Here is a 106,238-nt window from a genome sequence, read left to right as displayed (position 1 = left end):
ACTTTCCAGTCAAGCGCTGCCAGACGCAACAGGCTTTCGACGAACCCTGTCGTCTGCCGAAGGGGCATGCTGAACAGCACCTTCATCGTCAGACACGTCTGGATCGCCGCGTCGCTGAAGCTCGGCTGTCGGCCGCGTTTGCCGGTCGGTGGCGCTCGCCATGTCATTTCTGGATCAAACCAGATCGTCAGCGATCCGCGCCGCTTCAAGCTTTCATTGTAAGCCGATCAGTTCGTGGTCTTGTACTTCGTAGGGGCCCAACTGCTCATGCCATCCAGCCATCATGCTGGATTCACGCAGTGAATCCCTCACCCGATTTGTGCAACAAGGCCTCTTAAGGTTTCAAAACTCTAGGCCGCCACCAATTGCCCGCGTTCGGAAGACTGACATCGGTCTGATATACTTATGCGAAGGTCCAAAATCCGCACCCGGCTCTTTTTGCAATGTCACAAAAAAGCTAGCGATACGCAGCGAGCACTGCAGGTCCGACGCCGAGAAATGGCAACTCGACGTCAATAAATGTCACCTTATGTGTCGTTCCACAAGGACTTAGCTCATGACTATTGACATTTGGAATAACCGCAACTGGCGCAGGTCATGCAGCCTTCGACCATCCGCATGTCGTATTGGCCACAGCTGGGACACGCCTTGCCGCGAGGTGTGTCGGTGTTCACGACCTGCGCCTGCGGGTCTGATTTCAGGCCCATTCCCTCGCCTTCCAGGAATCCGATCGCGATCATGTGCCGTTCGATGACACCTCCGATCGCGGCCAGGATCGAGGGGATGTACTTGCCCTGCACCCAAGCGCCGCCGCGCGGGTCGAAGACGGCCTTGAGTTCCTCGACCACAAAGCTCACGTCGCCGCCGCGGCGGAACACTGCGCTGATCATCCGGGTCAGGGCCACGGTCCAGGCGAAATGCTCCATGTTCTTGGAGTTTATGAACACTTCGAAAGGACGGCGATGGCCATTGATGACGATGTCGTTGATGGTAATGTAGAGCGCGTGTTCGCTGTCGGGCCATTTCACCTTGTAGGTGTTGCCCTCAAGCTCGCTGGGCCGGTCCAGCGGTTCGGACATGTAGATCACATCACCATGCGGGGTTTGGGGTTCTGCGTCGTTGCGCGCGACAACTTCGGCCGTCTTGTTGCTGTCTTCGGCGACACTCAACACACTCCCCGTCACATCATTCGGACGATAGGTGGTGCAGCCCTTGCAGCCGGAATCCCAAGCCTGCATGTATACGTCTTTGAAGGCATCGAAACTGATGTCTTCGGGGCAGTTGATGGTTTTGGAAATCGAGGAATCCACCCATTTCTGCGCGGCGGCCTGCATGCGCACGTGGTCGGCAGGCGACAGGGTCTGAGCGTTGACGAAATAGTCGGGCAAGGCGGCGTCGCCAAACTTGTCACGCCACATCTGCACCGCGTAATCGACCACTTCTTCCTCGGTGCGGCTACCGTCCTTCTGCAGGACCTTGCGCTTGTAGGCATAGGCAAAGACCGGCTCGATCCCGGACGAGACGTTGCCGGCATAAAGGCTGATGGTGCCGGTGGGGGCGATGCTGGTCAACAGGGCGTTGCGAATGCCATGTTCACGAATGGCGGCGCGCACGTCCTCGTCCATCTGCTGCATGGTACCGCTGGCAAGGTATTTCTCGGCGTCAAACAGCGGAAAGGCCCCTTTCTCCTTCGCCAAATCCACCGAGGCCAGATACGCGGCGCGGGCGATCGCGTGCAGCCAGCGCTCGGTCTGACGCGCCGCCTCCTCCGATCCATAGCGCAGGCCCAGCATCAGGAGCGCATCCGCCAGCCCGGTCACGCCCAGCCCGATCCGGCGCTTGTTGCGGGCTTCCTCGGCCTGTTCGGGCAAAGGGAACTTGGACACGTCCACCACGTTGTCCATCATCCGCACCGCCGTTGCCACCAGCTCGGACAGCGCCGCCTCGTCGAGCTGTGCCGCCTCGGCGAACGGATCGGTGACCAGCCGCGCGAGGTTGATCGAGCCCAGAAGGCAGGCCCCGTAGGGCGGCAGGGGTTGCTCGCCGCAGGGGTTAGTCGCGGCAATGGTCTCGCAATAGGCCAGGTTGTTGGCGGCGTTGATCCGGTCGATGAAAATCACCCCCGGTTCGGCAAAATCATAGGTCGCGCGCATCATCTTGTTCCACAGGTCGCGCGCCTGCACCGTATGATAGACTTTGCCGTCAAATTGCAGGTCCCACGGCCCGTCCGCCTTGACCGCCCGCATGAAATCATCGGTCACCAGCACCGACAGGTTGAACATGCGCAACCGGGCCGAGTCGGATTTGGCCGAGATGAACTGTTCCACGTCCGGGTGATCGCAACGCATGGTCGCCATCATCGCGCCGCGCCGGCTGCCGGCGGACATGATGGTGCGGCACATGGCGTCCCACACATCCATGAAAGACAGCGGCCCGCTGGCATCGGCGGCGACCCCCTTCACATCCGCACCCTTGGGGCGGATGGTGCTGAAATCATACCCGATCCCGCCACCTTGCTGCATGGTCAGGGCCGCCTCTTTCAGCATCTCGAAAATGCCGCCCATGCTGTCGGGTACCGTGCCCATCACGAAACAGTTGAACAGCGTCACCTGCCGCGCCGTCCCCGCCCCGGCGGTGATGCGCCCCGCCGGCAGGTATTTGAAATCCTCCAACGCCTCAAAGAACCGGTCTTCCCAGGCTTCGGGGGTCTGTTCATGACTGGCCAGATCGCGCGCGATTCGGCGCCACGTGTCCTCGATACTCTTGTCGATCGGGCTTCCGTCGGCGTCCTTGAACCGGTACTTCATGTCCCAGATCTGTTCAGCGATGGGGGCGGCAAATCGGCTCATGATCCGAATCCTTCTTTGGCAGGCAACCACAATAGCTTGAAGCCTGACCAATATCCACTACCATATACACCCTCAGCCGGGGAAGACTCTGTGGATAAGACCGTCAATCTGATCAAACTCTCCGTTGGCACCGAAGGTGTCGAGGACCTGCTGCAATGGCAACAGACCCGCCAGGCGCAATCCGAGGACGGGTTGCCCCGCCACGTCACGCGGATGTGGCCCAAGCGCGAGGCCGAGATTCTGAATGGCGGCTCGATCTACTGGGTGATCAAGGGGCTGGTCCAATGCCGGCAAAAGGTGCTGCGCCTTGACGAGGTGACAGGCAGCGACGGCATCCGGCGCTGTGCCATTGTTCTGGACCGGCAATTGCACCGCACCCAGTCGGTGCTGCGCCGACCGTTTCAGGGCTGGCGTTATCTGCCGCCCGAGGACACCCCGCCCGACCTGCCCGAGGGGCGCGAAACGGATGATGCATTGCCACTCGAACTCAATCGCGCGCTGGCCGAGATCGGCGTGATCTGACCCCGCCCCAACATATCCCTGTTGCAGGCCGGGGATATCGTTTAAACATGCCCCAACTCCAACACCAAAGCCGCGCGACAAGACGGCATCGAGCAGGAGAACAAAAATGTACAGAATCCTGGTGGCCCTGCTGGCAGCGGCCGTCCTTGCCAGTTGTGGCGGGCGCGTCGAGCGCACGGCCCCCGTGGTGCCCGCCAAGCTGGACCCTGAGACCAACCTTCTGGTCTATCCGCGCTATGGCGATTCCAAACCGCATCCGTGGAAAGGCCGCGACCCCTATTCCTATCCGATCCACGGCATCGATGTGGCCCGCTATCAGGGGGATATCGACTGGTCCCGCGTGAAATCCGCCGGCATCAACTTTGCCTTCATCAAGGCCACCGAGGGCGGCGACTACATCGACCCGATGTTCCAGGATCACTGGACCGGTGCCCGCCGTGCCGGCGTGCGGCACGGGGCCTATCATTTCTATTACTTCTGCCGCCCGGCCCATGAACAGGCCGCGTGGTTCATCCGGAATGTCCCGCGCAGCAGTTCGGATCTGCCGCATGTGCTCGACATGGAATGGAACCACCAATCGCGCACCTGCCGCCTGCGCCCGGACGGGGACACTATTCGCGCCGAGGCCGAGATTTTCCTCGACATGCTCCAAGCGCATTACGGTCGTCGCCCGGTGGTCTATACCACGGTCGATTTCTATGCCGAGACCGGCATTGGCCGGCTGCGCAACACGGAATTCTGGCTGCGCTCGGTCGCGGGCCATCCGCGCACAGTCTATCCCGGCGCGTTCTGGACCTTCTGGCAATATACCGGCACCGGCATCCTGCCCGGCGTCGAAGGGCCGGTCGACCTGAATGTCTACCATGGCTCGCCCGAAAGCTGGCTGCGCTGGTCTGGCGGGGGCTCGGCCCCCTAACCCACCTGCCTGATCAGCGCCTTCAGCGTCTTGCGGTCCGCGTCGCTTACCGGCGCGGACCGGCTGCGCCACAGGGTCGCCTGGCTGCGCAGGATCAGGCCTTCGCCCAGGATCTTCAGGTGATTGGCCCGCAACGTATCCCCGGTCGAGGTGATATCGGCGATCATCTCGGCGGTTTCGTTCATCACCGTACCCTCGGTCGCGCCCTGGCTGTCGACCAGCTGATAATCCGCGACGCCGGTATCACGCAGGAATCCGTGCACCAGCCGGTGATACTTGGTCGCGATCCGCAAGCGATGCCCGTGCCGCGCCCGAAACGCCGCCGCCACCGCATCGAGATCATCCAGCGTATCCACATCCACCCAGCATTTCGGCACCGCCAGCACAAGGTCGGCATGGCCAAAGCCCAGCGGGCTGACCTCTTCTGTCTGCTGCTCCCAAAGCGGCAGCTTTTCACGAACCAGATCGGTGCCGGTCACGCCCAGGTGAATCCGCCCCGCCGCCAGTTCGCGCGGGATCTCTCCCGCCGAAAGCAACACCAGGTCGACACCGTCGATCCCGGTCACCATGCCGGCATATTCCCGTTCTGAACCGGTGCGGGTCAGGGTGATGCCCCGCTTGGCAAACCAGCCAAAGGTCTTTTCCATCAGCCGCCCCTTGGACGGCACACCCAGCTTGACACTCATGCCATGCCCTCCCGGAGTTCAAGCATCAGCCCCGGACGCAACACACCGCCCACCGCCGGGATCTCGCTGCCCCCGCCCAGTTGCCGGGTCAGCGCATCATACCGCCCGCCGGTGGCGATCGGCGGCAAATCCGGACGGCGCTCGGCATAGAACCCAAAGACGAACCCGTCGTAATACTCCATCGAGGTGCGCCCATAGCTGGCCTCGAAATCGAGGTTTTCAACATCGATCCCACAGGCATCCAGCGCGCCCAACCGGGCTTCGAGCACATAAAGCGATGGCGTGATCGACGGCAGATCGACGGCAATGTCGCGCAGGTGGGCCAATGCAAAGGGCGCGGTCTCACGCACCGACAGCAGGTTGTCCAGCGCCGAGAGCTCGGTCGCACAGATCGGCGGTGCCTCGGCATCCGCGCGCAGGGCCTCGATCCGCTCGGCCAGCTCGGCCTGCCCGCGTTTGCCGATCCAGGGCGCATCGATCGACAGCGGATCCTCCTGCGCCAGCAAATCCGCACGTGTCGGGGGCACCGGCACACGCCGCGAATACCGGTCGAGCAAGGCCCGGAACCGCCGGGGCCGCCAGATATGCCGCATCAGCGCCGCCTTGCGCCGCCCGGTGGTGTTCAACCCGCGCACCGCCGCCATCAGAATACCGATGTCACCGGTCGCCGCGCGCAGGTTCAGCCCGGCAACCGCCTCGGCAATACGCGCAAAAACCTCGGCATCGGCCGCCGCCGCGTTGGTGCGGTCAAACAGCTCATAGCCGACCTGCACATATTCGCTTGCCCGTTCGGGATGTTCGTCCTGGTGCCGGAAAACCTCGCCCGAATAGGTATAGCGCGCCGGTTCCGCACCGAATTCCATGTGCATCTGCACCACCGGCACCGTGAAATCCGGGCGCAGCATCTGTTCGCCGTTCAGCGCATCGCTGGTCACATAGGCCCGCGCGCGGATGTCTTCGCCATACAGGTCCAACAGGGTTTCCGACGGTTGCAGGATCGGCGTTTCGATCGGCAAGGCGCCCGCGGCCTGAAACAACGCGCGCAAACGCGCCGCTTCGGTCAGTGTTTCGGCTCGTGTCGGCATCAGTTCGCCCCGGTTCCGTGCAGCGCGAGGATCTCGCGCACCTTGGCCAGCATCTGATCACGCGGCACTTCGAACTGGCTGGGGCGTTCTTTCCATTCTTCCAGCGTGGCGTTCTCGGCGATCTGCGCGCCCAGGATCAGGTCCTTGATCTGCACCACGCCGCGATCCTTTTCGTCGCCGCCCTCGATGATCGCCACCGGGCTGTTGCGCCGGTCGGCATATTTCAACTGGTTGCCAAAATTCTTGGGGTTGCCCAGATACACCTCGGCGCGAATGCCCGCATTGCGCAGTTCGGCCACCATCGCCTGGTAATCCGCCATCCGGTCGCGATCCATCACGGTGACCACAACAGGCCCCTGCGCCACCGAGGTGATCCGCCCCTTTTCCCGCAACGCCGCCAACAGCCGATCCACGCCGATCGAAACTCCAGTGGCCGGCACCGCCTGCCCGGTAAAGCGTTTGACAAGGTCGTCATAACGCCCGCCCCCGGCAACCGATCCGAATTGCCGCTTGCGGCCTTTCTCGTCAAGAATCTCGAAGGTCAGTTCCGCCTCATAGACCGGGCCCGTGTAATACCCAAGGCCGCGCACCACCGAGGGGTCGATGATGATCCGATCCGGGCCATAGCCTTGCGCAGCCAACAGGTCGGCGATCTCCTGCAACTCGGCAACGCCATCTTCCCCCATGGCCGACCCCTGCACCAATTCGCGCAGCCGGGCCACCGTTTCCGCGCCTGTATCGCGACGGGCCTGCATAAATCCCATGACGATTTCAGCCTGCGCATCGCCCAGCCCCGCGCCTGCGGTGAAGTCGCCGCTCTCGTCCTTGCGCCCGTCGCCCAGCAAGGCCCGCACCCCGCCCGGCCCAAGCCGGTCCAGCTTGTCGATCGCGCGCAACACGATCCCGCGTTCTTGGGCGAAGTTTTCCGGTTCGGACGGGTCCAGCACTCCGGCCACCTCCATCACCCCATTCAGAACCTTGCGGTTGTTGATGCGGATCACGTAATCCCCTCGCGCGATGCCCACGGCCTCGAGCGTATCGGACAACATCGCGCAAATCTCGGCATCGGCAGCCATGCTCGCGGTGCCAACCGTATCCGCGTCGCATTGGTAAAATTGCCGGAACCGCCCCGGCCCCGGCTTTTCATTGCGCCAGACCGGCCCCATGGCATAACGCCGATAGGGCATGGGCAGGTCATTGCGATGCTGCGCATAGACCCGCGCCAACGGTGCGGTCAGATCATAGCGCAACGCCAGCCAGTCGCCCCGGTCGCGCTCGTCAAACTCCTGCCAGGCGAAAACCCCTTCGTTGGGGCGGTCCACATCGGGCAGGAACTTGCCCAGGGCCTGCACCGTCTCAACCGCCGAGGATTCCAGCGCATCAAACCCGTACCGATGATAAACCGCCGCAATCGCCTGCAACATCGCGCTGCGCTGCGTGACCTCCGCACCGAAATAGTCGCGGAACCCCTTGGGCGTTTCGGCCTTGGGGCGGGGCTGTTTCTTGGTCTTGGCCATATCGGGCGTCCTTGGGCAGTCCGGTTGCCGCGGGGTCTAGCCCAAGGGCACCACCGGGGCAAGGCGGCGCAAGTCCCGCCGTTGGAAAAGACACGCAACCACGGTAAAGGCCAAATGAAACAATGAGGGCCGATCATGCAACACCTGGAAGAAAAACTTGCCCACCTGCTACGCACCGTGGATGAACTCAGCGACGTGGTCGCGCGCCAGCAAAGAGAAATCGACACGCTGACCCGGCGTGTCCATATGCTCATGCAGCGAGAGGGCGAGCGCGAGGCGGAAAGGGGCGGAGGCGTAATCATCGCTGACGAGCGCCCCCCGCACTACTGACCCGGAAAAGGATGAGGGGCGCTGCCCCTCAAACTCCCCGGAGTATTGTGACAAAGATGAAGAAGGCAAATCCCGTATTTCATCTTTGGTCAAATACTCCGGGGGAGACGCCCGCAGGGCGGCGGGGGCAGAGCCCCCAAACCGGCGTCAGAGATCCTCGACCGACAGCACGCCTTGCAGGCTCTTGATCGCGCCCTTGATCTGGGGGTTTATGGCGAATTCCTGTCCCAGCTCCATGTCGACCTCGCCAGGCAGTGCCGGATCCACCAGGCACACCTGAATCGGTCCCCTTGCGGCATTGCGCGCCGCGGTCTGGGCGTCGTCGAGAACCCGAGCCACCGTTTCGACCGCATCGACATCCTCGATGAACACGCGCAGACCCGCCGCTTCAAGCTCACCGATCGCGGCATCGATCTGTACCACCGATCGGGCCAGCAGCTTGAGCTGATCGCTTTCCACGTTGGCTTCGACCGTGATCACCACTTTGGAGCCCGCATCAAGGAAAGCGCGTGATTTTTCCAACGTCTCGGAAAACAGCGTCACCTCGTAGGCTCCGGTCGCGTCGGACAGTTGAGCAAATGCAAATCGGTTGCCGCGCGCGGATTTTCGTTCCTGACGCCCTGCGACCACCCCGGCCAACTTGGCCACATGCGGGGCCGATTGAGCCTTTTGCTGCACTTCTTCCAGCGTCATCACGCCCTTGCGCCTGAGAAACGCCGCGTAGTCATCCAGCGGATGCCCGGACAGGTAGAATCCCACGGCCTTGAATTCCTCGGCAAGCCGTTCGGCGGGCAACCAGTCATTGACCGTTGACAGGCGCGGTTCGGGGAGGTCTTCGCCCGCTTCGCCAAAGAGCGAGACCTGGTTGGAATTCTTCTGCTCATGCACCGCCGCCGAATAGGCGACCAGCGCATCCAGGCTGTCAAAGACGCGGCGGCGGTTCGTGTCGAGCGCGTCGAACGCACCCGCGCGGGCCAGCATCTCCATCGGGCGCTTGCCCACACGCTTGAGATCGACGCGCCGCGCCAGGTCGAACAGGGTGGCAAACGGCTTGTCGATGCCGTCCTGCCCGCGCCCGTCTGTCACCAGGCGCATGGCCTCGGTTCCCACGTTCTTGAGCGCGCCAAGCGCATAGACCAGCGCCCCGTCGACCACCTTGAACGTCGCATCAGAGCGGTTCACGCAGGGCGGCACCCATGGCAGGTCCAGCGCTTTTTTCACCTCTTCGAAATAGACCGCCAGCTTGTCCGTCAGGTGGATATCGCAATTCATCACCCCGGCCATGAATTCCACCGGGTGGTTCGCCTTGAGCCAGGCGGTCTGGTAGCTGACCACCGCATAGGCCGCCGCGTGGGATTTGTTGAACCCGTAATTGGCGAATTTTTCCAAGAGGTCGAAAACCTCGGTCGCCTTTTTCCTGTCGACCCCGTTTTCCCCGGCACCCTTTTCGAATTTCGGGCGTTCGGCGTCCATCGCCTCCTTGATCTTCTTGCCCATGGCACGGCGCAGCAGGTCGGCGCCGCCAAGCGAATAGCCGGCCATGACCTGAGCGATCTGCATCACCTGCTCCTGGTAGACGATGATGCCCTGGGTTTCTTCAAGGATATGATCGATGAGCGGATGCACCGAGGTGATCTCGCGCTGGCCGTTCTTGACCTCGCAATAGGTCGGGATGTTTTCCATCGGGCCCGGCCGATAGAGCGCGACGAGTGCGACGATGTCTTCGATACAGGTGGGTTTCATGCGCTTGAGCGCATCCATCATGCCCGAGCTTTCCACCTGAAACACCGCCACGGTCTTGGCCGCGGCGTAGAGCCTGTAGGTCTTTTCGTCATCCAGGGGGATCAGGTTCATCTGGTTCTCGGCCCCCTCGGCGGGCTCGTAGAGCCGGGTGCCGTCCGCGGCCACGTGCAGCGGTCTGCCCGAGGCAAGGATCTGATCCAGCGCGTTCTGGATGACCGTCAGGGTTTTCAGCCCGAGAAAGTCGAACTTGACCAGCCCCGCCTGCTCGACCCATTTCATGTTGAATTGGGTGGCGGGCATGTCGGAACGCGGGTCCTGGTAGAGCGGCACCAGCGCATCCAGGGGCCGGTCGCCGATCACCACCCCGGCGGCATGGGTCGAGGCGTTGCGCAACAGCCCTTCGACCTGCTGGCCATAGGTCAGCAACCGCTCGACCACCTCTTCGTTCCTGGCCTCTTCGCGCAGGCGCGGCTCGTCGATCAGCGCCTTTTCGATGCTGACCGGCTTGACGCCTTCGACCGGGATCATCTTGGACAGGCGGTCCACCTGGCCATAGGGCATTTGCAAAACGCGGCCGATATCGCGCACGGCCGCCTTGGACAAAAGCGCACCGAACGTGATGATCTGGCCCACCTTGTCGCGGCCATATTTCTCTTGCACATAACGGATCACCTCTTCGCGGCGGTCCATGCAGAAATCGATGTCAAAGTCGGGCATCGACACCCGCTCGGGGTTGAGAAACCGTTCGAACAGCAGCGAATAGCGCAGCGGATCAAGGTCGGTGATGGTCAGCGCATAGGCCACGAGGCTGCCCGCGCCCGACCCCCGGCCGGGTCCGACCGGAATATCATTATCCTTGGACCATTGGATAAAATCGGCCACGATCAGGAAATAGCCGGGAAACCCCATGCCCTCGATGATCCCCAGTTCGAAATCGAGCCGTTTCTGGTATTCCTCGACACTGACCGCGTGCGGGATCACCGCCAGACGGGCCTGCAAACCCTGGTTTGCCATGCGGCGCAGCTCGGCGACCTCGTCATCGGCGAATTTCGGCAGGATCGGGTCGCGGCGATAGGCCATGAACGCGCAGCGGCGCGCGATCTCGACAGTGTTCTCGACCGCTTCGGGCAGGTCGGCGAACAGCGTCACCATTTCCTGCTGGCTCTTGAAATAATGCTGTGCGGTCAGCCTGCGGCGCGGTTCCTGCTGGTCGACATAGGCACCTTCCCTGATACAGATCAGGGCGTCATGGGCCTCGTACATCTTGGTTTCGGGGAAATAGACATCATTCGTCGCCACCAGCGGCAGGTTCATCGCATAGGCCATTTCCACGTGGCCCTGTTCGGTCAGCCGCTCGGCCTCGGGTTGCCCGCCCTCGCCAGGGTGGCGCTGAAGTTCCACATAGAGGCGGTCGGGAAAGGCCCGTGCCATCCGCCCGAGCAGCTCTTGCGCGGCGGGTCGCTGCCCCGCCTGCAACAACATCCCCAGCGGCCCGTTGGGACCGCCCGTCAGACAGATCAGCCCGTCGGCGTGTTGCTCCAGTTCCCCGGGCGTGACCTGCGGAAGCTGCCCGCCCTTGTCCACGTACAGGCAGGAATTCAGCTTCATCAGGTTTTCATATCCAGCCTCGGACTGCGCCAGCAGCACCAGCGGCGCGGGTGCGCGGGGTTTTTCGCCCGGCTGGACCGTCACATAGGCCAGATCGACCTGGCAGCCGATGATCGGCTGGATGCCGGCACCGCTTGCCGCGACCGAGAATTCCAGCGCGGAAAACATGTTGTTGCTGTCGGTGACCGCCACGGCGGGCATGTCGTTGGCCTTGCACATGCCCGGCAGTTTCTTGAGCCGAACCGCGCCTTCCAGCAGCGAATATTCGGTATGCACACGCAGGTGAATGAATCGGGGATCGGAGGTCATGCCGCAAGCTACCCCGATCCGGCGCGGACGCGAAAGCGGCTTTTTGCGTCCCTCGCGACAATGGTGGGCACCGCGCGCTATTGTTCGGGAAAATTTGAAGGTGCTTTCACGTATCGCCCGGCGCGGACCGGGCCAAATCCATGATTCAATGTGATTAAACCACAGGCAAACCGGGCGAAGGCGGGCGGTTTCGCAGGGTCATGTTGCGGTGCAGCACATGTTTTCCTTGCCAGATCGCATTTCGCCTTTCTAACCTGAATCCAATAAATGGCCCGCAGGTGTTCTACGTCGCATCGAAAACCTGCAAGACTGGTCACAACAGGGTACTGCGACGGGTTTCAGACATGGACATCACGTTTCTTCTGAACGGAGAGACCGTAGCGTTGTCAGGTGTTTCACCGACGATGACGCTGCTCGACTGGCTGCGTGAGGACCGGCACCTGACCGGCACCAAGGAGGGCTGCAACGAGGGCGATTGCGGGGCCTGCACGGTGATGGTGACCGATGGTGGCGGGGCGCGGGCGCTGAATGCCTGTATCCTGTTCCTGCCGCAATTGCAGGGCAAGGCGGTGCGCACGGTCGAAGGCGTAAGCGGCCCCGACGGCGCGCTGCATCCGGTGCAAGAGGCGATGATCACCCATCACGGCAGCCAATGCGGATTCTGCACGCCGGGCTTTGTCATGTCGATGACCGCCGCGCATCTGAACGGGGCGCGCGATCACGATGACCAGCTGGCGGGCAACCTGTGCCGCTGTACCGGCTATGCCCCGATCATCCGCGCCGCAGAGGCCGCCGCGACGCAGCCGGTGCCGCAATGGGTGCGCGATGATGCACCCATTGCGCCGCCGGCCACGCCCTTGCTGCCCGAAAGCGCCGACGCGCTTGCCGAGATCTATGCCCGTCACCCGGATGCGACGCTGGTTGCCGGCGCGACCGATGTGGGGCTCTGGGTAACCAAACAATTGCGCGACCTTGATCCGGTGATCTTTCTCAACCGGTGTGACGATCTGCGCCGCATCGAGATCAACGCTTCCGAGATCCGCATTGGCGCGATGGCCGACATGAACGCGTTGGGCGCGGCGATGGCCGATCTGCACCCGTCTTATGCCGAGATGATCCGCCGTTATGCCAGCGTGCAGGTGCGCAATGCCGCGACCGTCGGTGGCAATATCGCCAATGGTTCACCGATTGGCGACAACCCGCCCGCGTTGATCGCGCTTGGGGCGACTCTGCATCTGCGCAAGGGCGACTTGCGCCGCAGCCTGCCGCTGGAAGCCTTCTTTGTCGCCTATGGCAAGCAAGACCGCGCACCCGGCGAATTTGTCGAAGCCGTCAGCTTTCCGCGCCAACCGGACCGGCTCGGGTGCTACAAGCTGTCCAAGCGGTTCGATCAGGATATTTCCGCCGTCTGTGGCTGTTTCAATATCACGGTGGAAAACGGCACGGTACGCGCGGCGCGGATTGCCTTTGGCGGCATGGCGGCGACCCCGAAACGCGCCGAAACCGTCGAAGCCGCGCTGATCGGGCAGCCCTGGACCGCCGCAACAATCCGGGCGGCGCAATCCGGTTTTGACGCCGATTTCTCTCCGATGAGCGATATGCGCGCTTCGTCCCGTTACCGGCTCGAAATCGCGCGGGCGATGCTGGCGCGGTATTTCGCCGAAGATAACGGCCAGACGGTTTCGGTTCTGGAGGTCAGCGCATGAGTGTCACATCTCCCCTGCCCCATGACGCCGCGCCCCTGCATGTGACGGGCGGCGCGCGCTATATCGATGACATCCCGACACCGGTTGGCACCCTGCACCTCGCCTTTGGGCTCAGCGGGATTGCCCGGGGCCGGATCACAGCGATGGACCTCGCCGCGGTGCGCGCCGCCGAAGGTGTCGTCGCGGTGCTGACCGCCGGTGATCTGCCCTTTGCCAACGATGTCTCGCCTTCTGCGCATGACGAGCCGTTGCTGTCGGATGGCACGGTGCATCACGTGGGCCAGGCGATTTTTCTGGTCATCGCACAGAGCCACCTGGCCGCCCGCAAGGCGGCGCGGCTTGGCCGGATGACATACGAGGAAGATACCCCCCTGCTCTCGGTTGATGCGGCGATGGAGGCCGACAGCCGTTTTGAAGAGGGACCGCGCATCTACACCAAGGGCGACGCCGCCGCAGCCATCGCGGACGCACCCCGTGTGGTCGAGGGCAGCATCGAGATCGGCGGCCAGGAACATTTCTATCTCGAAGGACAGGCCGCGCTTGCGGTGCCGGGCGAAGGCGGCGACATGCTGGTCCATTCCAGCACCCAGCATCCCACCGAGATCCAGCACAAGGTGGCCGAGGCGATCGGCGTGCCGATGCATGGCGTCCGGGTGGAGACCCGGCGCATGGGCGGTGGGTTTGGCGGCAAGGAGAGCCAGGGCAACGCGCTGGCCTGTGCCTGTGCGGTGGCGGCGCGGCTGACCGGCAAGGCCTGCAAGATGCGCTATGACCGCGATGACGACATGGTCATCACCGGCAAGCGGCATGATTTTCGCATCACCTATCGCGCCGGGTTCGACGACAGCGGCCGCATCCGCGGGGTGGAGTTCATCCATCAAACGCGCGGCGGCTGGGCGCAGGACCTGACCCTGCCGGTCGCGGACCGGGCGATGCTGCACGCGGACAACGCCTATCTGCTGCCCAATGCGCGGATCGAGAGCCACCGGCTCAGAACCAACACACAGAGCGCCACCGCCTATCGCGGGTTTGGCGGGCCGCAGGGCGTGGTGGGGATCGAACGGGTCATCGACCATATCGCCCATGATCTGGGGCTGGATCCGGTCGAGGTGCGCAAGCGCAACTACTATGCCGAGGCCCCCGACGCGAATGCCGCGAATACCACCCCCTATGGCCAGGTGGTCGAGGATTTCGAGCTGCACCGCATGACCGAAACCCTGCTCCGGAGCAGCGACTATGCCGCCCGCCGCGCCGCGATTGCCGAATGGAATAGCCACAACGACATCATCAAGAAGGGCATCGCCTTTTCGCCGGTCAAGTTCGGCATTTCCTTTACCCTCACCCACCTCAACCAGGCGGGGGCGCTGGTGCATGTCTATCAGGACGGATCGGTTCACCTGAACCATGGCGGCACCGAGATGGGCCAGGGCCTGTTCCAGAAGGTGGCGCAGGTTGCCGCCAGCCGCTTTGGCATCCCGCTTGAGATGGTCAGGATCACCGCCACCGACACCGCCAAGGTGCCCAACACCTCGGCCACCGCGGCCTCGTCCGGCAGCGACCTGAACGGCATGGCGGTCAAGGCGGCCTGCGACACCATCCGCGACCGCATCGCCGCTTTCCTGGCCGAGCGTCACCAGGCGCAAGCCGGGGCCGTGCGGTTCATCGACGGGCAGGTGCAGGTCGCCGACGCGACCTATTCCTTTGCCGAGGCTGCGGGTCTGGCCTATGCCGGGCGCGTCAGCCTGAGCGCCACCGGGTTCTACAAGACGCCCAAGCTCGAATGGGACCGGATCAAGGGGCACGGGCGGCCGTTTTTCTATTTTGCCCATGGCGCGGCGGTGACCGAGGTTGCCATCGACACGCTGACCGGCGAAAACCGCATCCTGCGCGCCGACATCCTGCATGACGCGGGCGCGTCCCTGAACCCGGCGCTGGATATCGGACAGGTCGAGGGCGGGTATGTGCAGGGCGCGGGATGGCTGACTACCGAGGAACTGGTCTGGGATGACACGGGACGGCTGCGCACCCATGCGCCCAGCACCTACAAGATCCCCGCCTGTTCCGACCGGCCTGACATATTCAACGTGGCACTCTGGGACGGTGAGAACCGCGAAGATACCATCTATCGCTCCAAGGCGGTGGGCGAGCCGCCCTTCATGCTGGGCATCTCGGCCTTTCTCGCCCTCAGCGATGCGGTGGCGGCCTGTGGCGATGCCTATCCGGCACTGGACGCACCGGCGACCGCCGAACAGGTCTGGACCGCGATCCAGCGGGTGCGCCATGGGGTTTGATCTGGGGGAACTGCGCGCCGCCGTGGCCGAACATGGCCGGGTGACGCGGGTGGTGATTGCCGCCATACGAGGATCATCCCCGCGCGAAGTCGGGGCCGCGATGCTGGTTTGGGAGACCGGGCAATCGGGCACGATCGGTGGTGGAACGCTTGAGTTTCAGGCCGCGCAAGCCGCCCGCAACGCGCCGCGCGCGGGGCTGAGCCAACATGCGCTTGGCCCCGACCTTGGCCAATGCTGTGGCGGGGTGGTGACGCTCCTGACCGAGATCCATGATGAGGCCAGCCTCACAACCCTCGGGGCCGATGTGGTCGCGCGTCCCGCCGATTGCAGCACGGATATGCCGATGTCCGTGCGCCGGGTGCTGGCCAAGGCGCGCGCGCAGGGGATCGCCCCCGCCCCGCAGCTGATCGAGGGCTGGATGATCGAGCCTGTCCACCGGCCCGCGCGCCCGGTCTGGGTCTGGGGCGCCGGGCATGTGGGGCGGGCGCTGGTGGATGTGCTGGCGCCGCTGCCGGATCTTGCGATCACCTGGGTCGACACCGACGCGAACCGGTTCCCCGCGACCGTCCCGCCCGGCGTCACCACCATACCCGCCGCCCACCCGGCAGCACTTGTCCCGCACGCGCCCGCCAATGCAGAACACCTGATCCTGACCTATTCGCACACGCTCGACCTCGAGCTGTGTCACCGGCTGCTGGATCATGCCTTCACCTTTGCCGGGCTGATCGGGTCGAAAACCAAATGGGCGCGGTTCCGGTCGCGGCTGGCCGCCCTTGGCCACGCCCCCGGACGCATCGCGGACATCACCTGTCCGATCGGCGATCCGGCACTGGGCAAGCACCCGCGGATGATCGCCATCGGCGTCGCGGCGGCGCTGATGCGGCCCGCCCAATCAACACATGCCAAAAAGGATCTGAGCGCGTGACAGTTCCCCTTCTGAGCCTTCAGGGCCTGACCAAGGCCTATCCCGGCGTGATCGCCAACAACACTGTGTCCTTTGACATCGGCGTCGGACAGGTCCATGCGCTGCTGGGCGAAAACGGCGCCGGGAAATCGACGCTGGTCAAGATGATCTACGGGTTGGTCAAACCCGACAGCGGCACCATGCTGCTGAATGGCCAGACCTATGCCCCGCCGGAACCCCGCGCCGCGCGGGCGGATGGCATCGCCATGGTATTTCAGCATTTCTCGCTGTTTGATGCCCTGAACGTGGCCGAGAACATCGCGCTTGGCATGGAGAACCCGCCCGCCATGCGCGACCTGGCGGCGCGTATCCGCGACGTGTCGGAAACCTATGGGTTGCCGCTCGATCCCTTCCGCACGGTGGGCGACCTTTCGGCCGGGGAGCGCCAGCGGGTCGAGATCATCCGCTGCCTGTTGCAGGACCCCAAGCTCCTGATCATGGACGAGCCCACCAGCGTGCTGACCCCGCAAGAGGTCGACATCCTGTTTGAAACCCTGCGCAAGCTGAAATCCGAGGGCACCGCGATCCTCTATATCAGCCACAAGCTCGAAGAAATCCGCACGCTGTGCGATCACGCCACGGTGCTGCGGCTGGGCGAAAATGTCGGCGAATGCATCCCCGCCGAGACCAGCGCGCGCGACATGGCCGAACTGATGGTGGGCAGCGCGCTGCAACCGCCCGAACGCTCGGGGCGCGCGCTTGGCGAGATTGCGCTGGACATCAGCGGGCTGTCGGTGCCGTCGCCCTCGGATTTCGGCACCGCGCTCAGGAATATCCACCTGACCGTCCGTCAGGGCGAGGTTCTGGGCATCGGCGGCGTCGCTGGCAACGGGCAGGATGAATTGCTGTCGGTGCTGTCCGGCGAAGTCACCACGGCATCGGACGCAGTCAAGCTCAACGGCAAGCCAGTGGGCGATCTTGGCCCGACCGCGCGGCGGCGGCTGGGCCTGCTGACCGCGCCCGAAGAACGCCTTGGCCATGCCGCCGCCCCGGATATGAGCCTGACGGAAAACGCCATGCTGACCGGATCGGTGCGCGAGAACCTGGAACGCAACGGTTTCCTGAAATGGCGCGATGCCGAGACCTTCGCCAAACGCATCATCGCCGATTTCGACGTGCGCACACCGGGGCCGGAAAACGCCGCGCGTTCGCTGTCGGGGGGGAACCTGCAGAAATTCGTGATTGGCCGCGAGGTGCTGCAACGCCCCGGCGTGCTGGTGGTGAACCAGCCCACATGGGGTGTGGACGCAAGCGCCGCCGCCGCGATCCGGCAATCGATCCTCGATCTTGCCGCAAATGGCGCGGCGGTGATCTGCATCAGCCAGGACCTGGATGAACTCATGGAAATCAGCGACCGCTTTGCCGCGTTGAACGAAGGCCGGCTGAGCACGCCGCGCGACACGACCGGCCTGACCATCGACGAAATCGGCCTGATGATGGGTGGCGCGCACGGGATGGAGGTGGCCCATGTCTGAGCCGGGACAACCTGCAAAGCAGGAGACAAGAACATGATAATGCTGGAAAAACGCCCGCAACCGTCACGCAACTGGTCGCTGGCAACGCCGCTGGTTGCGGTGCTGGCCACGATGGTCTTTGGCGGGCTGCTGTTCGCCGTGCTGGGCAAGAACCCGGTGGAAGCCATCCGCACGATTTTCTGGGATCCGCTGTTTGGCGAATTCGCGTTCTACTACCGTCCGCAATTGCTGGTCAAAGGGGCGCCGCTCGTGCTGATCGCGATCGGCCTGTCGCTCGGGTTTCGCGCCGGTATCTGGAATATCGGGGCCGAGGGGCAATATATCATGGGCGCAATTGCCGGTGCCGGTGTCGGCCTTGCCTTTTACCCGATGGACTCGGTCATCGTGTTTCCGCTGATGATCCTTGGCGGCGCGCTTGGTGGCTGGGCCTGGGCGATGATCCCGGCCCTGCTCAAGGTGCGGTTCGGCACCAACGAGATCCTGGTGTCGCTTATGCTGGTCTATGTGGCCGAACAGATGCTGGCCTCGATGTCGCTGGGCCTGTTGAAGAACCCCGAGGGCTTTGGCTTTCCCGGCAGCCGCAACCTGAACGAATATGCCAGCGCGACAAGCTGGCTCAACCAGGATGTCGGCATGCATTGGGGCGTGGCCTTTGCGTTCATCGCGGTGATCTTTGCCTATGTGCTGCTGAACCGTCACATGCTGGGCTTTCACATTCGCCTGACAGGAGAAGCGCCGCGCGCCGCGCGGTTTGCCGGGGTCAAACCCGCCCGCCTGATCCTGTTCTGCCTTGGCGCGTCCGGTGCGCTGGCCGGGCTTGCCGGGCTGTTCGAGGTGGCCGGGCCCGCCGGGCAGATCACCATCGATTTCAACATCGGCTACGGTTTTACCGCGATCATCGTGGCGTTTCTCGGCCGCCTTCATCCGCTTGGCATCCTGCTGGCCGGGGGGTTGATGGCGCTGACCTATATCGGCGGAGAAATCGCGCAATCGCAACTGGGCCTGCCCGCCGCCGCCATCCAGGTGTTCCAGGGAATGCTGCTGTTCTTCCTGCTGGCGCTGGACATCCTGACCAATTACCGCATCCGACTGCGCAAGAGCGAGGTGGCCTGATATGGACCTGTCTGCAATCAACCCGGTTTTGCTGATCGCCTCGCTGATGGTGGCGGCCACCCCGATCCTGCTGGCCGGCATTGGCGAGCTGGTCGCCGAAAAGGCCGGGGTCCTGAACCTTGGTGTCGAAGGCATGATGATCGTCGGCGCGATCAGCGGCTTTGCCGTGGCCGTGGAAACCGGTTCGCCCTTCCTCGGCTTTGTTGCCGCCGCCATCGGCGGGGCTGCGCTGTCGCTGCTGTTCGTGCTGCTGACGCAGGTGGCGCTGGCCAACCAGGTCGCCTCGGGCCTGGCGCTCACCCTGTTCGGGCTGGGTCTCAGCGCGCTGATGGGGCAGAACTATGTGGGGATCAAACCGCCCCCTACCGGCCGGCTCGACATCCCATTGCTCAGCGATATTCCGGTCATCGGCCCGATCCTCTTTGGCCACGACCTGGTGCTCTATCTCGGCATCGCGCTGGTGGCGGGGGTCTGGGCGGCGCTGAAATTCACCCGTGCCGGGCTGATCCTGCGCGCGGTTGGCGAAAGCCACGATGCCGCCCATGCGCTTGGCTACAAGGTGGTGCGCATCCGCATCCTCGCGATCCTGTTCGGCGGAGCCTGTGCCGGACTGGGCGGGGCCTATATCAGCCTCGTGCGCGTGCCCCAGTGGACCGAGGGCATGACCGCCGGTGTCGGCTGGATCGCGCTGGCGCTGGTGGTGTTCGCCAGCTGGAAACCCTGGCGCGTCCTGCTGGGTGCCTATCTATTTGGCGGAATTACCGTTCTTCAACTCAACCTACAGGCGGCAGGCGTTGCCATCCCGGTCGAGTATCTGGCAATGTCGCCCTATCTCATCACAATTCTTGTGCTGGTGATCCTGTCAAAAGACAAAAGCAACGCACCGGCATCGCTGGGCAGAACTTTCCACGCCTCTCACTGAGCGGCCAACAAAACCAACTTGGGGGAACCTGATGAAACTCACCACATTTCTTGCCAGCGCCGCGATGGTGCTGGGGCTGGCATCCGGCGCGATGGCGCAGGACAAGACCAAGATCGGCTTTGTCTATGTCGGACCTGTCGGCGACGGCGGCTGGACCTATGAACATGACAAGGGTCGCCAGGCGGTCGTGGCCGAATTCGGCGACAAGGTGGAAACAACCTATGTCGAATCCGTGCCCGAAGGCCCCGATGCCGAGCGCGTGATGACCCAGATGGCGCTGAACGGTGCGGACCTGATCTTTACCACCTCGTTTGGCTACATGGACCAGACAATCAACGTGGCCAAGAAATTCCCCAACGTGAAATTCGAACATGCCACCGGCTACAAGACCGCGCCCAATGTCTCGGTCTATTCCGCCCGCTTTTACGAGGGCCGTGCGGTGCAGGGCCATATCGCGGGCAGCATGACCCAATCCAACATCGTGGGCTATATCGGCTCCTATCCGATCCCCGAGGTGATCCGGGGCATCAACTCGGCCTATATTCACGCCAAGAAGGTCAATCCGGATGTCGAGTTCAAGATCGTCTGGGCCTACACCTGGTTCGATCCCGCCAAAGAGGCCGACGCCGCCAAGGTGCTGATCGAACAGGGCGCCGACGTGATCCTGCAACACACCGACTCGACCGCGCCGCAGGCCGCCGCCAAGGCCGCCGGCAACGTGATCACCTTTGGCCAGGCCTCGGACATGAGCGAATATGCCCCGTCGCCGCGGGTCAGCTCGATCATCGACAACTGGGCCCCCTATTACATCGCGCGCACCAAGGCCGTGATGGATGGCACATGGGAAACCGTGAACACATGGGACGGAATCGCCCAAGGCATGGTCGGCATCGGCGAGATCACCGATGCCGTGCCCGCCGAGGTCAAGGCCGAGGCGCTCGCGCTCAAGGATGCGATAGCGTCTGGCGAGTATCACCCCTTCACCGGCCCCCTGAACAAACAGGATGGCAGCGCCTGGCTCGCCGAGGGTGACACCGCCGATGACGGTACACTTGCCGGGATGAATTTCTATGTCGAAGGCATCGAAGGCGACATCCCGCAATAAATCCGGTCTTCACGCCAAACGATCAAAGGCCCCGCACCCGCGGGGTCTTTTTTGTATCCGCGACCCATACGGCGGTCCTGGGCCACCGCAAACCCGCTTCCGGTTAAAGCGCTGTTAACCAAGCTTGCCGATGCTGGCGCATGGAGGGTGCGCGATGCGGTTCGCGATTGCTGCTTTGCTGGTTTGCGTGGTTTGCGTACCTCCGGTTCACGCCGGGGCCTGGCTGCGCGAGCACAAGACCTCGTTCCTGTCCTTTGGCTCCACCGTGCGCGGTAACAAGGTTTCGCTCCCTGATTACGAAACCAAGATCTACGCGGAATACGGGCTGTTTCCCGGCATGACCCTCGGCGTCGATGTGAACGACGTGCGCGCCAAATCGGCCCATGCGCTGCTCTTTGCGCGCTTTCCCATCGGCAAGGCCGACAACCGCACGCGCTATGCGGTGGAAATCGGCGTCGGCAAGCACCGTCAACAGATGCAGTGGTTTCCCATGTACAAGGCCGCCCTCGCCGTGGGGCGCGGTTTCGAAAGCCGTTGGGGAAACGGATGGATGGGCGCAGAGCTGGCCTATGAGGTGCGCAGCGCCCTGCCCGACCCTGCCCTCAAGCTCGACCTGGTGGCCGGCCTGTCTTCGGGGCCGCGCATCCGGCCCCTGCTGAAACTCGAAACCGCCTATGTGCCGAACCAACCCTTCAGCTGGTCGTTCACCCCGGGCATCATGTTCGATGTCGGTGAAAGCATCTGGGTGCTCGGCCTCGAAGGACGCTCGGCAACACAGAGAACCATCGGGCTCACCTTCAACATCTGGCGAAGCTTCTGACCCGCGACAAAGCCTTTATCCCCGCGGCCTTTCCCCATATGCTGAGCGCATGAGCAGCCCGATCCGCCCGACCGATGACGACGCCCGCGCACTTGCCCTGTCGCTGCTTGGTTCGGCGCGAATTGCGGCGCTGGCGGTGCTGACCCCGGATGGTGGCCCATTGGTCACCCGCGTCGGATTTGGCTGCGCGCCCGACGGGGTGCCGATGACGCTGATTTCCGATCTCGCCGCACATAGCCAGGCCCTGCGATCCGACCCGCGCTGTTCGTTGCTGATCGGAGAAGCCGTGGGCAAGGGCGACCCGCTGAACCAACCCCGCCTGTCACTGCAAGCCACCGCGGGTTTTCTGGACAGAACCTCGTCGGAACACGAAAAAATGGCCGCGCATTACCTGCGCGACCACCCCAAGGCCCGGCTCTATGTCGGCTTTGCCGATTTTGCCTTTGCCATTTTCACCGTGACGCGCGGGCACCTGAACGCGGGCTTTGGCAAGGCCTTTGCGCTGACGCCCGCCGATCTCGGTCTTGCCCCGATCCCCGCCGGAGCCCGGCGCGAAACGCCTATCGATCCATCCGCGCAATCACGCTGACTTCACCGCGCACCGCCGAAGGCCAAATCAGCGTCGCCTGATCGCCATTCGCACCCTGTTGCGCCCTGGCATAGGGGGTAACATAGGTCACGCCACCGCCGGAATTGAGGATCGGCCCCTGCGCCATGACGGAATCAACCGACAGGATCCGTCCGCCAAATGGCAGATTTCCGTCGACGCCGATGGTCCAGGCCTGCGAAACGCCAACCGCCTCATGCTGAACCCGGATGGGGTTGGCGGCCTGCATGTCGATGCCGTGAAACGCATTTGCATCGAATGTCAGCTTCTTGGTCCGGGTAAAGTCCAGGCCCGAGAAACTGGTATCCACCCGCTCGACCCGGTCGATATTGCCATTGATGCTGTGGAACCGATTGCCGCTGATGGTGACGCCGTTCAGGAAATGCCCACTGCCATGCGGCTTGACCACGATAAAGGTGAACCACGGCGCCACGTTGCTGCACAGCATGATGTTGTCGGTGATACACATCGCGGCAAAGGAAAAACCGCTGATGAAATCAGGCTCGGGATCGCGTTCGTTGGTCCATTCGATCGTGCAGTTGTCGACATAATTGCCCGTGATGGTGGCGTTGCAATAATTGTCCGCGATCACCAGCCCCGCGGTGCGCACGCCCAGCGTTGTGCCGTCACCCTGGAAAAAGTGATTGCCGATCACCACGCTGTTCGATCCCCCGAGCAGGGCAAAATGCTTGAACCGCGTGGCCCGGTTGTTGCGCAGCTTGGCGTCATTGGCATTGACGTTCAGCGCGATCGACGTGCGGTCGGGGACATCCTCGGCATCCTCCGCTGACAGGAACTGGCACCGGTCCACCAGCAAACCCTGGCATCCGGTCCCGATCGAGGTCACGCCACGATCCTTGGGGCGGGTGATGAAACAGTCGCGCAGATGGAACGCCTTGCCGGTCGGAGACAGCCGGACCCCGCTGGCATGGCCGCCACACTGGAACTCGATGTCGCTCAGAACGAACTTGCTCAGCCCTGCAAAACCGCTGAAGTCCATCAGGTACTTGAAGTCCGAAAAAGTATAGTTCTGGGTGCCTTGCGCATCATACAGCGGCGCGCTCAAGGTCAGTTCTCCGGCCTCGACATTCTTGGAGCGCACATAGATCTCGCGCCCGACACCATTGCCCTGCACCAGGGCCCCCACCGCGATATTGGCGATGTTGGCAACCTCGGTCAGAGTGGTTGCGCTATTCGCCGAATAACTGGCCTCCGATGTGACAACCTCGGTATTCCAGACCGATCCGCCGACGGCGTCGAACTGGCCGTTGCGGATCACCCGCCGGGTCGCATAGCTGGCCTTGTTGGGCACCGCCGCCTGCATGTCCAGCGGCCGGGTCACGCTGATCTTGCGTCCACACATATCCAGCGACTCGTGGTCGGCATTGTTCAAGAGCGCCTGGAACGCCTTGCCAAAAGCCAGTTCCTCGTCGTCAAACGCGTCGATATAGGTCGGCAGATCAAAGCTCTTGGTCAAGAGCAGCATCTTGTCCACCGGCATCGTGACCGTACCTTCGAACGCCACCGGTGCGTTCAGAGTCACGTCCTCCCCAAGGAAATACACCCCGCCCGGAACCAGGATCTTGCGCCCCGCCGCCGCGGCATCGGCGGCGGTAAAGGCCGCGGAATCATCGCTCACGCCGTCGCCGATGGCCCCGTAGTCGCGCACGTCGACAACGCTGATCATGTCGCGCAGGAAAAACCGCGTGACATCCTCGATCTCGATATCGTCGATCCGCACCACGCCGCCATTGGGTCCGGTCAGGTCCAGCCCGAAATGCCCGTAGATCGCATCGGATCCCCAGGCCATATCGACGCCGCCCCGCGCCCCCGGCCCGACGATGGCGGCCACCTCGACCACGTCTCCATAGGTGGCCAGTTCCACCGTCGGGCCCACTTCGATCCTGCCATTGATATGCGTGCCGCCCGCACCTCCGGCCCAACCGGCAATCCGGACCGAGGGCAATGCGCCCGCAATCGCCTTGATGCGGGCCCTGATCTGCAAATAGCAGCCCGGCAGCAAAGGGGTCTCGCCCTTGTACCGCAGCTTCTGCACCGAATTGACTTTCTGCAATTCCAGGCATCCGCCAAAATCCTGGTCCGCGACGACCAGCGCGGCGTTCGTGGCACCCTCATAGCTATCCGAGCCGGGCGTGCCATTGCCGTTGGACCACATGTCCAGACCGTTGCCGAACGCTGGCGGCATAAGCAGGACACCGTCGGTAATTGCCTTGTTCATCCAATTCCCTTTCCCATTGACCGCCACGCGACACACCCGGTCACGCGGCAAAATCCATCAGGTCCGGAATGTCCCCGGACGCGCAGCAAAGGCTCTATTGAAGAACGGTAAAGACCGGCTCACAGCACCGTCACGGTGCCCGCGCCGCCACGCATCGTCAGACGCTGTCAACCGGCGGCTCAAGCAGCAGAACAGCATTGATTTTCCATCGGTTTTCCACGTTTACCATCTGGTAATCCAGCAAGTGCGCCCGCCCCGACGCATCGATGATACGCACCTTTTGCCACAGGCTCCCAGCCTTCTGCCGCAGTTCAAGGTACTGAATGTCGGACGGCTCCAGAACCATTGGATAGCCCCGGCGCACCATCTCGCCAAAGTTCTCGGCATTGCGAAACACCCGGCGAAGCGCCGGACTTGCATGTGAAAAGGCAAGCCCGAGATCATCCGAGCGAAACGCCTCGATCTGGGCATCGATCGTCGCCGCGATCTCATCCTGTTGCGCCAGCGGCGCACCTGCCAGCAAGGTGAACACCACAAGACACAACGACCGCAGCCAACTGGCGCAGGCGTTCTGACATCTCGTGCCAACAGGCCCGCACCCTGCGAGGGCCGCGTCACGCCGCGGCCCCGTGCTCCAAATGCGGCCCCGCCGGATCAGGCCAGTTCCCCAGCCAGCGCCTGATCAATCAGCGCCACGGTTTCATCCACGCCATAAAGCGCTATAAAGCCGCCGAACCGCGGCCCCTGGCTCGCCCCCAGAAGCACTTCGTAAAGTGCCGTGAACCAGCCGCGCAGCGGATCGAACCGGTCGCGTCCCACCGCGTAGACGATGGACTGCAGCGCCTCATCCTCGACAGGGCCGTCATAGGCCGCCAATTGCGCGCGCAATTCAACCAGCGCCTCGCGCTCAGCGTCGGTCGGTGCGCGGAACGCGCGCGTCGGTTTGACGAAGTCGTTGAAATACTTGACCGCAAACCCCGCCGCCGCGTCGAGATCCGGATGGCTTTCGGCGCTGGCATCGGGCGCATAGCGGCGAATGAACCCCCAGAGCTGGTCCTTGTCCTCGGCACCGGACACCGAGGCCAGGTTCAGCAACATGGAAAACGGCACGATCAGCGTGCTCTCGGGCACATCGCCCCCGTGGATATGCCAGACAGGGTTGTTCACCTGCGCCTTGGCATCCTGCGTCGGGAACGCGCGCAACTGTTGGTGATACTCGTCCACCGCCTTGGGAATCACGTCGAAATACATCCGCTTGGCAGTCTTGGGCTTCTGATACATGAAATAGGCCAGGCTCTCGGTGCTGGCATAGGTCAGCCACTCATCGATGCTGACCCCGTTGCCCGAAGACTTGGAAATCTTCTGCCCGTTTTCGTCCAGGAACAGCTCATAGGTGAAATGCTCGGGCGGGCGCACGCCCAGCACCTTGCAGATCCCGTCATAGATCGGCGTATTCGTGGAATGGTCCTTGCCATACATTTCGAAATCGACTTCCAACGCCGCCCAGCGGGCACCGAAATCGGGTTTCCACTGCAATTTCACGTTGCCGCCCGTCACCGGCAGCGTCCATTCCTTGCCGTCCTCGTCATCAAAAGTGATGGTGCCCTCGGCGGCATTCACTTCTTTCATCGGCACGTACAGCACCCGCCCGGTTTCCGGGTGAATCGGCAAAAAGATCGAATAGGTCTGCTGACGCTCTTCGCGCAGGGATTTCAGCATGATCTTCATGATGTCGTCATAGCGCTCGGCGGCGCGCAGCAGGATCGCGTCGAACTGCCCGGAATTGTAGAACTCGGTGGCGCTGATGAATTCATATTCGAAACCGAACGTATCGAGGAACCGCCGCAGCATCGCGTTGTTATGCGCGCCAAAGCTCTCGAATTCGCCAAACGGGTCCGGCACGCGGGTCAACGGCTCTTGCAGATGCTCCTTGAGCATCTCCTGGTTGGGCACGTTGCCGGGCACCTTGCGCATCCCGTCCAGATCGTCGGAAAAACAGATCAGCCGCGTGGGAATGTCGCTGATGGTTTCAAACGCCTTGCGGATCATCGTCGTGCGCGCGACCTCGCCAAAGGTGCCGATATGCGGCAGCCCAGACGGACCATAGCCGGTTTCAAACAGCACATAGCCCTTCTCCGGCGAAGCCTTCTGATAGCGTTTCACCAGCTTGCGGGCCTCTTCAAAAGGCCAGGCCTTGGACGCCAGTGCAGCTTCGCGCAATTCAGACATGTGACACTCCGAAAACAGGGGGCCGCGCACCCCGCGCGGCAGTGGGGCATTCCCTATTGCGCCGCCGTGGCCCCGTCAACATGGCGCACACCAATCCGGCATGGCATCGGGGGCGGCAAATGATCGCCGCTTGCTATTGTACTGGCACAGCGCCGCCAATATCCTCATGCCAGACCAAGCCAACCAGAAGGAACCCGCGCAGTGCAAGATTCGTCGTCCAGCCAGCTCAGCCCACAAGACTGCCTTGTCGCGCTGATGATCGCGGTTTCCGCATCCGACGAGGATCTTCGCACCTCCGAACTGGTCAAGATCCAGTCGTCGATCAACATGCTTCCGGTCTTTGCCGAATATGACATCGACCGGCTCAAGCAAACCTCGCAGGTGGTGTTTGACCTCTTCGAACAGGAAGACGGGCTGGACGCGCTCTTTGGGCTCATTCGCGACAACCTGCCGGAACGACTGTTTGAAACCGCCTATGCCCTGGCCTGCGATGTGGCGGCGGCGGATGGCACGCTGCACGAACCCGAGCTGCGCCTGCTCGAAGAAATTCGGTATGAATTGAACATCGACCGGCTGCATGCCGCCGCGATCGAGCGTGGATCGCGGGCCCGCCACCTGACCTGATCCCCGGCATCGCACCGGCTTCAGGTCCCGTAGAGCGCACCCCAGCGTTCGATCAATTGCTGTTGCAAAGTCTTGGCTCGCCGGTTCCAGCTGCGCGCACCCTTGGGCCGTTCACGGTCGGCACGGGGAATGCGGCTGCGGGCATCGGTATCGGCGGCAAAAATGGCAAAGGCCAGCTCGGTGCCGTCGGTGGCCGTCATATAACCGCCAAGCCCCGATACAAAATTCAGCGTCCCGGTCTTGGCATTCACCGTGATCGGGTGCGCCTTGTTGGACCGGCCCTGGGCGTCGCGCAGGACAAAGGGTTTCAAAAGAGGCCGCAAGACATCGTCCCGGCGCGCGTTCACCAATGCGGCAACCAGGTCCTGCGGCGTCATCCGCGACTCTTCGCCCAGCCCCGAATGATCGACCAGGCGGGTTCCCGACATCCCGAACCGCTCGGCGGCCCAGCGGCTCATCGCGTCGGCGGATGAGCGTAAACTGTCCGGGTGCCCGCCACGCGCGACGCTGGCGCTCATGCCGACCATTTCGGCGGTCAGGTTGGTCGAGTATTTCAGCATCGCCTTGACGATCGCGACCAGCCGGGCACTCTCATGGGTCGCCAGCACTTCACTCCCTTGCGGCAGCCCCCCGGTGATCTGCGCGGCGGGCAACACGATGCCCTGCGCCCGCGCCATGGTCCGGAACACGTCACCGGCATACAGCCCCGGCCGGCGTACCGGCAACCATCGGGCACCGCCCCCGCCCAATGCCCCGCGCGCGACCGTCCATTGATCGACACTGCCCGCATCCTCGTAGGTATAGACCGGCAGGCTGCGCGACACGACTTTCATCTGGGCCATCGCCACTTCGGGGCGATAGCGTTCGGTGCGGGCGTCCATTGCCACCCGATAGCTCTTGCCAGAGGCGCGCCACTCGAAATGCACCCGGTTGAAATTCAGCGCGATGCCGCTCACCGCCGGGCTGTATCCCACGTGATCCGGCTGGCCGGGATCGATCGTGTTCACGAAAGGCAACGCCCCCTCATAAACCTTGAACGCACCGCGCAGCTCGCGAATTCCCGCGCTCTTCAGGGCGCTGGCCAGCGTGGCCAGGTCATCGGTGGTCAGGATCGGATCGCCGCCGCCCGCCAGGATCAGGTCTCCCTCCAGGATGCCGTTGCGGATCGGACCCGCCGCCAGCAGCCGCGTCCGGAAACGGTAGTCAGGGCCGAGCGTTTCCAGCGCATAGAGCGCGGTCAGCGCCTTGGCGACGCTGGCGGGCGGCAATCCGGTCGTTCCGTTTGCCGCCTCCAGTTCGAGCCCGGTCTCGACATCCGCCACCGCACAGACGACATCCCCGCTCAGCCCGAAACGGGCGATCAACGCATCGACACCGCCCCCGGCCATGCGCGCGAACTCGGCCGTGCGGGCTCGCGGGCGCAAAGAGGTCTGCGGCGGTGCCGCCTGCCCCACCCCCGGAAGCACAAGCGCCCCGAGCCCGGCCATGACAAAGCGCCGGGTTCTGTTTGTTTTCAAGGTCATGTCACGTTGTCTTGCCTGATCATGTCATGTTCCACGCCCGCATTCAGCGTCGGGCGAACAACCCTACGCCTAGGACAGTAGCCGCCGTTCAACCAAAAACACAAGCGCCATCCCGCGCCCCCCGGATCAGTTCACATTGCCCCAGACAGGCCCGTATACCGACGGGCAATAACAAGGGGCCCCGATGCACAATGGCTGGTAGAGCTGGCAGGTGCCATAGAAGGTCACGCAATAATACCCGGTGCCATAGGGGCACATGTTATACTGGACCGGCTGCAACAAGCTGTCGAGCGCCGGTTCGACATCACAGGAATTGCGCGTGTCCTGCGCATCGATCGCGGGCATGGCGCGGCATTGCAAGGCCCCCTCCGCCCCCGCCCCGTCGGCGCCAAGGGCAAACGCCACAAGCAGGCCCAATAGCAACCTAGCGCCCATGGCCAACCTCCTGAATGGGGTCAAGCGACAGAACTACCTTTTCATAGGGATGCCGCAGGGTTTCGCTGCTACCATCGCTGAACACGGCAGCGATCGAAAACACGATCTCCTTGTAGGGGTTGCCATTGATCATGTCGGGCAAACCGTTTTCCAGATAGCTCTTGATGATCTCGCCCTCGCGCCGCAGCTGGTTTTGCCCGTCCTTGACGATGTGGTACTTTTCCGGGTGCGAATTGAAATCCGCGATGACCTGCCCCAGCATCATCTGATGCATGCTCGAACATTGCCACAGCAACATGGTCAGATCGACGATGTTCGACGTCATCGAACCGGTGACCTGCAACGGGTATCGCGGGCTGCGCGGCGGCGGCGGCAAGGCCCCGGCACCGCCCGATGTTGCCACCATGTAGACCGGTATCGTCATCTCGTAGCGGTAATTGGCGAACATCTTGTCCCTCAGCGCCTGCAATTGCACCGCCACCGAGTTGAACAGCAGCAGCGAGGCAAGGGCCGGGTCCCTCGGAATACAGGAATGGCTCACATCGAATTTCGCCGGATCGGGCGCATTGGCCCAGCGGCGTTCGAACATGAATTGCGGCAGGTACACGTCATCCTTGCCCGGTTGCCTTACCCGCAAGAACCCGCTCTGCTTGCCGAGCAATTCCGGCACGCTGAGAAAACTGTACATCTCTTCAAAGGCTTCCAGCGCGTGTACGATTTCATCCTTGCGCGCGATATAGTCGAGCATCGCCTCGTGATGGTCGCCCAGAACCCGGTTCTGCTTGTCCACCGCAACGCCAAAGGTCCATAATGGTCCCTCCAGCATCGGCGAAGGGATCAGGCGGCTGACCGCGTTTTTCTCTTCCCAGTCGCGCAGGATCGTCATGCCGACGACACGCCCGTTCTCGAGTACCACGGGGCCGCCGCTGAACCCGTGCTCCACCGCCTCGGACAGCTCGATCAGCCCCAGCTCATCCTCGGCCCGGCGCACGCCGGTCTTGAACGCGTTGAAACCGCGCAGCGGGCAATGAAACCCGTTTCCCTGCCCGGCCCATCTCGGCGCGTCTTTGGTCCAGTCGGCACATTTCGCCGGGAAACCGATGGGGAAATGCGGGGCGCTGTAATAGGGGTAGTCCAGCTGCGAGGCATCCACCGTCGGGTCCAGGTGCCAATCGATCTCCACCGGCCTGACCCCGTTTAGACAATGGCCGTCCTCATCGCGCTTGGCCCAAGTATGCGGCCGGATACGCAGCGCCGCGATATCGCGGAACACGCTGGCCCCGATCAGGTCCGCCAGAACCCGGCATTCCCTGCCCGCCCCCGAGAAATTGACCTGGTAAATGCTTTTGACAAAAGAGATTTTTCCATTTGGCACACGCCTTTGATTGATCGATTCAAGCACATGCCAGGCGGTGACGATATGGCCCTGGTTGCTGACCAGGAACCCGGTGCCCGAGCTGCGCGCATCCCCAAGGCGCACCACGGAATGCTTGATGACCTCGGCCACCTTGGGCGGGTAGGAATCGGGGTTCAGCTCTTGCGCCCAAGCCGCCGTCCCCCCGACCGCCAGCCCGAGCCAAAGACCCGGGAGCAGCCCCCGCAGTGCCGCTAGCATCCGCCGTCAACCGACGGGCCAAGGTTCAGCACGACCTCGTGCTGATCCTGCGATCCCGTACCGGCCTCCCCGGTCACGATGACTTCCAATTTGCCTGATTGCGCGCGCTCGATCTGAAACCCGGTCTGGATGACAATTTCCTGAACCATGAGCGCATCGTCATTGCCTGCCGTTTCCTCGATCTGTTCCTTGGTCTGCCGGATCAGGTCGCCAAATCCCAGCACCACCTGTGCGCTGCCCCCGACCTGTTCCATGCCTCCTGCCTCGCGCGGCACAAGCGTCAGCTTGATACGGCTGGTGTGTCTGTTGTTCTCGGAGGACTCGGCGCTGCCGCCCAGCTTGATCCCGAAAACCTCGAACTTGCCGTTCACCCCCGACTTGGTCTGAACATGCGTCTGGGCGAGAAAGCTGAAATCCACCGACGTGATGGCAAAGCTGCAACGGAACCCGGTTTCACCCTGCACATTGCGGATCTCTGCCTTGAACGCGTCGATCACGTCCGAGATCGGCAGAACGGTTTCCTGTCCCGTCGCCCATGCCGGAGCCGCGGCAATAATCGCGGCAAAAGTAGCGGTACGAAATACCATGCGAACCTCCCAAGAGGCGAGCTTGTTCAAAAATAACAACCTACCTTAGCGGAATCCTTGTAAAAAATAAAGTATGCACAACCTGCATTGCCTCAGCGCCGAACCGGGGCCTGCCCATTGAAACGCTGCGCCCGAATCGCGGTCGAGCTCAGGTTGACCATCGGCACATTCACGAAACACCAGGCAGGAGCCACAGCATGTTTCAGGGTCTGGCTGGCCTGCCCGCTGATCCGATAGCGTCGATAGATGCGCGCCGCTGGTGACATGCGGGCCGAAATGCGGTCTCCGGGGCGCGCCAGAACCCCCAGGGGCACCGATCGCATGATGTCATGCCAGTCTCTCCAGCGGTGAAACTGCGCAAGGTTGTCCGCCCCCATCAACCAGACAAAGCGCACTCCGGGATAGAGCAGGCGCAGATGCCTGAGCGTATCCGCCGTCGCCCGAGTCCCCAGACGCGCCTCGATATCGGTGACCTGTACGCGGGGATGCTCCATCATGTGACGCGCCGCGCGGATCCGGCTCGCCATCGGTGCGGGGCCACGCGCCTTGAGCAAATTGCCCGGAGAGATCAGCCACCAGACACGATCCAGCCCGAACCGTTTCAATGCCTCGCGGGTGACATGCACATGCCCCGCATGGGGCGGGTCAAAGGACCCGCCAAACAGACCTATGCTTTGACCCGGCCGGGCCTGGGGAAAATCACAACGCATCGGCGCAGTGATGGTCGCAAAACAACGCGCGTGTCAAACAGAACCCGAAGCGGAACCATCGGCGTGTTGCGTCACCGGGCGCAGGCGATTGCGCTTGCGCCGCCGACTGTCTAAGTAGGCCCAACCCTATTTGCGACGCGGAGTGCGATCATGGCTGCCTATCAATTCGTCTATCACATGCAAGGGGTCTCCAAGACCTATCCCGGCGGCAAGAAATGCTTTGAAAACATCCACCTGAATTTCCTGCCCGGCGTGAAAATCGGTGTTGTCGGCGTCAACGGCGCGGGTAAATCCACCCTGATGAAAATCATGGCCGGGCTCGACAAGGATTTCACCGGCGAGGCCTGGGCCGCCGAGGGCGCCAAGGTCGGCTATCTGCCGCAGGAGCCCAAGCTGGATGAGAGCCTCTCGGTGCGCGAAAACGTCATGCTGGGCGTTGCCCCCAAAAAGGCGATCCTTGACCGCTACAACGAACTGGCGATGAACTACAGCGACGAAACCGCCGATGAGATGGCCGAGCTGCAAGACAAGATCGATGCCGAAAACCTCTGGGATCTCGACAGCCAGATCGACGTGTCGATGGAGGCCCTGCGCTGCCCGCCGGACGATGCGGAAATCGCCAACCTCTCGGGCGGTGAAAAGCGTCGCGTCGCGCTTTGCAAACTGCTGCTCGAAGCGCCCGACATGCTGCTGCTTGACGAACCGACCAACCACCTGGATGCGGAAACCATCGCGTGGCTGCAACAGCACCTGATCGACTACAAGGGCACGATCCTGATCGTCACCCACGACCGGTATTTCCTTGATGACATCACCGGTTGGATTCTCGAACTCGACCGAGGCCGCGGCATCCCGTACGAGGGCAACTATTCCGCATGGCTCGAACAAAAGGCCAAACGGCTCGAGCAGGAAGCCCGCGAAGACAAGTCCAGGCAGAAAACGCTGGAACGCGAACTGGAATGGATGCGTCAGGGTGCCAAGGCCCGCCAGGCAAAATCCAAGGCCCGGATCAACGCCTATAACGACCTTGCCGAACAGTCCGAGCGCGAGAAACTGACCCGCGCCCAGATCGTCATTCCCAACGGTCCGCGCCTTGGCTCCAAGGTGATCGAAGTCACCGGCCTGTCCAAACACATGGGCGACAAGCAATTGATCGAAGGGCTGGATTTCTCCCTGCCCCCCGGCGGCATTGTCGGCGTGATCGGCCCCAACGGTGCCGGTAAATCGACCCTGTTCAAAATGCTGACCGGTCAGGAAAAACCCGATGCGGGCACCGTTGAATACGGCGACACGGTCGATCTGTCCTATGTCGATCAGTCCCGCGATGACCTCAACGCCAACGACACCGTGTGGGAGGCGATCACCGGCGGAGCCGAGATCATCGAACTTGGTGATGCACAGGTCAATTCCCGCGCCTATTGTTCGTCTTTCAACTTCAAGGGCGGCGATCAGCAGAAAAAGGTCGGCCTGCTCTCGGGCGGTGAACGCAACCGCGTGCACATGGCCCGCCTTTTGAAAGAAGGCGGCAACGTGCTGCTGCTGGATGAACCGACCAACGACCTTGACGTCGAAACCCTCCGCGCTTTGGAAGACGCGCTGGTCGACTTCGCCGGCTGCGCCGTGGTCATCTCGCACGACCGGTTCTTCCTCGACCGCATCTGCACCCACATCCTCGCCTTCGAAGGCGACGCCCACGTGGAATGGTTCGAAGGCAACTTCGAGGACTACGAAGAAGACAAGAAACGTCGTCTGGGCGACGTCGAACCCACACGGATGAAGTTCAAGAAGTTCACGCGCTGACAGAATGGCGACAAGCCATCGGGCCGGAATGTTCCAATCGCGCGCCTAGCTGCGAATTCAGAACCGTTCGAGCAGGGCCTGCCCTTGCCCGAACGGCGACGGAACGCCCCTTCCCTTGTGCGATCAGGAGCTTGAAAAGGTGTCGTCGTCACCCCGCAAAACCCGGCGACTACGCTATCGTTCAGGCCACTGCCCCTGACTAAGGCCTGAGCGCGGGTCAGCCCGCGGCAAACCCGGGGGCCGGCCTCAACAGCAGTCAACCGCCTATTCCCCGAAAACCTCGTCAAAGCTGCGCCGGAGCGCAACGTCGACATCGTTCATCGTGACAGGATGCCCGAGATCGACCAAGCTGGTGACACCGTGTTCAGTGATCCCACAGGGGACGATCCCGGTGAAATGATCAAGCTCCGGTTCGACATTGATCGAGATGCCGTGAAAGCTGATCCATTTGCGCAGGCGGATTCCGATGGCGGCGATCTTGTCCTCGGGATTGGACCCGCTGGCCGTCAGTGGCTTGTCATCGCGGACAACCCAGACGCCGACACGCCCATCGCGGATGTGTCCGGTGACATTGAACTCGGCAAGCGCCGCGATCACCCAGGTTTCAAGCTGCTGCACAAACCGGCGCACATCGCGGCCCCGCTTGCCCACGTCGAGCATCACGTAGACCACGCGCTGACCCGGGCCGTGATAAGTATATTGCCCGCCGCGTTTGGTGGGATAGACCGGAAAGCGGTCGGGGTCGGTCAGGTCCTGTGGCCGGGCGCTGGTCCCGGCGGTGTAGAGCGGTGGGTGCTCGAGCAGCCAAACGCATTCATCGGCCGTCCCCGCAGAAATGCCAGCGGCGCGTTGCTCCATGAAGTCGACGGCCTGATCATAATCGACAAGCCCGTCCGATGTAATCCATTCCACCATGCCGCCGCTTTAACGCGGTGCCGCCGACGAGGGAAGGGGAACATGGATCGACAATCGATCAGAAAGTATGAAATAGCCTCTTCACAAGGTGTTGCGCTTGGTCTATAGCCCGCTCCACCAGCCCTGACGTGCGGTCGTGGCGGAATTGGTAGACGCGCAGCGTTGAGGTCGCTGTGGGGTAACACCCGTGGAAGTTCGAGTCTTCTCGACCGCACCATATCAGACCTGAAAGTCTGTTTCTCTCCTAAAACATTGAATGCAAACGTATATTCGACGACTCAGGCACGCCCGTTCCGGAAGCGGTTTTCGCGGTTCGTAGAGACCGTCACCAACTGTCGCGCATGGCTATTCAACACATGCGGATTGCCTTGGCGCCTGGGATTGCAAGGCACAAGATGTGGCGTGCGGCTGATGGGATCAGGGCCTACCTGCTCGCGATTGCAACTGTCCCTCTCGCGGGACCCTACGAGGCCGGATCCGCCAGCCGCTGGCGGACCTCGGCTGTGAAATCCTCGCCGCGCTGTTCGAAATTGTCATATTGATCGAAACTCGCCGCCGCCGGCGCCAGCAGCACCGTGTCTCCCGGCTCGGCCTCCGCCATGGCGCGTTCCACCGCCTGGGCCATGGTGGTGCAGATCTCGGTTTCCACCTCCAGCTGCATCGCGAAATTCGCCGCCTCGCGCCCGATCACATAGGCCTTGACCACGGCACCGCTTGCCGCGTTCAGTTCGGCCAGACCGCCCTGTTTTTCAAGACCGCCACAGATCCAGCGAATCCGCGCGAATGCGCTCAGCGCCTTGGCCGCGCTGTCCACGTTGGTGGCCTTGCTGTCATTCACATAGGTCACCCCGCCCGCCTCTGCGATGATCTGGCTGCGATGCGGCAGGCCGGGATAGCTGTGCAATGCCTGTTCGATCACCCGCGGGGCCAACCCGAGGGCGCGGCAGGCGGCATAGGCGGCACAGGCATTCTGATGGTTATGCGCCCCCGGCAGGCCCGCGATCTGGCGCAGGTCGATCGAGCCCGCCTGCCGTCCCTTGCGAAACTCCGACAGGAACCCCTTGCGGGCCGCGACCTGCCAGCCCGGACCGGTCGGCTTGCGCGTCACCGACACTCGGATCACCCGGTCATCGGCGGGCCCTTCGGACAATTGCCCGGCCAGGAACTCGCCCTCGGGCTCATCCACGCCCACCACGGCGCGATCCGGCCCGCCCTCGGCAAACAGCCTGCGCTTGGCGGCGAAATACCCCCCATGCCCCGCATGGCGATCCAGGTGATCCGGCGACAGGTTGGTAAAGACCGCGATATCCGGCGTCAGTGCCCGCGCCAGATCGGTCTGGTAACTGCTCAGCTCCAGCACCACGATCTCGCCATCCCCCGGCGGATCGATGTCCAGCACCCCGCGCCCGATATTCCCGGCCAGCTGCGCGCTGCGGCCGCTTTCGGTCAGGATATGATGGATCAGCGCGGCGGTGGTCGATTTCCCGTTTGACCCGGTAACGGCCACTACGCGCGGCGGGCTGTCGAACTTGTCCCATTCCCGCGTCGCAAAGGAGCGAAAGAACAACCCGATATCGTTGTCCACCGGCACACCCGCCCGCAATGCGGCGGCGACCACCGGGTTCGGCGCGGGATAGAGATGCGGAATGCCGGGGCTGACAATCAGCGTGGCAATGTCGTCAAAGGCATCGTTGCGCGACAGGTCGCGACAGGTGAACCCCTCGGCCTCGGCCCTGGCGCGCGCTGCCGGGTTATCATCCCAACAGATCGCAGTCGCGCCACCCGCCCGGAGCGCCCGCGCCGCGCTCAGCCCGGATCGCCCGAGCCCCAGAACCGCAACCTGCCGCTCGGCCATACCCGTGACTGGGATCATCGCGGACCTCTCCTGTGCTTGTTCCACCATCGCAGCGCCAGCACCATCGCCAGCAGCCCGGTCAGGAAAATCGCCGCAGCGAGCCCGAGGTGCAAGTGCAATTCCACATGCCCGAACACCGTGCGTATGGTGCCCCCGACACCAAAGCCCAACCCGCACAGCACCAGCGCCCAGATCAGCGTGGCCAGCAGGTCCAGCAACGCAAAGCGCGGCCAGGGCACCGGCGTCATCCCGATCAGGATCGCGCCGACCGTCTTCATCCCATAGATGAACCGAAATCCCAGCACCGCGGTCACCGGGTACCGTTTGATCCGGGTGCGCAGGGCCGAGACCGGGCCGCGCGCGAGTTGCTTTTGCACAAAGGCCCGGTGCCCGGCATGTCGCCCGAGCAGGAACATCGCATTGTCGATCAGCCACCCGCCAAGCGCCGCCGCGAGCACGACACCGGCAAAGGGCAAGAGGCCGCGATGTGCCAGAACGCCGCCGAGAAAGGCCACGGTGTCGCCTTCGGCCACGGTGCCGACAACGATCCCGGGCAAGCCGAACTCCTGCACCAGCGTCTCAAGCGACACGCATTTCTCCCCGAACAACCACCTGTGTCATTGCACGCCCGTCACGCCTCCGGACGGCACCGCCGATCAGCGCACCTTGAGCGTGGCAAGGCCGATCATCGCAAGGATCAGCGAGATGATCCAGAACCGGATGACGATGGTGGGCTCCGCCCATCCCTTCTTTTCGTAATGGTGGTGGATCGGCGCCATCAGGAACACGCGCTTGCCGGTTTTCTTGAAGTACAGCACCTGGATGATGACGCTGAGCGCTTCGACCACGAACAGCCCGCCGACCACCGCCAGCACCAGCTCGTGCTTGGTGGCAACCGCGATGGCCCCGAGCGCGCCGCCAAGCGCGAGCGAGCCGGTATCGCCCATGAACACGGCTGCGGGCGGCGCATTGTACCACAGGAAGCCAAGCCCGCCGCCGAACAGGGCCGAGCTGAAGATCAGGATCTCGCCGGTGCCGGGCACATAGTGAACGTCAAGATATTCGGTAAAATCGACCCGCCCGACCGCATAGGCAATCACCCCCAGCGTCGAGGCCGCGATCATCACCGGCATGATCGCCAGACCGTCCAGCCCGTCGGTCAGGTTGACCGCATTGGCCGCCCCGACAATCACGATGACCCCGAAGGGCACATAGAAATATCCGAGATTGATCAGCGTATCCTTGAACACCGGCAGGGCCAGCTGTCCTTGCAGGTTCTCGGGATGGTATTGTGCCGCCCACCACGAGGCGATCACCGCGATCAGGATTCCGAGCAGCAGCCGCAATTTGCCGGGCACGCCCGAGGTGTTCTGTTTGCTGACCTTGGCATAATCATCGGCAAAGCCAATGGCCGCAAAGCTCATCGTCACGAACAGGACCAGCCAGACAAACGGATTGTCCAGCCGCGCCCAAAGCAGCGTGGCGGTGATCAGCGCGCCGACAATCAGCAACCCGCCCATCGTGGGGGTCCCGGCCTTGACAAAGTGACCTTCGGGGCCGTCATCGCGGATCGGCTGGCCTTTGCCCTGCCGTTTGCGCAGCACCGCGATCAACGGCTTGCCAAACAGGAAGCCAAAGATCAGCGCGGTCAGGAAAGCCCCCCCGGCGCGAAAGGTGATGTAACGGAAAAGGTTGAAAAAATCTCCCCCGTCGGACAAGGCCGTCAACCAATAGAGCATCTCAACGCCCCCTACTCATTATCTTGTGTCGCGAATTCCGGCTCGCCATGACTCATTTTGCGGATGGCGTCAACGATCTCGCCCAGCTTCATGCTGAGAGACCCCTTGACCAGCACCACATCGCCCCCATGCACCACTTTTCGCAACACCGCGAGCAGCGCGGCGGCGGTGTCTTCGTGCCGCCCGCGTTTGGCGGCGGGCAGCGCCGCGTGCAGACTGCCCATCAGCGGCCCGACGCAATGCACCGTGTCGATCCGCGCCATTGCCGGCAAATCGGCCAGCGCCGCATGCATTTCCGCCCCCTGCGGGCCCAGTTCCTTCATGTCGCCCAGGATCGCGATGCGCCGCCCCCGCCCGGTTTCGGTCGCCGCCAGCACGTCAAGCGCCGCCGCCACCGATGTCGGGTTGGCGTTATAGGCATCGTCCAGCAGGACCAGGTCGTGATCCGGCTCGACCGGGTCCATGCTGATAATTTCGCGCACGCCGCGCCCCTGGTAGGGGCTCCAGCGCCCGAGGCTGAGCACCGCCAGCGCCGCATCCGCGCCAAGCGCAGTGGTCGCGGCCAGCGCCCCCAGCCCGTTCATGGCAAAATGCCGTCCCGCGGTGGCGATCTTGAACAGCACCGGTTCGCCCTGAACCGTCGCGCGGGCGATGGTCCTGTCACCCGACACCGAGACATCAAGCAGCCGGTACTGGCCCGCAGCGGTTCCAAAATCGACAATCGCGGCCCCCACCTGTTCGGCCTTGGCGCGCAAAATACCGGCGGTGTCGATATCGGCATTCAGGATCGCGGTGCCTCCCGGCTCAAGCCCGTCAAGGATCGCCGCCTTTTCCGCGGCAATTGCCGCCACGTCGGCAAAGGCTTCGAGATGCACCGCGGCCACCGTGGTGATCATCGCCACATGCGGACGGGCCATGCGGGCCAGAGGTTCGATCTCGCCGGGGTGGTTCATGCCGATCTCGATCACCGCGAATTCGGTGTCACGCGGCATCCGCGCCAATGTCAGCGGCACACCCCAATGATTGTTGTAGCTGGCGACACTGGCATGGGTCCGCCCCTGATCGCCCAGCATCCGGGCCAGCATTTCCTTGGTCGAGGTCTTGCCGACGCTGCCGGTCACCGCAACCACGTGGGCCCGGGTTCGGGCACGTGCCGCGCGGCCCAGCCCCTCCAACGCATCCTGTACATCTTCCACGACGAGCAGCGGCGCATCCGCCGCGACCCCATCGGGCCTGTGTGTGACCAGCGCCGCCGCCGCGCCCCCGGCAAGCGCCTGTGCGACAAAATCATGCCCGTCGCGCGCGGCCTTGAGCGCCACGAACAGGTCGCCGGGTTGCAGGCTGCGCGTATCGATCGACACGCCACCGGCGGTCCAATCCCCCTGTGCGCGTCCCCCGGTGGCCTCTGCGGCCTCTTGCGCGGTCCAGAGCGTCATGCCATCCCCCCGTCCAGTGCCGCCACCGCAACGCTGGCCTGTTCCACATCGTCAAAGGGCAACACGTCATCCCCGACGACCTGCCCGGTTTCATGTCCCTTGCCCGCGATCAGGAGGGCGTCGCCCGGCCCCAGCTCGTCAATGGCGCGCAGGATCGCCTCGGCACGGTCGCCCACTTCGGTTGCGTCCGGTGCGCCCTCCAGCACCGCCTTGCGGATCAGGGCCGGGTCTTCGCTGCGCGGGTTGTCATCGGTCACAATGACAAGATCGGCGTTCTCGGACGCCGCGCGGCCCATCAACGGGCGCTTGGTCGCGTCGCGATCCCCGCCCGCCCCGACAATGGCGATCAATCGCCCGAGAACATGGGGACGCAGCGCCGCCAGCGCGGTCGCCACCGCATCGGGCGTATGCGCATAGTCCACGAATACCGTGGCCCCGTTCGAACGGGTCGCGGCCAGCTGCATCCGGCCCCGCACCGTGGTCAGGCGCGGCAGCGTGTCAAACACATCCCCCGGCGCGTCGCCACAGGCAATCGCAAGGCCACAGGCCAAAAGCACGTTCTGCGCCTGAAAGCCCCCCATCAGGTTCAAGCGCAGCTGATACGGTTTGTCGCGATGGGTAAAGCGAATGTCCTGCCCGGTGGAATCAAACCGCTGCGACAGCAGGTTGATATCCCCCAGCCCCCGGCCCGTGGTCACGATCTGCTGTCCGCGCGCGGCGGCGATGGCACGCATTTCCGGCCCCCGGTCATCGTCAAGGTTGATGACGGCGGCACCTTCCGCCGGCAGCACGCGGCGGAACAACCCGGCCTTGGCGGCGAAATAGGCTTCGAACGTGTCGTGATAGTCCAGGTGATCCTGGGTGAAATTGGTGAAACCCGCCGCCGCCAGGTGCACCCCATCCAGGCGGCGCTGCGCCAACCCGTGGCTTGACGCCTCCATCGCCGCATGGGTGATGTCATTGGTCGCCGCATCCGCCAGGGCGCGGTGCAGGGTGATCGGTTCCGGCGTGGTATGGGCCAGCGGCGCGGTCCATGCCCCTTCCACCCCGGTGGTGCCGAGGTTGATCGCCGCGTGGCCCAGCTCGGTCCAGATTTGCCGCAGGAACGTGGCGACCGAGGTCTTGCCGTTGGTGCCGGTCACCGCGACGACGGTGCTGGGTTGTGCCGCGAACCAGAGCGCGGCGGTAAAGGCAAGCGTCTGGCGCGGATCCTCGACCACCACCAGCGCCGCGTCGGACGCCGCCAGTTCGATCTCGGCCAGCGCCGCCCCTTCGGCATCGGTCAGGATCGCCGCCGCCCCCATGCGCAGCGCGTATTTGATGAAATCGCCCCCATGCACGCGGGTTCCGGGCAAGGCCGCGAACAGGAACCCGTCCCTGACCTCGCGGCTGTCCACGGCGAGGCCGGTGATCTGCGGATCACGCCCGCCGCGCGCGGTCAGCGCCAGTTGGCTCAGCGACTTGACCGGCGGTGTTTCGGCTGTACTCATATGCCCGGCCCCCAAGGCTAGTTTGAAGTCAGCCTTATACCAGCGGATTGCCCCGGTTCAACGTCAGGACGCACCCCCAGAAGCGGTGCGATGCGACCGATCATCTCGGCCGCGACAGGCACCGCAGTCCAGCCGGCGGTGCGCCGGGGCTTGCTGCCGGAATTCTCGGACGGTTCATCAAGCGTGACGATCAGTACGTATTTCGGATCCTGCACCGGGAACAGGGTGGCAAAGGTCGCGATGACCTTGTCTTCGTAATACCCGCCGCGCGGCTTGGGCTTGTCGGCGGTCCCGGTCTTGCCGGCCACGCCGTATCCGGGCACCTCGCCAAAGCTCGCGGTGCCTTCGGTCACCACCCGGCGCAGCATGTAGCGCGACGCCGCCGCTGCCCGGTCGGACATCACCCGCGGCCCGTATTGCGGCCCGTCCTGGCGCAGGATCGTGGGCTTTACGTAAAAGCCGCCATTGGCAATCGCCGCATAGCCCGCCGCCAGATGCATCGGGCTGACCGAGAGGCCATGGCCATAAGAGATCGTCATCGCACTGAGTTCGGACCAGTTTTTCGGCAGCAACGGATCCGCGCCGCTGGCCTCGACCACCTCGAACGGCGTCGCCGACAACATGCCAAGCGCACCCATGAACTGTTTCTGGCGCGCAGCGCCGATCTGCTGCGCCAGCCGCGCGGTGCCGATATTCGAGGACTTTTCGATGATCTTGGTCACCGACAATTCCTTGCCGTAGTAGTGGAAATCCGAAATCCGGAACTTGCCCCACCGCAGCGGCCCGCGAATGTCGATCATGGTTTCCGGACCAACCAGGTTCAGGTCCATCGCCTGGGCGGTGGCAAAGATCTTGAAGGTCGAGCCAAGCTCGTACACGCCCTGAACCGCACGGTTGAACAGCGGGCTCACCGAGGGGTCAAATCCCGAGGTGGGCGGGCGCGGGCGCTCGTTGGGGTCGAAATCGGGCAGCGACACGACCGAGATCACTTCGCCCGTATGCACATCCATCAGGATCGAGGTGGCCCCGCGCGCATTCATCAGCTTCATGCCGCCATAAAGCACCCGTTCGGCCGCCGCCTGCACCGTCAGGTCCAGCGACAATTGCAACGGTTTCGTCCCGTTGGACGGATCGCGCAGGTAATCGTCGAACTGCTTTTCGACCCCGGCAACGCCGATCACCTCGGCGGCATTCACGCCCTCCTTGCCAAAGCTCGCCCCGCCCAGCACATGCGCCGCAAGCGTGCCGTTGGGATACAGCCGCATCTCGCGCGGGCCGAACAACAGCCCCGGATCGCCCAGGTCATGCACCGCCTGTTTCTGCTCGGGGCTGATCTTTTTCTTGATCCAGACAAACTTGCGCTTGCCGGTGAAATCCCTGAGCAACCGGTCCGATTCGAGATCGGGGAAAATCCGCGCCAGCCCCTCGGCGGCAGCCACCGGATCGATCAGGTTGGGCGGCTGTGCATAGAGCGAATGGGTCTCGAAATTGGTGGCCAGGATTCGGCCCTTGCGATCGACGATATCCGCACGCTGGGTGGCAATGGTGGTATCGCCGCCGCTTGCAACCGGCTCCTTGGCCTCGGACGTGGCAAGGAACCCCATGCGCAGGCCAACCACGCCGAAAGCGCAGAAAAAGAAAAAGCCCAGAACCAGCAATCGACCCTCGGCGCGGGCGCGGGTACGGTCGCGCATTTCCTCGTGGCGGCGGCGGATGTTCTCGCGCTCGATGACGTCGGGGTTTTCCCCCTTGGCCCGCGCCGACAGGATGCGGGCCAGCGGCCGCAGCGGCGTGCGGATCATAGCGGCTCCTCCACGGCCAGCGTGGAAATGTCGATCGGGTTCATCAGCGGCAGCATGTCTACCGACGGATAGCTCACCTCGTCGACCCGGCCGAACTGGTCCGGGCGCAGCGGCAAAAGGCCCAGCCGGTCGAAATTGATATTCGCCAGTTCGCGCAGCCGGTTGGGCCGGTTCAGATAGGCCCATTCCGCGCGCAGCACGCTGAGCCGCGTCTGGGCCGTTCCGATTTCACGCTGCAACTGCCGGGTTTCACCCAGAACCCGCTGGGTGGCATAGTTTTCCCGATAGGCCCAGAAGGCCAGTCCAAACACCGCCAGGGCGGCCAGAACATATGCGATGCTGCGCATCAGCGTCCTCCTTTCAGCTGTGGTGTTCCGATGGCCTGTGCATCGACATCGCCGGCGGGGGCCTCGGTGCGGATCGCAACCCGCAGCTTGGCCGACCGCGCGCGCGGGTTCTCGGCAAGTTCGACCTCGTCCGGCCCGATGGCCTTGCGCGACTTGAGCGTGAATTGCGGCGGGGCCTGTTCGGCTTCGGGCGCATAGCGGTTGGCCCGCCCCCCCTGTCCGGCACGCGCGGCGAGGAACCGTTTGACCATGCGATCCTCGATGGAATGGAAACTCACCACCGCGAGCTGCCCACCGGGGCGGAGCGCCCGCTCGGCAGCCATGAGGCCGCGATAGAGCTCGTCATATTCCTCGTTGACCGCAATGCGCAGCGCCTGGAAGCTGCGGGTGGCCGGGTGCGATTGGCCGGGCTTGGCGCGCGGCAGGCAGGCTTCGATGACCTCGGCCAGTTGCAGTGTGCGGGTGATCGGCGCGTCGCTGCGTGCCCGGATGATCGCCCGCGCGATCCGCCGGCTGGCGCGTTCCTCGCCATAGTGGAACAGGATGTCCGCCAGCACGCTTTCGCCCGCCTCGTTCACCAGATCCGCCGCCGATGCCCCGGTTTGCGACATGCGCATGTCCAGCGGCCCGTCTTTCATGAAGGAAAACCCGCGTTCGGCCAGGTCCAGCTGCATTGACGACACGCCTAAATCGAGCACCACGCCATCCAGGTCGCTGGCATAATCGTCCATCCGCGAGAACACACCCTGCTGCATGCGCAGCCGGTCGCCATATTGCCCGGCCCAGCCCTGCGCCATGTCAAAGGCCAGCGGATCGCGATCGACGGCCACAACCCGCGCCGCCCCCGCGTCGAGCAGCCCGCGTGTATAGCCGCCCGCGCCAAAGGTCCCGTCAAGCCAGACACCGCCTACCGGCGCAACCGCGGCCAGCAGCGGGCGCAGCAGCACCGGGATATGCGCATCAGACCTCTCCGGATTGGCCTCGCCCGACATCCGTTCAAGCCCCGGCATCGCTGGGCGGTGCGGCACCGTCCAGGAAGACAAGGGGATCGAAATCGTCGGGAAGATCGTCCAGCCAGGCCTCGGTCTTGGCCAATTCCTCGGTATCATAGGTCTCGGGCTTCCATATCTGGAACGTGTCGCCGGCAGCGATGAAAAACGCCTCACCCTCCAACCCGATCTTGTTGCGCAGCTTGGCGGGCAGAACCAGGCGCCCGGTCTCGTCAACATTGGTCGGAAAGGATTGACCGTGGAACAGGCGCTGCAACATCTTGCGCTCCATCGAACCACGCGGCATCGCGTCGATCTTGGCATCGACCTCGTCGATGGCCTCCATCGTGTAGCATTCCAGGTAGTTTCGCCGGTGATCGCCATAGACGATCACGAGCTCGGGATTGTCGCCGGGCTGAAAATTGGGATCGCCGGATTCCAGAACGCGGCGAAAGGAGGCCGGGATCGTCACCCTGCCCTTGGTGTCCACCTTGTGGTGGCCTTCGCCTCTGAACCTGCGGCCCAAGTTCCCTGCCTTTCCTTGCGTGTCCCGACGCCCGTCCGTTCGCCCCCCTGAATGAGAAACGGCGGGTTGATCCGCTGCCACCGATCAACCCGCCGCCATCGTCCCGCTGAGCGGGTGTCCAGTCGCGCGCGCCACCTGGGGGGATGTCTGCTCGCTTGCGCGCCGGATCTCTTGGTCTGATGAAGTCGAAGCCTGTATGAAACCTGCTTATCGTTGGTCCGGGGTCGTTCGCTGCCCCTGCTGTCTTCTTCATCCGATGACCAAGGGATCGCACGGGAATTCATGGGACGCAATAGTTTTTTATGGGAAAGCGCTAAGCAGCCAACGCCCGATTGATCAAGATAACCCCCGAAATTCACATAATCTGTGGAATTTTTGTCACAAATTGAGCACCATTAGGGAGCAACCACAACATGTAGTAAAATCGAACCACTTGAAAAATTTCCCACGATTTCCCGAAATATTTCCCACATGTGGCATTCCCGACTCGGATGTTCATGTTAAGTTCTGATTTCCACTGGAAAATCCACAGCGGCACATGGGAAATGTCCCGCTTGATTCGAGTCATTTCGCCCGCATTGCCAGGGCGTCCCATGATTTCCCAGACCGGAGTACCCCGGCCGAATTGCGCGCGCGGGCACAGGCAGCGCCGGACTATACATATGTCACACTATATATATAGACAGTGGAATATGGGCGCGCCCAATCGGCACCGTTCCGGGCAGACGCAATGCGGGTTGGCTCAGGCCATGCCGCCATCAACAAGACGCCGCGCCATCCGGGCATAGGCATCCGCCGCCGGACCTTCACCCGCCGCGACGGGCGTGCCCGCATCCCCCGCGAGACGGGTTTCAAGGTCGATGGGCAACGCCCCCAACAACGGAACACCCAGCTTCTCCGCTTCGGTGGCCACCCCGCCACGACCGAATATCCGGTGTTCAGAGCCGCAATCCGGGCAGACAAAGCCCGACATGTTCTCGATCATCCCCAGCACCGGCGTCTTGAGCGTGGCAAACATGTCCAGCGCCTTGCGCGCATCCAGCAATGCCACGTCCTGCGGTGTGCTGACCACGATGGCCCCGGTCAATTGCGACTTGGTGCAAAGCGTAAGCTGTACATCCCCGGTGCCCGGTGGCAGATCGACAATCAGCACATCGAGCGCGCCCCATTCCACCTGGCCCAGCATCTGTTGCAGTGCCCCCATCAACATCGGCCCGCGCCAGACAACTGCTTTGCCCTCCTCGACCATGAACCCGATCGACATCAGCGTGACCCCATGGGCCCGCAACGGGATGATGGTCTTGCCATCAGGCGAGGCGGGCCTGCCCGAGGCCCCCATCATGCGCGGCTGGCTGGGACCGTATATATCGGCATCGAGCAGCCCGACCCGACGCCCCGCCCGCGCCAGCGCCACGGCGAGATTCGAGGAAACGGTGGATTTGCCCACGCCGCCCTTGCCCGACGCGATTGCGATGATCCGGTCCACCCCGCCAGGTCGGATTGGACCGTCCTGCGGCTTGGGATGCCCCCCGATCTTGAGACTTGGTGCGGCGGGTGCGGGCGCCGCGTGGGCGGTCAAGGCCACCGACACGCTCTCGACGCCTTCCACCGCCAGCACGGCGGCCTCGGCGGCCCGGCGCAGCGGCTCCATCTGCTGCGCGATCGCTGGCGACGGGGCCTCGATCACGAAACGCACCGCGCCGCCCTCGATCGAGATCGCCCGCACCATGTCGCGACTCACGAGATCACCGCCATCTGGCAGAATCAGAGTGGAAAGTGCTTCTTTTACATGACCTTGCGTCAACTTCATAAGGTGACTCCCCGACTATTGTTTACGCTGACAGAACGATCGCCACCCAAGACGGCAAATTCGCCCGCATTCTGGGCAAATTCGGCGCAAGTGCCCGTAAAACATACATTTACCCCATGCAATTGCTGCATAGCAGCATTGTTCAGACTTCTATTGTGCATCTGCAGCATTCGCCTATCTTGGTGTCAAGTTGAAGCGCTAACAAACGCTGGCGCATCTGAGGTAAAGAACAATGAGCACACTTGCACTGAAGAAATCAAACAGCGCCCCGGTTGCAGCTGACTGGCTGCAGGGACTCAAGACACGCTTTCAGAACTATCGCGTCTACCGCGAGACCCTGAACGAACTGTCGGCCCTCTCCGATCGCGAACTCGCGGATCTGGGTCTGCACCGCTCGATGCTCCGGCGCGTCGCGCACCAGGCGGCCTACGAGGCACGCTGACCGCAGGGTCAAACCAGTTAACCGGATTCAGACCCTCCTCTCCTCCTCCCTGGAGAGTCTGTTTCTAGCGGCGGCACCCCTCCTCCTCCCTGGTGTCGTCGCATCTTTCTACCGGTCCTACGGACCGGACCCCATACACCGGGCGCTCTCCTCCTCCCTGCGCCTTGGTGTTGCAAGAGTGCGGCGGCACCTCTCCTCCTCCCTGGTGTCGCCGCGCCTCTCATACCGGTCCTACAGACCGGACCCCATACACCGGGCGCTCTCCTCCTCCCTGCGCCCTGGTGTTGCAAGAGTGCGGCGGCACCTCTCCTCCTCCCTGGTGTCGCCGCATCTTCTCTCCCTCGCGTAACATCCCGAACCGCAATCAGGCCAAGGCACCCGTTGCCAATCTGCAGCAAATCATTTCTGCTGGCGATGAACCGCACCCCTGTCCTGACGAAGAGACCGCTTCGATGCTTGCCCTGTGGCTCCATGTCCTGATCGTCGTCTCGTTCAGCATCCGTATCCTGCTGCGCGAGGATCTCGCCGCGACTACGCGCCTGGCCTGGTTCATGGTGATCAGCGTCCTGCCGGCCTTTGGCTCGGTGCTCTATTTCCTGTTCGGCGAGGTCGATCTGGGACATACCGCCAGCAAACGGATTGCCGCGGTCAGCAAGAAAATTCACGCCGCCGGGCGTGATCTGCAACCCGGCGAACACGATCCCAGCGATCAGATTCCCGATCGCTTTGTTCCCGCCTTTTCCTATAGCCATTCGATCAACGGCTTTGCGCCGGTCTCGGGTAACGCGGTCGAGCTCATGCCCGACGCCCAAACCGCGCGGGACCGGCTGATCGAAGATATCGACGCGGCCCGGCACCAGGTGCATGTGCTGTATTACATCTGGCTTGATGACGAGACCGGCACCAATACCGCCCATGCGCTGATCCGCGCGGCGCGGCGCGGCGTGACCTGCCGGGCGATGGCCGATGGTCTGGGCTCGCGGGTTCTGGTGAAATCCGCGCTCTGGGCGGAAATGCGCGCCGCCGGTGTCGAAGTCTCGGTGGCGCTGCCGATCAACAACCCGATCGCGACGATTCTCAAGAGCCGGCTCGACCTGCGCAATCATCGCAAGATCACGGTGATTGACGGAAAGATCACCTATTGCGGCAGCCAGAATTGCGCCGACCCCGAATTCCGGGTCAAGGCGCGCTATGCCCCGTGGGTCGACATCATGCTGCGCATCGAAGGCCCGGTCGTGGCACAGAACCAACTGCTCTTTGCCGCAGACTGGATCGCCCATTCCGGTGGATCACTTGCCGATTTCCGGCTGTCTCCGGAGCGGCACGATCCCGGTTGCATCGCGCAGATCATGGGTGACGGTCCCACCGAACGCAGGCGGGCCACGCCGCACCTGTTCTCGGCATTGATGAACGGCGCTCGGAGGCGTGTCACCATTTCGACCCCCTATTTCGTGCCCAACGCCATCGTCCTCGAAGCAATCTGCGCCGCTGCCTTTCGCGGGGTGGCCGTAACGATGATCTTTCCGAAACAGAACGACTCGTGGATCGTCGCCGCCGCCAGCCATTCCAGCTATCGCAACCTGCTCGAAGCCGGGGTGGTGGTTCACGAATTCCGGGCCGGGCTGCTGCATGCCAAGACCCTGACCATCGATGACGAGGTCAGCCTGATCGGATCGTCCAATCTCGACCTGCGCAGCTTTGATCTGAATTTCGAGAACAACCTGCTGCTGTGTGATCGCGCGATGACCGCCGATATCACCGCGCGGCAGGTCGACTATATCGCCGACTCCGATCTTGTGACCCTTGCAGATGTCGATGGCTGGAGCCGTCCGCGGCGCATCTGGAACAACGCGGTGGCCACCGTCGGCCCGATCCTGTGAGCGGGTACCGCCTCAGAACGGGATATCGTCGCTGGCGCTGACAAAGCGGGCCACCACCTTTTTCGGCCCCGCCTTTTCGAACTCGATCTCAAGCTTGTCGCCTTCGATTCCGGTCACCGCGCCATAGCCGAATTTCTGGTGAAAAACCCGCTCGCCGATGGTGAAACTGCTCACCGCGTTCAGGTCGATCACCGTGTTGCGGCTTTCCTTTGGCTGCGACAACCCGCGCTCGCCCGAGCGCGCCTGCAAGCGCTTCCAGCCCGGCGAGTTATAGCCATCCGCCCTGGCCACCCGCTCCGAGATGTCAGATTGCCCCATGCCCGCCGCGCCATAGCCGCCGCCATACAGCCCCGGCGGGGTCAGCACCTCGACATGTTCCTCGGGCAGCTCGTCGATGAAGCGCGACGGCATCTGTGACTGCCATTGCCCGAACACGCGCCGGTTGCCGGCAAAGGAGATCGTGCACAGTTCCTCGGCGCGGGTGATGCCCACATAGGCCAGCCTGCGCTCTTCCTCGAGCCCCTTCAAACCACTTTCATCCATGCTGCGCTGTGACGGGAACAGCCCGTCTTCCCAACCGGGCAGGAACACGGCGGGAAACTCCAGCCCCTTGGCCGCGTGCAGGGTCATGATGCTGACCTTTTCGCCGGCATCGTCCTTTTCATTGTCCATGATCAGGCTGACATGTTCCAGAAACCCTTGAAGATTTTCAAACCCTTCCAGTGCCTTGACCAGCTCCTTGAGGTTTTCCAGCCGTCCCGGTGCCTCGGGTGTCTTGTCGTTCTGCCAATGGGCGGTATAGCCGCTTTCATCCAGGATGATCTCGGCCAGTTCCATATGGGTCATCCCCGCGTCACCCGCCATACGGCCCCAGCGTGCGATGCCGTCGACCAGCGCCGCCAGAGCCGCGCCCCCCTTGCCCTTGATCAGCCCGCCCTGCACCGCCAGCCGCGCACCTTCGACAAGCGGCACGCCATTGGCCCGCGCGGTGGTCTGGATGGTCTGCTGCGCCTTGTCACCGAGGCCACGCTTGGGCGTGTTGACGATCCGCTCGAACGCCAGATCGTCTTCGGGGCTGACCACAACGCGGAAATAGGCCATGGCATCGCGGATCTCCATCCGCTCGTAGAATCGCGGCCCACCGATCACCCGATAGGGCAGACCGATGGTCAGGAAGCGGTCTTCAAAGGCGCGCATCTGGTGGCTGGCGCGCACCAGAATTGCCATTTCGTCCAGCCCGAAAGGTCGCATTCCGCGGGCGCCACGCTGCATCGCCTCGATTTCCTCGCCGATCCAGCGAGCCTCTTCCTCGCCATCCCAATGACCGATCAGCCGGACCTTTTCGCCATCGTCGGCCTCGGTCCACAATTCCTTGCCCAGCCGCCCCTCGTTGCCGCGGATGACGCCCGAGGCCGCCGCGAGGATATGCGGGGTCGAACGATAGTTCTGCTCGAGCCGCACCACATGCGCACCGGGAAAATCCTTTTCGAACCGCAGGATATTGCCCACCTCGGCGCCGCGCCAACCATAGATCGACTGGTCGTCATCCCCGACACAGCAGATGTTGCGATGCGACGCCGCCAGCAGCCGCAGCCACATGTACTGTGCCACGTTGGTATCCTGGTACTCGTCCACGAGGATGTAGCGGAACCAGCGCTGGTATTGTTCGAGCACGTCGCTATGGGTCTGAAAGATCGTCACCATGTGCAACAGCAGATCGCCGAAATCGACGGCGTTCAACTCTTTGAGCCGCGCCTGGTATTGTGCATAGAGTTCAACGCCCCGATGATTATAGGCGCCCGCATCCGCCGCCGGCACCCTGGCCGGGGTCAGGGCGCGGTTTTTCCAGTCATCGATGATCCCCGCCAATTGCCGCGCGGGCCAGCGTTTGTCGTCTATTCCGGCGGCGGAAATCAGTTGTTTCATCAGCCGGATCTGGTCGTCGGTATCCAGGATGGTGAAATTCGATTTCAGCCCGGCCAGCTCCGCATGACGGCGCAGCAGCTTGACACAGATCGAGTGAAAAGTGCCCAGCCACGGCATCCCCTCGATCGACTGGCCCAGCATCCCGCCCACGCGCGTCTTCATCTCGCGCGCGGCCTTGTTGGTAAAGGTCACCGCCAGAATCTCGTTCGGACGGGCCGCGCCCGTGTTCATCAGGTGCACGATCCGCGCGGTCAGCGCCTTGGTCTTGCCTGTGCCCGCCCCGGCCAGCATCAGCACCGGACCCTGCAATTGCTCGACCGCCGCGCGTTGTGCCGGGTTCAGCCCGTCAAGATAGGGTTGCGGACGCGCGGCCATGGCGCGGGCCGAAAGCGATCCGCCCTCAAAGGCGTCGATATCGTCAAAACTGCTCATGCGGGCAATGTAGACCATGCCGCCGGGCAGGAAAAGGGATGTTCGCGGCTTGTTCCCGGCTTAATCGATGCCGCGCAGAACCGCGAGCAGCGCCTCGCCGCTTACCCCGAAATGGGCCTCGGCGGCCTCTTGGGCGGCCTTGGTCTTGGCCCCGAACAACCCGTCGATCGGCCCCGGATTGAACCCTGCGTTCAACAGCAGCGCCTGCCATTCGGCGGTGCTGGCATCCCCGGTCAGCTCTGCATGGGCCTTGCCGGTCAGCACCTCGCGATCCGCCAGCCCGTGGGTGCCGCCATTGACCCCCTTGCTGACCATGACGATGTCGGGAACGTCGGACCACTCCAGCAGGTTCCGCCCCGACCGCCGCGTCCGCGCGAAATACTCCGCCGCGATCAGCCAGCAAATATCCGGATCCGCCGCGCGGTCGGGGTTGGCCACCAGATCCTCGCCGATCGCCGCGCCGTAGCGGGTATAGTTGTCCTTGCCGGTCAGTTGCAGAAAGCCGCGCCCCCGATAGCGCCAGCCCTCCCCCGAAGCCGCGTTTCCATTGCCCATGCGGTTGGCATAGACCCGGTTGGCAATCTTCTCCGGTTGACGGGCAAAGGAGTTGGTCTCGGCCTGGGAGACGAAATGGCGGCGAAAGATCTTCCACAGCCCGGCGGCGGAATAGTTGAGGTTTTCAAACCGCGTCCTGAACCGCGCGCTTTCATGGGCGCATTGCCCGATCAGGCTGGCGCGCCGCCGGTCCGTGTTGACCCCGATTTTTTCCAGTTTCGTTTCAACGGCTTGCCATGCGGAAAATGCGGCGGTGGCCGTGACGGACGAGGACGCGCAAACGCGAATTGCGGTTTCAATGGTCATCGGAAACTCCAAACAAATAGCTCATAAAAACTCGACAACCATAGCACGAAACCGCATTTCCATCCAGTCCGGGCGCTGTTAACGCTTGCGCTGCGGCGCGGCACAAAGGAAAAGACGGTATGGATTTGCACAGCAGCTATCCCGGCCTGATCGACCTGAAATGGCGCGCCCAGCGACGCCTGCCACGATTTGTCTGGGATTTTCTGGACAGCGGCACCGGCACCGAGGCCACCAAGTCCCGCAACCGCGCTGCACTTGACCGGATCGGGTTCACGCCATCGATCCTGCACGGTCCGATTGAACCGGACGTGCGCACCACCTTGCTCGGCCAGCCCTATCCTCAGCCCTTCGGCATCTCGCCCATCGGCATGTCCGGCATGGTCTGGCCCGATGCCGAGGCCCTGCTTGCGCGGGCGGCGGCGCGCGCGGGGGTACCCTATTGCCTTTCGACCGTGGCCAGCGCCAGCCCCGAGGATGTCGCCCCGCATCTTGGCGAGCACGCATGGTTCCAACTCTACCCGCCCAAGGATGGCGAGATTCGGCGCGACCTGCTCAAGCGCGCGCGGGACGCGGGGTTTGGCACTCTGGTGCTGACGGTGGATGTTCCGGTGGCGTCGCGACGCGAACGCCAGACCCGTTCGGGGCTGACCCACCCGCCGCGCCTGACACCCCGGCTGATGGCACAGGTCTGCTTGCGTCCAGGCTGGGCAATGGGAATGGCGCGCAAGGGAATGCCGCGCATGCGCACGCTCGACAAATACATCGCCGGCGCGCAGGCCAACCTGCCCCCCACCGCGCATATCGGCTATCTGCTGCGCACCTCGCCGGACATGGACTATGTCAGATGGCTGCGTGACAATTGGGACGGGCCGTTCCTGATCAAGGGAATCCTGCGCCCCGGAGATGCCGCGCCACTGGAACAGGTCGGGGTCGACGCGCTCTGGGTGTCCAACCACGCCGGGCGGCAATTCGACGGTTCGCCTGCCAGTATCGAGGTCCTGCCCGCCATCCGGGCGGCAACATCGCTGCCGCTGATCTTTGACAGCGGTATCGAAAGCGGCCTCGACATCCTGCGCGCCCTGGCCCTCGGGGCCGATTTCGTGATGCTGGGGCGCGGTTTTCACTATGCGCTCGCGGCTCTGGGCGCGCCGGGGCCGGCGCATCTGATCGATCTGCTCACCCGGGACATGCAGGCCAATATGGGACAGATCGGGGCCCATGACCTGCAGACTTTGCCACCCCCGACGGACCTTCCCCGGCTATGCTGAATCTTGGCAATGAATCGCCAGACAGGCCACGGGATGATTACCACCTAAGCAGACGTTTACGTCTGGCAACAAGCTGATTAGAAACGCCGAAACGCTACGGCAGCAGGAGACCACAATGCCCGAATTCAACAAGATCTTGGTAGCGAATCGTGGGGAGATTGCGATTCGCGTGATGCGTGCTGCGAACGAGATGGGAAAACGGACGGTTGCGGTTTATGCGGAGGAGGACAAGCTCGGGCTGCACCGGTTCAAGGCGGACGAGGCCTATCGGATCGGTGAGGGCATGGGTCCGGTTGCGGCCTATCTGTCGATCCCCGAGATCATCCGCGTGGCGCGGGAATGCGGCGCGGATGCAATCCATCCGGGCTATGGGCTGTTGTCGGAGAACCCGGATTTCGTGGATGCCTGCGACGCGGCGGGCATCACCTTTATCGGGCCGCGCGCCGAGACGATGCGCGCCCTTGGCGACAAGGCCAGCGCGCGCAAGGTGGCGATTGCCGCCGGGGTTCCGGTGATCCCGGCGACCGAGGTTCTGGGCGAGGACATGGAGGCGATCCGCGCCGAGGCGGCGGAGATCGGCTATCCCCTGATGCTCAAGGCGTCCTGGGGCGGCGGCGGGCGCGGCATGCGCCCCATCCAGAAGCCCGAAGAGCTTGAGGAAAAGGTCCGCGAGGGCCGCCGCGAGGCCGAGGCGGCCTTTGGCAACGGCGAGGGGTATCTGGAAAAGATGATCACCCGCGCCCGCCATGTGGAGGTGCAGATCCTCGGTGACAAGCAGGGCGGCATGTACCACCTGTACGAGCGTGACTGCTCGGTGCAGCGGCGCAACCAGAAGGTCGTGGAACGCGCGCCCGCGCCCTATCTGAGCGAGGCGCAGCGGGCCGAGATCTGCGAGCTGGGCTACAAGATCTGCAAGCATGTGAATTACGAATGTGCCGGCACGGTCGAGTTCCTGATGGATATGAATGATGGCAAGTTCTATTTCATCGAGGTCAACCCGCGCGTACAGGTCGAGCACACGGTCACCGAAGAGGTCACCGGCATCGACATCGTGCGCGCGCAAATCCTGATCGCCGAGGGCAAGACCATCGCCGAGGCCACCGGCAAGCCGGCCCAGGACGATGTGAACCTGAACGGTCACGCGTTGCAGACCCGCGTCACCACCGAGGATCCGCAGAACAATTTCATCCCCGATTACGGGCGCATCACCGCCTTCCGCTCGGCCACCGGCATGGGCATCCGGCTGGATGGCGGCACCGCCTATGCGGGGGGGGTCATCACCCGCTATTACGACAGCCTGCTGACCAAGGTGACCGCCTGGGCGCCGACGCCGGACATGGCGATCGCGCGGATGGACCGGGCGTTGCGCGAATTCCGGGTGCGCGGCGTATCCACCAACATCGCCTTTGTCGAGAACCTGCTCAAGCACCCGACATTCCTGGACAACACCTATACCACCAAGTTCATCGACGAGACGCCGGATCTGTTCCAGTTCAAGCGCCGCCGCGACCGGGGCACCAAGGTCCTGACCTATATCGCCGACATCACTGTGAACGGTCATCCCGAGGTCAAGGACCGGCCGCGCCCGCGCGCCGACCTGCGCCTGCCCCGCGCCCCGGCGCAGCGCGGCGAGCCGATGATGGGCACCCGCAATCTGCTCGAGCAAAAAGGGCCGCAGGCGGTGGCCGACTGGATGAAGGCGCAGTCGCAGCTGCTGATCACCGACACCACGATGCGCGACAGCCACCAGTCGCTTCTGGCCACCCGGATGCGCTCGATCGACATGATCCGGGTTGCGCCCTCTTATGCCACCAACCTGCCGGGGCTGTTCTCGGTGGAATGCTGGGGCGGGGCAACCTTTGACGTGGCCTATCGGTTCCTGCAGGAATGCCCCTGGCAGCGCCTGCGCGACCTGCGCGCCGCCATGCCCAACGTGATGACCCAGATGCTGCTGCGCGGCAGCAACGGGGTGGGATACACCAATTACCCGGACAACGTGGTGCAGAAATTCGTGCGCCAGGCGGCGGAAACCGGGGTCGACCTGTTCCGGGTGTTCGACGCGCTGAACTGGGTCGAGAACATGCGCGTGGCGATGGACGCGGTGCTTGACTCGGGCAAGCTCTGCGAGGGGTCGATCTGTTACACCGGCGACATCAACGACCCGGACCGCGCCAAGTACGACCTGAAATACTATGTCGCCGCCGGCAAGGAGCTGCGCGACGCCGGGGCGCATATCCTCGGGCTCAAGGACATGGGGGGCTTGCTGAAACCCACCGCCGCCAAGGCGCTGGTCAAGGCGCTCAGGGAAGAGGTCGGCCTGCCGATCCATTTCCACACACATGACACGGCCGGGGTCGGCTGCGCCACCATCCTCGCCGCCTCCGAGGCCGGGGTCGATGCGGTGGATTGCGCGATGGATGCGCTGTCGGGCAATACCAGCCAGCCGACGATGGGCTCGGTGGTCGAGGCGCTGCGCCGCACCGGCCGCGACACCGGGCTCGACATGGGCGCGATCCGCGAGATCAGCGAGTATTGGGAACAGGTGCGGGCGCAATACGCCGCCTTTGAATCCGGCCTGCAAGCGCCCAATTCCGAGGTCTACCTGCATGAAATGCCCGGCGGGCAGTTCACCAACCTCAAGGCCCAGGCGCGCTCGCTCGGGCTCGAGGAACGCTGGCACGAGGTGGCGCAGACCTATGCCGACGTGAACCAGATGTTCGGCGACATCCCCAAGGTCACGCCGTCTTCCAAGGTGGTGGGCGACATGGCGCTGATGATGGTCAGCCAAGGCCTGACCCGCGCCGATGTCGAGGACCCGGATGTCGACGTCTCCTTCCCGGATTCGGTCATCGGCATGATGCGCGGCGATCTCGGCCACCCGCCCGGCGGCTTTCCCGAGGTCATCACCAGCAAGGTGCTCAAGGGCGAGGCCCCCAACATGGAGCGCCCGGGCAAGCACCTGCCCCCGGTCGACCTGGACGAGGTCCGCGCCAGCGTGACGGCCGAACTGGAAGGCAAGGAGGTCGATGACGAGGATCTCTGCGGCTATTTGATGTATCCCAAGGTGTTCATGGATTACATGGGCCGCCACCGCAGCTATGGCCCGGTGCGCACCCTGCCGACCACGACGTTCTTTTACGGCATGCAGCCGGGCGACGAGATCAGCGCCGAGATCGACCCCGGCAAGACGCTGGAAATCCGCATGCAGGCGGTGGGCGAGACCAATGACGAGGGCGAGGTCAAGGTGTTCTTTGAACTCAACGGCCAGCCACGCGTGATCCGCGTGCCCAACCGGATGATCGCCGCCACCACCGAGAAACGTCCCAAGGCCGAGGCAGGCAACCCCAACCACATCGGCGCCCCCATGCCCGGTGTGGTCGCCACGGTCGCGGTCTCGGCCGGCCAGACCGTCAAGGAAGGCGACCTGCTCCTGACCATCGAAGCCATGAAGATGGAAACCGGCCTGCACGCCGAACGCGACGCGACAATCAAGGCCCTGCATGTCGCACCAGCAAGCCAGATCGACGCAAAAGACCTGCTCATCGAAGTGGAGTAGGGCGGCGGCGCGCAACGATCGAACGCGGGGCGCATTTTGCGGAATGCGCCCCCGCAACACCTCCGCAGTTCCCGCCTGTTGGCGATCAGCAGGGTTGAAGCGGCACGCACCTAGCGCAGGCAACGCCCCTGCCCCCGGCGGAAGGAATGGCAGGAACCTGCCCGCTAGACCCCGAGTTCAGCGCGCTTTTTCCTGGTCAGCCCGGCGACGACCATGTCGTAGGAATCCGAGATATGGCGGTGCAATTCCGCATCCGACAGCCCCGGCTGGGCGTAGTTCTGCAACCATTTGAACCCGCGCGATGCAAGATACGGGGCCGGACGGATCCCCGGCATGTCCGACAGCACCTCGAATGCAATATCCGAAGCCTTGAAGGTAAAGGCATCCTCGCCATCGGCCCAGCCGCAGATCGCAAAGACCTTGCCCCCGACTTTCCAGACATCCGAATTGCCCCATTGCACCACATGGGTTGCGCCGGTGAATGTCGCACAGAACCGGTTGAATTCGTCCCTGGTCATTGTCACCTTTGCCCCCGGCAAGCCCTGCTCCTGCAGCACAGGGCCCGAGCCTAACCGCTGACGCGCCGGGTTGGAAGGGGCCGACCGTGTCAGCCCAGGGTCACGCCGGTCTCGCTGGCACAGGCCATCTGCATCGCCTCGACGGCTACTCCGTCAAGGGCCAGCCCCAGAATGATCGCCCCGCCCAGAACCATGAGTCTGCATTTTTCGGCAAAGGTCATTGCCCTGCCTTTCCGCTGATCTTGTGCATTTCCTCTATGTTACGCAGGGGCAGCGCGCTTCCGTCGGACCGGCTCGAAATTTTTTTCGAAATCCCCCGATTTTCCTCTTGCGGGTCCCCTCAGTTGTTTATATTCCACGCCTCACTCAAGGACGCGGGCGTAGCTCAGGGGTAGAGCATAACCTTGCCAAGGTTAGGGTCGTGAGTTCGAATCTCATCGCCCGCTCCATTGAGACCTTTCACAGGACATCGGCAGATCACACCGCCCCACCGGGTGCTGGCGACGCCATCTGAAACCTGTTTCCCCCTGTTCTGACCCGCCGGCCGATACAAGGCACGACAACGGATCGGCCGCACCCATACGGCAACCAGTACGGCGCGCTGCCTCGCAACCGCGAGCAGACCGGCTGGCCGGTGCTGGATTTCTTTCCGCCAGTTGCTAGGGTCGGCACAGGCAAATGGAGAGATCAATGAACATCATCTGGCTTGGACATGGCAGCTTTCGCATCGAAACCGGCGATCTGGTCCTGCTCGTGGACCCGTGGCTGACCGGAAACCCGATGCTGGGCGAAGAGCAGCACGAAGCCGCCGTCAAAGGGGCGACGCATATCATCCTGACCCATGTGCATTTCGACCATGTGGTCGATGTCCTGTCGCTGTGCCGCAAGCTGAACATCCCGGCGGTCGGACAATATGACATCATGGGCTATTGGAACGAAGTCGAGAAGATCGAGACGGTCGGCTTCAACAAGGGCGGCACGGTGGACCTTGGCGGGGCCACCTTGTCGATGGTCACCGCCCAGCATTCATCGACCTTTTCCACCGAAGACGGCCCGCGCACCGGCGGCTCGGAGGTGGGTTACATGCTGAGCGCCGAAGGGCACACGATTTACATCAGCGGCGACACCGACATCATGGCCGATATGGAATGGTTCGCGGATTATTACAAACCGGATATCGGCATCCTGTCCGCGGGCGGGCATTTTACCATGGACATGGCCAAGGTCGCCTATGCGGCCAAACGCTATTTCAACTTCAAGACCCTGATCCCCTGCCACTACCGCACCTTTCCCATCCTCGAACAATCCGCCGATGCGCTGGCCAAGGCCCTGCCCGATGTCGAGGTGATCGAGCCGCAAGTCCTGCAACCGATCGCGCTGTGACATGGCCCGCCCCCGGTCCGTCGCCCGGGGGCGCAAGGATGAATCAATATGTGTGATGGGATAAACTAATAACATTCATTTTGATTATGTCCCGATCCGATCTATATCCCCGGTATCAACCCATACCGTGACGATAGGAGATCATCATGACACATACCGCAGACTGCCTTGACCGACGCAGCGCAACCCCGAGCCGGATCTGGATTTCACTGCTGCTGATCGCGGCCGTGATCGGGTTCGTGGCCTCGAACCGTGCGGGCAACGGCACCTTTCTGTCCGGTCTGAACGCCGGCAGCGGGATCATTCCGGGCGAAGACTGGCATGGCAATGTCCGCCGCTCGGTTCCCGCGCATTGATGGGTGACGCGAGCGATTCCGGACAGCTCGACCGGGCCCTGGCTGTTTCAGGTCAAGGTCGAGACGGCATCCCCGCTGCGTCGGTTTGCAAAGAACCGGCGCAGCAATTCAGCGCATTCCGCCTCGGCCAGCCCGTCATAGACCTCGGGCACGTGATGGGTCTGGGCATGTTGATAGACCCGCGCCCCATGGGCGACACCGCCTGACTTGGGGTCGGACGCGCCGTAATACAGCCGCCCGATCCGGGCAAAGGCGATGGCGGCGGCGCACATCGGACACGGCTCCAGCGTGACATAGAGGTCATGCCCCACCAGGCGCTCGCTCCCCGCCGCGGCACAGGCGGCACGGATCGCCAGCACCTCGGCATGGGCCGTCGGATCGTTCAGCTCGCGCGTGCGGTTTCCTTCGGCGGCAACAATCCGGCCATCCGGCGCGACGATCACCGCCCCGACCGGCACTTCGCCGCGCTCTGCCGCGCGCCGCGCCTGTTCAAGGGCCTGTGTCATCCGCGATCTGAAAACCATGGCGCACCCTGCCCCGCAATCCGCGCTTTCGCAAGGGCGTGGAATGGGCTAAGCCGCCCGCATGAGCGACAAACCCACCCCACCCGGCGACCGGATCGCCAAGGTCCTGGCCCGTGCGGGGCTTGCCAGCCGGCGCGAAGCCGAGCGGATGATCGAGGCCGGCCGTGTCACCGTGAACGGCCGCAAAATCGACAGCCCGGCGCTGAACGTCACGACAAAGGACAGGATCACGGTGGATGGCAAGCCGCTGGCCGAACCCGAGCCCGAACGCATGTGGCTCTATCACAAACCGGTGGGGCTGGTGACGACGACCAGCGATGAAAAGGGCCGCGAGACCATTTTCGACGCACTGCCCGACGACATGCCCCGCGTGATGAGTGTCGGACGGCTCGACCTGAATTCCGAGGGCCTGCTGCTCCTGACCAATGACGGCGCGATCAAGCGCAAGCTGGAACTGCCCAGCACCGGTTGGCTGCGCAAGTACCGCGTGCGGATCAACGGCCGCCCCGGGGACGAGGATTTCGCCCCCTTGCGCGCCGGCCTGGTGATCGAAGGCGAGCGATTCCAGCCGATGCAGGTGACACTGGACCGCCAGCAGGGCGCCAATGCCTGGCTGACCATTGCCATTCGCGAGGGCAAGAACCGCGAAATTCGGCGGGCAATCGCCGATATCGGGCTGACTGTGAACCGGCTGATCCGGGTGTCATACGGCCCGTTTCAGCTTGGCACGCTGAAACCCGGCGAGGTGCAAGAACTCAAGCGGCGCGTGTTGCGCGAACAATTGGGGCTGGACACCGCGCCACCGGTCGGCACCGCCCGCCCGATGCGCAAGCGTGGGAAAAAACCGCCCCATCGCAAGAGCTGAGCCAAACCGAGCACAGTTCCCCCTAGCAAGCGGCCAAAGCATGACCTACCTTCCAAACCATGGAACGGTCAGGGATTTGAGATGTCGCATACGGGACTTCAAAAGACGGCCTATGTCGTCTTGATCATCTTGATGTTCGGTGTGTGCACCGGATGGCTGGGAGGGCTCTAGACCATGGCGAAACGCTATGGCGGCAAGTACAGCCCCGACGGGCAATCCGGCGAACAGACCCCCGATCCCCGTGGCCGGTTTGACGGGGCGCGGGTGGACCCCGCCGGCGCGCGCGCCAACGTGCTGTTCATCCCGGCGATTCCCCTGGTGTTCATGTCACTGAACGATGGCGCGTTGGGGCTGGCCCTTGCTCTTGTCGCGGCAGGGTTACTGACGCTCGCCGCCTGGCTGTTGCGCGAAGGGCTGCGGGCGCAGGCGGCCTATGACGCGCGCAAGGTTGCGCGACGCCCGGCCTTTCCCCGCAAGATGGCGGCCAGCGTGCTGACCGGCAGCGGCATCGCGCTGGCCGCCTATAAATCCGAACCGGGTCTTGTTGCGCCGCTGCTCTATGGCGGGGTCGCCACCGTGTTGCACGGCTTTGCCTTTGGGCTGGACCCGCTGCAAGACAAGGGCATGGAAGGCATCGACACCTTTCAACAGGACCGGGTGGCGCGTGTCATCGAAGAGGCGGAAAGCCGGCTGTCCGAGATGAATGACGCCGTCCGCCGCTCCGGGGACCGCAAGATCGAAGCCCGCGTCGACCAGTTTCAGGCCACCGCGCGCGACCTGTTTCGCACCGTCGAAGAGGACCCCCGCGACCTTACGGCGGCCCGCAAATACCTGACGGTCTATCTGCAGGGCGCACGCGATGCGACGATCAAATACGCCGACATCCATGCGCGAACACGCGATGCGCAGGCGCGCGGGGATTATCTCGCCCTGCTTGACGATCTGGAAAAGAACTTCGCTGCGCGCACCCGCAAGATGCTGCTGGATGACCGCAGCGACCTGACCGTTGAAATCGAAGTGCTGCGCGAAAGGTTGCAGCGCGAAGGCGTCCGCACCGACGCCCCGTGACATAACAAGGAGCCCACCCATGTCCGACTCAACCCGCAAGAAGGCGCAGGAAACCCTGACCGAGGTCGAAGAGATCACCGCCGTGGTGCTGCCTGATCCGGCGTCGGAAATCGTCCCGCTCGAACAGGCCGACGCACCGGCCAGCGCCGAGATCACCCGGCGGATGGGTGAAATCGACATGAGCGATACCAACTCGATCGTCGCCTTCGGCTCGGGCGCGCAGGCCGAGTTGCAAGAGATCAGCCAGGCGATGCTGGCGGATGTGCGCAACAAGGATGTCGGCCCGGCCGGCGATTCCCTGCGCAACATCGTGACAACCATCCGTGGCTTTTCGATCAGCGAACTTGACGTGCGCCGCGAGCGCAGCTGGTGGGAGAAACTGTTGGGCCGTGCTGCGCCCTTTGCCAAGTTCACCGCCCGGTTCGAAGAGGTTCAGGGACAGATCGACCGCGTCACCGACGAGCTGCTCGGCCACGAGCACACCCTGCTCAAGGACATCAAGTCGCTGGACAAGCTCTATGAAAAGACCCTGAGCTTCTACGACGAGCTGGCCCTCTACATCGCCGCCGGCGAGGCCAAGCTGGCACAGCTTGATGCCACCGATATCCCCGGGAAAGAAGCCGCCGTGGCCGCCGCACCGCAGGAACAGCAGGTCATGGCCGCGCAGGAACTGCGCGACCTGCGGGCCGCCCGTGACGACCTTGAGCGCCGGGTGCATGACCTCAAGCTGACCCGGCAGGTCACCATGCAATCGCTGCCCTCGATCCGCCTGGTGCAGGAAAACGACAAGAGCCTGGTGACCAAGATCAACTCGACACTGGTCAACACCGTGCCGCTCTGGGAAACCCAGCTGGCACAGGCCGTCACCATCCAGCGCAGCTCCGAAGCCGCCGCCGCCGTGCGCGATGCCAACGACCTGACCAACGAGCTGCTGACCGCCAATGCCGCGAACCTGCGCGAGAGCAACAAGATGATCCGCCAGGAAATGGAGCGCGGCGTCTTTGACATCGAGGCGGTGAAACAGGCCAATGCCGACCTGATCGGCACCATCAACGAAAGCCTCGCCATTGCGGACGAAGGCAAGACCCGTCGCGCCGCCGCCGAAGAGGATTTGAAAAAGATGGAGGCCGAACTGCGCGATACGCTCGCCGCGGCCAAGGCACGCCGCGACGGAATTGGCGACAATTCCGGCACCGCGGTTCCGAACTGAGGCGCGGCATGGCGGCGGCGTGGCATAGGCTCTGGCCTGTTCTGGCCCTTGGCACCGCCCTGCTGCTGGCAGGGTGCGACGAGATCGGTCTGAAATCCTCGCTCAGCCCCCAGCCGCGCCCGGCCAGCCTGCGCGTGGTTCCCCCCACGCCCGTTGCGCCCTCGGCCCAAAGCCTCGATCTCGCCCGCTATTACCACAAGGTCCAGAACGACCTGCTAACCCGGGGCTTGCTGCGCACCGATGGCGGCGGCCCCGATACGCCCTATTCCGCCGACGACCTCGCCCGGAATTTCGAGAAAATCGTGTTCTACAACGAATATTCCAGCGGCGACGGCCTCAGCCCCGCGCAACGCCTCCAAAGCGGCCAGCTCAGCCGCTGGAGCGGGCCCGTCCGCATCGGCACCGAGTTCGGCGCCAGCGTCCCCCCCGACCAGCGCAGCCGCGATCAGGCGCAGATCGATCACTATGCCGGGCGGCTGGCGCGGATCACCGGTCATGCCATCGCCCCGGTGCGCAATGGCGCGAATTTCCATGTGCTTGTCGTGGGCGAAGATGACCGCGATTTCCTGCGCCGCCGCCTGCAGCAGGTCATTCCCGGCATCGGCCCCGCCGAGCTCGACCTGTTCTCCAACCTGCCGCGCTCTTACTACTGCCTCGTGATCGCCGTGTCCGGTGCGCATAACCCCAATGACTATACCCGCGCCGTGGCGCTGATCCGGACCGAACACCCTGACCTGGTGCGCCTGTCCTGCGTCCACGAAGAGCTCGCCCAGGGGCTGGGCCTGTCCAATGACAGCCCCTATGCCCGCCCGTCCATCTTCAACGACGACGACGAATTCGCGCTCCTGACCAGCCATGACGAGCTGTTGCTCAAGATGCTCTACGACCCGCGCTTGAAACAGGGCATGACCGCAGACCAGGCCCGCCCGCTCACCACCGCGATCGCCCGCGAACTGATGGGCCAGCAACCACAAGATCCGATCTGAAAGGAACCTCACAATGGGCATCTTCGATTTCCTGAGCGGTGAATTCATCGACGTGATCCATTGGGTCGACGACAGCCGCGACACCATGGTCTGGCGGTTCGAACGCGAAGGCCACGCCATCAAATACGGTGCCAAGCTGACCGTGCGCGAAGGGCAAGCCGCGGTCTTCGTGCACGAAGGCCAGCTCGCCGACGTGTTTACGCCCGGGCTCTACATGCTCGAAACCAACAACATGCCGATCCTGACAACGCTGAACCATTGGGATCACGGCTTCAAGAGTCCCTTCGTCTCGGAAATCTACTACGTCAACACCACCCGCTTCACCGACCTGAAATGGGGCACCAAGAACCCGATCATCTGCCGCGATCCCGAATTCGGCCCGGTCCGCATCCGCGCCTATGGCACCTATGCCGCCCGCATCACCGACCCCGCCCGGTTCATGACCGAAATCGTCGGCACCGACGGCGAATTCACCATGGACGAGATCAGCTTCCAGGTTCGCAATATCATCGTTCAGGAGTTCTCGCGCGTCATCGCGGGCGCGGGCATCCCTGTCCTTGACATGGCCGCCAATACCGCCGATCTCGGCAAGCTGATCGCGACGGCGATCTCGCCCACGCTGCAGGATTACGGGATGTCGATCCCCGAGCTCTATATCGAAAACATCTCGCTGCCCCCGGCGGTCGAGGCCGCGCTCGACAAACGCACTTCGATGGGCCTCGCCGGCGACCTCGGAAAATTCACGCAATATTCCGCGGCCGAGGCCATGACCGCCGCCGCCAACTCCCCCGCGGGCGGTGGCATGGCGGCCGGGCTTGGCGCCGGAATGGGCATGGCCATGGCCGCGCAGATGGCAAATCAGGGCCCGTGGGGTCGCGCCGCCGCCCCCCAACAGGTGGCCCCGCCCCCTCCGCCGCCCCCGGCGGAACATGTCTGGCACATCGCCGAGGCCGGCAAGACCACCGGCCCCTTTTCCAAGGCCCGCATGGGCCGGATGGTCAGCGACGGCACGCTCACCCGCGACACCTATGTCTGGACCGCCGGCCAGGATGGCTGGATACGCGCCGAGGATGTCCAGGAACTGGCACAGCTCTTCACCATCCTGCCGCCACCGCCCCCCGCCGCCTGATCCGCCCCTTCATCTTTGTGACAAATACTCCCGCCGGAGGCGGAAATTACCCGTGACCGACACAGGCGCCGACATCCCCGTGACCGAGCATCGCTTTCCCTGCGAACAATGCGGCGCGGACTACCGGTTCGATCCCGCCGCGGATGCGCTGGTCTGTGACCATTGTGGCGACACCCGCGCCATCGAACACGGGCCGTGGTCTGGCACCACCCTGCGGGAGCTCGATTTCGACGCGGCGGTGGCCCAGGCCCTGCCCGAAACCGAGATCGAGGAAACCCGCGTCCTGAGTTGCCCCAACTGCGCGGCACAGGTCGAGTTCGATCCCGCCACCCATGCTGCGGAATGCCCGTTCTGCGCCACCCCGGTGGTCACCGATACCGGCACCAACCGCCATATCAAACCGCGTGGCGTGCTGCCCTTCGTCCTTGACGAACGCAGCGCCCACGCGGCGATGACCGCCTGGCTGGGACGGCTCTGGTTCGCGCCGGGGGGCCTCAAGGACTATGCCCGCAAGGGGCGCAGGATGCAGGGTATCTATGTGCCCTACTGGACCTTCGACGCCCAGACCCGCTCGCGGTATCGGGGCGAGCGCGGCACGATCCACTATGTCACCCGCACCGTGGTGCAAGATGGCAAGCGGGTGCAGAAACGCGTCGCCAAGATACGCTGGTCCCGCGCCTCGGGCCGGGTCGCGCGGTTTTTCGATGATGTGCTGGTGCTGGCTTCGACCAGCCTGCCCAAACGTTTCACCGACGCGCTGCAACCCTGGGACCTCGCCGCGCTCGCCCCCTATCAGCCGCAATATCTCGCGGGGTTCCGCGCCGAAGCCTATTCGGTGCCCTTGCAACAGGGCCATGACGAGGCCCGGCAGCACATGGCGCGGGTCATCGAACGCGACGTGCGCTTTGATATCGGTGGCGATCAGCAACGCATCCATGACATCGCCACCGATGTCAGCGACGTGACCTTCAAGCACATCCTGCTGCCGGTCTGGCTCGCTGCCTACAAGTATCGCGGCGAGACCTATCGCTTTGTCGTCAACGGCCAGACTGGGCGCGTTCAGGGCGAGCGGCCCTACTCGGCGGTCAAGATCACGGTCGCGGTCCTCGTGGGGCTGCTGGCGGCGGCGGCGGTCGGGTATCTGGCGGCCACTGGCCAATAGCGGCCCGAACGCCCCTTGCGGATTGGCCGCGCCATTGTCATCCTGCGCGGCAAATCACTCCGGGACCCGCCTATGACCCCTTCCGACCTGGACGCCCTGTTCATCGCCCGCCATTCCTGCCGGGCGTTCCGCCCCGATCCGGTGCCCCGCAATACCATAGAAGAGATCATCGCCACCGCGCGCCGGGCGCCTTCCTGGTGCAATGCGCAACCCTGGCAGCTGACCGTGACCAGCGGCGCGGAAACCGACCGGTTTCGCGCCGCCCTGCACCAGGAAGCAAAAGACGCCGCCCCCGCCCCGGATCTCGACTGGCCGAGCCGGTATACCGGAGTCTACCAGGAGCGCCGCCGCACCTGTGGCTGGCAGCTTTACGAGGCGGTCGGAGTCGAAAAGGGCGACCGGGCCGGTTCCGCCCGGCAGATGATGGAAAACTTCACCCTGTTCGGTGCCCCCCATTGCGCCATCCTGTCCAGCCCGGCCGAGCTTGGCCCCTATGGCGCGATGGATTGCGGCGGCTTTGTCACCGCCTTTACCATCGCCGCAGAGGCACATGGCGTTGCCAGCATCGCGCAGGCGGCTGTTGCCTCTTATGGCCCGTTCCTGCACCGGCATTTCGAGATACCCGAGGACCGGCTGATCCTGTGCGGGATCTCCTTTGGCTATGCCGACACCGACCATGCGGCCAACGGGTTTCGCACCCGACGTGCACCGGTTTCCGAGATCGTCGACTGGCGCGGCGCGGACTGATGCGCGCGCTGATCCAACGGGTCGGTTCGGCCAGCGTGACGGTTAACGACCGGATGATCGGCGAGATCGGCCCCGGCCTGCTCATCCTGGTCTGTGCGATGCAGGGCGACGATGACAGCGCCGCGAAAAAGCTCGCCAAACGGATACCCAAACTGCGCATTTTCCGGGATGATGCGGGCAAGATGAACCGCTCGCTTCTCGATACCGGCGGCAGCGCCCTCGTGGTCAGCCAGTTCACGCTGGCCGCGGATACGTCGCGCGGCAATCGCCCCGGCTTTTCCGCCGCCGCCCCGCCACGGGATGGCGCGCGGCTGTACCAGTTGTTTGCCGACGCACTGGCAGCACAGGATATCCCGGTTGCAACCGGCGAATTTGGGGCGGACATGGCAGTAGCGCTGGTCAATGACGGCCCCGTGACCATCTGGATGGAGAGTTGAATGGACACCCGAGCGATCAAGATCTGGCGGGCCGGCGTTGACGCTGTTGGCGGATACCAGGCCACGCGCACCGCGCTGGCAGCCAGCGATCAGGCCCCTCCCGACCAGGTGATTGCCGTGGGCAAGGCCGCCGGTGACATGGCGCGCGCCGCGCTGGATCATTTCGGACCGTTGCCGGCGCTGGTCGTTACCAAGGACGGTCACGCCGAAGACGTGCCCGAGGACGTGCATGTCATCGAATCCTCACACCCCGTGCCGGATTCTCGCAGCCTTGCGGCGGGCCGTGCCCTGCGCACCTGTGTGCAGGGCATGAAACCGGGCTCGACCCTGCTGCTGCTGGTTTCTGGCGGCGCCTCGTCGCTGGCCGAAGACCCGGTCCAGGGCAAGACGCTGGCCGATCTTCAGGCACTGAACGCCCGGCTCCTGTCCGAGGGGCTGGACATCACCGCCATGAATGCCGAGCGGCGCAGGATTTCGCGCATCAAGGGCGGCGGCCTGCTGGCCGGGTTCTCGGGAAAATCCGCGCGGGTTCTGGCAATTTCCGATGTGCCGGGGGATGATCTTTCGGTCATCGGCTCGGGCATCGGCGCACCACCGCATCCCTGCGAATTCGATTGCAACTGCCAGATCATCGCCAGCAACACCATCGCCCGCGAGGCCGCCTGTGCCGCCGCCGTCACGTTGGGATTGCCGGTGCTGGACAATTCCGAAGCCCTGCATGACGATCTGCCCACGCTGGCGCGCCAGATCGGGCTGCGGCTGCGCGACATGCCACGCGGGGCCCTGGTGCTTGGCGGCGAACCCACCGTGGTTCTGCCCGCCAATCCCGGTCGCGGCGGGCGCAACCAGGCACTGGCCCTTGAACTCGCCCGGGAAATCGCCGGTATCGACGGGCTGACGGTGATTGTCGGCGGCACCGATGGCAGCGACGGCCCCACCGACGCCGCCGGTGGTGTGGTCGACGGGAAAACCTGGCGCGCGGAGGGGGAAAAGGCGCTGCGGGCCGCGGATAGCGGCAGCTTTCTTGAGCGCCACGACGCGCTGTTCACCACCGGCCCCACCGGAACAAATGTCATGGACCTGTTGATCGCGGTGCGCGCCTGATGCCACGATGACGCCGCCCGCCAACCACCTGCGCGAGATCGAGGAACTCCCCGACATGGGGATTACGCTATCGGATGGCTGCCGGCTCTCGGCGCGGGTCTGGCGACCGGTGGACGCGCTGCGCAACCCGGTGCCGGCGATCCTTGAATACCTGCCCTATCGCAAACGCGACGGCACCTGTGCGCGCGATTCCCTGACCCACCCGTGGTTTGCCCGGCGCGGCTATGCCTGTATCCGCGTGGACATTCGCGGCAATGGCGACAGCGACGGGTTGATGTCGGACGAATACACGCCCCAGGAGCTCTCGGATGCGGTCGAGGTGATCCGCTGGCTCGCCGATCAGGGCTGGTGCTCCGGCAGCGTCGGCATGATGGGGATCAGCTGGGGCGGTTTCAATGCACTTCAGGTTGCCGCCCTGCAACCGGAACCCCTCAGGGCGATCATCACCCTGTGCTCGACCGTCGACAGATTCGCGGATGACATCCATTACAAGGGTGGCTGTCTGCTCAACGAAAACCTCGGCTGGGGCGCGACGATGTGGTCCTATTCCAGCCGTGCGCCCGATCCGGCACTGCGCGACAACTGGCGGGAGATGTGGCTGGAGCGGCTGGAAAACGAACCGTTCCTGCCCTCCCACTGGCTGCGTCACCAGCGGCGCGACGATTACTGGAAACACGGCTCGGTCGGCGAGGACTTCGGCGCGATCGGGGCGCCGGTGCTCGCCGTCGGGGGCTGGGGCGATGCCTACAAGAACGCGGTGCCGCAGCTGGTCGAGAACGTGCCGGGCAGCAAGGGTATCATCGGCCCCTGGGTCCACAAATACCCGCATTTCGCGGTGCCCGAACCCCGGATCGGCTTCCTGCAAGAGGCGCTGCGCTGGTGGGATCGCTGGCTTGGGCAGTCGGACACGGGGGTCGAGCACGATCCCGACTATCGCGCCTACCTGATGGACGGGGTGCGTCCGGCCACCTGGTACACCGAACGCCCCGGACGCTGGATAACCGAAACCGGCCATGCCACGTCACACCTGCCGATCAAGACGCTGCACCTGAGCGATACCGGCCTGCGCGACAGCGGCGGCGGCCTGTCCGCAACCGTCTCCTCGCCACAGCATTGTGGCGCGGGCGCGGGCGAATATTGCGCCATCTGGCTGGGCCCCGAACTGCCCGGAGATCAGCGCGCAGACGATGCGCTGTCGGCCTGTTTCGACAGCCGCCCGCTGGAGGCTGACATGGATATCGTCGGCGCGCCATCGCTGCGCCTGACGCTGAGCGCCGACCGCCCGCAGGCGCAGATCGCGGTCCGCCTGAACCATGTCCACCCGGACGGGGCCAGCACCCGGATCACCTATGGCGTGCTCAATCTTTGCCATCGCGACGGATCGGAACACCCGGCCCCGCTCACCCCGGGCAACGCCGTGGACATCAACCTGTCGCTGGACCATATCGCATATCGCGTCCCCAAGGGGCACCGGTTGCGCGTGGCGGTGTCAAGCGCCTACTGGCCGCTGATCTGGCCAAGCCCCGCACGCACAACCCTGAGCCTGACACGGGGCGCGCTGGACTTGCCGGTGCGCGGCAGGGCGAAGTCAGATGAATGGCAGTTCCCGCCCCCCGAGGCGGATGCCCCGTGGCAGACCGAAGAGCTGCGCCCCCAGGCGCATGTCCGCCGCCAGGAGACCGACCTGACCACCGGCGAGGTGCATCTGGTGATCGAGGACGATTTCGGCAAGGTACGTGATGCGGGCCATGGGTTGATCGCCGGATCAATTGCCCGCGAACGCTGGTCGATCCATCCTGACGATCCGCTATCGGCACGGGGCCGATGTCACTGGACCGATGAGCTGGAACGCGACGGTATTCGACTTCGTACCGAAACAAGCTGCGAGATGTGGTCGGACGCCACGCAGTTTCACCTGAAGGCAAACCTGCAAGCCTTTGAAAATGATACCCTTGTACTGGAACGAGACCTGAGCGACACTGTGGACCGCGATCTGCTTTGACCATGCGGGGGAACGAAAGGACTTCTCCCCTTGCGAGCCGGCCTGAAATGCGCAAACCTTGACTCATCAATCAATAAAGCCGCGCGGCAAGCGCGATATCAACGGGAGCTCCAAATGAACAACGAACTCGACTACATGGCCAGCCGCGTGACGGCCGGGAAGATGACCCGCCGCGAATTCATGGGCAAGGCCGCGGCCCTTGGCGTGAGCGCCGTGGTCGCAACCTCGATCTATTCCGGCGCGGCACGCGCGGCTGAGCCGGTACGGGGCGGCACGATCAAGCTCGGCTCGTCCGGCGGCGAAAGCACCAACACGATGGATCCGGCGCTGACCGCCTCCGAGGTTCCGCTGTCCAACATCCGCCACTGGGGCGAAACCCTGGTCGACGTGAACCCCGACGGGTCACTTGATTTCCGCATGGCCGAAAGCGTCGAGGCCTCGGCCGATGCCAAGACCTGGACCTTCAAAATCCGCCCCGGCATCGAGTTCAGCAACGGCAAGACGATGACCGCCGAAGACGTGCTCAAGACGATGCAGCGCCATTCCAACGAAGACAGCCAGTCGGGGGCGCTTGGCATCGTCAAGGGCATCGAGGCGATGCGCGCCGATGGCGACAACTTTGTGGTCGAGCTTGGCACCGGCAATGCCGACCTGCCCTATTTGATGGCGGATTACCACCTGATGATCCAACCCGATGGCGGCATGGACGATCCCGGAGCGGGGATCGGCACCGGCCCCTACACGATCGAGTTCGACGAACCCGGCGTGCGGCACGGCTTCAAGCGCAATCCGAATTACTGGGACGCCGACAATCGCGGCTTTGCCGAGTTCAGCGAAGTGCTGGTGCTGAACGATGCCACAGCGCGCGCTGCTGCGCTGCAATCGGGGCAGGTTCACGGCATCAACCGGGTCGACCCCAAGGTTGCCTCGCTGCTGAACCGGGCCCCCAACCTCTCGGTCGAGAGCGCCTCGGGGCGTGGCCACTACGTGTTCATCATGCATGTGGACACTGCGCCCTTTGATGCCAACGAACTGCGGCTGGCTTTGAAATACGCCATCAACCGTCAGGAAATGGTCGACAAGATCCTGCGTGGCTATGGCAGCATCGGCAATGATTTCCCGATCAACGCGTCTTATCCGCTGTTTGACGACAGCATCGCACAGCGCGAATACGATCTGGAAAAGGCCGCCGAGCATTACAAGGCGTCGGGCCATGATGGCAGCCCGATCATCCTGCGCACCGCCGACGGGGCCTTCCCCGGCGCGGTCGACGCCACCGCCCTGTTCCAGCAATCGGCGCAGGCGGCGGGCATCCCGCTTGAAATCAAGCGCGAACCCAATGATGGCTACTGGTCCGAAGTTTGGAACAAGCAGCCCTTCTGCGCCTCTTACTGGGGCGGGCGCCCGGTACAGGACCAGATGTACTCCACGGCCTACCTGTCGACCGCCGACTGGAACGACACCCGCTGGAAGCGCGACGATTTCGACGCCATGCTGATGTCGGCGCGTGGCGAGCTGGACGAAGCCAAGCGCAAGGAGACCTATTCCAAGATGGGTGTGATGCTGCGGGACGAGGGCGGCCTGATCCTGCCGATGTTCAATGATTTTGTCAGCGGCGTCTCCAATTCCGTCGGCGGCTGGATCGCCGACCCGAACGGCGAAATGATGAACAACAAGTTCAATATCAAATGCTGGGTCGAAGCCTGATCAGATGCACCCGGTCCTGAAACTCGTGGCCCAGCGGTTGACGCTGGGCCTGCTCCTCCTCTTCTTTGCCTCGATCCTGATTTTTGCCGGCACGATGATCTTGCCGGGGGACGTGGCGCAATCCATTCTAGGCCAATCCGCCACCCCCGAAGCCGTCGCCAACCTGCGCGAGGAACTCGGGATGAACGACCCCGCGATCACCCGCTATTTCGACTGGCTAGGCGGGGTCATGCAGGGCGATCTGGGCACCGCCCTCACCAATGGCCGCGATATCGCCGAAAGCCTTGGCGTGCGGTTCAAGAACACCATTTTCCTTGCCTTCTGGGCCGCTGTCATCGCGGTGCCGCTGGCGATTTTCCTGGGGCTGCTCTCGGTGCGCTATCGCGACCGCTGGCCGGACAAGCTTATTTCGGCGGTGACGCTGACCTCGATCTCGATCCCGGAGTTCCTGATCGGTTACGTCCTGATGTATTTTGTCTCGGTCAAGCTGGGCTGGTTCCCCTCGGTCTCGATGATCAACGAAACCATGACGCTGGGCCAGAAGCTGAACGCCATCGCCCTGCCCGTCATGGTGCTGACCCTCGTGGTGCTGGCGCATATGATGCGCATGACCCGCGCCGCGATCCTGAATGTCATGCAATCCGCCTACATCGAGACCGCCGAGCTCAAAGGGCTCTCGGGATTCGACGTGATCCGCAAACATGCCTTTCCCAACGCCATCGCTCCGATCGTCAACGTGGTGATGCTCAACCTCGCCTACCTGGTGGTGGGCGTCGTGGTGATCGAGGTGGTGTTCGTCTATCCCGGCATGGGCCAATACCTGGTCGATCACGTGTCCAAGCGTGACGTGCCCGTGGTGCAGGCCTGTGGCCTGATCTTTGCGGCTGTCTACATCGCGCTCAACATGTTCGCCGATATTGTCTCGATCCTGTCAAATCCGCGTCTGAGGCATCCGAAATGAAGAATATCCCCATCTCGGCACTCATCGGCCTGTTTTTCACCGCGCTCTATTTCCTCATGGCGATCTTTGCGCCGCTGCTGGCCCCTTACGGCATGGCCGAAGTGGTCGGCGATGTCTGGGAACAATCATCAAGCGAATTTCTTCTGGGCACCGACAGCATCGGGCGCGACCTGCTCAGCCGGATGATTTATGGCGGGCGCACCACGATCTTCATCGCGACCATGGCCACCATCCTGAGCTTTGTCACCGGGTCGGTCCTCGGGTTCCTGGCGGCGGTGTCCGGCGGATGGGTCGATCAGGCGCTGTCGCGCTTTGTCGATCTCATCATGTCGATCCCGACGCTGATCTTTGCGCTGGTGGTTCTGTCGGTCATGCCGGTCACGATCCCGGTGCTGATCCTGGTGATGGGCCTGCTTGACGCCACCCGCGTCTATCGCCTGGCCCGCGCCGTCGCGGTCGATATCACGGTCATGGATTATGTCGAGGCCGCCCGCCTGCGGGGCGAGAAAACCGTCTGGATCATCTTCCGCGAAATCCTGCCCAACGCGCTCAGCCCGCTGGTCGCGGAAATGGGGCTGCGCTTTATCTTCATGGTGCTCTTTGTCTCGACCCTCTCGTTCCTGGGCCTTGGCGTTCAGCCGCCCGAGGCCGACTGGGGCGGGATCGTGAAAGAAAACAAGGAAGGCATCGTCTATGGCATCCCCGCCGCGCTGATCCCGGCCTTTGCCATCGCGACGCTGGCGATCTCGGTCAACCTCGTCGCCGACTGGGTGCTCAACCGCACCACCAGCCTCAAAGGAGGGCGCGGATAATGTCAGAGCCACTTGTCAAGGTCCGCGGCCTCAAGATCGGTGCTACCGTCTATCCGCCCGGAGAAAAGCCCCATGACATCGAGATCGTGCACGGTGTCGATTTCGACCTGCAACCGGGCGAGGTTCTGGGGCTGATCGGGGAATCCGGGGCCGGGAAATCGACCATCGGGCTGGCCACCATGTCCTATGGCCGCGGCGGCGTGAAGATCACCGGCGGCGAGGTCTGGGTCAATGGCCGAGATATCCTGAGCAGCGGGCTGCGCGACGTGCGCCGCCTGCGCGGCAGCGAAGTCACCTATGTCAGCCAGTCCGCCGCCGCGTCGTTCAACCCGGCCAAGCAGATCATGGAACAGGTGACCGAGGCGGCGATCCGCCACAACAAGTTCACCCGCAAAGAAGCCGAGGCCCGCGCCGTCGATCTGTTTACCAAGCTTGGCCTGCCCGATCCCGAGAACATCGGCAACCGCTATCCGCACCAGGTCTCGGGCGGGCAATTGCAACGCTGCATGACGGCGCTGGCGCTATGTCCCGAACCAGACCTGGTGGTGTTTGACGAACCCACGACCGCGCTGGATGTGACCACCCAGATCGACGTTCTGGCCGCGATCAAGGAGGCTATCCGCGACACCGGCGTTGCCGCGCTCTATATCACCCACGACCTTGCGGTGGTGGCGCAGGTCAGCGACCACATCATGGTGCTGCGCATGGGCGATACAGTGGAATACGGCACCACCGACCAGATCATCAATGCGCCGCAAGAGGAATACACCCAGGCGCTGGTTTCGGTCCGCTCGATCAAGCATGTGGAAAAGGAACCGACGCCGGAACCCGTGTTGTCGGTCCGGAACATCACCGCGCGCTATCCGGGAACCAAGTTCGACGTGCTGCACAATGTCAGCGTCGATCTGCATCCCGGCCAGACCCTCGCCATTGTCGGAGAGAGCGGGTCGGGAAAATCCACGCTGGCCCGCGTCATCACCGGGCTGCTGCCGCCGCGCGACGGGGTCATCGATTTTGCCGGGCGCACCCTGTCCCCTGCCTTTGAGGGCCGCACCCGCGAGGACTTGCGCGAGTTGCAGATGATCTACCAGATGGCCGACGTGGCGATGAACCCGCGCCAGACCGTTGGCACCATCATCGGGCGGCCGCTGGAGTTCTATTTCGGCCTCAAGGGAGCAGAGAAACAAAAGCGCATCCAGGAATTGCTGGACGAAATCGAACTGGGCAAGGGTTTTCAGGATCGGTATCCGGCGGAGCTGTCGGGAGGGCAGAAACAACGGGTCTGCATCGCCCGCGCGCTGGCCGCCAAGCCCAGGATGATCATCTGTGACGAGGTGACATCGGCACTTGATCCGCTGGTGGCGGATGGCATCCTCAAGCTGTTGCTCGACCTGCAAAAGATCGAGGACGTGGCCTATCTCTTCATCACCCATGATCTCGCCACGGTGCGCGCCATCGCCGATTCCATCGCGGTGATGTACCAGGGCAAGGTCCAGCGCTATGGCTCGAAAACCGATGTCCTGAGCCCGCCATTCGATGACTATACCGACCTTTTGTTGTCATCGGTGCCCGAGATGAAACTTGGATGGCTGGAAGAGGTTCTCGCCCACCGCAAGATGGAAAGCGCCGGAAACTGACCACGGGCGGCCTCGCGACTCTCGGGGGGCCGGGCGGTACAATCATGGCTCTTACCGCCAGACTTGCGCCATGACCTTGCGTCACACGCCCTATGAGCGAGTTTCTGCCTACTTGCGACAATCACGGGAATACGCTATTTCACGGGCGATGTACCTACTCCGTAACGATTAAGGATAGATTAATGAAATCCATTAAATCAAAGCTCGCAGCCGCGATGGCCGCGATCTTCGTCGCCGGCAGTGCCTCGGCCGCGACCATTTTCGAAGACGATTTCAACCGGAACAACAGCACCCGCGTTGGCAATGGCTGGAGCGAAATCGAACGCAACTCGAACGATGTCGGTATCGTCAACAACCAGCTGATGCTGCGCGATTCCGTGAACGGGTTGCCGGATGCCGCGGCGTCCAGCCTGGTGATCGACGCAACCGGCTATGAGAATGTCGTAGTCGAATTCACCTGGCGTTCCCTGTCCAGCCGGAACGAGAGCAGTGATCGCCTCTACCTGTCCTGGGCCGAAAGCCCGGCACCGTCGATCCGGGATGAAAACGCCTGGACGCGCGTGTTCAGCGGTGGTGACTCCTATCCCCGGACCCATTCCGAGAGCATCTCGCTGGCCGATGCGAGCGATACGCTGTTCAACATCATGCTGTGGACCAACGTGACCGACAACCGCAACGGCGACTATGAGGGCTTCATGATCGACTCCGTCCGGGTGACCGGCGACGCGATTTCGCCCGTGCCGCTGCCGGCAGGGTTCCCGCTGCTGCTGGGGGGCCTCGCCTTCTTTGGCGTGGCACGCCGGATGCGCAAGGCGGCCTGAGACAGCCGCATCTTTGCTAGACCTTACAAACGGACCCGCCTGTCGGGTCCGTTTTTTTTGCGCCCCTCCGCGCGCGGGGCAAGACGTTATTGCCAATGCCGGGCATCTGCGCTCTTGTCCTCGCATATCGTTGAATGGAAGCGCAGATGCAGAATAAGCTCCTTCTAATCCTTCTTGATGGTGTCCCCCATCGCAATTGGCGGCGGCTGTTCGGCAATCTCGAAGGCTGGGTGCAATCCGGCGAGGCGCGGGTCTGGACCCATCGGGCGGTGCTCCCCTCGATCTCGGCCAGCTGCTATGCCTCGATCCACACCGGGGTCAGCCCGCAGATTCATGGCTGTACTGGCAATGGCAACGTGTTCCGCCTGGCTCAGCCTGACATTTTCAGCCAGGTCCGGGCGGCCAATGGCGTGACCGGCGCGGTGGCCCATTCGTTCTGGTCGGAATTCTTCAACCGTCACCCTTTCGATTACGTGCGTGACATCGAATATGACGAACCTGCCAGCGACACGATCAATCATGGCCGGTTTCACAGCATGACCGGCTATGGCCGCGACAACCAGATGACGCCGTCCGACATCGATCTTTTTGCCACGTTGACCAACCTGTGCCTGCGGTTCGGGCTGAACTACGGATTGCTGCACAGCTGCACGCTCGACAGCATGGGACACCGGTTCTTTCACGACAGCACCCAGATGGACCATGCCTGTTTCGTGATGGACGAGATGCTGGCTCCGTTCATCCCGAAATGGCGGGCGGCGGGGTATGAGGTGATTGTCACCGCCGACCACGGACAGGACGCGCGCGGGCATCACGGCGGGCGCGATCCTTTGCAACAGGACGCGGCGCTGTACTATTTCGGAGCCGCTGACGGGCCCCCAGAGGATACCGTGATCGACCAGTTGCAGCTCGCCCCGACCATCCTGTCGCGGCTGGGCGCGCCGATACCCGACACGATGCTGGCCCCGCCCTTTCTGGGCTGAGCCGCGCATAGGTCAGTCGTAGGGCCAGATATCCTGGCCAAGCGCCTCGATCGCCAGCACGATCCGCTCGAAACTGTCGCGCGCACGGTCCACGGTGTTGCGGGCGCGCAGGTATCCATGCACCAGCCCCGCTTCGCGGATCCAATGCGCCTCGCCCCCGGCGGCGCGGACACGCTCGCAATAGTCCCGCCCGTCGTCGCAGAGCGGATCACATTCAGCAGAAAACACGATGCTGCGCGGCAGGCCGGAAAAATCGCTGTCATGCAAGGGGGCATAGGTCGGATCGCCCATCGGGGCCTTGCCATCCGCTGCGCGAATTCCGGCGTATTGGATGACATAGGACCGTTGCAACATCGGCGCCTCGGCATGTGTGATATATGATCCCGTATCCACATCGCCGCCCAGCCCCGGATAGATCAACACCTGCCCCAGAACATTGGCCAGCCGGCCCCGCGCATATCCCGCCACCGCCGCCGCCAGGTTGCCCCCGGCACTGTCCCCGGCGAGGACAATGGGATCGGAAAACTCGGCCTCGGCCCAGCAGCTCGCCGCATAGGCATCGTCAAAAGCCGCCGGGTGCTTGTGTTCGGGGGCCAGTCGGTAATCGACCGAGATCACCCGATACCCGGTCTGTGCACAGATTTCGGCGCAAACATCATCATGGCTGTCAAGTCCGCCGACCACAAAGCCTCCGCCGTGAAAATACATCACCGTCCGCGTTGGCTCGCCCGCCGTATAGATACGCACCGGTACACCATTGGCGGAGATGTCCTGTACCTCGACCAGATCGGGCCGGGGCGCGCGAAACGCCGCGGACATCGCATCATAGGCAGCACGCTCTTCGGTGAGTGTCCGCGATGTGGAGTCATCCGGATAGATCTCCTGCGTGCGCCGGATGAACTTCCAGGTCTGCGCATCAATCAGCGTGTCGTAATCCATGGCCGCCTCCGAACCGGTTGTTGGCGCGGCTTAGCTTGCCCATTCCCACGGGCGTGTAAAGTCACCAAGAACCTTGGCAACCTCTTCTTCGGATGCGCCATTGCTCTCAAGCCGGGCGACAAGCCCGCGTTTCTTGTCGTCGATGACCTCGCTGACCCGTGCGGCGCTGCCCGCTTCCCCGAGCGCGGCGTCATAAACGCGGGTAATGGCGATCTTGCGCAGGTCCGGTTTAAAGACCTTGCCCACCGCGGTTTTCGGCAGTTCGCCGAGGATCTCGATATGCTTGGGCCGGGCGGCGCGTTCATGCACATGCACCTGGCAATAGTCCATCAACTCTTCCGCCGTGACCGAGGCCCCCTCGACAAGCTCGACAAAGGCACAGGGCAATTCGCCCGAATGCGCGTCGGGCTGGCCGATCGCGCCGGCAAAGGCCACGGCGTCATGGCCCAGCAACGCCTCTTCGATCTCGGCGGGGTCGATATTGTGCCCGCCGCGAATGATCAGGTCCTTGGCGCGCCCGGTGATCCACAGATACCCGTCGCCATCGATCCGCCCCAGATCGCCGGTGCGCAGGTACTTGTCCTGGTAATAGAGGTCGGCATTCTTGGCAGTCTCGGTATAGGTGTTGCCGGCATAGACCCCCGGGTTGCTGATGCAGATTTCGCCGATCTCGTCGACGCCTGCCTCGGCGGGGCCATCCGCCGTTCCCTTGATGACCTTGACATCTGTATAGGGGAACGGGATGCCGATCGACCCTACTTTCTTTTCCCCGTCCACCGGGTTGCCCGACACGAGACAAGTCGCCTCGGTCAGCCCATAGCCTTCGATGATAGTGACACCCGTGGACTGCTCAAAGCGCCGGAAAAGCTCCAGCGGCAAGGGGGCCGAACCCGAAAACGCCTTTTTCACGGTCGAGATGTCCGCATCCACCGGGCGTTGCATGCTGGCGGCGATGGCGGTTGGCACGGTCACGATGAAGGTGGTCTTGTAGCGTTCGTTCAACTTCCAGAAATTGTCGAACACCCCTTCGCCGCGATACCCCTGCGGAGTCGGAAAGATCACGTGGCTGCCGCAATAGACCGCCGCCATCAGGATCACGTGACAGGCCATCACATGAAACAGCGGCAGCGGGCACATGATGTTGTCCTCTTCATTCAGCAGCAGTTCGCCACCGACCCAGCCATTATAGACCACCCCACCATAGGTGTGCTGGGCCACCTTGGGCATCCCCGTGGTGCCCCCGGTGTGGAAATAGAACGCGACGCGATCCCCGACGCTGTCGTCAAAGGCCAGGGTGGTAGGCTGGCGCGCGAGCTCGGCGTTGAAATCCTTGTAATCCGCATGGGCCAGATGCTCCTTGTTGGGCATCTTGGGACGGATCAGCGGCACGATCCACGATTTTGGCGGCGTCAGGTAACGGTTCAGGTCCACTTCGAGCACCGTGTCGACATCGGGCGCGTGGCGCACCGCCTCGGCGGTCTTTTGCGCCACATCCGTCTTGGGAAACGGTTTGAGCGTCACGACAACCCTGGCCTTGGTTTCCCGCAGGATCGAAGCGATCTGTTCCGGCTCCAGCAGCGGGTTGATCGGATTGACGATCCCCGCGATGGCCCCGCCCAGAATGGTCAGGATCGTTTCGTTGCAATTGGGCAGGATGAACGCAACCGCATCGGTCTCGCCAATCCCGAGTGAACGGAACAGGTTCGCCGCCTGCACGCTGCGCTGCAATAGCTCGGCCCAGGTCAGCGTTTCCGCCTTGTCCTTGGGACCCGAGAGGATCTGATAGCTGACCGCCTTGCCATCCGGGCACTTGCTGGCGGTCCGGGACAGCATCTGAAACAGCGTCTTGGGAACATCCCGCCCCGTCCACGGCATTTGGTTTTCAATGGCGTTTCGATCCGCCAGATTCGCAATGGACATCGTGAATTCCTCCCCGCATCGCCCGTTGGTCAGGCGTGGCTTTGCGCATCAGGATGCGGGGAAAAACCCAGCCGTGCAAGGGGACAACCGGCGCGGAATCGCGTCATCGGGAAATGACGTCACGCCACTTTTGCGCCGATGCGATCAGGCCGCAACGCTGCCGTCGGTGAACTGCAACCGCGCCAGTCGGGCATAGAGCCCCCCCTCGGCAACCAGTTGGTCATGCGGCCCGGTGGCGACGATGCGACCCTGGTCCATGACCACGATCCGGTCGGCCTTTTTGACGGTGGCCAGCCGATGCGCGACGATCAGCGTGGTGCGCCCGGCACTCAATTCGTCCACCGCCTGCTGAACCAGGCGTTCGCTTTCCGCGTCCAGGGCGCTGGTCGCCTCATCGAGCAGCAGCACCGGAGCGTTGCGCAGGATCGCGCGTGCGATGGCGATGCGCTGTTTCTGCCCGCCGGACAGCATGACGCCCCGTTCCCCCACATAGCTGTCATAGCCCTGTGGCAGGGCGGCGATGAAATCATGCGCCGCCGCCGCCCGCGCGGCGGCCTCGACCTCGGCATCGCTGGCGTCCGGGCGGCCGAACCGGATGTTTTCGCGCGCCGAAGCGGCAAAGATCACCGGGTCCTGCGGCACCAGCGCGATATGCTGGCGAAAACCATCGCGGGCGAGCGCCGTCAGCGCCACCCCATCCAGCGTGATGCATCCGCTGTCGGGATCGTAGAACCGCTGGATCAACTGGATGATGGTTGTCTTGCCTGCCCCGGACGGACCGACAAAGGCCACGGTTTCCCCCGGCGCGATGTCGAGCGACACATCCGACAGGGCCGCGGATTCCGGGCGGGCCGGATAGCGGAACGACACGTCTTCAAAGGCGATGCGCCCCTGTACAGGTTCCGGCAACATGGCGGGTTGATCCGGGTCCTGCACTGCGTCGACGCTCGCCAACAGCTCCACCAGGCGCTCGGTTGCCCCGGCCGCGCGCTGCAACTCGCCCCAGATCTCGGACAGCGCGGCAACCGACCCCGCAACCATCACCGAATAGATCACGAACTGGATCAGGGTGCCCTCGGTCATGTTGCCGATACGCACGTCCAGCGCCCCCATCCAGAGCACCCCGACAACCCCGGTAAACACCAGAAAGATGACGATGACCGTCATCATCGCGCGGGTCCGGATCCGGCGGCGCGACACATCATAAGAGGTCTCTGTCATCTCGGCGAACTGCGCCCGGCTCGCCTGTTCATGGGTAAAAGACTGCACCGTCTGCACCGCGCCCAGGGCTTCGGAGGCATTGCCCGAACTGGCGGCGATCCAGTCCTGGTTCTCGCGGCTGATGACCCGCAGCCTGCGTCCCAGCACCAGGATCGGCACCACCACCACCGGAACGATCAACAGGACCAGCCCGGTCAGCTTGGCCGACGTCAGCAGCATCAGCACCAACCCGCCGATAAAGATCAACAGGTTGCGCAGCGCGATCGAGACCGACGACCCCAGCACCGACTGGATCAGCGTGGTATCGGTGGTGATCCGGCTGAGCACTTCGCCGGTCATGATGTTTTCAAAGAATCGCGGGCTCATGCCGATCACCCGGTCGAACACCGCCATGCGGATATCCGCGACCACCCTCTCACCAAGCCGTGTCACCAAGGCATAGCGCAATCCCGTCCCCACCGCGAGCAGCGCCGCGATTGCCAGTGCCGCCATGAAATACTGATCCAGTATCGCACCATCCTGGGCCCGGAAATTGTCAACCACGCGCCGCACCGCCAGCGGCAGCGTCAGCGACACGCAGGCCGTCAGAACCAGCGCCATGAGCGAGGCAACGATCAGCCCGCGATAGGGGGCCATGAAGGGCCAGAGTGCCTGCAGACCGCCGATGGCCTTGGACCGCGCGCGCTCTTCGGTGGCATTGGGGGCCACTGCGGGCGCGGCTTGGCTTGTCTTGGGTCGGCGGGCCATCTCGCCTCCTCTGCTGCTGCGGTAGCCCCCGGCGAAGGGGGTAATTTACTGGCCCTGTTTCATGGCCGCGCAGGCAGGCGGGGTCAAGCATTCGATCCCCTCGCCAGTCCGAAACGCCACATAAGTCGCAGCCGCGCAAAGCCATTTGACCCGCCCCCGGCAACAGGATACCTGAAAACCCAATCCATTGCGGGGCTGGGCGACAAGACGGGCATGCAGGTCATTTTTCATACAGGCGCGCATTGCACCGATGGTGATCGCATCCTGAAATGCCTGCTGCGCAACAAACAGGGTTTCTCGGAACGCGGCATCGCCATCCCGGGACCCGGCAAGTATCGCGAGCTGCTCGGGCAGTCGTTTCGCGCCATGTCCACCACCGCACCTGCCCCGGATGCGCGCGAGGTTCTGATGGATGCCATTCTGGACGAGGAACATGCCGACCGGATGATCCTGTCCAACGCCTATTTCCTCGGATCGCGCCGCTTTGCCGTGCAGGACGGGCAATTCTATCCGGCCGCACCGGAACGGGTGACTCACCTGCACAGGCTGTTTCGCGGCGACAAGCTGACCTTGTTCATGGGGCTGCGCAACCCGGCGACCTTTCTGCCCGCGGTGCTGGGCAATGCCACGCCCGAGCATCTGGCCGATGTGCTAGGCGGTGCCGACCCCGGTTCGCTGCGCTGGTCCGACTGCTTGCGCCGGATCCGCGCGGCGGCGCCGGATATGGAAATGACGGTCTGGTGCAACGAGGATACGCCGCTGCTCTGGGCGCATATCATCCGGCAGATGGCGGGGTTGCGCGCCGACGAAAAGATCGTCGGCGGCTTCGACCTGCTGACCGATCTCATCACCCGCGAAGGCATGCAGAGGTTTCGCGCCTACCTGCACAAATACCCGCGGCTGAACGAGAACCAGAAACGCGGCGTGATCGCGGCCTTTCTGGAAAACTTTGCCATCCCCGAGCAGGTGGAAGAAGAACTCGACCTGCCCGGCTGGACCGATGACCTGGTCGGGGAACTGACCGAGGCCTATGATGACGATCTTGCCCGCATCCGGCAAATTCCCGGGGTCACGCTGATTGACCCGTGACATATGCCGCCTGTTAATCTGCTTGCAACGCGGTTCACGGCTTTGCCATATCTGAACCAGCTTTCGAAACGGAGACGGCCAACCATGCTGCATTCCCTGTCCCGGCGGCGGTTCATGGCCGGCGCATTGGCGGCGCTGTCGATGCCGTCGCTGGCCGCGTCCGCCCCCCCGGTGACGGTCTTTGCCGCGGCAAGCCTGAAATCGGCGCTGGACGAGCTTGCATCCCTCCATGACGGCCCCGTACAGGTGTCTTATGGCGGCAGCTCGACGCTGGCGCGCCAAATTCAGCATGGCGCCCCGGCCGATCTTTTTGTTTCCGCCAACACCGCGTGGATGGATGTGCTGGAACAGGACGGGCTGATCGTCGGAACCAGCCGCAAGACGTTGCTGACCAACCGGCTGGTTCTGATCGCCGGGCCCGATGCCAAGGCCGACCTGATCATTGAACCGGGATTCGACCTGGCGGGCGTGCTGGGCCGGGATCACCTGGCAATGGCGCTGGTCGATGCGGTGCCGGCGGGCATATACGGGGCCGCCGCCCTGCGTGCGCTCGGCGTGTGGGATCAGGTCGCGCCGCAGGTCGCCCAGACCGACAACGTGCGCGCCGCGCTCATGCTGGTGGCGCTTGGCGAAGCCCCCTATGGCATCGTCTATGCAACCGACGCGGCGGCCAGTTCCGAGGTGCGGATTGTCGGCACTTTTCCCGAACACAGCCACCCGCCGATCCGTTATCCCGCCGCGCGGGTCACGGGCGGCCATGCGGAGCCGGCACAGGCTTTTCTCGACTTTCTGGGCACGCCGCACGCCGGCGAGGTGTTTCGCTCACACGGCTTTGGCCTGCCCGGAGACGGCGCATGAATGACTGGCTCGGCCCGGCGGAATGGCAGGCGCTTGCCCTGTCCTTGCGGGTATCGTTTTTTGCCACCCTGCTCAGCCTGCCGCTCGGGATGCTGGTCGCCTATGCGCTGGCCCGCTGGCAGTTTCGCGGCAAACACCTGCTGAACGTGCTGGTCCACCTGCCCCTGATCCTGCCACCGGTTGTCACCGGATACCTGTTGCTGCTGGCCTTCGGGCGGCAGGGGATCATCGGCGGCTGGCTTTTTGACAGTTTCGGCGTGATGCTCGCCTTTCGCTGGACCGGGGCGGTGCTGGCGGCGGCGATCATGGCGTTTCCGCTGATGGTCCGGGCGTTGCGGCTGGCCATCGAAGCGGTCGACCCCAAGCTCGAACAGGCCGCCGCCACGCTTGGTGCCTCGCGGGTCTGGGTGTTTTCCACCGTGACCCTGCCGCTGATCCTGCCGGGGCTGATCGCGGGATCGGTGCTCGCCTTTGCCAAGGCGATGGGGGAATTCGGCGCGACGATCACCTTTGTCTCCAACATCCCCGGCCAGACCCAGACCCTGCCCTCGGCGATCTATGCATTCCTTCAGGTTCCCGGCGGCGAAGCCCCGTCGCTGCGGCTGGTGCTGGTGTCGATCGCGGTGGCGATGGGTGCGCTGATCGCGTCGGAATGGCTGGCGCGCCGGGCCGCGCAACGGGTCTCCGGCGCATGAGCCTCTCGGTCGATATCCGCCATCGTCTCGGGGCGCTGGACATGCATATTTCGTTCCGGGCGCCAGGCGGTGTCACCGCGTTGTTCGGCCGTTCCGGCGCGGGCAAGACCACGGTGATCAACGCGGTCGCCGGCCTGTTGACCCCCGACAGCGCGCGCATCACGCTTGACGACCAACTTGTCCTGGATACCCGCTCGGGTCACGTGGTGCCGATCCACAAACGTCGCGTCGGCTATGTCTTTCAGGACGGGCGGCTGTTTCCGCATTTGTCGGTGCGCCAGAACCTGACCTATGGCGCGCGCTTTGCCGGGCCCGGGCCACGCACCACCCTCACCGAGGTCAGCGACCTGCTTGGCATATCCGACTTGCTCGATCGCCGGCCCGGAGCCCTGTCAGGGGGCGAGAAACAACGGGTGGCCATCGGGCGCGCGCTGCTGTCCCGGCCGCGCATCCTGCTCATGGACGAACCGCTCGCGGCGCTCGACTCGGCGCGCAAGGCCGAGATCCTGCCCTTTCTCGAACGGTTGCGCGATCACACCGAGATTCCGATCCTTTATGTCAGCCATTCGGTCGCCGAAGTCGCGCGGCTCGCCACCACCGTGGTGGTGCTGGAAAACGGGCGCGTATCGCGATCCGGCCCTGCCGAACAGGTGCTCTCCGATCCCGACATGGTACGACAGCTCGGCGTGCGCGAGGCCGGGGCCGTGCTCCCGGCAACGGTTGCGCGGCATCACCATGACGGGCTGACCGAGCTGGCGGTGTCCGGCGGGCGGCTGTTCCTGCCGGAAATGGAGACCGTGCCCGGCACGGCCACACGGGTGCGCATCCTGGCCCATGACGTGATCCTGTCGCGCGAACTGCCGCGCGGGCTGTCGGCGCTCAACATCCTCTCGGCGTCAATCCTCGCCCTTCGCGAAGGGGACGGTCCGGGCGTCATCGTCCAGATGCAATGCGGCGAAGACCGGCTGCTGGCGCGCATCACCCGACGATCCGCCGACGCGATGGCCCTGAAACCCGGCGATCACATCCATGCGGTCATCAAGTCGGTTTCGATCGCCCGAACCGATGTCGGCGCGGGCTAGCGCCCTCACATCCCGAGCGCTTCCTTGTACATCTCCAGGATCGCCTCTTCCTCGGCGATGTCGTCCTTGTCGCGCTTGCGCAGGGCGATGACCTTGCGCATGACCTTGGTGTCGTAGCCGCGCGCCTTGGCCTCGGCCATCACTTCCTTCTGCTGATCGGCGATGTCTTGCTTTTCCGCTTCCAGCCGCTCCACCCGTTCGATGAACTGGCGCAATTCATCGGCAGTCACTCGATAGGTGGTATCGGTATTGGTATCGCTCATTGCGGGGCTCCGTGGATCAGGGATGTCAGAGCCTGCGGGATAGCGTTGCCCCGTTCCCGCTGCAAGGCTCAAACCGCAGGCCGCGCCACGGATCCCTGTTGCGCAAGGCCGGTCGATCCGCTAGGCGCGTCGCAATGGACAAAACCCCCGGGGGCGGCATGTTTGAAACAATGGTCTGGATTGGCGCGGCGGTGTCGCTTGCCGGTCTTGTCGGGCTGATATGGTGCATCCTGCGCGTCGCCAAGGCACGGCGCGCCAAGCTTTCGGACGACGAAATGCGCGCCATGTTGCAATCGGTGCTACCGTTGAACATTGGCGCGCTGTTTCTGTCGGTGATCGGGCTGATGCTCGTGGTGGTGGGTGTGATCCTGGGCTGAATGCCCAGACCGGCATTCTGACGGGAATTCAGACCGGCATGTTGTCGAAACGAGCCTCGATCGCCTCTTCGACCAGAGCCGCGTCAAGCCGGCGCATCCGGCGCGGCACCTTGGCCCCCCCGGCGGCGATCATACCCAGTACATTCGAAAACTGAGGCTGCAGCGCGATACGCGTCTCGGCCTTGGCCGCCGCGATCTGTTCTTCCAGATGCTCCGCCCTCAGTTGCAATTCGTCGATGGTCATGTCTTTCTCCCCGGCTGTTTCGGTCTGGGTACACTGGAATCGTAACGGCTGCACAACACCGTCACGCCAAACGGGCGCACCACCCTGTCATGTTCACAGAAAAACCGCTCAACCCCAAGATGATTTTTCATCTAATTCAAGTTTCGCATGCGCAGAGCGCGTAGACCTTGATACAAATCAAGTCAGCGGCATTCGATTCCACCGAATATTCGCAACGTACAATTGCGGGAACAACCGACGGAGAACGCCATGACACCCGAGGTAACAGCCTTTTTCGACCAGGCCACCAACACCGTGTCCTATGTCGTGCGAGAACCACAGGGGAGCGCCTGCGCGATCATCGACAGCGTGCTGGATTTCGACCAGGCCTCGGGGCGCACGGATACCGGTTCGGCGGATGCCATTGTCGATCATGTGGGCCAACAGGGGCTGCGGGTCGAATGGATCCTTGAAACCCATGTCCATGCCGATCACCTTTCGGCGGCCCCGTACCTTCAGGACAGGCTGGGCGGGCAGATCGGCATTGGCGACCGCATCACCGTGGTCCAGGACACGTTCGGCAAGGTCTTCAACGAAGGCACCGAGTTTCAGCGCGACGGAAGCCAGTTCGACGCGCTCTTCAAGGAAGGCGACAGTTTCCACATCGGCCAGATGCGGGGCGACGTGTTGCACACGCCCGGTCATACCCCTGCCTGCCTGACCTATGTGATCGGCGATGCCGCCTTTGTCGGGGATACGCTGTTCATGCCCGATTTCGGCACCGCGCGCTGCGACTTTCCCGGCGGGTCGTCCACGGCGCTGTTCAATTCGATCCAGCGGATCCTCGCGCTGCCCGACGCGACACGGGTCTTTGTCGGTCATGACTACAAGGCGCCCGGGCGCGACGACTATGCGTGGGAAACAACGGTGGGCGAGCAAAAGGCCCTGAACGTGCATATCGGCAAGGGGCGCAGCGTCGAAGACTTCGTGCGCATGCGCGACGAACGCGACGCCACTCTGGGGATGCCCCGGCTGATCCTGCCCTCGATCCAGGTCAACATGCGGGCGGGCCAGATGCCCCCCGAGGACGAGGCCGGCAACGTGTTTCTCAAGGTGCCGGTGAACAAGCTCTGATGGGGCCGGGAAATGCGTGCCGTCCGGATCGTCTTGGCGACTGGACAGGCCACGGGCGCAAGCGTAAACAACCCCCATGGACCTGCGCAGCTTATCCCCCGACTATGCCGTCTCGCCGCAAATCTCGGTCGAGGATGTCCCCGCCCTCTCCCGGGCCGGGATCAAACTGGTAATCTGCAACCGCCCCGACAGCGAGGTGCCCCCCAGCCATCAGGCCGAGGCGATCGGCGCGGCGGTGCGCGCCGCCGGGCTGCGCTTTGAGGTGCTGCCCCTGACCCATCAGACGATGACGCCGGAAAACGTCGCGCTCCAGATGGAACTGGCCGGTGGCGCAGATGGGCCGGTGCTGGCGTATTGCGCATCGGGCACGCGGTGTTCGGTGGTCTGGGCGCTTGGGCAGGCTGCGTCTCGCGATGCAGATGCCATTCTCGCGGATGTCGCGGCAGCAGGCTATCAGCTTGAAGGCTTGCGCCGGACGCTTGAGCAGCTGCACCGGGGCTGACCCCCGGCCCGGTCCTATCCGACCGCTTCGCCAAGCGCCTCGACATCCTCGCTATCCAGCCCCGCGAGCGCGGTGATTTCCACCGCGGCATCCTCCGGACTCATCCCGGCGAAATCGTCGTCGTCGTCATCGGCCACGGCTTTGACGTGAACGTCGATCGGTTCGGCCTCGGGCTCGACAAGATGGCCGTCGACCGTCATGGGATCATCCAGCGCCGCGGCCTTCTTGCCCAGACCACTCGCAAAACTCTCCTGGTCCCCCTGCATCGGGGTGCGGATTTCATTCAGCCGCAACGCACGCAGCCCGCCGGTCTGCCCCAGCCGGCCAATCGCCACTTTCTGACCCGAAATCGAGACCAGCTCGATCCGGTCGAGCCGTTCCTGCACCAGCGGCAACAGGTCGCCCGGCTGCATCCGGGACAGTTCGGCCAATGGCACGCGCACGCGCGAGATCACCGCAACCAGGTCGGCCCGGGCGATTCCGATCGCGTGCCCCAACGTCGGCGCATCCTGCGCCGCCACCACGTCCTTGTCCGCATCGGGCTGGGGTTTCGGTTCCGGCAGGATCAGGCACATTTCGCCCTGCAATACGCCGCCATCAAGCTCGAGCGTCAAATCGAATACGCGGTAGGCATCGGCATCCAGCGCCAGCATGGCCGATCTCTTGTCTTCGACCCGGGCACCAAAGCGGAACCCCGTCAGGCATTGCACATCGGCCGGCACCTCGGCCAGCTTGGCGGCGCGTTCGAGCGTGGCATCCACCAACGGCGCAACCATCGCCGCGTCGGTCGCGGTAAAGGGTCGTTCATCCGGTGCGGTCGCGGTGATCCGCCCCATGGTCTGCTGCTGTACCAGCGCCACCATCAGGGCCCGGTCGATAACCAGCGCCCCGGTCATCCCCGGCGGACCATCCAGCAGGATCAGCAGCCTGTCATCAGACAGATGCCCTGCCACGGCGTCCTGATCAGCGCGGGCCTGCCGGATTCCGATCACCGAGACCGCGAGTTCAAAGAGCTTGGCCGCAGCCCGTGCGATACCCAGCCGCAGCGCCCCGGCAGCGGACCTGCCAGCCACCGCCCCGCTTTCGCGATTCGTGTCCGTCTTGCGTTTCAGCGCTGAATTTGACCCGGAGGTAACCATGACTTGCGGCCTGCCCGTCCTACGTTGCGTGCCACCGGTCTAGCGCAGGGTTGGTTACGAAGAGCTTTACGCGCGGCGTTATTGCGCGGCGACCCGCACACCCAGCGGCAGGATCACCCGGAACGCGCCACCGGATTTGCCCGGCAGATAGCTGACAGTCCCCTCAAGGCGCTGCATGATCTCGCGGCTGATCGCAAGGCCAAGCCCGGCACCCGCGGCCTTTTCACCGCTGACACGGGTGAACTTTTCAAAAATCACCGCGCGGGATTCCGGCGGGATGCCGCTGCCATTGTCGACAAAATCGATCAGCAACCGGTCGGAAACCGCGCGCACCTTGATCCGCAATTCGGGATGGTCGGCGTTGCAGTATTTCTGGGCATTGGCGATCAGGTTGATGAACACCTGCGCCAGCCGGTCCAGGTCGGTATGGAGCGCAAAGCCCTCTTCCTCGCGCTGGCGGCGCAGTTGCAACGGGCGATCCGATCCGGCCAGGGCGGCGGCTTCGGCGCGGTCCAGAACCTCGGACAACACCCCGGCGCGCCGGTTCAGGCTCACTTGTCCGCTTTCCAACACGCTGAGATCCAGCAGGTCGTTCAGCAAGCGGGTCAGGCGCAGCGCCTCGTCATGGATGATCGTGGCATAGCGCGTCTTTTCCGCCGCATCCAGGCCATCGGTGTCCCGCAGGATCTCGGAAAAGGCGCTGATCGAGGTCATCGGCGTACGCAATTCGTGGCTGACCTGGCTGAGAAACGCGTCCTTTTGCAACGAAAGCTGTGTCAGCTTGGCGTTGGCGTCGCGCAACTGGCGGGCGGTGCGGCTGAGTTCGGCGGACTTGGCTTCGAGCTTGCTGGAATATTCCAGCAATTGCGCGCTCTCGTCGGCCACGGCGAGCAGGTCTTCGACCGACACGGACGAACCGCCGACGATCTGCCCAATCATCGCATGGGCCGTCGCCGCGCCGACAGATCCCGACAATTCACGTTCCAGACGGTCAAGGAATGCCGGGCTTGGTTCGGGCAGAAAGCCCCGTTGCCCCTGCGCCTCGGCTTCGCGGTGAAACAGCGCCTGCGCCTGTTGCGCCCCGAGGATGCGCTGAGACATGATCATCAGATCCTCGCTCTGCCCCACCGATCCGGTCCACCCCCGCGGCGCGACGGAATGGTCGAACACGTTGACGAACTGTGCCGCCTGCAGACGCTCAAGCGGGCTCGGAAAGGTCAGGAGCGACACGATGCAAAATCCCGCCGCGTTCAGCAGCAGGCTCCACATAACCGAATGCACCACCGGGTCCAGCCCCTCGACCCCGAACAGGGCCATCGGCCGCAGCCAGCCGACCCCCAGCGGACCATCGCGCAGCAACCCGGCCGGCAGCACATTGCCGCCAAGTTCCGGCAACAGGAGCGTATAGACCCATGCCGCAAAGCCGAGCAGCACCCCCACAAGCGCCCCGGTTCGCGTCGCGCCGCGCCAGAACAGCCCCCCCACCAGAGCGGGCAGGATCTGTACGATCCCGGCAAAGGCAATCAACCCGATCGAGACCAGCGCATCGCCGCCGCCGGAGAGCCGGAAATAGAAATAGCCAAGCGCCAGGATCACCGCGATCGACACCCGCCGCGCCAGCAGGACCACGTTGCGCACATCTCCTGAGACCGACGCCCCCTCGCCATGCCAGGACAGCCAGATCGGCATGACAACATGGTTGGACACCATCGTCGACAGGGCCATCGTCGCAACGATGACCATCGAGGTGGCCGAGGAAAACCCGCCGAGGAAGGACAGCATCGCCAGCCCGTCGCGCCCCTGGCTCAGCGGCACGGTCAATACGAACAAATCCGGGTTTGCACCCTCGGGCATCAGTTCAAGCCCCATCACCGCGATGGGAATGACGAACAGGCTCATCAGGAGCAGGTAGAGCGGAAAGGCCCAGGCCGCCGTGCGCAGGTGACGCTCGTCGCTGTTCTCGACCACCAGCACCTGGAACATGCGCGGCAGACAGACAAAGGCGGCGGCGGAGAGAAAGGTGAACGTGGCCCAGCGTCCGGCCTCGGCGTTCCAGCGGCCGATCTCAGAGGCGTCGATCCTGTCCATCATCGGCCCGATCCCGCCCGCCAGCTCCCAGACCACGAACCCGCCCACCGCCAGCAACGCCAACAGCTTGACCACCGCCTCGAGCGCAACCGCCATGACCACGCCGTGATGACGTTCGTTGACATCCAGGTTGCGGGTTCCGAACAGGATCGCGAAAACCGCCAGCCCCGCCGCCACGTAGAACACGCTGGATCCGTCGTTATAAACGCTTTCGGGATCGGCTTCGGCGAAGATCGAGAAGGACAGTGTAATCGATTGCAGTTGCAATGCGATATACGGTGTCACGCCGATCACCGCCAGCAGCGTCATGCAGATCGCCAGCGAGTTCGACTTGCCATAGCGCGACGAGATCAGGTCGGCGATCGAGGTCACCCGCTGGCTGCGCCCGATGCGAACCAGTTTACGCAGCCCCCACCACCAGCCGATCATGACAAGCGTGGGGCCGAGATAGATCGTCACGAATTCCAGCCCGAACCGCGTCGCATAGCCCACCGCGCCGTAGAAGGTCCAGGCGGTGCAATAGATCGAAAGCGACAGCGTATAGATCAGCGGCGTGTGCAGCCAGCGGCTGCGTCCCTGCGCCGCCAGGCGATCCGCGACAAAGGCAACAAGGAACAGCACGGCCACATAGCCAATGCAGACCAGGACCAGCAGGTTCAGCGACGCCAACGGCTCACCTCCGCGCGTCCCCCGGACGCGACCAGGCCCGTGTCATCCTGCCAAAGACCAGGACCAGCAGGATCAGGGCGATCCAGACCGAGAACACGTAGATGATCGCCGCCGACATCGGCACACCGCCCTCGCCCGCCGCATCGGAAGGCACCGAGGGCCACAACAGCGGCAACGCGAACAGCACCGTCCCGAACAGCGGCAGAATGCGCGCCGCATCCATCAGCCGGCGGCGGCGATAGCTCTGACGCTCAAGGAATACCGTGGGCTGCATCGGCTCCGCGGGGTCTCGGTCGGGCGCGCCCCGTGTCATTGCCGCGACGCCTGGGCCAGCAGGTCGCGCACAGCGGTCAGCACCTCGGCATTGGAAAACGGCTTGGTCATGAACCGGCTGACCCCGGCTTTTTCCGCCATGTCGCGGTCGCGCGATTGCCCCCGCGCCGTCAGCATCAGCACCGGCAGACCGGCCAGCGCCGGGATCTCGCGCAGGTCGCGCAGGATGTCCATGCCGCTCTTGCCGGGCAACATCAGGTCGAGAATGACGAGATCCGGGGCCGCCGCCTGGATGACCTCGACCGCATCCGCCCCATCGGAATGCGTGCCAACCTCCCACCCGTCGCGGGTAAGCAGGAATCTGATGGCTTCGATGATGTTCGGTTCATCCTCGATCAGCAGGACATGTCGCCCCATTTGCGCCGTTCCTCCCCTTGGCGCGCGCCTATCGCGCAACATTGTTGCTTTTGCCCCCAACCTAACCTTGCTTTCGTGACCCTGTCAAAAGCCTTCGCTCAGGATCGAAGGCTCGCGGCGGGCATGACAGTCGGTTCTCGGACAAACCCGGCAGCTGCTGCCGACAGGCTGCACCGATACCTTGTCCGTCCCGCCCCCCGCAACCGGCAGGATCAGCATCGTCGATTGGTAAAGCGGGTCCTGGTCAAACAGCGCGGTGCCCACCGGCTGGGCGATGGCCATGCAGTCAAACAACATCGCCGAACGCCCCAGCTGCGACACCCGGCGCCGGATCGGCATCATCGGGCGGCTGAGTGCCGCAAAGACCGGCCATAGCGGGCACGAGGCCCCGAAACGCGGCAAGGCAAACCCTTCGATCTGCTTGCGGTACAGGATGCTGCCCGAGGCATCGCAGACCACCAGCCCGACTTCGCCGGACAGAACCCCGTCGGGCATCGCCGCCAGCCGCCGGAACACCGCCGACAGGTCCGCGTCAAAGGCCTCGGCCAACATGATCGGGTCCGGACCGATCCGCCCGATGGCCTGCCGGAAATCGCCAAGCGGCATCGCGCGGGCATCTTCGGCATACCGGGCGAGGACATCGGCTGCGATCAACCGTGCCGCCCGCGAGGTCAGCTCCGGCGCGGCGCGCGCCAGCGCCTCCGGCTCGGACAGGCCCTCTTCCAGTTCGACAAAGTGAAACCCGCTGCGCGCCACAAAGGCTTCGACCTCTTCCTGTGGCGAACCGCGCCGCTCATCCGCATCTTCGCTTTCATCCAGGTAAGTCACCAGCGCCTTGCTGCTCTCGGCCAGGCGCAGGCTGTCTTCGTTCAGGTTCTTGTGAAACCGCTCGCGCCATTCCTGCTCGAGCTCGCCGGTTTCGGCCAGGATCGAAGCTGTCGACCGGATCGCCGCCGCGGTGGACAGAACCTCGTGCAGCGACGCGGCAAGCTGGGGATCATGCGTCAGGCGATCGGACAGGGTTTCCACCGCCCGCTCCAGCGACGCGATGCGCCGGTGTCCGGCGGCCAGAACCTCGGCCCAGCCCGGAAAGCGGCCGGCGAATTCGTCGGCCCTGTCGACCTCGGCGGCCACCGCGCCGGCATCGGCGGCGGCTTCGCGCAGGGTCGCGATCAGCGCCGCCTCGGCCCCTTGCGTCAACATCGAGGGTTCGACCCCCAGGACCTGGGCAATATCCAGCAACAGCTTGCCGCCGATTCTGCGGCGGTTGTGCTCGATCAGGTTGAGATAAGAGGCCGATATTCCCACTTGCCGGGCAAGCTCGGCCTGTCGCATCCCGGCGATCGATCTGCGTTCGCGGATCCGGCTGCCGGTCAGGGTATCACGGGCCATGTCGCGCGGCGCTCCTTTTCAACGAATTTTCAAAGGCTTTCTGCATTGCAACATAAGGAAATTTACAATCACCCCAAGGTGGTTGTATATTTATTTACAATATTATCCTGTTTTTCAAGTAGCTTATTGCGCGATTTTCCATGCCCGCCCAATACTTGATTTGCACAATAGTGCCCGTGCGTCATCCAGACATGGTGCCGCACGGTACAAACGGGAGGATTACATGACCAAATCGAACTTCACACGCCGCGGCGTGCTCAAAACCGGTGCGGCCACCGGGGCCGGGGTTGCGCTGCCGACGATCTTTACCGCGTCATCCGTCGGAGCGGTGACAAACGACCCCACCGGCAGCACCGTCACGCTCGGCTTTAACGTGCCCCAGACCGGCCCCTATGCGGACGAGGGCGCGGACGAATTGCGCGCCTATGAGCTGGCGGTCGAGCATCTGAACGGCGGCGGCGACGGTGGCATGCTGGGCACGTTCAGCTCCAAGGCCCTGGACGGAACCGGCATCCTGGGCAAAAAGGTCGAGTTCGTGACCGGCGACACCCAGACCAAGTCCGACGCCGCCCGCGCCAGCGCCAAGTCGATGATCGAAAAGGATGGCGCGATCATGATCACCGGCGGTTCGTCCTCGGGTGTGGCGATCGCGGTCCAGGGGCTGTGCCAGGAGGCCGGCGTGATTTTCATGGCGGGGCTGACCCATTCGAACGACACCACCGGCAAGGACAAGAAGGCAAACGGCTTCCGTCACTTCTTCAACGCCTACATGTCGGGCGCGGCGCTCGCCCCGGTGCTGGAAAAAGCCTATGGCGCGGATCGCAAGGCCTATCACCTGACGGCGGATTACACCTGGGGCTGGACCCAGGAAGAGTCGATCAAGGCCGCCACCGAGGCGCTTGGCTGGGAGACCGTCAACACCGTCAAGACCCCGCTCGCCGCGACCGATTTCTCGTCCTATATCGCGCCGGTCCTGAATTCGGGCGCCGATGTTCTGATCCTGAACCACTATGGCGGCAACATGGTCAACTCGCTGACTAACGCGGTGCAGTTCGGGCTGCGCGAAAAACAGGCCAACGGCAAGAATTTCGAAATCGTCGTGCCGCTCTATTCGCGCCTGATGGCGCGCGGCGCGGGCGAGAACGTCAAGGGCATCTTTGGGTCCACCAACTGGCACTGGTCGCTGCAGGACGAAGGCTCCAAGGCATTCGTGAAATCCTTTGGCACCAAATACGGCTTCCCGCCGAGCCAGGCCGCGCATACCTGCTATGTACAAACCCTGCTCTATGCGGATGCGGTCACCCGCGCCGGCAGCTTCAACCCCTGCGCCGTTGCCGAGGCGCTGGAAGGGTTCGAGTTCGACGGTCTGGGCAACGGCCCGACGCTGTATCGCGCCGAGGATCACCAGTGCTTCAAGGACGTTCTGGTTGTGCGCGGCAAGGATAACCCGACCAGCGAGTTCGACCTGCTCGAAATCGTCGAGGTCACGCCCGCCGCCCAGGTCACCTATCCGGCCGATCACCCGATGTTCGCCGGCGGCCAGCTGGGCGCGTGCAACCCCGGCGCCTGACAAACCGCTCACCGGTCTGGCCGCACCCGTTGCGGCCGGACCCGCCTGATCCAGCGGCGCGCGCGGCCCCGGTGTCGTTTCGCGTGCCGCCCGGCCAACCCAAAGGTGGGACCCAATGGACGCTATCCTCCTGCAAATACTGAACGGGCTGGACAAGGGGTCGGCCTATGCGCTGATCGCCCTGGGCCTGACGCTGATCTTCGGCACGCTGGGCGTGGTCAATTTCGCCCACGGAGCGCTGTTCATGATCGGGGCGTTCTGCGCCGTGACCCTGAACAAGCTGTTGACCATCAGCTATATCACCATCGACGAGACCCAGAAGGACTTTCTCGGCAACCCGCTCAAGGTGCAGAACACCTATGTCGAGAGCTGGTTCGGCCCCGAGCTCGGAGCCGCGATCATCGACTGGTCGGTGCCGCTGGCGATCCTGTTCTCGATCCCGGTGATGATCGCCATCGGCTTCATCATGGAACGTGGCCTGATCAAGCATTTCTACAAGCGTCCCCATGCGGACCAGATCCTCGTGACCTTTGGCCTCGCCATCGTGCTACAAGAGGTGATCAAGTATTTCTACGGTGCCAACCCGATCCCCACCCCTGCCCCGGACATGTTCCGCGGCTCGCTCGATTTCGGCGTGCTGCTCGGGTTTGATCCCAACGCAATCATCTATCCCTATTGGCGGCTGGTCTATTTCCTGTTTGCCGCAATCATCATCAGCGCGGTCTTTGCGTTTCTGCAATTCACCACATTCGGCATGGTCGTGCGCGCCGGCATGGCCGACCGCGAAACCGTGGGGCTGCTGGGCATCAACATCGACCGTCGTTTTACCATCATGTTCGGCATCGCCGCCGCCGTGGCCGGGCTGGCCGGGGTGATGTACGCGCCAATCAATTCGCCCAACTATCACATGGGCATGGATTTCCTGGTGCTGTCTTTCGTGGTCGTCGTGGTCGGCGGCATGGGCAGCCTGCCCGGCGCGGTGCTGGCCGGGTTCCTGCTCGGCATCCTCGAGAGCTTTGCCTCGATGAACGAGATCAAATCCATCCTGCCCGGCATCGACCAGATCATCATCTACGTGGTCGCCATCATCATTCTGCTTACGCGTCCTCGGGGCCTCATGGGCCGCAAGGGCGTGATGGAGGAATAAGCCATGCTCGGACTCAACAAACGAGACACCAGCCTGTTGATCGTGGTCGCCATCCTGACCATGTTTGCCCCGATCATCCTCAACCCCTTTCCCGAAGGCTCGGCGATGGCACAGTTCAACGCCGGCTATCCCGACCTGATGCAGCGTTTCGTGATCTTTGGCATCTTTGCCGTCGGGTTCAACATCCTCTTTGGTCTGACCGGATACCTGTCATTTGGCCACGCCGCGTTCCTGGGGGTCGGGTCATACTCGGCGGTCTGGATGTTCAAGCTGCTCAGCATGAATGTCATCCCGGCGATCCTGCTCGCCGTCATCGTCTCGGGCCTGTTTGCGGTGGTGATCGGCTATGTGTCGCTGCGTCGCTCGGGCATCTATTTTTCCATCCTGACGCTGGCCTTTGCCCAGATGTCCTTTGCGCTGGCCTATTCGGTACTGACCCCGATCACCAATGGCGAGACCGGCTTGCAGGTCTATACCGACGATCCGCAATATCTGATGGGTCCGAACAGTTCGCAGCTTACCAACCTTTTCGGGCTGGAGATGCGTTCGACCTATACGCTCGATCTCGGGCCCTGGTCATTTGACTTCAACGCGGGCTATTACCTCTGCGCGATCATCATGCTGGTCATGGTCTATCTCGCCATCCGCATCTTCCGCTCACCCTTTGGCCTGATGCTCAAGGCGGTCAAGTCCAACCAGCAGCGGATGAACTATACCGGGCTCAACACCCGCCCCTACACGCTCGCCGCCTTTGTGATCTCGGGCATGTATGCCGGGCTTGCCGGCGGGCTCATGGCCTCGATGGACCCGCTGGCCGGGGCCGAGCGGATGCAATGGACCGCAAGCGGCGAAGTTGTCCTGATGACCATCCTGGGCGGTGCCGGCACCCTGATCGGGCCGATCCTTGGCGCGGGCTTCATCAAGTATTTCGAGAACATCTTCTCCAAGATCAACGACACCGTCCTGCATCAATGGTTCAGCATCCTGCCCGACGGCCTGGAAAACGCGCTGGTCTTTGTCGTGCACCCCTTCATCGGCAAGGGCTGGCACCTGACACTGGGCATCCTGTTCATGCTGGTGGTGATCTTCCTGCCCGGCGGGCTGGTCGAAGGCGGTCAACGGATCGCCAACTGGTGGCGCGGCAAGCGGTCGGGCACCAAGGATGAGCGCGCCAAGTCCACCGAACCGGCGGAATAAGGAGACAGATGATGAGCATCCTTGAAGTCAAAGGCGTGAACAAGCGTTTCGGCGGGTTGCAGGCGCTTGGCGATGTGAACCTGTCGGTGGCGGAAAACACCGTACACGCGATCATCGGTCCAAACGGCGCGGGCAAATCGACCCTGCTCAACTGCCTGGTGGGCAAGCTGATACCGGATACCGGCAGCGTGCTGTTCGATGGCCAGTCGGTACTGGGGCGGGCCCCATACGAAATCAACCAGATGGGCATTTCGCGGGTGTTCCAGACCCCCGAGATTTTCGGAGACCTGACGGTGATGGAAAACATGATGATCCCCTGCTTTGCCAAGCGGGACGGATCGTTTGAACTGAACGCCATCGCCTCGATCCCGTCGCAACGGGATGTGGTCGAGCGGGCCGAGGCGATGCTGGTGGACATGAACATGATCGACAAGCGTGACATGAACGCCGCCGCCATGTCGCGCGGTGACAAGCGGCGCCTGGAAATCGGCATGTGCCTGTCGCAGGAACCGCGCCTGCTGCTGCTGGACGAACCCACGGCGGGGATGGCGCGGGCGGACACCAACAACACCATCGACCTGCTCAAGCAGATCAAGGACGAGCGCGACATCACCATCGCCATCATTGAACACGACATGCATGTGGTGTTCTCGCTCGCCGACCGGATCACGGTTCTGGCGCAAGGCACCCCGCTTGTCGAGGACTCGCCCGAGAACATCCGGGGCAACCCCAAGGTCCGCGAAGCCTATCTTGGCGAGTCGGCGTAAGGAGACAGACAGATGAATGTCAAACCGGACTTTTCCAAGAACGCCAACATGGCCCAGACGGCACCGGCCTTTCTGTCGGTCTGGGACCTGCATGCCTATTACGGCGAAAGCTATATCGTGCAGGGCATCAGCTTTAACGTCCACGAGGGCGAGATCCTGGCGCTGCTGGGGCGCAACGGTGCGGGCAAGACCTCGACCCTGCGCTCGATTGCCCGGCTTGGAGACCCGCAGGTGCGCCACGGCGAGATCTGGCTGGATCACAAGCCGCTGCACCAGATGACCAGCTACGAAGCCGCCTCGGTCGGGCTGGGCCTCGTGCCGGAAGACCGCCGTATCATTGCCGGGCTGACCGTCGAAGAGAACCTGAAACTCGCCCAGATCGCACCGCCCATCGGCTGGTCGCTGGACCGTATCTATGACCTGTTCCCCCGCCTGGGCGAGCGGCGGACGCAAGAGGGTGTGACGCTCTCGGGTGGCGAGCAACAGATGCTGGCCATTGCCCGCGCGCTGGCGCGAGATATCAAGGTTTTGCTGCTGGACGAGCCTTACGAAGGCCTGGCCCCGGTGATCGTGGACGAGATCGAAAAGACGCTGATCCACATCAAGGAACAGGGCATGACAACCGTGATCGTTGAACAGAACGCGGTGCGTGCCCTCGAACTCGCCGACCGCGCGGTCATTCTGGACACTGGCGGCATCGTCTTTGACGGGGCTGCGGCGGAGGTTCTGGAAAACGAAGAGCTGCGCGCCGAATACCTGGCCATCTAGCATTGCAACCAGATGGCAACGCAACCGCCCGCCCTGAGTGGCGGGCCAGAGTTGTGAATTTTTCGTTAATTTTCAGTATAGTTAACTCCACGGATTAACCTTTTGGAAATCTCTGTGCCCTTAATGTGAACTCGGGTGAGGGCTTCACCAGTTTATAGGAGCGGTCAAATGAATATCTCCATTGCACTACCGGCAATGGCGCCACAGACAACCGGCCATCCGGCTTCGCTTCCCGCGGAACCGGTCGGACCTGAAAGCACGCAGAAAGTAACCCCCGCATCAGAAGACGCGGCATCGGGTGAAACCGGCCAACGCCAGGCCGGCAGCGACGCGCAGCAGGAAACCGCGCCGCCATCGGCGATGCAGCGCAAGATCATGGAAATTCTCGAACAGCAGGCGCAGGAATTGGATGAGGCGCAAGGCGACGAGACACCTTCGGAGTGAGCGTGGCGCATTCGGCATCACTTGACGCGTCGAAATCCATGATTTCAGGCGCGTTAGGTGTGTGTCAGAGCAAAAAACGCGCGGCGGCACATGATCACGCGCGCCCCGCACCATCAACGGCTGTGCGACCATACCGCCCTTCGGGCTGATCCCGGCGCGGGCCGGATCGCCCGATACATTTCACCCGCAACATTGGATTCCATCCAGCGCCTTGAAACCCCTGTTTTCAGGTGGCGACGGGAGAATTGGTGCCATTCCGAGACGGATTTGCACGGCTCTGCTCTTGCGGACGGCTGGCACACGCGGCGCGCGCCAATTGCCGGCGGATCAACCAAGTAGCCCCGCGGGGCCGCGTCAATTTCGCCAGGCCTATCCGTCAGCCTGGCCCCTGCACTCTCTTGCGCAGCTCGGTCTTGAGCACCTTGCCATAATTGTTCTTGGGCAGTTCATCGAGCGATACATAGGTTTTGGGCCGTTTGAAGCGGGCAATGTTGTCGATACACAATTGATCGAGTTCTTCGAACGGCGCGGTCCCAACCACAAAGGCCACGACGCTTTCGCCCCATTCCGGGTGCGGCTGGCCAACCACCGATACCTCGCGCACACCGGGATGGGTCAGGAGCACTTCCTCGACCTCGCGCGGATAGACGTTCGAGCCGCCGGTGATGATCATGTCCCGCGACCGGTCCTGCATGGTCACATAGCCATCCGCGTCCATGAACCCCATGTCCCCGGTCATCAGCCAGCCATCAACCAGCGTCTTGGCGCTCGCTTCGGGGTTTTGCCAGTAGCCGGGCATCACCACGTCGCCCGACACCATGATTTCGCCATGCTCTCCGGCGGGCAGCGGTGCGCCATGGGCATCCCCGATCCTGACCTCGACCGGGGATTGCGCCCGCCCCACGCTCGCCAGCCTCTCGCGCCAGCGGGGATGGGTGCGGTCCGTCACGTCGTGGCGCGACAGGGCCGTGATCCCCATCGGACATTCCCCCTGTCCATATATCTGGACAAATACCGGACCGAAGTGATCGACCGCTTCGATGATGTCGGCGTTGTACATGGGGCCACCCGCATAGACGATGCTGCGCAGCCCCTCGCCCGTTTCACCCGCCGCCCGCGCGGTTTCGGTCATGCGTTTGACCATTGTGGGGGCGGCAAACATGTGGACCCGCCCGAAATGCCGGGCAAGGTCGAGAATCTCGGGCGTGTCGAAACCGCCGGATACGGGGCAGACATGGCGCGCGCCCTTCAGCACGTGGATCAAGTTGTACAGGCCGGCACCATGGCTCATCGGAGCGGCGTAAATGGCCGTATCCTCGCGGCTTACCCGATCGACATCGACCGGGTAGGCCAGCGACACCGCGATCAACATGCGGTTGGTGATCATCACCCCCTTGGGCCGCCCGGTGGTGCCCGAAGTATAGAACAGCCAGGCCAGGTCATCGGCGGCACGCCCAAGCGGCGCGGCGATCGGTGAGGTGCCGAGCGCCTGCTCGTATCCGGCATCGCCAACAGTGACAATACGACAGCCCACCCGGGTCTCGCGCAGGGCATCGGCCAGGTCCGGTGTCGCAAACGCCAGCGCAGCACGGGAATCGTTCAGGATGAACGCCGCTTCCCGCCCGTGCAACTTGGCATTGATCGGCACCGCCACGGCGCCGGCATACCAGACGCCATACAGAACGACGAGGTAATCCGGGCAGTTCTTCATGAAGATCGCCACGTGATCGCCGGGGGAAATCCCCTCGTTCGCCAACCAGGCCGCGATCCGCGCGGCACGGTCGTGAAAGCCGCTGTAATCCGCGACCTGTGTCTTGCCCAGAAACAGCGCCGGGCGCTCGGGATGCGCCTGTGCCTGCCGAAACAACCAGTTTCCCAGATTCATGCTTGCCCCCATGCTCCAACCAAGCGGATGTAGCCAGATTCCACGCCGCCTGGCCACCATTCGTTTGCCCCGACCAGTTCCGCAAGACGCAACCACGACCGGCCATGGAAACACAGGCACTGGAAATCCTGGCAACAAGCCGCCATGTTGTGCAAAGCGAACGGCGCTTTTCACAGGCAAGACCTTGTCCTATAAGCGCCCTGACGAAAACCCGCGGGACAGACGGGCACAGCAGAACCGGTCGAGGACATCATGACAGACACCAAACACGAGTCGGACGTGGCATTCATCAGGGCGCTTGCCGAGTTGCTGCGCGACAACGACCTGACGGAAGTGCAGGTCAAACGCGATTATGGCGAAGATGACAGCCTGAATGTCCGCGTCAGCCGCGTGACCCCGGCGGCCCCGGCCATCGCCGCCGCCCCGCTGCCGGTTGCTGCGGCCCCCGCCCCGCTTGCCGCACCGGCCGCCGCTGCCGCCCCCGCGGGCGAAGCGGTCGAGGACCCGGCCAGCCATCCCGGCGCGGTCCTTTCACCGATGGTCGGCACCGTCTACATGCAGCCCGAACCCGACTCCGCCCCCTTTGTCACCGTGGGGGCCAGCATTTCCGAGGGCGATACCTTGCTGATTGTCGAGGCCATGAAGACCATGAACCACATCCCCGCCCCCAAATCGGGCACCGTCAAGCGTATCCTCGTCGAAGACGGGGCGGCAGTGGAATACGGCAGCCCGCTGGTCATCATCGAATAAGGCGGTCCCATGTTTGACAAGATCCTAATTGCCAACCGCGGGGAAATCGCTCTGCGCGTGGTGCGTGCGGCGCGCGAGATGGGCATTGCCTCGGTCGCGGTTCACTCCACCGCGGACAGCGATGCCATGCATGTGCGCATGGCTGATGAATCGATCTGCATCGGCCGTCCGCAAAGCGGCCAGAGCTATCTGTCCTTGCCCGCGATCATCTCGGCCTGCGAGATCACCGGGGCCCAGGCGATCCATCCCGGCTATGGTTTTCTCTCGGAAAACGCGAATTTCGTGCAGATCGTCGAAGATCATGGCCTCACCTTTATCGGCCCCACCGCCGAGCATATCCGCATCATGGGCGACAAGATCACCGCCAAGGATACCATGAAGGCGCTTGGTGTGCCTTGCGTGCCGGGCAGCGACGGCGGTGTTCCCGACCTTGCCGCCGCCAGGCGAATCGGTGATGAAATCGGCTATCCCGTGATCATCAAGGCCACCGCCGGCGGTGGCGGCAAAGGCATGAAAGTGGCCAACAGCGCCGCCGAAATGGAACGGGCCTTTCAGACCGCGCGCGCCGAAGGCAAGAGCAATTTCGGCAATGACGAAGTCTATATCGAGAAATACCTGACCACGCCGCGCCATATCGAGATCCAGGTCTTTGGCGACGGCAAGGGCAAGGCGGTGCATCTGGGGGAGCGGGACTGTTCCCTGCAACGGCGCCACCAGAAGGTTTTTGAAGAGGCACCCGGCCCCGCGATCACCGCCCAAGAGCGCGCGCGGATCGGCAAGGTCTGTGCCGATGCGGTTGCCAAGATCAACTATATCGGCGCGGGGACCATCGAGTTTCTCTATGAGAATGGCGAATTCTATTTCATCGAGATGAACACCCGGCTTCAGGTGGAACATCCGGTCACCGAAGGCATTTTCGGCGTCGACCTGGTGCGCGAGCAGATCAGGGTGGCCGCAGGGCTTCCCATGTCGTTCTCGCAGGACGATCTCGTCATCAACGGCCATGCGATCGAAGTGCGCATCAACGCCGAGAAACTGCCCAGCTTCTCGCCCTGCCCCGGCAAGATCACCCAGTATCACGCCCCCGGCGGCCTGGGGGTACGGATGGATTCGGCGCTCTATGACGGCTATTCAATTCCGCCCTACTATGACAGCCTGATCGGCAAGCTGATCGTGCATGGTCGCGACCGCCCCGAGGCCCTGGCCCGGCTGAACCGGGCATTGGGAGAGTTGATCGTCGACGGTGTGGACACCACGATTCCGCTGTTCCGTGCCTTGCTGGCCGAACCGGATATCCACAGCGGTGCCTATAACATTCACTGGCTGGAACACTGGTTGGAAACAAATCTGACCGAGGGATAAGGCAGGCGCAGACCGGTCGCCTTGATGACACGCGGATGACCCTGACACCCGAGATCCTGTTGCGCGGCTATACAATCGGGATATTCCCGATGGCCGAGCACCGCGATGATGCCGAGATTTTCTGGGTCGATCCCCGCCATCGCGGCATCATCCCTCTGGACGGGTTCCACATTTCACGATCCCTGCGCCGCCGCCTGTTGCGGTGCGGGTTTGAAATTCGGGTCGACACCGCCTTTGCAGAGGTGGTGGATGGCTGTGCCGACCGGGCGGAAACATGGATCAACGCCGAGATCCGCGAGCATTATATCGCGCTGTTTGATGCGGGATATGCGCATTCTCTCGAGATTTGGGATGGAGACGAGCTGGTCGGTGGGGTCTACGGCGTCGCGGTTGGCGCGGCGTTTTTTGGCGAAAGCATGTTTTCACGCCGCAGGGACGCGTCCAAGATCGCGCTGGCCTACCTGGTTGACCGCCTGCGGCTGGCGCGGTTTCAACTGTTCGACACGCAGTTTCTGACCGATCATCTGGCGTCGCTGGGCGCAATCGAGATTCCGCGCAAGGCCTACCATGACCGGTTGGACAAGGCGATTGGCCAGGCCGCCGATTTCCTGGCACCGCCCATTCCCGCCCCTCAGGACGTGATACAGCGCAATACCCAGACGTCGTAGCGGCTGTGATCCAGCGGGTTCAGGGCCGGAGAAGAGGCGATCATCCACCCCTGGAAGTCGATCTCGGAGTCACCGGCATCCCGGATGATGAGGAACGCAAACGCGTCCCCTGTCGGGTTTTCGGCGGGGTAACGGCAATCCGCGAGTTCCACGGTGAGACCGAATGCGTCCACCGCCGCCCCGGATTGCACGCTGAAATCGATGGTTTTCCCGTCCACCTTGTCTAGCGCACGAAGCACCGCACCCGCCGCCGAAACCGCGTTCTGGTGCTGTGCCGCAAGCGGCGATGCGGCAAGGGCGCAGAGCGCCAGCACGGCCAGTTTGCGGATCACTCGTCGTCTCCGCTTCCGGCGACAAACTTGACGAGCAGGGAAATCAGACTGACGGCCCCCTGGGTATCCTCGATCGAATCGCCCGCTTCGAGGTAGAAAGGCGAACCGCCCGGCATGATCTCGACGAAATTGCCGCCCAAGAGACCTTCGGATGAGACCACGACGGCGCTGTCATCCGGAACCGGGATCCCTTCGCGAACCGAGAATGTCGTATCCGCCCGATAAGTCTCAGGGTTCAAATCGACCTTGGTCACCGTGCCGATCTTGACCCCCGCCAGCCGCACATCGGTGCCCACGCTGACAC

At 63.5% G+C, this 106,238-nt stretch carries 95 protein-coding genes and 2 tRNA genes (1 of these 97 running past the window's edge); 54 read left to right on the top strand and 43 right to left on the bottom strand.

Going from position 1 to position 106,238, the window contains the following annotated elements:
• Both ACP15R_RS19325 and ACP15R_RS19320 read right to left on the bottom strand, forming a co-directional pair.
• Positions 1-209, bottom strand: a 209-nt coding sequence (locus ACP15R_RS19325) for a transposase (protein ID WP_424987874.1), incomplete at its 3' end; no start/stop codon positions are given.
• 351 nt (positions 210-560) lie between these two features.
• Complete coding sequence (locus ACP15R_RS19320) at positions 561-2,849, bottom strand: adenosylcobalamin-dependent ribonucleoside-diphosphate reductase (RefSeq protein ID WP_424987873.1); 2,289 nt, start codon at positions 2,847-2,849, stop codon at positions 561-563.
• A gap of 90 nt (positions 2,850-2,939) precedes the next feature.
• Between ACP15R_RS19320 and ACP15R_RS19315 the strand changes: the two genes are divergently transcribed.
• Both ACP15R_RS19315 and ACP15R_RS19310 read left to right on the top strand, forming a co-directional pair.
• A complete protein-coding gene (locus ACP15R_RS19315; protein ID WP_424987872.1) occupies positions 2,940-3,371 on the top strand; it encodes a DUF1489 family protein in 432 nt (143 codons plus the stop codon).
• A 106-nt stretch (positions 3,372-3,477) separates the two neighbouring features.
• Entirely contained in the window at positions 3,478-4,287 is an 810-nt protein-coding gene (locus ACP15R_RS19310) for a GH25 family lysozyme (RefSeq protein WP_424987871.1), read from the top strand.
• Here ACP15R_RS19310 and hisG read toward each other — a convergent pair.
• From hisG to hisS, 3 genes are read right to left on the bottom strand one after another with little or no spacing between them, the layout of a single operon-like run.
• Positions 4,284-4,973, bottom strand: a complete 690-nt coding sequence (hisG, locus tag ACP15R_RS19305; RefSeq protein WP_424987870.1) for an ATP phosphoribosyltransferase — start codon at positions 4,971-4,973, stop codon at positions 4,284-4,286. The genes ACP15R_RS19310 and hisG overlap by 4 nt on opposite strands.
• Complete coding sequence (locus ACP15R_RS19300) at positions 4,970-6,058, bottom strand: ATP phosphoribosyltransferase regulatory subunit (RefSeq protein ID WP_424987869.1); 1,089 nt, start codon at positions 6,056-6,058, stop codon at positions 4,970-4,972. The genes hisG and ACP15R_RS19300 overlap by 4 nt, the downstream gene beginning before the upstream one ends.
• Positions 6,058-7,575: a histidine--tRNA ligase gene (hisS, locus tag ACP15R_RS19295; protein ID WP_424987868.1), complete on the bottom strand. Its 1,518-nt coding sequence runs from the start codon at positions 7,573-7,575 to the stop codon at positions 6,058-6,060. Before hisS ends, ACP15R_RS19300 begins: the two co-directional genes overlap by 1 nt.
• Positions 7,576-7,710: 135 nt before the next feature.
• Here hisS and ACP15R_RS19290 point away from each other — a divergent pair, with 135 nt between their 5' ends.
• A complete protein-coding gene (locus ACP15R_RS19290; protein WP_424987867.1) occupies positions 7,711-7,905 on the top strand; it encodes a SlyX family protein in 195 nt (64 codons plus the stop codon).
• Positions 7,906-8,052: 147 nt separating this feature from the next.
• Here the strand turns inward: ACP15R_RS19290 and dnaE are convergent, their stop codons facing one another.
• The gene (gene dnaE / locus ACP15R_RS19285; RefSeq protein WP_424987866.1) at positions 8,053-11,565 is read right to left on the bottom strand and encodes a DNA polymerase III subunit alpha; all 3,513 of its coding nucleotides are present in this window, start codon (positions 11,563-11,565) and stop codon (positions 8,053-8,055) included.
• Between the two features lie 344 nt (positions 11,566-11,909).
• On the opposite strand from dnaE, the gene ACP15R_RS19280 reads away from it, so the two are divergent.
• The 9 genes from ACP15R_RS19280 to ACP15R_RS19240 all read left to right on the top strand — a co-directional run bounded on the left by ACP15R_RS19280 (position 11,910) and on the right by ACP15R_RS19240 (position 22,550).
• The gene (locus ACP15R_RS19280) at positions 11,910-13,271 is read left to right on the top strand and encodes a xanthine dehydrogenase small subunit (RefSeq protein ID WP_424987865.1); all 1,362 of its coding nucleotides are present in this window, start codon (positions 11,910-11,912) and stop codon (positions 13,269-13,271) included.
• Positions 13,268-15,562, top strand: coding sequence for a xanthine dehydrogenase molybdopterin binding subunit (xdhB, locus tag ACP15R_RS19275; protein WP_424987864.1), 2,295 nt, complete (start codon positions 13,268-13,270; stop codon positions 15,560-15,562). Before ACP15R_RS19280 ends, xdhB begins: the two co-directional genes overlap by 4 nt.
• Complete coding sequence (gene xdhC, locus ACP15R_RS19270) at positions 15,552-16,487, top strand: xanthine dehydrogenase accessory protein XdhC (RefSeq protein ID WP_424987863.1); 936 nt, start codon at positions 15,552-15,554, stop codon at positions 16,485-16,487. Before xdhB ends, xdhC begins: the two co-directional genes overlap by 11 nt.
• Positions 16,484-18,001, top strand: a complete 1,518-nt coding sequence (locus ACP15R_RS19265) for an ABC transporter ATP-binding protein (protein ID WP_424987862.1) — start codon at positions 16,484-16,486, stop codon at positions 17,999-18,001. Before xdhC ends, ACP15R_RS19265 begins: the two co-directional genes overlap by 4 nt.
• A gap of 33 nt (positions 18,002-18,034) precedes the next feature.
• Complete coding sequence (locus ACP15R_RS19260; protein ID WP_424987861.1) at positions 18,035-19,114, top strand: ABC transporter permease; 1,080 nt, start codon at positions 18,035-18,037, stop codon at positions 19,112-19,114.
• A gap of 1 nt (position 19,115) precedes the next feature.
• Positions 19,116-20,036 carry an ABC transporter permease gene (locus ACP15R_RS19255; protein WP_424987860.1) on the top strand — a complete coding sequence of 307 codons (921 nt, stop codon included), beginning with the start codon at positions 19,116-19,118 and terminating at the stop codon, positions 20,034-20,036.
• A 31-nt stretch (positions 20,037-20,067) separates the two neighbouring features.
• Positions 20,068-21,141, top strand: a complete 1,074-nt coding sequence (locus ACP15R_RS19250; RefSeq protein ID WP_424987859.1) for a BMP family ABC transporter substrate-binding protein — start codon at positions 20,068-20,070, stop codon at positions 21,139-21,141.
• Between the two features lie 154 nt (positions 21,142-21,295).
• Positions 21,296-21,961 (top strand): hypothetical protein, encoded by a 666-nt coding sequence (locus ACP15R_RS19245; RefSeq protein WP_424987858.1) that lies wholly within the window; start codon positions 21,296-21,298, stop codon positions 21,959-21,961.
• A gap of 49 nt (positions 21,962-22,010) precedes the next feature.
• Positions 22,011-22,550: a HugZ family protein gene (locus ACP15R_RS19240; protein ID WP_424987857.1), complete on the top strand. Its 540-nt coding sequence runs from the start codon at positions 22,011-22,013 to the stop codon at positions 22,548-22,550.
• Here ACP15R_RS19240 and ACP15R_RS19235 read toward each other — a convergent pair.
• The 3 genes from ACP15R_RS19235 to ACP15R_RS19225 form a co-directional block, all read right to left on the bottom strand.
• Positions 22,522-24,807 carry a hypothetical protein gene (locus tag ACP15R_RS19235; protein ID WP_424987856.1) on the bottom strand — a complete coding sequence of 762 codons (2,286 nt, stop codon included), beginning with the start codon at positions 24,805-24,807 and terminating at the stop codon, positions 22,522-22,524. The genes ACP15R_RS19240 and ACP15R_RS19235 overlap by 29 nt on opposite strands.
• A 157-nt stretch (positions 24,808-24,964) precedes the next feature.
• Positions 24,965-25,339 carry a DUF4864 domain-containing protein gene (locus ACP15R_RS19230; RefSeq protein WP_424987855.1) on the bottom strand — a complete coding sequence of 125 codons (375 nt, stop codon included), beginning with the start codon at positions 25,337-25,339 and terminating at the stop codon, positions 24,965-24,967.
• Between the two features lie 122 nt (positions 25,340-25,461).
• A complete protein-coding gene (locus ACP15R_RS19225; protein WP_424987854.1) occupies positions 25,462-27,036 on the bottom strand; it encodes a lysine--tRNA ligase in 1,575 nt (524 codons plus the stop codon).
• Between the two features lie 201 nt (positions 27,037-27,237).
• Between ACP15R_RS19225 and ACP15R_RS19220 the strand changes: the two genes are divergently transcribed.
• Positions 27,238-27,660 (top strand): tellurite resistance TerB family protein, encoded by a 423-nt coding sequence (locus tag ACP15R_RS19220; RefSeq protein ID WP_424987853.1) that lies wholly within the window; start codon positions 27,238-27,240, stop codon positions 27,658-27,660.
• A gap of 20 nt (positions 27,661-27,680) precedes the next feature.
• Here the strand turns inward: ACP15R_RS19220 and dacB are convergent, their stop codons facing one another.
• The 5 genes from dacB to ACP15R_RS19195 form a co-directional block, all read right to left on the bottom strand.
• Positions 27,681-29,183 (bottom strand): D-alanyl-D-alanine carboxypeptidase/D-alanyl-D-alanine endopeptidase, encoded by a 1,503-nt coding sequence (gene dacB / locus ACP15R_RS19215; protein WP_424987852.1) that lies wholly within the window; start codon positions 29,181-29,183, stop codon positions 27,681-27,683.
• Positions 29,184-29,309: 126 nt separating this feature from the next.
• Positions 29,310-29,618, bottom strand: coding sequence for a hypothetical protein (locus ACP15R_RS19210; RefSeq protein ID WP_424987851.1), 309 nt, complete (start codon positions 29,616-29,618; stop codon positions 29,310-29,312).
• Positions 29,608-31,233, bottom strand: a complete 1,626-nt coding sequence (locus ACP15R_RS19205; RefSeq protein WP_424987850.1) for a S1 family peptidase — start codon at positions 31,231-31,233, stop codon at positions 29,608-29,610. The genes ACP15R_RS19210 and ACP15R_RS19205 overlap by 11 nt, the downstream gene beginning before the upstream one ends.
• Positions 31,227-31,820 (bottom strand): trypco2 family protein, encoded by a 594-nt coding sequence (locus ACP15R_RS19200; RefSeq protein ID WP_424987848.1) that lies wholly within the window; start codon positions 31,818-31,820, stop codon positions 31,227-31,229. The genes ACP15R_RS19205 and ACP15R_RS19200 overlap by 7 nt, the downstream gene beginning before the upstream one ends.
• A gap of 92 nt (positions 31,821-31,912) precedes the next feature.
• Entirely contained in the window at positions 31,913-32,530 is a 618-nt protein-coding gene (locus ACP15R_RS19195) for a nicotinate-nucleotide adenylyltransferase (protein WP_424987847.1), read from the bottom strand.
• 150 nt (positions 32,531-32,680) lie between these two features.
• On the opposite strand from ACP15R_RS19195, the gene ettA reads away from it, so the two are divergent.
• A complete protein-coding gene (gene ettA / locus ACP15R_RS19190) occupies positions 32,681-34,330 on the top strand; it encodes an energy-dependent translational throttle protein EttA (RefSeq protein ID WP_424987846.1) in 1,650 nt (549 codons plus the stop codon).
• A gap of 264 nt (positions 34,331-34,594) precedes the next feature.
• Here ettA and lipB read toward each other — a convergent pair whose 3' ends face one another.
• A complete protein-coding gene (gene lipB, locus ACP15R_RS19185) occupies positions 34,595-35,245 on the bottom strand; it encodes a lipoyl(octanoyl) transferase LipB (protein ID WP_424987845.1) in 651 nt (216 codons plus the stop codon).
• Between the two features lie 130 nt (positions 35,246-35,375).
• Here lipB and ACP15R_RS19180 point away from each other — a divergent pair.
• Positions 35,376-35,462: transfer RNA gene (locus tag ACP15R_RS19180), tRNA-Leu, on the top strand.
• A gap of 246 nt (positions 35,463-35,708) precedes the next feature.
• Here ACP15R_RS19180 and murD read toward each other — a convergent pair.
• From murD to ACP15R_RS19130, 10 genes are all read right to left on the bottom strand, one after another.
• On the bottom strand, positions 35,709-37,118 hold the full coding sequence (gene murD, locus ACP15R_RS19175) for a UDP-N-acetylmuramoyl-L-alanine--D-glutamate ligase (RefSeq protein ID WP_424987844.1): 1,410 nt from the start codon (positions 37,116-37,118) through the stop codon (positions 35,709-35,711).
• A complete protein-coding gene (locus ACP15R_RS19170; protein ID WP_424987842.1) occupies positions 37,115-37,690 on the bottom strand; it encodes a DedA family protein in 576 nt (191 codons plus the stop codon). The genes murD and ACP15R_RS19170 overlap by 4 nt, the downstream gene beginning before the upstream one ends.
• A 66-nt stretch (positions 37,691-37,756) precedes the next feature.
• Positions 37,757-38,839, bottom strand: coding sequence for a phospho-N-acetylmuramoyl-pentapeptide-transferase (mraY, locus tag ACP15R_RS19165; protein ID WP_424987841.1), 1,083 nt, complete (start codon positions 38,837-38,839; stop codon positions 37,757-37,759).
• Between the two features lie 11 nt (positions 38,840-38,850).
• Entirely contained in the window at positions 38,851-40,275 is a 1,425-nt protein-coding gene (locus tag ACP15R_RS19160; protein WP_424987840.1) for a UDP-N-acetylmuramoyl-tripeptide--D-alanyl-D-alanine ligase, read from the bottom strand.
• A complete protein-coding gene (locus tag ACP15R_RS19155; protein ID WP_424987839.1) occupies positions 40,272-41,765 on the bottom strand; it encodes a UDP-N-acetylmuramoyl-L-alanyl-D-glutamate--2,6-diaminopimelate ligase in 1,494 nt (497 codons plus the stop codon). The genes ACP15R_RS19160 and ACP15R_RS19155 overlap by 4 nt, the downstream gene beginning before the upstream one ends.
• Positions 41,766-41,782: 17 nt before the next feature.
• Positions 41,783-43,567 carry a peptidoglycan D,D-transpeptidase FtsI family protein gene (locus ACP15R_RS19150; RefSeq protein ID WP_424987838.1) on the bottom strand — a complete coding sequence of 595 codons (1,785 nt, stop codon included), beginning with the start codon at positions 43,565-43,567 and terminating at the stop codon, positions 41,783-41,785.
• A complete protein-coding gene (gene ftsL, locus ACP15R_RS19145) occupies positions 43,564-43,914 on the bottom strand; it encodes a cell division protein FtsL (protein ID WP_424987837.1) in 351 nt (116 codons plus the stop codon). The genes ACP15R_RS19150 and ftsL overlap by 4 nt, the downstream gene beginning before the upstream one ends.
• Complete coding sequence (gene rsmH / locus ACP15R_RS19140) at positions 43,914-44,957, bottom strand: 16S rRNA (cytosine(1402)-N(4))-methyltransferase RsmH (protein WP_424987836.1); 1,044 nt, start codon at positions 44,955-44,957, stop codon at positions 43,914-43,916. The genes ftsL and rsmH overlap by 1 nt, the downstream gene beginning before the upstream one ends.
• Positions 44,911-45,429, bottom strand: a complete 519-nt coding sequence (gene mraZ, locus ACP15R_RS19135; RefSeq protein ID WP_424987835.1) for a division/cell wall cluster transcriptional repressor MraZ — start codon at positions 45,427-45,429, stop codon at positions 44,911-44,913. The genes rsmH and mraZ overlap by 47 nt, the downstream gene beginning before the upstream one ends.
• Positions 45,430-46,171: 742 nt before the next feature.
• On the bottom strand, positions 46,172-47,239 hold the full coding sequence (locus ACP15R_RS19130; protein ID WP_424987834.1) for a P-loop NTPase: 1,068 nt from the start codon (positions 47,237-47,239) through the stop codon (positions 46,172-46,174).
• 232 nt (positions 47,240-47,471) lie between these two features.
• Between ACP15R_RS19130 and ACP15R_RS19125 the strand changes: the two genes are divergently transcribed.
• Both ACP15R_RS19125 and cls read left to right on the top strand, forming a co-directional pair.
• Entirely contained in the window at positions 47,472-47,681 is a 210-nt protein-coding gene (locus ACP15R_RS19125; RefSeq protein WP_424987832.1) for a DUF1127 domain-containing protein, read from the top strand.
• Positions 47,682-48,133: 452 nt separating this feature from the next.
• The gene (gene cls / locus ACP15R_RS19120; protein ID WP_424987831.1) at positions 48,134-49,561 is read left to right on the top strand and encodes a cardiolipin synthase; all 1,428 of its coding nucleotides are present in this window, start codon (positions 48,134-48,136) and stop codon (positions 49,559-49,561) included.
• Positions 49,562-49,573: 12 nt separating this feature from the next.
• On the opposite strand, the gene ACP15R_RS19115 is transcribed toward cls, so the two are convergent.
• A complete protein-coding gene (locus ACP15R_RS19115) occupies positions 49,574-51,919 on the bottom strand; it encodes an ATP-dependent helicase (protein WP_424987829.1) in 2,346 nt (781 codons plus the stop codon).
• A 60-nt stretch (positions 51,920-51,979) separates the two neighbouring features.
• Positions 51,980-52,780 (bottom strand): glycoside hydrolase family 19 protein, encoded by an 801-nt coding sequence (locus tag ACP15R_RS19110; RefSeq protein WP_424987828.1) that lies wholly within the window; start codon positions 52,778-52,780, stop codon positions 51,980-51,982.
• Positions 52,781-52,899: 119 nt separating this feature from the next.
• On the opposite strand from ACP15R_RS19110, the gene ACP15R_RS19105 reads away from it, so the two are divergent.
• Together ACP15R_RS19105 and ACP15R_RS19100 are read left to right on the top strand one after the other, a co-directional pair.
• Complete coding sequence (locus ACP15R_RS19105) at positions 52,900-54,048, top strand: alpha-hydroxy acid oxidase (protein ID WP_424987827.1); 1,149 nt, start codon at positions 52,900-52,902, stop codon at positions 54,046-54,048.
• 115 nt (positions 54,049-54,163) lie between these two features.
• Positions 54,164-57,604: a pyruvate carboxylase gene (locus tag ACP15R_RS19100; protein WP_424987826.1), complete on the top strand. Its 3,441-nt coding sequence runs from the start codon at positions 54,164-54,166 to the stop codon at positions 57,602-57,604.
• Between the two features lie 164 nt (positions 57,605-57,768).
• On the opposite strand, the gene ACP15R_RS19095 is transcribed toward ACP15R_RS19100, so the two are convergent.
• Together ACP15R_RS19095 and ACP15R_RS19090 are read right to left on the bottom strand one after the other, a co-directional pair.
• Entirely contained in the window at positions 57,769-58,122 is a 354-nt protein-coding gene (locus ACP15R_RS19095; protein WP_424987825.1) for an MmcQ/YjbR family DNA-binding protein, read from the bottom strand.
• Positions 58,123-58,211: 89 nt separating this feature from the next.
• Positions 58,212-58,343, bottom strand: a complete 132-nt coding sequence (locus ACP15R_RS19090; protein ID WP_424987823.1) for a hypothetical protein — start codon at positions 58,341-58,343, stop codon at positions 58,212-58,214.
• A gap of 153 nt (positions 58,344-58,496) precedes the next feature.
• On the opposite strand from ACP15R_RS19090, the gene ACP15R_RS19085 reads away from it, so the two are divergent.
• The 3 genes from ACP15R_RS19085 to ACP15R_RS19075 all read left to right on the top strand — a co-directional run bounded on the left by ACP15R_RS19085 (position 58,497) and on the right by ACP15R_RS19075 (position 59,861).
• A tRNA-Gly gene (locus ACP15R_RS19085) sits at positions 58,497-58,571 on the top strand.
• Between the two features lie 241 nt (positions 58,572-58,812).
• Complete coding sequence (locus tag ACP15R_RS19080) at positions 58,813-59,505, top strand: metal-dependent hydrolase (RefSeq protein ID WP_424987822.1); 693 nt, start codon at positions 58,813-58,815, stop codon at positions 59,503-59,505.
• Between the two features lie 146 nt (positions 59,506-59,651).
• A complete protein-coding gene (locus ACP15R_RS19075) occupies positions 59,652-59,861 on the top strand; it encodes a hypothetical protein (RefSeq protein ID WP_424987821.1) in 210 nt (69 codons plus the stop codon).
• A 47-nt stretch (positions 59,862-59,908) separates the two neighbouring features.
• Here the strand turns inward: ACP15R_RS19075 and ACP15R_RS19070 are convergent, their stop codons facing one another.
• A complete protein-coding gene (locus tag ACP15R_RS19070) occupies positions 59,909-60,367 on the bottom strand; it encodes a nucleoside deaminase (RefSeq protein WP_424987820.1) in 459 nt (152 codons plus the stop codon).
• 79 nt (positions 60,368-60,446) lie between these two features.
• Between ACP15R_RS19070 and ACP15R_RS19065 the strand changes: the two genes are divergently transcribed.
• The 16 genes from ACP15R_RS19065 (at position 60,447) to ACP15R_RS18990 (ending at position 78,016) form a co-directional block, all read left to right on the top strand.
• The gene (locus ACP15R_RS19065) at positions 60,447-61,250 is read left to right on the top strand and encodes a pseudouridine synthase (RefSeq protein WP_424987819.1); all 804 of its coding nucleotides are present in this window, start codon (positions 60,447-60,449) and stop codon (positions 61,248-61,250) included.
• Between the two features lie 174 nt (positions 61,251-61,424).
• Positions 61,425-62,318 (top strand): 5-bromo-4-chloroindolyl phosphate hydrolysis family protein, encoded by an 894-nt coding sequence (locus tag ACP15R_RS19060; RefSeq protein WP_424987818.1) that lies wholly within the window; start codon positions 61,425-61,427, stop codon positions 62,316-62,318.
• A 19-nt stretch (positions 62,319-62,337) separates the two neighbouring features.
• Positions 62,338-63,528: a toxic anion resistance protein gene (locus ACP15R_RS19055; protein WP_424987817.1), complete on the top strand. Its 1,191-nt coding sequence runs from the start codon at positions 62,338-62,340 to the stop codon at positions 63,526-63,528.
• An 8-nt stretch (positions 63,529-63,536) separates the two neighbouring features.
• Positions 63,537-64,514 (top strand): DUF2927 domain-containing protein, encoded by a 978-nt coding sequence (locus ACP15R_RS19050; protein WP_424987816.1) that lies wholly within the window; start codon positions 63,537-63,539, stop codon positions 64,512-64,514.
• A 13-nt stretch (positions 64,515-64,527) separates the two neighbouring features.
• Positions 64,528-65,643 carry an SPFH domain-containing protein gene (locus ACP15R_RS19045; protein WP_424987815.1) on the top strand — a complete coding sequence of 372 codons (1,116 nt, stop codon included), beginning with the start codon at positions 64,528-64,530 and terminating at the stop codon, positions 65,641-65,643.
• Positions 65,644-65,695: 52 nt separating this feature from the next.
• Positions 65,696-66,805, top strand: coding sequence for a hypothetical protein (locus ACP15R_RS19040; RefSeq protein WP_424987814.1), 1,110 nt, complete (start codon positions 65,696-65,698; stop codon positions 66,803-66,805).
• Between the two features lie 72 nt (positions 66,806-66,877).
• Entirely contained in the window at positions 66,878-67,552 is a 675-nt protein-coding gene (locus ACP15R_RS19035; RefSeq protein WP_424987813.1) for a nitroreductase, read from the top strand.
• A complete protein-coding gene (dtd, locus tag ACP15R_RS19030) occupies positions 67,552-67,989 on the top strand; it encodes a D-aminoacyl-tRNA deacylase (RefSeq protein ID WP_424987812.1) in 438 nt (145 codons plus the stop codon). The genes ACP15R_RS19035 and dtd overlap by 1 nt, the downstream gene beginning before the upstream one ends.
• Positions 67,990-69,093, top strand: a complete 1,104-nt coding sequence (locus ACP15R_RS19025; protein WP_424987811.1) for a glycerate kinase type-2 family protein — start codon at positions 67,990-67,992, stop codon at positions 69,091-69,093.
• A 7-nt stretch (positions 69,094-69,100) separates the two neighbouring features.
• Positions 69,101-71,095 (top strand): CocE/NonD family hydrolase, encoded by a 1,995-nt coding sequence (locus ACP15R_RS19020; RefSeq protein WP_424987810.1) that lies wholly within the window; start codon positions 69,101-69,103, stop codon positions 71,093-71,095.
• Between the two features lie 114 nt (positions 71,096-71,209).
• Positions 71,210-72,802, top strand: coding sequence for an ABC transporter substrate-binding protein (locus ACP15R_RS19015; RefSeq protein ID WP_424987809.1), 1,593 nt, complete (start codon positions 71,210-71,212; stop codon positions 72,800-72,802).
• Positions 72,803-72,806: 4 nt separating this feature from the next.
• Positions 72,807-73,763, top strand: coding sequence for an ABC transporter permease (locus tag ACP15R_RS19010; RefSeq protein ID WP_424987808.1), 957 nt, complete (start codon positions 72,807-72,809; stop codon positions 73,761-73,763).
• Positions 73,760-74,575, top strand: coding sequence for an ABC transporter permease (locus ACP15R_RS19005; RefSeq protein WP_424987806.1), 816 nt, complete (start codon positions 73,760-73,762; stop codon positions 74,573-74,575). Before ACP15R_RS19010 ends, ACP15R_RS19005 begins: the two co-directional genes overlap by 4 nt.
• Positions 74,575-76,212 (top strand): ABC transporter ATP-binding protein, encoded by a 1,638-nt coding sequence (locus ACP15R_RS19000; RefSeq protein ID WP_424987805.1) that lies wholly within the window; start codon positions 74,575-74,577, stop codon positions 76,210-76,212. Before ACP15R_RS19005 ends, ACP15R_RS19000 begins: the two co-directional genes overlap by 1 nt.
• Positions 76,213-76,394: 182 nt before the next feature.
• On the top strand, positions 76,395-77,033 hold the full coding sequence (locus ACP15R_RS18995; protein WP_424987804.1) for a VPLPA-CTERM sorting domain-containing protein: 639 nt from the start codon (positions 76,395-76,397) through the stop codon (positions 77,031-77,033).
• Positions 77,034-77,179: 146 nt separating this feature from the next.
• Positions 77,180-78,016, top strand: a complete 837-nt coding sequence (locus ACP15R_RS18990) for an alkaline phosphatase family protein (protein ID WP_424987802.1) — start codon at positions 77,180-77,182, stop codon at positions 78,014-78,016.
• 12 nt (positions 78,017-78,028) lie between these two features.
• Here ACP15R_RS18990 and ACP15R_RS18985 read toward each other — a convergent pair whose 3' ends face one another.
• The 3 genes from ACP15R_RS18985 to ACP15R_RS18975 form a co-directional block, all read right to left on the bottom strand.
• Positions 78,029-78,955, bottom strand: coding sequence for an alpha/beta hydrolase (locus ACP15R_RS18985; RefSeq protein ID WP_424987801.1), 927 nt, complete (start codon positions 78,953-78,955; stop codon positions 78,029-78,031).
• 30 nt (positions 78,956-78,985) lie between these two features.
• The gene (locus ACP15R_RS18980) at positions 78,986-80,875 is read right to left on the bottom strand and encodes an acyl-CoA synthetase (protein ID WP_424987800.1); all 1,890 of its coding nucleotides are present in this window, start codon (positions 80,873-80,875) and stop codon (positions 78,986-78,988) included.
• A 144-nt stretch (positions 80,876-81,019) separates the two neighbouring features.
• On the bottom strand, positions 81,020-82,843 hold the full coding sequence (locus ACP15R_RS18975) for an ABC transporter transmembrane domain-containing protein (protein WP_424987799.1): 1,824 nt from the start codon (positions 82,841-82,843) through the stop codon (positions 81,020-81,022).
• A 213-nt stretch (positions 82,844-83,056) separates the two neighbouring features.
• Here ACP15R_RS18975 and ACP15R_RS18970 point away from each other — a divergent pair, with 213 nt between their 5' ends.
• From ACP15R_RS18970 to modC, 4 genes are all read left to right on the top strand, one after another.
• Positions 83,057-83,932 (top strand): hypothetical protein, encoded by an 876-nt coding sequence (locus ACP15R_RS18970; protein ID WP_424987798.1) that lies wholly within the window; start codon positions 83,057-83,059, stop codon positions 83,930-83,932.
• Positions 83,933-84,016: 84 nt separating this feature from the next.
• Complete coding sequence (gene modA, locus ACP15R_RS18965; protein WP_424987797.1) at positions 84,017-84,790, top strand: molybdate ABC transporter substrate-binding protein; 774 nt, start codon at positions 84,017-84,019, stop codon at positions 84,788-84,790.
• Positions 84,787-85,485 carry a molybdate ABC transporter permease subunit gene (modB, locus tag ACP15R_RS18960; protein ID WP_424987796.1) on the top strand — a complete coding sequence of 233 codons (699 nt, stop codon included), beginning with the start codon at positions 84,787-84,789 and terminating at the stop codon, positions 85,483-85,485. Before modA ends, modB begins: the two co-directional genes overlap by 4 nt.
• Entirely contained in the window at positions 85,482-86,567 is a 1,086-nt protein-coding gene (gene modC / locus ACP15R_RS18955) for a molybdenum ABC transporter ATP-binding protein (RefSeq protein WP_424987795.1), read from the top strand. The genes modB and modC overlap by 4 nt, the downstream gene beginning before the upstream one ends.
• Positions 86,568-86,572: 5 nt before the next feature.
• On the opposite strand, the gene ACP15R_RS18950 is transcribed toward modC, so the two are convergent.
• Complete coding sequence (locus ACP15R_RS18950) at positions 86,573-86,830, bottom strand: DUF2312 domain-containing protein (protein ID WP_316772447.1); 258 nt, start codon at positions 86,828-86,830, stop codon at positions 86,573-86,575.
• A 134-nt stretch (positions 86,831-86,964) separates the two neighbouring features.
• Between ACP15R_RS18950 and ACP15R_RS18945 the strand changes: the two genes are divergently transcribed.
• Positions 86,965-87,207, top strand: coding sequence for a hypothetical protein (locus tag ACP15R_RS18945; protein WP_424987794.1), 243 nt, complete (start codon positions 86,965-86,967; stop codon positions 87,205-87,207).
• 28 nt (positions 87,208-87,235) lie between these two features.
• Here the strand turns inward: ACP15R_RS18945 and ACP15R_RS18940 are convergent, their stop codons facing one another.
• The gene (locus ACP15R_RS18940; RefSeq protein ID WP_424987793.1) at positions 87,236-87,451 is read right to left on the bottom strand and encodes a hypothetical protein; all 216 of its coding nucleotides are present in this window, start codon (positions 87,449-87,451) and stop codon (positions 87,236-87,238) included.
• Positions 87,452-87,700: 249 nt separating this feature from the next.
• On the opposite strand from ACP15R_RS18940, the gene ACP15R_RS18935 reads away from it, so the two are divergent.
• Together ACP15R_RS18935 and ACP15R_RS18930 are read left to right on the top strand one after the other, a co-directional pair.
• Positions 87,701-88,564, top strand: coding sequence for an MBL fold metallo-hydrolase (locus ACP15R_RS18935; protein WP_424987792.1), 864 nt, complete (start codon positions 87,701-87,703; stop codon positions 88,562-88,564).
• Positions 88,565-88,640: 76 nt separating this feature from the next.
• Positions 88,641-89,066: a TIGR01244 family sulfur transferase gene (locus tag ACP15R_RS18930; RefSeq protein ID WP_424987791.1), complete on the top strand. Its 426-nt coding sequence runs from the start codon at positions 88,641-88,643 to the stop codon at positions 89,064-89,066.
• 14 nt (positions 89,067-89,080) lie between these two features.
• Here ACP15R_RS18930 and ACP15R_RS18925 read toward each other — a convergent pair whose 3' ends face one another.
• From ACP15R_RS18925 to ACP15R_RS18905, 5 genes are all read right to left on the bottom strand, one after another.
• Positions 89,081-90,139, bottom strand: a complete 1,059-nt coding sequence (locus ACP15R_RS18925) for a FliM/FliN family flagellar motor switch protein (RefSeq protein ID WP_424987790.1) — start codon at positions 90,137-90,139, stop codon at positions 89,081-89,083.
• Between the two features lie 144 nt (positions 90,140-90,283).
• Positions 90,284-92,962, bottom strand: a complete 2,679-nt coding sequence (locus tag ACP15R_RS18920) for an ATP-binding protein (RefSeq protein WP_424987789.1) — start codon at positions 92,960-92,962, stop codon at positions 90,284-90,286.
• Between the two features lie 4 nt (positions 92,963-92,966).
• Positions 92,967-93,275: a hypothetical protein gene (locus ACP15R_RS18915; RefSeq protein WP_424987788.1), complete on the bottom strand. Its 309-nt coding sequence runs from the start codon at positions 93,273-93,275 to the stop codon at positions 92,967-92,969.
• A complete protein-coding gene (locus tag ACP15R_RS18910; protein WP_424987787.1) occupies positions 93,272-93,652 on the bottom strand; it encodes a response regulator transcription factor in 381 nt (126 codons plus the stop codon). The genes ACP15R_RS18915 and ACP15R_RS18910 overlap by 4 nt, the downstream gene beginning before the upstream one ends.
• 84 nt (positions 93,653-93,736) lie before the next feature.
• On the bottom strand, positions 93,737-95,044 hold the full coding sequence (locus tag ACP15R_RS18905) for a short-chain fatty acyl-CoA regulator family protein (protein ID WP_424987785.1): 1,308 nt from the start codon (positions 95,042-95,044) through the stop codon (positions 93,737-93,739).
• A 223-nt stretch (positions 95,045-95,267) separates the two neighbouring features.
• Here ACP15R_RS18905 and ACP15R_RS18900 point away from each other — a divergent pair, with 223 nt between their 5' ends.
• From ACP15R_RS18900 to ACP15R_RS18875, 6 genes are all read left to right on the top strand, one after another.
• Positions 95,268-96,614 (top strand): substrate-binding protein, encoded by a 1,347-nt coding sequence (locus tag ACP15R_RS18900; protein WP_424987784.1) that lies wholly within the window; start codon positions 95,268-95,270, stop codon positions 96,612-96,614.
• Positions 96,615-96,729: 115 nt separating this feature from the next.
• Positions 96,730-97,761 carry a branched-chain amino acid ABC transporter permease gene (locus ACP15R_RS18895; protein ID WP_424987783.1) on the top strand — a complete coding sequence of 344 codons (1,032 nt, stop codon included), beginning with the start codon at positions 96,730-96,732 and terminating at the stop codon, positions 97,759-97,761.
• A gap of 3 nt (positions 97,762-97,764) precedes the next feature.
• Positions 97,765-98,958 carry a branched-chain amino acid ABC transporter permease gene (locus ACP15R_RS18890; protein ID WP_424987782.1) on the top strand — a complete coding sequence of 398 codons (1,194 nt, stop codon included), beginning with the start codon at positions 97,765-97,767 and terminating at the stop codon, positions 98,956-98,958.
• Positions 98,959-98,969: 11 nt separating this feature from the next.
• Positions 98,970-99,725: an ABC transporter ATP-binding protein gene (locus tag ACP15R_RS18885; RefSeq protein ID WP_424987781.1), complete on the top strand. Its 756-nt coding sequence runs from the start codon at positions 98,970-98,972 to the stop codon at positions 99,723-99,725.
• Positions 99,726-99,737: 12 nt separating this feature from the next.
• Entirely contained in the window at positions 99,738-100,493 is a 756-nt protein-coding gene (locus tag ACP15R_RS18880) for an ABC transporter ATP-binding protein (RefSeq protein ID WP_424987780.1), read from the top strand.
• A gap of 168 nt (positions 100,494-100,661) precedes the next feature.
• Positions 100,662-100,937, top strand: coding sequence for a hypothetical protein (locus tag ACP15R_RS18875; protein ID WP_424987779.1), 276 nt, complete (start codon positions 100,662-100,664; stop codon positions 100,935-100,937).
• Positions 100,938-101,313: 376 nt separating this feature from the next.
• On the opposite strand, the gene ACP15R_RS18870 is transcribed toward ACP15R_RS18875, so the two are convergent.
• Positions 101,314-102,822 carry an AMP-binding protein gene (locus ACP15R_RS18870; RefSeq protein ID WP_424987777.1) on the bottom strand — a complete coding sequence of 503 codons (1,509 nt, stop codon included), beginning with the start codon at positions 102,820-102,822 and terminating at the stop codon, positions 101,314-101,316.
• Positions 102,823-103,074: 252 nt separating this feature from the next.
• Here ACP15R_RS18870 and accB point away from each other — a divergent pair, with 252 nt between their 5' ends.
• Genes accB through aat form a run of 3 tightly spaced genes read left to right on the top strand, consistent with a single transcriptional unit; the run spans position 103,075 to position 105,602 of the window.
• Positions 103,075-103,572 (top strand): acetyl-CoA carboxylase biotin carboxyl carrier protein, encoded by a 498-nt coding sequence (gene accB / locus ACP15R_RS18865; protein ID WP_424987776.1) that lies wholly within the window; start codon positions 103,075-103,077, stop codon positions 103,570-103,572.
• Positions 103,573-103,581: 9 nt separating this feature from the next.
• The gene (gene accC / locus ACP15R_RS18860; protein ID WP_424987775.1) at positions 103,582-104,934 is read left to right on the top strand and encodes an acetyl-CoA carboxylase biotin carboxylase subunit; all 1,353 of its coding nucleotides are present in this window, start codon (positions 103,582-103,584) and stop codon (positions 104,932-104,934) included.
• A gap of 35 nt (positions 104,935-104,969) precedes the next feature.
• Positions 104,970-105,602: a leucyl/phenylalanyl-tRNA--protein transferase gene (aat, locus tag ACP15R_RS18855; RefSeq protein ID WP_424987773.1), complete on the top strand. Its 633-nt coding sequence runs from the start codon at positions 104,970-104,972 to the stop codon at positions 105,600-105,602.
• On the opposite strand, the gene ACP15R_RS18850 is transcribed toward aat, so the two are convergent.
• Together ACP15R_RS18850 and mlaD are read right to left on the bottom strand one after the other, a co-directional pair.
• Positions 105,566-105,934, bottom strand: coding sequence for a DUF2155 domain-containing protein (locus ACP15R_RS18850; RefSeq protein ID WP_424987772.1), 369 nt, complete (start codon positions 105,932-105,934; stop codon positions 105,566-105,568). The genes aat and ACP15R_RS18850 overlap by 37 nt on opposite strands.
• Positions 105,931-106,238 carry the 3' portion of an outer membrane lipid asymmetry maintenance protein MlaD gene (gene mlaD / locus ACP15R_RS18845; protein WP_424987771.1) on the bottom strand. Its footprint extends 145 nt past the window's final position, so only the last 308 of its 453 coding nucleotides appear in the window; its start codon lies beyond the right edge, outside the window — the gene reads right to left on this strand; the stop codon is at positions 105,931-105,933. Before mlaD ends, ACP15R_RS18850 begins: the two co-directional genes overlap by 4 nt.

This window comes from Microbulbifer sp. S227A, assembly GCF_049800935.1.
Note: the sequence above shows the minus strand (reverse complement) of the source record. Positions and strands in the feature narration are given on the sequence as shown.

What these genes read in the sequence shown, in the direction of transcription:
- ACP15R_RS19055 (WP_424987817.1), top strand. Translation starts at nt 62,338, where the DNA reads ATGTCCGACTCAACCCGCAAGAAGGCGCAGGAAACCCTGACCGAGGTC.
- ACP15R_RS18980 (WP_424987800.1), bottom strand. Translation starts at nt 80,875, where the DNA reads ATGTCCATTGCGAATCTGGCGGATCGAAACGCCATTGAAAACCAAATG.
- ACP15R_RS19260 (WP_424987861.1), top strand. Translation starts at nt 18,035, where the DNA reads ATGATAATGCTGGAAAAACGCCCGCAACCGTCACGCAACTGGTCGCTG.
- ACP15R_RS18915 (WP_424987788.1), bottom strand. Translation starts at nt 93,275, where the DNA reads ATGACACGGGGCGCGCCCGACCGAGACCCCGCGGAGCCGATGCAGCCC.
- ACP15R_RS19205 (WP_424987850.1), bottom strand. Translation starts at nt 31,233, where the DNA reads ATGCTAGCGGCACTGCGGGGGCTGCTCCCGGGTCTTTGGCTCGGGCTG.
- ACP15R_RS19035 (WP_424987813.1), top strand. Translation starts at nt 66,878, where the DNA reads ATGACCCCTTCCGACCTGGACGCCCTGTTCATCGCCCGCCATTCCTGC.
- ACP15R_RS18945 (WP_424987794.1), top strand. Translation starts at nt 86,965, where the DNA reads ATGGACAAAACCCCCGGGGGCGGCATGTTTGAAACAATGGTCTGGATT.
- ACP15R_RS19240 (WP_424987857.1), top strand. Translation starts at nt 22,011, where the DNA reads ATGAGCAGCCCGATCCGCCCGACCGATGACGACGCCCGCGCACTTGCC.
- ACP15R_RS19110 (WP_424987828.1), bottom strand. Translation starts at nt 52,780, where the DNA reads ATGACCATTGAAACCGCAATTCGCGTTTGCGCGTCCTCGTCCGTCACG.
- ACP15R_RS19100 (WP_424987826.1), top strand. Translation starts at nt 54,164, where the DNA reads ATGCCCGAATTCAACAAGATCTTGGTAGCGAATCGTGGGGAGATTGCG.
- modB (WP_424987796.1), top strand. Translation starts at nt 84,787, where the DNA reads ATGAATGACTGGCTCGGCCCGGCGGAATGGCAGGCGCTTGCCCTGTCC.
- ACP15R_RS18895 (WP_424987783.1), top strand. Translation starts at nt 96,730, where the DNA reads ATGGACGCTATCCTCCTGCAAATACTGAACGGGCTGGACAAGGGGTCG.
- ACP15R_RS19060 (WP_424987818.1), top strand. Translation starts at nt 61,425, where the DNA reads ATGGCGAAACGCTATGGCGGCAAGTACAGCCCCGACGGGCAATCCGGC.
- ACP15R_RS18990 (WP_424987802.1), top strand. Translation starts at nt 77,180, where the DNA reads ATGCAGAATAAGCTCCTTCTAATCCTTCTTGATGGTGTCCCCCATCGC.
- ftsL (WP_424987837.1), bottom strand. Translation starts at nt 43,914, where the DNA reads ATGCGCAGCATCGCATATGTTCTGGCCGCCCTGGCGGTGTTTGGACTG.
- ACP15R_RS19065 (WP_424987819.1), top strand. Translation starts at nt 60,447, where the DNA reads ATGAGCGACAAACCCACCCCACCCGGCGACCGGATCGCCAAGGTCCTG.
- ACP15R_RS19150 (WP_424987838.1), bottom strand. Translation starts at nt 43,567, where the DNA reads ATGATCCGCACGCCGCTGCGGCCGCTGGCCCGCATCCTGTCGGCGCGG.
- ACP15R_RS19005 (WP_424987806.1), top strand. Translation starts at nt 73,760, where the DNA reads ATGAAGAATATCCCCATCTCGGCACTCATCGGCCTGTTTTTCACCGCG.
- xdhB (WP_424987864.1), top strand. Translation starts at nt 13,268, where the DNA reads ATGAGTGTCACATCTCCCCTGCCCCATGACGCCGCGCCCCTGCATGTG.
- ACP15R_RS19250 (WP_424987859.1), top strand. Translation starts at nt 20,068, where the DNA reads ATGAAACTCACCACATTTCTTGCCAGCGCCGCGATGGTGCTGGGGCTG.
- ACP15R_RS19195 (WP_424987847.1), bottom strand. Translation starts at nt 32,530, where the DNA reads ATGCGTTGTGATTTTCCCCAGGCCCGGCCGGGTCAAAGCATAGGTCTG.
- ACP15R_RS19025 (WP_424987811.1), top strand. Translation starts at nt 67,990, where the DNA reads ATGGACACCCGAGCGATCAAGATCTGGCGGGCCGGCGTTGACGCTGTT.
- ACP15R_RS18900 (WP_424987784.1), top strand. Translation starts at nt 95,268, where the DNA reads ATGACCAAATCGAACTTCACACGCCGCGGCGTGCTCAAAACCGGTGCG.
- ACP15R_RS19000 (WP_424987805.1), top strand. Translation starts at nt 74,575, where the DNA reads ATGTCAGAGCCACTTGTCAAGGTCCGCGGCCTCAAGATCGGTGCTACC.
- ACP15R_RS19130 (WP_424987834.1), bottom strand. Translation starts at nt 47,239, where the DNA reads ATGAAGTTGACGCAAGGTCATGTAAAAGAAGCACTTTCCACTCTGATT.
- ACP15R_RS18875 (WP_424987779.1), top strand. Translation starts at nt 100,662, where the DNA reads ATGAATATCTCCATTGCACTACCGGCAATGGCGCCACAGACAACCGGC.
- ACP15R_RS19225 (WP_424987854.1), bottom strand. Translation starts at nt 27,036, where the DNA reads ATGTCTGAATTGCGCGAAGCTGCACTGGCGTCCAAGGCCTGGCCTTTT.
- ACP15R_RS18930 (WP_424987791.1), top strand. Translation starts at nt 88,641, where the DNA reads ATGGACCTGCGCAGCTTATCCCCCGACTATGCCGTCTCGCCGCAAATC.
- ACP15R_RS18970 (WP_424987798.1), top strand. Translation starts at nt 83,057, where the DNA reads ATGCAGGTCATTTTTCATACAGGCGCGCATTGCACCGATGGTGATCGC.
- ettA (WP_424987846.1), top strand. Translation starts at nt 32,681, where the DNA reads ATGGCTGCCTATCAATTCGTCTATCACATGCAAGGGGTCTCCAAGACC.
- ACP15R_RS19125 (WP_424987832.1), top strand. Translation starts at nt 47,472, where the DNA reads ATGAGCACACTTGCACTGAAGAAATCAAACAGCGCCCCGGTTGCAGCT.
- ACP15R_RS18905 (WP_424987785.1), bottom strand. Translation starts at nt 95,044, where the DNA reads ATGGCCCGTGATACCCTGACCGGCAGCCGGATCCGCGAACGCAGATCG.
- xdhC (WP_424987863.1), top strand. Translation starts at nt 15,552, where the DNA reads ATGGGGTTTGATCTGGGGGAACTGCGCGCCGCCGTGGCCGAACATGGC.
- mraY (WP_424987841.1), bottom strand. Translation starts at nt 38,839, where the DNA reads ATGCTCTATTGGTTGACGGCCTTGTCCGACGGGGGAGATTTTTTCAAC.
- ACP15R_RS19310 (WP_424987871.1), top strand. Translation starts at nt 3,478, where the DNA reads ATGTACAGAATCCTGGTGGCCCTGCTGGCAGCGGCCGTCCTTGCCAGT.
- ACP15R_RS19245 (WP_424987858.1), top strand. Translation starts at nt 21,296, where the DNA reads ATGCGGTTCGCGATTGCTGCTTTGCTGGTTTGCGTGGTTTGCGTACCT.
- accC (WP_424987775.1), top strand. Translation starts at nt 103,582, where the DNA reads ATGTTTGACAAGATCCTAATTGCCAACCGCGGGGAAATCGCTCTGCGC.
- ACP15R_RS18985 (WP_424987801.1), bottom strand. Translation starts at nt 78,955, where the DNA reads ATGGATTACGACACGCTGATTGATGCGCAGACCTGGAAGTTCATCCGG.
- ACP15R_RS19050 (WP_424987816.1), top strand. Translation starts at nt 63,537, where the DNA reads ATGGCGGCGGCGTGGCATAGGCTCTGGCCTGTTCTGGCCCTTGGCACC.
- ACP15R_RS18995 (WP_424987804.1), top strand. Translation starts at nt 76,395, where the DNA reads ATGAAATCCATTAAATCAAAGCTCGCAGCCGCGATGGCCGCGATCTTC.
- ACP15R_RS18870 (WP_424987777.1), bottom strand. Translation starts at nt 102,822, where the DNA reads ATGAATCTGGGAAACTGGTTGTTTCGGCAGGCACAGGCGCATCCCGAG.
- hisG (WP_424987870.1), bottom strand. Translation starts at nt 4,973, where the DNA reads ATGAGTGTCAAGCTGGGTGTGCCGTCCAAGGGGCGGCTGATGGAAAAG.
- ACP15R_RS19280 (WP_424987865.1), top strand. Translation starts at nt 11,910, where the DNA reads ATGGACATCACGTTTCTTCTGAACGGAGAGACCGTAGCGTTGTCAGGT.
- ACP15R_RS19105 (WP_424987827.1), top strand. Translation starts at nt 52,900, where the DNA reads ATGGATTTGCACAGCAGCTATCCCGGCCTGATCGACCTGAAATGGCGC.
- ACP15R_RS19290 (WP_424987867.1), top strand. Translation starts at nt 7,711, where the DNA reads ATGCAACACCTGGAAGAAAAACTTGCCCACCTGCTACGCACCGTGGAT.
- modA (WP_424987797.1), top strand. Translation starts at nt 84,017, where the DNA reads ATGCTGCATTCCCTGTCCCGGCGGCGGTTCATGGCCGGCGCATTGGCG.
- ACP15R_RS19095 (WP_424987825.1), bottom strand. Translation starts at nt 58,122, where the DNA reads ATGACCAGGGACGAATTCAACCGGTTCTGTGCGACATTCACCGGCGCA.
- aat (WP_424987773.1), top strand. Translation starts at nt 104,970, where the DNA reads ATGACCCTGACACCCGAGATCCTGTTGCGCGGCTATACAATCGGGATA.
- ACP15R_RS18910 (WP_424987787.1), bottom strand. Translation starts at nt 93,652, where the DNA reads ATGGGGCGACATGTCCTGCTGATCGAGGATGAACCGAACATCATCGAA.
- ACP15R_RS18890 (WP_424987782.1), top strand. Translation starts at nt 97,765, where the DNA reads ATGCTCGGACTCAACAAACGAGACACCAGCCTGTTGATCGTGGTCGCC.
- ACP15R_RS19090 (WP_424987823.1), bottom strand. Translation starts at nt 58,343, where the DNA reads ATGACCTTTGCCGAAAAATGCAGACTCATGGTTCTGGGCGGGGCGATC.
- ACP15R_RS19010 (WP_424987808.1), top strand. Translation starts at nt 72,807, where the DNA reads ATGCACCCGGTCCTGAAACTCGTGGCCCAGCGGTTGACGCTGGGCCTG.
- ACP15R_RS19020 (WP_424987810.1), top strand. Translation starts at nt 69,101, where the DNA reads ATGACGCCGCCCGCCAACCACCTGCGCGAGATCGAGGAACTCCCCGAC.
- cls (WP_424987831.1), top strand. Translation starts at nt 48,134, where the DNA reads ATGCTTGCCCTGTGGCTCCATGTCCTGATCGTCGTCTCGTTCAGCATC.
- lipB (WP_424987845.1), bottom strand. Translation starts at nt 35,245, where the DNA reads ATGGTGGAATGGATTACATCGGACGGGCTTGTCGATTATGATCAGGCC.
- ACP15R_RS19320 (WP_424987873.1), bottom strand. Translation starts at nt 2,849, where the DNA reads ATGAGCCGATTTGCCGCCCCCATCGCTGAACAGATCTGGGACATGAAG.
- ACP15R_RS19200 (WP_424987848.1), bottom strand. Translation starts at nt 31,820, where the DNA reads ATGGTATTTCGTACCGCTACTTTTGCCGCGATTATTGCCGCGGCTCCG.
- murD (WP_424987844.1), bottom strand. Translation starts at nt 37,118, where the DNA reads ATGATCCCAGTCACGGGTATGGCCGAGCGGCAGGTTGCGGTTCTGGGG.
- ACP15R_RS18950 (WP_316772447.1), bottom strand. Translation starts at nt 86,830, where the DNA reads ATGAGCGATACCAATACCGATACCACCTATCGAGTGACTGCCGATGAA.
- ACP15R_RS19075 (WP_424987821.1), top strand. Translation starts at nt 59,652, where the DNA reads ATGACACATACCGCAGACTGCCTTGACCGACGCAGCGCAACCCCGAGC.
- ACP15R_RS18880 (WP_424987780.1), top strand. Translation starts at nt 99,738, where the DNA reads ATGAATGTCAAACCGGACTTTTCCAAGAACGCCAACATGGCCCAGACG.
- ACP15R_RS18975 (WP_424987799.1), bottom strand. Translation starts at nt 82,843, where the DNA reads ATGGCCCGCCGACCCAAGACAAGCCAAGCCGCGCCCGCAGTGGCCCCC.
- ACP15R_RS19115 (WP_424987829.1), bottom strand. Translation starts at nt 51,919, where the DNA reads ATGAGCAGTTTTGACGATATCGACGCCTTTGAGGGCGGATCGCTTTCG.
- ACP15R_RS19045 (WP_424987815.1), top strand. Translation starts at nt 64,528, where the DNA reads ATGGGCATCTTCGATTTCCTGAGCGGTGAATTCATCGACGTGATCCAT.
- ACP15R_RS19015 (WP_424987809.1), top strand. Translation starts at nt 71,210, where the DNA reads ATGAACAACGAACTCGACTACATGGCCAGCCGCGTGACGGCCGGGAAG.
- ACP15R_RS19070 (WP_424987820.1), bottom strand. Translation starts at nt 60,367, where the DNA reads ATGACACAGGCCCTTGAACAGGCGCGGCGCGCGGCAGAGCGCGGCGAA.
- dtd (WP_424987812.1), top strand. Translation starts at nt 67,552, where the DNA reads ATGCGCGCGCTGATCCAACGGGTCGGTTCGGCCAGCGTGACGGTTAAC.
- ACP15R_RS18940 (WP_424987793.1), bottom strand. Translation starts at nt 87,451, where the DNA reads ATGACCATCGACGAATTGCAACTGAGGGCGGAGCATCTGGAAGAACAG.
- ACP15R_RS18885 (WP_424987781.1), top strand. Translation starts at nt 98,970, where the DNA reads ATGAGCATCCTTGAAGTCAAAGGCGTGAACAAGCGTTTCGGCGGGTTG.
- ACP15R_RS18935 (WP_424987792.1), top strand. Translation starts at nt 87,701, where the DNA reads ATGACACCCGAGGTAACAGCCTTTTTCGACCAGGCCACCAACACCGTG.
- ACP15R_RS19255 (WP_424987860.1), top strand. Translation starts at nt 19,116, where the DNA reads ATGGACCTGTCTGCAATCAACCCGGTTTTGCTGATCGCCTCGCTGATG.
- dacB (WP_424987852.1), bottom strand. Translation starts at nt 29,183, where the DNA reads ATGACCTTGAAAACAAACAGAACCCGGCGCTTTGTCATGGCCGGGCTC.
- ACP15R_RS19160 (WP_424987840.1), bottom strand. Translation starts at nt 40,275, where the DNA reads ATGACGCTCTGGACCGCGCAAGAGGCCGCAGAGGCCACCGGGGGACGC.
- dnaE (WP_424987866.1), bottom strand. Translation starts at nt 11,565, where the DNA reads ATGACCTCCGATCCCCGATTCATTCACCTGCGTGTGCATACCGAATAT.
- modC (WP_424987795.1), top strand. Translation starts at nt 85,482, where the DNA reads ATGAGCCTCTCGGTCGATATCCGCCATCGTCTCGGGGCGCTGGACATG.
- ACP15R_RS19080 (WP_424987822.1), top strand. Translation starts at nt 58,813, where the DNA reads ATGAACATCATCTGGCTTGGACATGGCAGCTTTCGCATCGAAACCGGC.
- hisS (WP_424987868.1), bottom strand. Translation starts at nt 7,575, where the DNA reads ATGGCCAAGACCAAGAAACAGCCCCGCCCCAAGGCCGAAACGCCCAAG.
- accB (WP_424987776.1), top strand. Translation starts at nt 103,075, where the DNA reads ATGACAGACACCAAACACGAGTCGGACGTGGCATTCATCAGGGCGCTT.
- ACP15R_RS19155 (WP_424987839.1), bottom strand. Translation starts at nt 41,765, where the DNA reads ATGAGTACAGCCGAAACACCGCCGGTCAAGTCGCTGAGCCAACTGGCG.
- ACP15R_RS19300 (WP_424987869.1), bottom strand. Translation starts at nt 6,058, where the DNA reads ATGCCGACACGAGCCGAAACACTGACCGAAGCGGCGCGTTTGCGCGCG.
- ACP15R_RS19235 (WP_424987856.1), bottom strand. Translation starts at nt 24,807, where the DNA reads ATGAACAAGGCAATTACCGACGGTGTCCTGCTTATGCCGCCAGCGTTC.
- ACP15R_RS19210 (WP_424987851.1), bottom strand. Translation starts at nt 29,618, where the DNA reads ATGGGCGCTAGGTTGCTATTGGGCCTGCTTGTGGCGTTTGCCCTTGGC.